This is a genomic window from Mesorhizobium sp. LNHC229A00, assembly GCF_000502415.1.
In the GTDB taxonomy this organism is placed as follows: Bacteria; Pseudomonadota; Alphaproteobacteria; order Rhizobiales; family Rhizobiaceae; genus Mesorhizobium.
Map to the genome: position 1 here is coordinate 514,418 of NZ_AYWQ01000003.1, position 113,084 is coordinate 627,501.

A 113,084-nucleotide genomic window follows, 5' to 3' on the forward strand; every position below is an offset into this window, starting at 1 on the left:
ACGACGCGCTTGCCATTTGAGATCGATTCCCGACAGGAACGTCGGTTTACGGGCGTTGTCGCAAGCGCCATCGCGTTGACCGTTCTGGTGCTCGCCATACTGACGACAATGAGCTTTTTCGCGGGCAAATCCATTGCGTCGCTCAGCGGAACGGAAACGCTTACCGTTCGGGTCACCGGGCATCAATGGTGGTGGGAGGTCCGTTACCCCCAGGATGAACCGTGGCAAGCGATCGTCACGGCAAACGAAATCCACATCCCGGTTGGAGAGCCGGTCAAGGTCGAGCTCGATTCGCTCGATGTCATTCATAGCTTCTGGGTGCCAAGCCTTGCCGGCAAACGGGATCTCATCCCGGGCCGGCCAAGCGAGCTCACGCTTATTGCCGATAAACCCGGACTCTATCGCGGCCAATGCGCCGAGTTCTGTGGCTACCAGCACGCCCATATGGCCATCACGGTCGTCGCCGAAAGCCGCAAAGCGTTCGATGCGTGGCGATCCGGGCAAGGGGCCGCCGCGCCGGCGCCCGCCGGTGACGAAGAACACCGCGGCCAACGGGCTTTTCTTTCCACCGGCTGCGCCCTCTGTCACACGATAAGAGGCACACCGGCCAGCGGAACGCTCGGACCTGATCTTACCCATCTTGCAAGCCGACACGCTCTGGCCGCGGATACTCTGGCCATGACCCCCGGGGCGCTTGCTGCCTGGATAGCCGATCCACAGTCCATGAAGCCGGGGGCCAAGATGCCGCGCATTGCCCTCAGCGCCGACGATCTCAATGCCGTCGTCACCTATCTTGGAACCCTGGAATGAGCGGCATTGCGGGAAACCCGGCCGAGCATAAACAGCAGGCCGTGAAAGGCGTACGGGACACCGGCCTGGAAGAGGCGAGGCTGCGCGCCTTTCTGGCGCATGCCTGGAGAACGCCGAGAGGCCTCCACGGCTGGCTGGTCACCGTCGACCACAAGCTGATTGCCCGACGCTATATCGCGACGGCTTTCTTCTTCCTCATCCTTGCAGGTCTGTCCGCCCTTGCGATGCGGTTCCAGCTTGCCCAACCCGAGGCCGGCTACATCGGTCCCGATCTCTACAACCAGCTGTTCACCATGCATGGCACGACGATGATGTTTCTGTTCGCCGTGCCGGTGATGGAGGCGTTCGCCATCTATCTGGTGCCGTTGATGATCGGCACCCGCAATGTCGCCTTCCCGCGCCTCAATGCCTTCAGCTACTGGGTTTATCTTTCCGGCGGGCTGATGATCTGGATCGCTTTTACCTTCGAAACCGGCGCCGACGCCGGCTGGTTCTCCTACGTTCCGCTCGCCGGGCCTGAATACGGCATCGGCAAGCGCCCCGATTTCTGGGCGCAGATGGTCACTTATACGGAAGTGTCCGCGCTCGCGGTCGCCGTCGAGATCATTGCGACAGTGTTCAAACAACGCGCGCCGGGCATGTCGCTCGACCGCATTCCGCTCTATGTCTGGTCGGTCCTCGTCACCGCTTTCGTCATTCTGTTCGCCATGCCCGCGGTGATGGTGTCGAGCACGATGCTGATCCTCGACCGGTTGGTCGGCACGAAGTTCTTCGACCCCGCCGCAGGGGGCGATGCACTTCTGTGGCAGCATCTGTTCTGGTTCTTCGGCCATCCCGAGGTCTACATCATCTTCATTCCGGCGACAGGTTTTGTCTCCGCGATCCTGCCGACCTTCGTCCGCCGCCCGGTGTTCGGCTATCTCGGGATCGTGCTGTCGCTGGTCGCGATAGGCTTCCTCTCCTTTGGCCTGTGGGTACACCACATGTTCGCCACCGGTCTGCCGCAGCTCGGCGAGAGTTTCTTCACCGCGTCCTCGATGATGATCGCCATTCCGAGCGGTATTCAGATCTTCTGCTGGATTGCGACGATCTGGGGCGGCCGGCCAATCTTGGCCACGCCCATGCTCTTCGTGCTCGGCTTCATCTTCACTTTCGTGATCGGCGGCCTGACCGGGGTCATGGTCGCCTCGGTGCCGCTCGACCTGCAGGTGCACGATACCTATTTCGTGGTTGCCCATTTCCACTACGTGCTGGTCGGCGGCGCCGTCTTTCCCCTGCTCGGCGCCGTCTATTACTGGTTTCCCAAGATCACCGGCCGCATGCTGTCCGAGAGGCTCGGCCGCTGGAATTTCTGGCTGGTCTTCCTCGGCTTCAATCTCACCTTCTTCCCCATGCACATTCTGGGCCTGCAAGGCATGCCGCGCCGCGTCTACACCTATCCGCCGGCGAGTGGCTGGGGCGAGATGAACCTGTTCATCAGCCTCTCGTCACTGGTGGTGTTCGCCGGCTTTGCACTTTTCTTCCTGAACATCCTGCTCAGCCTTCGCAACGGCCGCATTGCCGGAGACAATCCCTGGCAAGCGAGCACGCTCGAATGGGCGACGACCTCGCCGCCGCCTTCCTACGACTTTTCGCGGCTGCCGGTGGTAACCCATCGCGAACCGCTCTGGGCGGAGCCCGACACCCTCCCCGTCGTCGAAGGCTTGCGCGTCGATGCCCGCGAGGTGCTGGCCAGCACGGTCGCCGACGCGGTGCCGCGGCTGAGGGTGCCATCGGCCGACAATTCGATTTGGCCGTTGCTGTCGGCCATCGCGGTTGGCGGCGCATTTCTCGCCTCGATCTTCACGCCATGGGCGGTGGTCTGGGGGACGATACCAGCTTCGGTCGGCTTCATCTGCTGGTTCTGGCCGAAAGGCGAACCGGAGGACGAGGAATGAGGCATCGTTCTGTCGCCGATGTCAGCCACCTGCCCACATATGATTTCGGGGCGGCGAGCCCTATGTGGTGGGGAACCCTTGCTTTCATCGCCCTCGAGGCGACAGGTTTTGCGCTGGCGATCGGCTCTTATTTCTATCTGGCCGTGCTGGCCCCGCACTGGCCGATCGGAGTGCAGGCGCCGGATCTGCTGCCGGGCTCTACAGTATTGGCTATTCTGCTCGCGAGCATCGTACCCAACCATATGGTCGACCTTTGGGCGCGCCGTCAGGACCTCGCGAAGGTTCGCCTTGGCATGGTCGTCATGTCGATCGTCGGAATTCTTCCGCTGATCGTTCGCATTTGGGAATTTCCGGCGCTGCGGATTTCCTGGGATCAGAACGCTTACGGCTCGATCGTCTGGTTCCTGCTCGGGCTGCATACGACGCATCTTCTCACCGATGTCGGCGNCGTCATGTCGATCGTCGGCATTCTTCCGCTGATCGTTCGCATTTGGGAATTTCCGGCGCTGCGGATTTCCTGGGATCAGAACGCTTACGGGTCGATCGTCTGGTTCCTGCTCGGGCTGCATACGACGCATCTTCTCACCGATGTCGGCGACACCATCGTCCTTGCGGTTCTCATGTTCACGCCAAAAGGCAAGGCGGGCCGCCGCTTCAGCGACGTCTCGGACAACGCCTTCTACTGGGACTTCGTGGTTGTCTCATGGATTGTGCTCTATCTCGTCATCTACTGGGTTCCGAGGATGTGACATGCAGGCGACCCGCACCGGCGTTTCCTGGGCAGGCCTGGTCAGCGGACCAGCCGCGTGGGCGATAACGCTGCAGCTCGATTATTCCATTGCATTCTGGCAATGCCACGCCGGATTTCGTCCCACTGCCTTGTTCTCGCTGACGGGTGCGGCTGTCGCCATGGCAGGCGCGGTGCTGTCGTGGCGCGCCGTTCGCGACCGAAGCCATGGCACGAGCCCGGCCTCGAAGGCGCGCACGCGCGCGTTCCTGGCCAGGACTTCGGTTGGCGTTGGCGCGCTGTTCACCCTCGTGCTGCTGGCACAGACGTTGGCCGGGCTGACGTTCAGCGGGTGCGAGCTGTGAGGATGCCGCGGAGCCTGCGATCGGCGATGCGCCGTAGCAGGCGTGCGCTCTGGCTTGCGGCGGTTGCTCCAGCCCCGGCCGTCATCTCCCGGTCGATCGCGGCCTTGCTGGCATCGTTGGCGCTTTGCACGCAACCGCGGGCGGACGAAATCCGGAAGGGTGAATATCTTGCCAGGGCGGCCGACTGCATCGGCTGCCACACATCCAACCCGAGCCGCCCGTTCGCCGGAGGCTATCGCGTGCCGACGCCGTTTGGCGACGTCTATTCCACCAACATCACACCGGATCTCGACACCGGCATCGGACGTTATTCCGCGGACGAGTTCGTGCGGGCCGTGCAGAAAGGGGTGAGGCGCGATGGAGCCAATCTTTATCCCGCCATGCCTTATGACAGCTTCGCCGCGATGAGCCGCGAGGACGTGCTGGCGATCCGGGCCTATCTTCTGGCGCAGCCACCGATCTTCCAGCCGCGCCCGGCAAACATCCTGCCTTTTCCGTTCAACCAGCGCTGGACACTGGTGCTGTGGAAGCTCGCGAACTTGCACAGCGGCGGCTTCGCACCGGATCGGAGCCGAACCGCCGCATGGACCAGAGGGGCCTATCTTGTCGAAGTGCTCGGCCACTGCGGTGCCTGCCACACGCCGCGAAATGCGACATTCGGCATGGATGAAAATCGCGCATTTGCCGGCGGCAATGCCGGCATCTGGCGAGCCTTCAACATCACCAGCGACAAGATCGCAGGCGTGGGTGGCTGGAGCGATGAAGAGCTGTTCCGCTTTCTCAAGACCGGCGCGGTGCCACGAAAGGCGTATGCAAGCGGTCCGATGGCGGAAACGGTCATGAACAGCCTGCAGCATCTTTCGGATGACGACATCCATGCCATGGCCGCCTATCTCAGGGACGTTCCTGCCCAATCCGGAGACGAAAAGCAGCCGCGCTTTTCGTGGGGCAATACGCTGGGGGTCGCGGATAGTGCTGGAAGCAGCGGGGCGGCGCAAGGCAGCGGGGCCGCGGCCGGCGGCGATCTCTATCGGTCGCTCTGTTCGGGATGCCACGGGACGAATGGAGGCGGATCAGCGGACGGCTCCGCTCCATCACTGACCCACAACACCTCCCCGGGCGCTGCCATGCCCGACAATGTCGTCATGACGATCCTTGAAGGCGTCAAGGCCGGTGACGTCGCGGGACGCAAATCAATGGCGGCCTTCGGCGGCTGGCTGGACGATGGCCAGGTGGCGATACTTGCAAATTATGTGACCGCGCATTTCGGAAATCCAGACGCCCGCGTTACGGCGGCCGACGTGCGTCTGATGCGGGCAGGCACGTCGACAGGGCGGACAGTCATGATCCTGGCGGGACAGGCGCTGGCGGCCAGTGGCGCCGTATTGCTGCTTGCTCTGCTTACTTTGCTGGCAAAGCGCCTGCGCTCAGCTCATGTGCGCCCATAGAGATAGGCGGTCATATCGCGCATATACTCTGCAGCAAGAACACCGCCCGATAAGTCGCCCCAGGGCGAAGAGCGACTTCGGGCGGCGCTCCGAGCCTCTGGCTCATTTGTTGCAGTTCTGCACGTTCGACGTCGTGTTGCCGCTGGCAGTGTTGTTGTCGATGTCATTGCCCGCGGCATCCTTGCAGCGGTCGGTCATGCCGTTCGACGAGTTTGTCGAATTTGTCGTGCTCGGGTCGGCGGGCGTGGTCGTCGCACCGGAGCCTGTGCCGACGCCGGTGCCGGTCGTGGTCCCATTGCCACCACTGGTGGCGCCGGACGTCGAGCCTGAACCATTGCTGGATCCGGTGCCGTTCGACTGTGCCATTGCCGACGTGGCCAGAGCGACCGTAAGCACGGTTGCGGAGAGAAGTTTGGTGATCATTGGAGCATCTCCTTTGCTTGTGTACTGCCTCCACCAAACCTGTCTTTCCCGGATATGTTCCGAGTGAAACGTTCTTCAGCGAAATTCTTGCGGGCTGAGTTGTGGTGCCGATGCGGACGCTTTCGACGCGCCTGGGTTTGCGTGCAGGGGTCGGCGATGGGCATGTCAGCTGACCGGAACGGCAGGTCCGTTCGGACGGGATCACGACCGCGCCGCAACGTTCGGTACGATCTTGCCATTGCAGATGGCGACGATGGATTAGTTGAGCTGGCCGAGGATTCCAGAGCTGTTGGCCAGGACAAAACTCCAGTAGATCTGGAGCACTATCGTGCAGATCGCGGCCAAAGAAATCGGCACTCCGAAAGGCACCACACCCCTCTTGTCGAGATGCTGGACGTAGACGCGGAAGGCACTTTGAGGCAGCAGGAGCGGGTTCTTCACGACCAAGGCCGTGGCGAGCGCGAAAACCATCAGCAGCAGCGAAAATACCGTCAGGCCACTACCGCCGATCAGAAGCGGCACGACCGCCAGCAGCTTTACGTCGCCGGCGCCGATCTTGCGTAGCAACCAAAATGGGAAGAGCGCCAGAAACAGCAACACGCCGGCCACCGCGCTCAAGCCTATATCCCACCAGGACCGGGATTGAAGCGACAAAAGCAGAAGCGATCCGATCCCGAGGCACAGCAGCAACAGGACGTCACGGTTCGATATTTTCTGGGTGGTGAAGTCGAGCCAGGCAATGCGTGCGAGCAAGCCCGCGGCCAATACCTTCAGCAGCATGGCTTCGGTTAGCAGCACGTTCAGCGCTCGATGTTCTGCACACTGGAGGAGAGCAGCTTCAGATTGTTGGCCACGGTTGGATCGTTGGGCGCCAACTCATAGGCTTTCAGGAAATTGCCGCGCGCGTCCTGCAGCTTGCCGCGCAGCAGATCGGAATAGCCGACATTGTTGTAATATTCAGGGGACGGCCCCATCAGCTTGAACGCACGCCCATAGGCGCGGTCGGCAAGGTCGAAGCGGTGGATGCGGTCACAGGAAGCGGCCAAACCCATCCAGGCGCCGCCGTCATTGGGCGCCAACTGCGTCGCCTTGAAGAACAAGGCACCGGAATTGCCGTAGTTTTCGGCGCGGAACTGGTTCTTGGCCTCCGCCACGGCCTGGTCCGAGGCGTAATATTCGACGTCGCCGACGGTCTTCAATCCGTCGAAGGCGTCGCCAAACGACGTCACGTCGCCTTTCGAGGGTTCGTTGGTGCGCACGACACCGCCAGTGGCGTCCACGCCGTTTGTCTGGCAGCCGGCTAGGGCTGCCATCAACAGACTGGCGGCGACGACGGTTGCGAGGCGCATTGGCCCGGTCATTTTTATCCCCCAAGAGTCCTGCAACTCTATCTTAGAATCAAAGCATATACTCATTTAGAAGAAAATGCCCTTCATGCGAATGATTACCGGCAACATGATGACCATCATGACGACCGGGAAGATGCACAATCCCAACGGGATCATCATTTTGACGGGAAGAGAATTGGCCCGTTCCTCGGCACTCAAAATTCGTTGCCCACGCATCTCCGCACTATAAACACGCAAAGCGTCGGTGAGGCTGGTGCCCAATTCTTCCGACTGGCGAAACAGGACGGCAAGCGCTCTCGCCTCATCAAGGCCAATGCGGTCCGAGAGTTCGCGCAATGCCTCTCGCAGCGGCTTGCCGGCGCGCAGTTGCAAATTCATGATCGAGAGCTGGATTCCAAGCCATTTGTGGGTGGCGGCCATTTCATGGCTGACGCGTTCGACTGCCCCCTCAAGGCTCATGCCGGCATCGGCACAAGTGATCATCATATCCATGAAGTCGGGGAAGGCTCGACGATAGATTTGTTTCTGGCTGTTTTCGAAACGGTCGAGCAGAATGGAGGGAAACACCATGCAGGCGAGGCCGAACAGGGCAGAACCAGCAAGGGTGATGAAACCCGGCAGGTGCGGCGGCAGAACCCGCGACAGGAGTGCATACATTGCCAGAAAACCGACGCAGACCGCGACAAGGCGGGACAGCGTATAGATCAGCGGGGCGCTCGATTTATAGAAGCCGGCGCGAAACAGCTTCGCTTCCAAGGCGTTTGGCTCTTCCCGCTCCTTCTCGATCGACTTGAAGTAGGCATCGACCGGCCGTTGCGCGGCAAGCTTGGCAAGCTGGTCTTGTCCGAGCATCGATCGGCGGTCTGTAATTCCTTCGCCCATCAGGCTCTGCGCGACGAGCTTTCGTGTCTGCAGAGCCGGCAGGAAGACAAGCGCGCCGAACAGGAAGAATGACACCGCCGCTACAAAGACGGCAATGGACACCAACAAGCCCAGATTCTGAATGTTCGAAAACAATTTTGTTCGTCGCCCCAGTCAAAAATCGAAAGTAACCATCCGGTACATGATGAAGTCGCCGAGCAGCGCCCACAACCCAAAAAGCAGGAATATCGGGAAGACGAGCGGGTTGCCCCAGACTCCGCCGTAATAGGCTGGAGCAAGGATTTGAAGTGTGAAGAACATCACGATAGGAAACAAGGAGATGATCCACGCGGAGACGCGACCTTCGGCCGAAAGCGCCCTGATTTTCATTCGCAATTTGTGCCGTTCACGCATAACCGAGGAAAGATTGGCCAGAATTTCGGTCAAATTGCCGCCCGTCTTGGCCTGGATCGACAGCGATACCGACAGCAGCTGAAGGCCCTCGAAGCCGACACGCTGCGAAAGCTTTCGCACGGCCTGCTCGATGCTGAGGCCAAAGGTGATCTCGTCGGAGACGATACCGAACTCGGTACCGAGCGGATCCGGCATCTCGCGCCCCACAAGACCAATCGCGACGGAAGCGGGATGTCCGGCGCGCAGCGAGCGAACAATCATGTCCAGCGCATCCGGCAGCTGTTTGGCGAACTTCCGGATTCGCCTATTGCGGGCACGCCGGAGAACGAGAAGCGGCAGGACAAGCCCTAGAACCAGAAAGACAATGAGCGATGCCAAAGCGGAAAAATTGAAGAGTACCAGCAGCAACGCCACCGCCAGCCCTGCAAGCAGAAATGTTGCGGCGAAGGTCAACGGATTTCCGGTGATACCGGACTGAGTATAGAGCCTGTTCAACCAGACCATACCGAAAAGAAAATCGCCCGAGTCCGTGAGCCCGCGCTCTCGCAGCAATCCCTGTAACGTTTGTTCGGCCGGGACGTCGCCAGCGAGCCGCTTCAATCGGCGATTGACTGCTAGAGACCGGGAGCGGCGGCCGGCAAATGAAAGATACAGGGCTTCGCCGGCCAGAATGACCGAAGCTGCCGCCAGCATGTAGATGAAGTACAGCAGAGCTTGACCGGTCGGCATCAGAGGGCGACCTGCGGGTTGAAGGCGTCCTTGGCAAAATGATGGCCAAGCGTCGCGGCCTCCGGAGCGAAACGCGGACGGACACCCGTTGCGCGGAAGTCTCCGACGACCTTGCCCTCGGCCGTGACCTCACGGCGGACGAAATGATAGATTTCCTGCAGCTGGACGACATTACCCTCCATGCCAGTCAGCTCCGATATGGAGGTGACACGCCGGCCGCCGTCCGAAAGACGTTGTGTCTGGACGATAATGTCGATGGCGGAAGCAATCTGCGCCCGGATTGAATCATGCGTCATCGGCATGCCGGCCATGCCCACCATCTGCTCCAGCCGCGAGATCGCGTCGCGCGGCGTGTTGGCATGAATTGTGGTCATCGAGCCCTCATGGCCGGTGTTCATCGCCTGCAGCATGTCGAAGGCTTCCTCGCCGCGAACCTCGCCGACGATGATGCGGTCCGGCCGCATGCGCAACGCGTTCTTCAGCAATTCGCGCTGGCGAACCTCGCCCTTCCCCTCGACGTTGGGTGGCCGCGTCTCCAGCCGGCCGACATGCGGCTGCTGCAATTGCAGTTCGGCCGCATCCTCGATGGTGATCAGTCGTTCTTTCGAGGGTATGTAGCTCGACAAGGCATTGAGCAACGTCGTCTTGCCGCTGCCGGTGCCGCCCGAGACCAGGATCGATTTGCGCGCCTGGACGGCGATCCGCAGCAGCTCGATCATCGGCGGGCGGATCGAATTGAATGCCATCAAACGCTCGAGCGAATAGGGGTTCTTGGAGAATTTGCGGATCGACACCAGCGGACCATCGACCGAGATCGGCCGCACCGCGATGTTCACACGTGAGCCGTCATCCAGGCGGGCATCGACCATCGGCGACGATTCATCGACCCGACGGCCAATATTCGAGACTATCTTGTTGATGACGCGCAGCAGATGCGCCTCGTCACGAAACCGGATGGCCGTCTCTTCGACCAAGCCGTGCCGCTCGATGAAAACCCGCTTGTGGGTATTGATCATTATGTCTGTGATCGAATCATCCTTGAGCAGCGGTTCGATCGGCCCAAGCCCGAGCATTTCGTCTGCCGTGTCGCTGGTCAGCTGATCGAGTTCGCGTGCATTCAACGGCACATTTCGATTTCGGACGAACTCGCGCACAATGGGGCGGATCTCATTCAGGATCTCGTCCTTGGAAGCATTTTCCAGAGCGGTCAGATTGAATCGATCGATAAGATGCCGATGAAGATCAACCTTGAGCGTCAGAAAATCGTTGCCATGCGATTCAATTTCGACTGTCGGGGAAAGAGCCAAAGCGGCAGTCGGTCCAGTCAGCGGCTCGGCCTTTGTCACGACCTGCTGCTCGCTTGGTCCCTTGATAAACCGCCCCAGCATAATCCCTTATACCCCTCCAGCGCACATTAGCGGAAACTAAACGTTAACCAAGCGACGCACAAGCGCCAGGGCGCCTCACGTGCCGGCAATACTTTCAACATAGTTAAGGAGCGCCCCGAAAAAATATCGTTTTTATTTATGGTCCCCGCGCTGCCTACCATGGCTGAGTGGATAAACTTCCAGGAGCGCCGTGTGCCCTTGGTGCTCTAACATGGGAATCCGCTCCATATCTGGCTATAACCCCCTAGATATAAAGGGATATGCTATGTTGCTAAATTAGTTTTGGTTCTATTAGGACGCATGCATAATTGTGAACGAATGGTTAAGGGCGCTTGAAAAATTAGACGAATCAAGCTCTTGCTCAAAATGAAGACCGCTCTCTTTTCCAAATTTCATGTATTGGGAAGTTAAGTAACTGTTAATCCCGTTTGACTCCGCAATTTCTCGGGACCTAGGATCGAGATGACGGGGGATGCTTGGGTATGGAGTTCATCCTTGGCTCTGTCTCGTCGGGTTCCAACCTCCAAAGGGAGAAATTGACATGAAGAAGCTCATGACGATGACCCGGCAGTTCCGCGACGACGAAAACGGCGCTGCCATGGTCGAGTATTCCATCCTTATCGGCATTATCGCCGTTGCATCGATTCTGACTGTCCTTGCCATCGGCGGCTGGGTGAACGGTCGCTTCTCGGCACTCTGCACCGCCCTCGACGCGCACCCGACTGGCAGCTGCAATGCTGCCACCGGCGTCGGCGGCTGATCGCCTGACACACTCAGGCCCGGATCGTTCGAGCCGGGCCTGAATTCGATCGCAGCGGGCGAATCCCGCATTGGGCTTGAGGCTTGGGGCATGCGCGCCAATACGCTTATCATGATCGTTCTCGCCGGCGTGTTCGGCGTTCTGGCAGTTGTGCTGGTCAATATCTGGCTGGCCGGCCAGCGCAGCGCCATGGCGCAAACGGGCCTCGTTCAAGGCAGCACAGTCGTCGTGGCGGCAATGCCGCTGAAGTTCGGCGATACGCTAAGCGCAGACAAATTGCGCGAGGTCGCGTGGCCGGCCGGCGCAGTTCCAACGGGGGCCTTTAAGACCACGAAGGAGGCTCTGGCGGGCGAAGGTACGAGGCAGGCGCTGCAGGCAATTAGCACCAACGAACCTGTGCTCGCCAGCAAGATCACTGGCCCTGGCCAGCGCGCCACGCTTTCGGCAGTGCTCAGCGAGGGAATGAAGGCGGTTTCCATCAGGGTGAACGACGTGCTCGGCGTTGCCGGTTTCGTCTTCCCAGGCGACCGGGTCGATGTCTTGCTGACCCGAACTGTTCGCGGCGACGATGGCGCGGACAAGAGTTTTGTCGACGTGCTGTTACAGAGTATGAAAGTGCTCGCCATCGACCAAGTCGCCGATGTGAGCAAGGACAGCCCTACAGTGGTGAAATCCGTGACGCTCGAGGCCAGCACCAAGGATGCACAAAAGTTAACCCTGGCTGCTGGCGCGGGCCAGTTGTCGCTCGCGCTTCGCCAGGCCGCCGCCAGCAAGGGCGAGACGACCGAACGCGTAACGCTGTCGGATCTGACCGGCGAAACGCCTGACGACGTTGCCAAACGGCAGGCCGACCTCGACAGGAAAGCCGCCGAGGATGCGCTCGCGGCGGCTGAGCGCAAACGCGCCGATGACAAGATCACCGGACTGACACAGGCCGTGGAGCGGGTGGGAAGCCGCCTTGACGAACTCGGGAAGGTGGGCCCGGCCCCTGCAGTGGTAGCGCCGGCTCCTGCACCAGAGGTCGTCAAGGAAGTGATCAAATATGTGCAGCCGGAGCCGCCGGCACGCGCCACCGTCGGGGTTTTCCGGGGCGTGAAGCTCGAAACCTATGACGTGCCGCGACAACCATAGAAGAAGTGCGCGATTGAATCGGGCTGCCACCGGCAGCATTGGGGAGACGGGGAATGAAGGGGTTTTGGTTAGGGATGGCGACGGCCGCGCTGATGGCGCTGTTGTCGAGCGTCGGGGCCGATGCCGCCGACCGTTTCATCGACGTGTCGAACCCCAGCGTCCATCGTATCTTCCTGCCGATGTCGCAATCGGTGACGGTCCAAGTGAATGCCAATCTCGGCGATATCGTCGTCGGCGACGAGAAGATCGCCGATGCCCAGCCGATGACCGACCGCACGCTCTATGTCATCGGCAAGGGCGCCGGCACCACCACGGTCAATCTGTTCTCCACCGATAAGCGTTCGCTCGGCGCCCTGCAGATCGAGGTCGGCGTCGATGTCAGCGACATGGCGGCGGCTATCCGGCAGGTTGCGCCAAGGGCGCGCATCGAAGTCGGTTCGGTTAATGGCAGGGTGCGGCTTGGCGGTCATGTCAAGGACGGCGCGACGCTGGCGGCCATCGTGGAAGTTGCCCAGCAATATGGCCCCGACGCCATCATCAATTCCGTCACCGTCGACGACAGCCAGCAGGTCAATTTGGAAGTGCGCGTGCTGGAAGCCAAGCGCAATGCCGGCCGCGATCTCGGCGTGTCGATCAGGACCAAGAACAGCAGGGGAACGACCCGCACCGGCACTGGCATTGCGGCCGTCGATGAAGATGGCGTGGTGGCAAATCCGGCAGCAGACCTAGTCACCGGCCTGCTGTCGAACAGCAATCCGTTCGCAGCGCTGATCACCCGCGTCATCGACAGCAACATCAAGGTCGATTTGATCATCGAAGCACTTGAAGCCAAGGGCGTAGTGCGCACGCTTGCCGAGCCCAACCTCACCACGCTTTCGGGAGAACCGGCCAGCTTCAACGCCGGCGGCCAGGTCCCGATCCGCAGCGTAGACGCCAACGGCCAGGTCCAGATCGAATACAAGCAATTCGGCGTCAATCTTCAATTCACGCCGGTGGTGCTCGCAGACGACAAGATCCATATGAAACTTGCGCCGGAGGTCAGCGACCTGACCGGCTTCACCACCGCCGGCGACCCGATCTTCACCAACCGCAAACTCGATACCGTCGTCGAATTGCGCGACGGCCAGAGCTTCGCGGTCGGCGGACTTCTGTCCAGCAAGACCACCAAGCTTCAGAACCAGGTGCCCTGGCTCGGCCAGGTGCCGGTCATCGGGGCGCTGTTCCGCAATTCGAGCAACCAGAAGGAAGAGACCGAACTGGTCGTCATCGTCACGCCGCATATCGTACGGCCGGTGAAGCCCGGCGAGCAGTTGGCGACGCCGTTCGACAAGACGCGGCCCGCAAACGACCCGGAATTCTTCGTGCTCGGCCAACTCGAGGTGAACAAGGACATGATCCGCAAATACGAAACGGGCGACGGCGTCACCGGCCCCTATGGCCACATGCTGGACTTCAAATCGAAGGACAAGATGCTCTATGTCAAGAAATAGTGGCTTGATCCTCATTCTGTGCACCGGCCTGCTGACGGGCTGCGCCGCGGACTATCTGAACCACTACGACTCGGTGACATTGGCCGCCGGCGATACGCAGAAATTCAACTCAATGCTGCAGACGGTCGACCCGCTCAACCCGGTCTCGAAGAACACACACATCGAAGGCGACGGCACGCGGGCCGCCGCTATTGCGCATAACTACAAGTTTCCACCACCACCACCACCGCCGCCAGCGATCACGGTAAACGTCGGCGGGTCGGGTGTGACGCAGTGAACTGAACGGAAGGATGCGGAGGGCGCCGGGCATGCGAGGGGCTCTGGCGCAAGAAAGTAGAGAGTAAGGTCATGTTGGGGACCATTCGTGCATTCTGGAACGATCAACGCGGCGTAGCGATGATCCTCGTGGCTATAATGCTGCCGGTGCTTATCGGCTTCGCCTTGCTGGCCATCGATATGAGTCGGGCTAACGGGCTGCATAACGATCTGCAGAAGGGTGTCGATGCGCTTGCGCTTGCGACGGCCGCGGAACTGGATGGCAGAGCGGATTCGATCACGCGAGCAAACCTGGCCGCGACGACCCTTCTGACCAACACCACCAAGTTTTCTACATCCAATAATGACCACACTCTCGCCCTGGCAGATGTGACCATGAAGTATCTGACGGGGATACCCGCCAGCGACAGCATCGGGTTGGATGCCGCCGGTGTCGACGCCAATGGCCATGACTGGTCAAGCACCGATCCCAAAGCCGTGACATTCTCCCTAGTGACAGTAAACCCGTCCGGTGACGCGGATGGTGCCGGTGCTTTCGCGGCGATTTTTCCGGCAAGCTTTGTCGGCGGCAACAACACCTTAGATATTCGGCCACAGGCTGTGGCCGGATTTGTCCAGTCGATCTGCGAAACGGTGCCGATATTCATGTGCAATCCGTTCGAGACAACCGATCCGCTGACCAGCAAGACCATCCAGCAGGCTTTTGCCGCCGGGCTCACCTATAGTCGCGAATATCGTATTCTCAAGGTCGACTCGAACCCTGGTCCCGGCAATTTCGGACTGGTCGACAACAATCTGGCGTCGCTGCGGGACGCCCTCGCAATCGGCACCGCCGGCACTTGCTACCAACACGATGCGCTCACCACGAAAACCGGCGTCACCTTGGGGCAGGTCAACACTGGACTCAACGTGCGCTTCGACATCTACAGTTCCTCGCTCAAACAGAATGACAGTAATTGGCAATACCGACCGGCCAGCAATGTTCGCAAGGGAGTAGACAAGACCTCCAACTGCAACAAATACACACCCAATACAGACGGGACGGCCATGGCGCTTCCGCCGGGCAACAGTTTCGATTCCACCACAGGGATGACGAACTCGACCTGGGACCGCACCAATTATTGGCAGATCAATCACGGTGCGGCATACCCCAACGTGCCTAGCACTACAAACCCGACCGGCGCCGCTGTGCCGGCTTCCAGATATGACGTCTACAAATATGAGATGGCGAACGGGCTCGTCGGAGACAAGTCCAAGGCGCCTACAAAGGAAACGGGCGTTCCAGCCTGTTTCAAAGGCACGACGCCGACCTCGGATCCCGATCGCCGTTTGCTCAACATGGCGATCGTCGATTGTATTGCCAACCAGGCAAAGATCAATGGCCATATCAGGCTCAAGCCTGACGGCTATGCCAGTGTCTTCATAAACAGCCCCATCCAGAAGCAGGACAACAGCAAGAACGACGAGGATTCAACGGCCGGCGAGAAGCCTATCAGCCTTGAGATCGTCGACGTCGATGGAGGGTTTGCGAACAACACCCTTCTAGACAAAGCATTCCGCAACGAAGCCCAACTGTATCGGTAAAGTCGACATGACCAGGTTCGACAAAATCATCCGGTGGTTTCAAGGCGACGAAAGTGGCGCCGCTTTGGTGGAAGCCGCGATCACCATACCACTCGTGTTGCTGTTCTCGGCTGGTGTGTTTGAGTTCTCCAACGTCCTGAACACGCGCCTGCTTCTCGAAGCCGGCGTTGAGGATGCGGGCCGCTACATGGCACGATGCAGCAGTGACTGGGAGACCTGCAAGGGGCGGGCTAAAAACCTTGCCGCCAATGGGGCGGTCACCAACGGCAGCGCCAGGGTGACCGGATGGCTGCCGGCGACAGTTGAGATCACCAAGGCGCGCTCGCTGAACGCGGTTGATGTGGCCACGGGCACGCAGCTTTATCTTAGCAGTAAGAGCACTGTCGATGTCGTGGACGTCAGTACCTCCTATTCTTATCCGGACGTCGGCTTCTGGTCATCTCTCGGCTTTGGTGCTCTCACGCTGAGCGTGTCCCATCAGGAACGAGTCATTGGATGGTGACGGAGCGCATCAAGTTTTGGGTCAACCAGTCCGGAGCGACTATGGTCGAAATGGCCATAGTGATGCCGCTACTGTTGACGCTTCTGCTTGGCTTCGTCGATTTCGGCTACGCCTTTTATCAATGGAACGCTGGCAACAAAGCGGTACAATCCGGCGCAAGACTGGCGCAGATTTCAGCCCCTGTCGCCATCGGGCTCCCATCTGAGACGCTAACGCAAAGCGATATCACCAAAGTCGGAGCCGCGGTGCCGGCCGGCACGTATGACTATGTTTGCACAGCGAGCGCCGCAGGCGTCGCCTGCTGCAGTGTCGGAGGAGGCTTGTGCAAGCCCGCGAATGCGAGTCAAGCGGCGTTCGACGCGATCTATGACGGCACCGCCAACCGCGCCGGAATGCACAACTTCCTGCCAATGTTGACGAAATCCGAAGTTATAATTGAATACGCCGCATCCGGTCTCGGCTATTGGACGCGTCCCAGCGGTCCGGTGCCGACCATCTCCGTCAGCATCACCAATCATCCCTTCCAATTCTTCTTCCTGGGTGGGCTGCTCGGGTTCGGAAACATCACCATGCCCTCCATGCTGAGCACGGTCACGGGCGAAGACATGAAAAGCACGTATCCATGAACGCCATCAGCACCAAGGTTACCCCGACCAAGCGAAAGCAGGTCGCGCTGTTTTCCTCCGATCCGAATTTCAAGCGCGACGTGGCGACGCGGCTCGATGCGCTGGCGATCTATGACGTCAGGGTCGCCGAGACGAGCGATTTCCTCAAAGGTCCTCCGGCCGACACGCGTCCGGGCATCGTCATCCTCGATCTCGGCAAGGGCGAATTGCTTGGCAATCCAGGCATCGTCGAGGCGCGCGCGCTGTGGGCCACCGTGCCGCTGATCGCGGTTTCCGACGAGTTGACGTCGGAGCAGACGCGCGTCCTGGTGCGCATGAATGCCTCGGACTGGCTGCACAAGCCGCTTGACGGCAAGGAACTGCTCAACGCCGTCACCTTCCACGACAGCGGCAACCAGGGCGCCAAGAGCCGCATCATCACCTTCATCAGCGCCAGCGGCGGCGCCGGCGCCACCACGCTGGCGCTTTCGGCCGCCGAATTCCTGGCCTCGAAATCGACCGAGCGCGCGGCCTCGACCTGCCTGGTCGACCTCGACTTCCAGAGCGCCAATTGCGGCGCCTATCTCAACCTGTTCAACCAGTTCGACCTTGCCGGCATCATCGGCCAGCCGGAACGGCTCGATGTCGAACTGATGGATGTCATCAAGCTGTCGCGGCCTTCCGGCCTGACGCTCTACGCCTTCGAGCGGCCGCAGCTGCCGTTCGAGCCGCAGGGCGCCGATTTCGTCTTCCGGCTGCTCGACCTCGTCGCCTACCGGTTCGACGACATCGTCATCGACCTGCCGAACATCGAAACGCCCTGGCACAATTCCGTGCTGTCGACGAGCGACGAGATCTTCATCGTCTTCGAGCTCAATGTGGCCTCGCTGCGGCAAGGCAAACGGCTCTACAAGAAGATCCGCGAGCTGCGCGGCAATGCCGTCTCGATCACGCTGGTCGCCAACAAGCACAAGCGCAAATGGTTCGGCAACCACTTCTCGCGCAGCGAGCTGGAGAAGATCTTCAAGGCGCCGCACATCAAGTCGGTCGGCCTCGACAATGCCCTGCTGGCCGACGCGCTGAACCGCGCCATGCTGCCTTCCGAAGTGGATGGGCGGGCGCGCTTCAGCAAGGATCTGAAGAAGATGTTCCGCGAGCGGCTCGACGATGCGGCCCGCTAGCGGCCATCGCTTGCGGCTGACAGCCGCCTGCCTCCTCGGCCTGGCGCTGGCGCCCGCGGCCGGACAGACCGCGTGGGCGGACAGCCGCCCGCCTCTGCCGGCCATGGGCCCCAGCCTGCGCAAGATTGTGGCGTTTTCCACCGCCGAGAAGACTGGGACCATCATCATCCGCAAGCAGGAAAAAGCGCTCTACCTGGTGACCGGCAATGGCGAGGCCCTGCGCTACCGGATCAGTGTCGGACGCGATGGATTTGGCTGGACGGGTACGGTCCAGGTGGGAGCCAAGACCGAGTGGCCGGCGTGGCGACCGCCCCGGGAAATGCGCGCCCGCCAGCCGGAATTGCCTGACATGGTGCCCTCGGGGCCGTACAATCCGCTCGGTGCAAGGGCGCTCTATCTGCTTCGGGACGGCCGCGACACGCTCTATCGCATCCATGGCACCAACGACCCTTCGGGCGTGGGTTTCGACGGCACGTCGGGCTGTTTTCGCCTGACGAATACCGATGTCATCGATCTTTTCAGGCGCGTGCCTGTCGGCACCAAGGTGGTGGTCCAATGACGACGATCAGCGATCCCGACGACCTTGTGATAGCGGTCGAACCACTGTTGCTCGACAGGGAGAAGAGCCGGTCCAGGCTCGCAATTGCCGTCTCTGTCGGCCTGGCGCTGTTTGCCCTTCTGAACGCCACCGCGGCCGTCTATCTCTACCACGGCATCAACGATCTGCGCGCGATCGAGGCGCGGCTGGAGGACCTCGGCCAGTTCGAGCAGCGGATGAGCGCGCGGCTCGACACCGTCAACAATGGATTTCAAAGCCGGTTCGAGGCGCTGGACGACCGGCTGCGGGCGAGCTTCGGCGAGGTCAACGCCAACATCGCCCGGCAGCCACCGGAGATGTCGGGAAATCACGGTGGCGACGAGCCGCGCGTCGTCGAACTGGCCTCACCCGCCGAAGATACGGCGGCGGTCGCCAGCGCCGCCGACGCGGAGCCCGCGATCGAGGAAATGCCGCGGGTAACGCGACGGCGATCGGCTCCGGCGGCGCCTCCCGCGCCGAGCTCCAACTACCAGCGGAGCGTGTCACCGGAAGGCAAGGTCACCTATCACAAGATAAACTAGGTCGGGATAAACTAGGTCGGACTTGGGCGTGGCCGCGTAGCTGCGCTAGAAATCCCGCTGCAGTGCCATGATCCGGACGCGCCGCGATTCAACGCGCATGCCGAGTTCACGGACATAGGCAAGGTGGCAATAGGCGCAGGCGGTGACCCCGATGACCGCCAGCAGGCAGTTCAGCCAGGTGAAGTCCATCATCAGCGAGAACCGAAAGCCACTCGGTGCCGTGAACGCGGCGATGGTGCTGGCGGTCTGCGAGCGGCCGCCGATGAAGATCATCGACGCCGCCAGGATCAAGATGCCATGGTTGGCGAGAAAGAAAGCGGCCGACCTTCTGGCCCGGCTTGCCATCCAGCAGATCCCCAGGGCCGCGCCCAACAAGGCGAAATCCAGGACCATCGACCCTCCCAGATAGACATCGACCTGCTGCCAGACCATGCCCGACGAGGGATGCAAGGCGAGCCAGATCTTCCACATATCCGGGCTTGCGGGGTAGGTTCCGAGCAGGAGCGTCGCCATTCGCTCGGTCGCGAGGATCAGCAGGACACAGGCAGGAAAGGCGAAAAGCACTAGTGGTTGGCGCTTCATGGTACCTCGCAGTCTGGCGGACAGATTACGCGCCATGGGTTGCGCAAGGCTTAACGGGAAAGGTTAGGCTGAGACAGGACCGATCAAGCGGCTCGGATCAGGTCGTACAGCCAAGTGCCCCCTTTTGTGTGCCCGACACCCAAATCCCGGACGCTGTCCATGTGATTGCGTCCCTCGACGATGCTGCTCGAAGCCGTCAGGCCCTGCTCCGTCAGGCGATCGGCAAACAATTTGGCCTGCAGGTGAAACGGTTCCGTCTCCCGCTCGCCGACCAGCAGCGTGACCTTTGTCCGCGACGAGTGGGATTTGCTCATCGGCGAATACGCCTCAACTTCCGTGTCGGTCAGGCGTATCAAAGGCTCCAGGAAGGATTGCTGGAGGGGCTTCAAATCGTAGAGCCCGCCGAGCAGAAGTGCCGCCGACGGGGGATGTGCCGACCCCTCGTCGAACAAAAAGGTCGCCAAATGCGCCCCGGCGGAATGACCGCTGACGCTTAGCCGACCGGCATCGCCGCCATGGCTGGCGATATGACCCAGCACCCATTGCCTCGCGCGCCGGACCTGGTCGACGATTGTCGCCATCCTGACGGCAGGCATCAGCGCATAGTCGATCACGACCGCGATTGCCCCGGCGCTCGTCACCGTCTCGGCGATGTAGGAATAGTCGCTTTTGGCGAACATGCGCCAATAGCCGCCATGGATGAAGATGTGCACCGGGAGATCCCTGCGCGCTCCGTCCGGAAAGAACAGGTCGAGGCGTTCGGCCTCGTGCGGACCATAGGCGATGTCCGCCAGCATCGGCAGCGAAGCCCGCGTGACGGCGCTGCGGGCGACGATGTCGGCCACGATGTCATCGAAATCGGCAACGTGGTCGCGGGTGCGAAAAGGGTCCTTCGACATGGAGCCGGCTCAGAAGGTCACAGCGATGTATTTGGCCTCCATGAACTCGGCGATGCCGTGATGCTGGCCCCCTTCCCGCCCGAGGCCACTCTGTTTGACTCCGCCGAAGGGCGCGGCGGGATCCGACATCAGGCCGCGGTTGAGGCCGATCATGCCGGCCTCGATCTCGGCGGCCACCCGCATGCCGCGCGCCACATCGCGGGTGTAGAGATAGGCGGCGAGGCCGTATTCGGTGTTGTTGGCGTGGAAGATGGCCTGCGCCTCGCTCTCGAAGCGGGTGATGGGCGCCACTGGGCCGAAGATCTCCTCATGCGCCATATCGGCGTCCGGCGAGACTTCGGACAAGACGGTCGGCGGATAGAAAAAGCCATCACCTTCAGGCACCGAGCCGCCGCACAGCGCCTTGGCACCACGGTTGACCGCGTCCTTGACCAGCCGGTCGATCTTGTCGACCGCCTTCTTGGTGATCATGGGTCCACATTCGGTGTCCGCCTTGGTGCCGGCGCCGATCTTTAGCGCAGCCATGCGCTGCGCAAGGCCGTCGGCGAACGCATCGTGGATACCCGACTGGACGTAGATGCGGTTGGCCGCCGTACAGGCTTCGCCGGCATTGCGCATTTTGGCGATCATGGCGCCGTCGATGGCCGCATCGAGATCGGCATCGTCGAAGACGATGAAGGGTGCATTGCCACCAAGCTCCATGGAACAGGAAGTCACATGTTTGGCGGCTTCGGCGAGCAAGGCCCGGCCGATCCCGGTCGAACCGGTGAAGGAGAGCTTCCTGACGCGCGGATCGGCCAGCATGGCCGACGTCAGGGTGCCGGGTGTCGATGTCGTCAGCACGTTCACGACGCCGTCCGGTACGCCGGCTTCGCTGTAGAGCGCGGCCAGCGCATAGGCGGTCAGCGGCGTCTCGCTGGCCGGTTTCAGAATGACCGTGCAGCCTGCCGCCAGTGCCGGTGCGATCTTGCGCGTCGCCATCGCGGCGGGGAAATTCCACGGCGTGATGAGGATGCAGATGCCGATCGGCTGGTAGTCGACGACGATGCGGTTGGCGCCAGACGGGGCGGTGCCGAACTCGCCGGTGATACGAACCGCCTCCTCGGCGTTCCAGCGGAAGAATTCGGCTGCATAGGCGACCTCGCCGCGCGCGTCGCGCAGGGCCTTGCCGTTCTCCAGCGAGATCAGCATGGCAAGCGTCTCCGACCGCTCGACCATCAGCTCGAAACAGCGCCTGAGAATCTCCGAGCGCTTGCGCGGCGCTGTCTGGCGCCACCCCTTGGCGGCCTTGGCCGCTGCCTCGACCGCTGCGGCGGCATCCTCCAGGGTCGCATCGGGGACCGCCGCGATCACCGCGCCGGAGGATGGATCGGTGACCTCAATGAGCCCGCCGTCGGACGACGGCCGCCATTGTCCGCCAATGTAGAGCCGGTGCGGAAAGCCCCGAACGTCGTACGGATCCTGATCGAGAGGGAAGGCATTGTAGGGAAGGTTCATCGTCTTGTTCCTGACGTTCACATGGCGCAGGCGGTGAGATCGCCGTCATAGGCCGCCTGGACAAGGCGGCGCATGGCGGCAAGGTCGAATGGGCGCGGGTTGTTCTTGATCAGGCGATCGATGCCGAGCGCCTGCTCGGCGGTCCAGTCGAGCTTGTCGGCCGGGAGTCCCAAACCGGCCAGCGTCGGGGTGATGCCGATCGCCGCAAACAAGCGCCTGATCTCCTCGATGGTCGCGCCCGCCATTTCGTCGACGCCACGACCATTCGGCTCGAGGCCAAGAGCAATCCCTATCTCGGCGATGTCACCCGCGGCCACACGGCTGTTGTAGCTCATGACATAAGGCATCATTGTCGCCACCCCCAGCCCATGCGGCGTGTGGGTGAGCGCGCCGGCCGGGTATTGCACCGCGTGCGCCGCCGCCGTGCCGGCGGTGCCGAACGCGCAACCCGCAGCCAGCGCTCCCATCATCACGTCGGAGCGCGCCTCGGCGTCGCCGCCGTCGATGCACGCCTTCTCCAAGCTGCGGCCGAGAAGTTTGACGGCCAGCAGCGCGAAATGGTCGGTCAACGGCGTCTTGCCGATGAACACGTGGCGCTGCGGCAGGCTGAAGTCCCCGTCCCGGCGCATGGCCGTGAAGGCCTCGATCGCATGAGTGAGCGCGTCGGCACCGGCAACCGCGGTCAGGCCCGGCGGACAAGTCATTGTCAGTTCGGGGTCGCAGACGGCAACGGCAGCAATAAGATAGGGGCTCGATATGCCGACTTTGAGCGTCCGGTCCGGATCCGATATCACGGCGACAGGCGTCACCTCTGATCCTGTACCAGCCGTGGTCGGCACGGCGATCATCGGCAGGGTCGGCCCCGGGACCTTGAACTCGCCGTAGTAGTGCCGCAGCTCGCCGCCGTGGCTGATCAGCAAGGCGGCACATTTGGCGAAATCGAGACAGCTGCCGCCGCCGATGCCGATCACCATGTCTGGCCGGAAGCCCCTCGCTTCCTTGACGCAGACCGCCACCGAATCGCGCGGCACGTCCGGGAGGACACCGTCGTGAACCAGCACGTCGATTGACGCCGACCGCAGGGATTTCATCATTTCGGCGAACACGCTGGTGCCGGCCAAACGCTGGTCGGTGCAGACCAGGGCGCGGCGGCCATGGCGGCCGGCCACGGCTGGCAGGGCATGACGTTGTCCCGTTCCGAATAGAATTTCACGTGGGAGCCGGAGGGCTGTGAGAAGGCTCATGACAGGCTGCATCCTTGAGGGTGTCGGAGAAACTCGCATTGCAATCCGCACCGAAGGATCCTGAACTGAACGGCGCCGATAAAATCGTATAGGATATAGTATTGCATCGGTCAAACCCTCGTGTTAGCAATCTCCTGTCGAGAGGCGAAAGAATGCAACCTGTCAGCTTGAGCAATAATGGTGAAACGCCCACGGGAGCGGGCCGCATTCAGCGTGCCGGCAGCCTAGCCGAGGACGTCTACGAGGCCATCTTCGCGCAGCTGATGTCGCTGAAGATCGCGCCCGGTTCGCGCATCACCGTCGACAATCTGGTCAAGGAATTCGACGTTTCCCATACGCCGATCCGCGAGGCGCTGGGCCGCCTCGAAGGCGAAGGACTGGTTCTGAAGACGCACCTGATCGGATACCGTGCCGCGCCGCAGATCACGCGGCGCCGTTTCGACGAATTGTACGAAATGCGTCTCCTGCTCGAACCGCACGGCGCGGCGAAAGCCGCTGCCACGATGGATGAGGCCAAACTCGGCACGCTGCTGAAGGCTGCAGGCGTGATGTCGCGCCGCGAGGGCAAGGACGAGCGCCTGCGCTATTCGAACTTCGCCAGGCAGGACGCGATCTTCCATGACAAGATCATGGAATACGCCGAAAACGAGCTCATCCGCGAGACGCTGGGTTATCAACACACGCACTTCCACATTTTCCGCCTGATGTATCATTCCCGCGTGACCGTGGAGGCGCTGGACGAGCATGAGGCGATCCTCGCCGCGTTCGGCTCTGCCGATCCGGATGCCGCCGCGAAAGCAATGCGCGCTCACATCGAGCACTCACGCGATCGCCTGCTGCCGGCCTTCGATTGAGGCCTGAACGAATGTCCGTTACCGCCAATATTGCCGGAGAGGGAGGAAGTGCGCTGCCTGGCGGCAATGCGCCAGGGGTCCTGGAGCCGGTGCTGCGCGCTCAGGGTCTCTCGAAGCAATATGGGCCGGTGACCGTGCTCTCCGACGTCACGCTCGACATCCTGCCGGGCGAAATCCACGCCATCATCGGCGAGAACGGTGCCGGAAAATCCACTTTGATGCGGCTGCTTTCCGGCTATGCCGAGCCGACCCGCGGCACCTTGTCCATGGCTGGTCGGCCGGTGACGTTCGCCAAGCCCGACCAGGCCCAAAAAGCCGGCATTGCCCTCGTCCACCAGGAGATCCTGCTCGCCGAAGCGCTTACGGTGACGGACAATCTATTTCTCGGCCGCGAGCTTTCGCGCCGCCATGTGATGGACGACCGCGCCATGCGGCGCCTGGCAGCCGAAAAGCTGGCACGGATCGGCTGCGCGGTCTCGCCGACCGCGCTGGTGCGCGACATCTCGCTGGCCGACCGCCAGCTGGTCCAGATCGCCCGCGCGCTGCTCGACGACTACAAGGTCGTGATCTTCGACGAGCCGACCGCCGTGCTGACCGGCGAGGAAGTGGATCGCCTCCTCGAAATCGTCCGGCAGCTAAAGGCCAACGGCACGGCCGTCCTCTATATCAGCCATCGGCTGGATGAGGTGCAGCAGCTTGCCGACAAGGTGACCGTGCTGCGCGACGGCAGGATGGTCGGCACCTGTCCGGGCACGGCCCTGACCCAGATGGACATGGCACGCCTGATGGTCGGCCGCGAGCTTGCAACGCTCTACCCGCAGAAGAGCGCACCGTCCGATGAGCCGATGCTGAGCGTGAAAAACGCCACCGTCCCGGGCTACGCCGAAGACGTCTCTTTCACCGTCCACAGGGGCGAAATTCTTGGCTTTGCCGGCATGATCGGCGCGGGCCGCACGGAATTGTTCGAAGGGCTGGTGGGCCTGCGTTCGGCCGACGCCGTGATTGAACTCCAAGGTCGGCCCGTCCGGATCCGCTCGCAACGCGAAGCGATCGATGCAGGCATCGGCTACCTGACCGAGGACCGAAAGAGCAAGGGCCTGCTCCTCGAGGAACGACTGGCGCCCAACCTCACGCTTTCCGCACTTGAACGGTTCCACCCCGCACTGGCTCTCAGCAGACGCCGCGAGTCGGTCGCGCTGACAGAGGCCGTCCGGAGCTACGATATCCGGCTCAAGAGCCCTGGCGTGAAGGCGGGACAGCTTTCCGGCGGCAATCAGCAGAAGCTGCTGCTCGCCAAGGTGCTGCTCACCGACCCCTCTGTGGTCATCATCGATGAACCGACCCGCGGCATAGATATCGCCAACAAGGCTCAGATCTACGCCTTCATCCACGCCATCGTCGGCAGCGGCAAAGCCTGCATCGTCATCTCGTCGGAAATGCAGGAGCTGATTGGCATCTGCGACCGCATCCTCGTCATGCGGGAAGGCCGCCTGACGGGCGAGGTCCAAGGCGCCGAGATGACCGAAAGCAATGTGGCGCTGCTGGCGACAAGCGGCCCGAAACCGAGGCCGAAGGCCGAGGGAGGAACAGAATGGCTGTCATGACCGGATCCCCATCCACGCATCGCGTCGGTGATTTGAACATCACCTGGACCGACGTGGGTCCCTTCCTGGCATTGGCCGCCCTGCTGGTGGTCGGCTTTCTCATCAATCCAGACTTCCTCTCCGCGACCAACCTTGCCAACGTCATCACCCGCAGCGCCTTCATCGCCATCATCGCGGTCGGCGCGACGTTCGTTATCTCGTCGGGAGGGCTCGATCTTTCCGTCGGCTCGATGGCCGCCTTCGTCACCGGCATCACCATCATGTTCATGAACGCCGTGGCGCCACACGCCGGCCTGTGGGCGATCCCGGCTGGAATGCTCGTGGCGATCCTGGTCGGTCTTCTGTGTGGCCTCGCCAATGGCCTGATCGTCACCATAGGCCGGATCGAACCGTTCATTGCGACGCTCGGTACAATGGGCATTTTCCGCGCGTTGATCACCTATCTGACCGACGGCGGCACGATACCGATAGACCGATCGCTGCGCGAAGCCTATCGGCCGGTCTATTTCGGCACCGTCGGTGGTGTCCCTATCCCGATCCTCATATCGGTCGCCGTCGCCGCGATCGCATCGTTCGTCCTCTACAAGATGAAGTATGGGCGCAAATGTGCGGCGGTCGGCGCAAACGAGGACGTCGCGCGCTATTCCGGCATCTCCGTCATCAAGACGCGCACCATTGCTTACATCGTCCAAGGCGTCTGCGTGGCCGTCGCCGCGATCTGCTACGTACCGCGACTGGGTGCCGCAACGCCGACCACCGGGCAGCTTTGGGAACTGCAGGTGATCACCGCCGTGGTGATCGGCGGCACGGCGCTGCGTGGCGGCAAAGGTCATGTCTGGGGAACCGTCGCCGGCGCCGTCATTCTGGAGCTGATCGCCAATCTCATGGTGCTGTCGGACTTCGTCTCCGAGTACCTGGTCGCCGCGGTTCAGGGCGTCATCATCATCATCGCGATGCTCATTCAGAGGTTCTCGAATTCGAAATAGCCCCGCGTCCGGACCACACGGGTGCGTCTTTGCAGGTCCAATCTGGGAGAAGAAAATGTTCAGTAAAAAATGGATGGCTGCGGCCGCGCTCGGCTCGCTGCTGCTGACGGGCCATGCCATGGCCGAGGACAAGAAAGTCATCGCCGTTTCGATACCGGCCGCCGACCACGGCTGGACCGCCGGCGTCGTCTATCACGCGCAGACGGCGGCCAAGGAAATCAACGCGGCTTTCCCCGGTGTCGAGGTCATCGTAAAGACGTCGCCGTCGGCGGCCGATCAGGTGTCGGCGATCGAGGATCTCTCCGCCTCACGCAAGATCGATGCGCTGGTGATCCTTCCTTACTCCTCGGAAGAATTGACCGAGCCGGTCAAGGCCATCAAGGAGAAGGGCACCTTCATCACGGTCGTCGACCGCGGCCTGACCGACCCCACCATCCAGGGCCTCTACGTCGCCGGCGACAACATCGCCGTCGGGCGCAACACCGCGAAATACATGATCGACAAGCTTGGCGGAAAGGGTGACCTGGTTGTCCTGCGCGGCATCCCGACCGTGATCGACGACGAGCGCATCAAGGGCTTCCAGGACGCCATCGCCGGGACCGGCCTCAAGGTTCTCGACATTCAGTACGCTCATTGGAACAGCGACGAAGCCTTCAAGCTGATGCAGGACTACCTCGCCAAATATCCGCATATCGACGCGGTTTGGGCGAACGACGATGACATGCTGCTGGGGGTGATCGAGGCGGTCAAGCAGTCGGGCCGCACCGACATCAAGCTGGCGCTTGGCGGCAACGGCATGAAGGACATCGTCAAGAAGGTCATCGACGGCGACAGCATGACCCCCGTCGAGACTCCCTACCCGCCGTCCATGATCAAGACGGCCATATACATGACCATGGCCAATTTGGTTGGCCAGGCCCCGGTTCGCGGCGCCGTCAAGCTGGACGCGCCGCTGATCACCAAGGACAACGCCAAGGAATACTTCTTCCCCGACTCTCCGTTCTGAAGAACGCAATCAATGCGTGGCGCAGCATGACTCGCCCCGCCCCTTTCACACGACAAGAGGACATGATCATGTCAGGCAAGAAAATATTGATGCTCACCGGCGAGTTCACCGAGGAGTACGAGATCTTCGTCTACCAGCAAGCAATGGAAGCCGTCGGTCACACGGTCCACGTGGTCTGCCCGGACAAGAAGGCCGGAGACCTCATCAAGACCTCCCTGCACGACTTCGAGGGCGACCAGACCTACACCGAAAAGCTCGGCCATTTTCAGGTGATCAACAAGACGTTTGCTGAAGCGGAAAAGCAGCTCGATCAATACCACGCCGTATATTGCGCCGGCGGCCGCGGCCCGGAATACATCCGCACCGACAAACGGGTGCAAGCCATGGTGCGCCACTTCCACGATACCCAGAAGCCGATCTTCACGATCTGCCATGGGGTCCAGATTCTGATTGCCGTGGACGGTGTCGTCCGCGGCAAGAAGGTCGGCGCGCTCGCCGCTTGCGAACCGGAAGTGACGCTGGCCGGCGGCACCTACATCGACCTCTCGCCGACGGAGGCCTATGTCGACGGAACCATGGTGTCGGCCAAGGGATGGACAGCCCTCGCTGCCTTCATCCGCGAATGCCTGAAGGTGCTCGGGACCGAGATTCGCCATAATTAAACAAGGTCGGCGCACGTCAACAATGCGCCGGCTTCTGTTGTGATGAGACGTGCAACCACGAGTCTTTGAAGTAGGCCCTCGGTCGATGAGATCGAGGGCCACCGTCGCCGGTCAATCGAAGAATCCGGCGTCCTCCGCCAGCAAATACTTCCTGGCGCCTTCGGCGTCGATATCGAGGCCTAGCCCCGGTGCTTCCAGCAGATCCACCATGCTGTCCTTCACGATCTGCTTGGGCAGGCCGATGACGATGTCGTTCCACCAGGGGTCCGAGGCACTGGGGTATTCGAACGCCACGTAATTGGCGGGCAAGGTGGCGCAGACGTTGATCAGCGCGCCGAGGCCCAGCAGGCCATTCGCCGTGCCATGCGGCGCCATCAGGATCGAGTGCATATAGGCGTGCTCGGCGACCCATTTGAGCTCGGCAATGCCGCCGATGTCGGCAGGATCGGGGCCGATGACGCGCACCGCCTGCGTCTCGATCAGTTCCTTGAAATTGTGCCTGAGGTAGATCTGCTCGCCGGTATGGATCGGCGTCGAGGTGGAGGTGGTCAGTTCCCGGTAGGCCTGCGGATTGACCCACGGTACATAGTCGCCGGTCAGCATGTCCTCCAGCCACATCAGATTGTACCTCTCGACCGCGCGGGCGAACCTGATCGCATCGGGCAGCATCCAGCCCGGGCCGCAGTCGAGCGCCAGGCTGACCTTGTCGCCCAGCACTTCCTTCATCGCGATCACGCAGTCGAGCATGTGGTTGAAACCGCGTTCGCTGATCACGCCCTGATCCATGGCACCGTGATAGCCGGCCTTCTTCTGCGTCACGCCATAATGGAAGTCCTCGATAGTGTCCTTCATGTTGGAGTGGAACGAGATTCCTTGCTTAACCATGAAGAAGTTCTGCGGCTGCTCCATCATCCATTTGACGTCCGCGGCGTAGTCCTCCGGCCGGTCGCCTGTGCGCTTCTGGCGGATCGAGCCGTTATAGACGCGCACCTTGTCGCGCACCTTGCCGCCGAGCAGCTTGTAGGCCGGCACGCCCGCGGCCTTGCCGGCTATGTCCCAAAGCGCATGTTCGATAGCGCTGACCGCCGCGCCATAAGGCTTGAAAGAACCGCGTTGGCGGATCTTCAACATGACCCGCTCGACATCGGTCGGATCCTCGCCGATCAGCGCCTCTCGGAAATGCAGCACAAATGGCTTGAGATAGGTCTTTGTGAACTCGACTTCGCCCAGACCGTAGAGGCCCTCGTCAGTGACGACGCGAACGATGGGATGCCGCCCGATGACGGCGCAGCGCAGGTCGGTGATTTTCATGGCGCAGCCCTATCTCACGGACGAGAAAGCTGTCGGCGCGAGCAACTGGCTGCTGATATTGGCAACGATCTGCCCGTCGCGCTCGGACTCGTCCCGAGCCCTGTGCCATGCCGGATCGGTGACGAAAGCCGTCCATTTCGCCTCACGCTCGGCCAGTGATTGCCAGGCTAGGAAATAGGTGAGGCGATTGCTGTTTTCGCCGATCGCCGTGGTGAAAAACCCAGCCTGGCGGATGCCATGCCTCTCCCAGATGGCCAGCGTTTGGTCTGAAAAGCGCTTGAGCAAAGCCGGCAGCCTCCCCGGCAGGCAGTCATAGATACGCAGTTCGTAGATCATGGTTTCGTCCGTTTCTTTCTACGCCTCTCCCTTGGGAGAGGTCGACACGAATGGTCGGTCGTCGGCCTGTGAGCCTGGCGGGAATGATGGCAGGGGATCTGGGCTAACTCCAGGTCCGGTCCCAGCTAGATTCATTGTCCCAATGCTCGGTGGATTGCCATATTCCCGTGACACCGGGCTGCACGTGCTGGCTGATCACCTCGTCGACCACATCGTCTATGCCCAGCCCCGGCTTGTCGGGCACGGTGACGAAGCCGTCCTTGACGAGCGGCTTGGGCAGGCCAGTGACGATATCGTCCCACCAGTCGACATCGGCGGAGTGGTATTCGAGCGCCATGAAGTTCTCGGTCGCGGTGGCGACATGCGCGGCGGCCATCGCGGCGATCGGGCTTTCGGCCATATGGATGGCCATGGCGACACCGTGATCCTGCGCCATGTCGCCGATCTTCTTGGTCTCGAGAATACCCCCACTGGTGAGCAGGTCCGGGTGGATGACGGAGAGGCCGCCGCTCTTGAGCAGCGGCTCGAAGCCTTCCCTGAGGTAGATGTCTTCGCCGGTGCACATCGGCACCGTGGTGGCCCCCTGCAATTGCCGGTACTGCTCGGTGTGTTGCCAAGGGATCACATCCTCCAGCCAGGCCGGGGCGTATTTCTCGATGCGACGCGACAGGCGTATGCCGTCCTGCAGCGAGATGTGGCCAACATGGTCGATGGCGAGCGGGATCTCGTATCCAATCACCTCGCGAACCTCGTGGATGTACTGCTCGAGCAGGTCGATCCCCTTTTCGGTGAAATGCAGGCCGGTGAACGGGTGCTGCACGTTCTGCGCGTCGTAGGCGAGATTGCGGGCCTTGCGCTCCTCCAGCGTGCCGCCACGGCCGCGCGGATTAGCATGAAACCCTTCGAGCGCGCCGGCGGGCGCGGACACGGCGCCCGGGACATGGGCGATCTGCATCAAGCCCAGGTCCATCTTGAGGAAGGTGAAACCGCGGTCCATGCGCTGCTTGAGGCGCTTTCCGGTTTCGGTGCCGCTCGGTTGCTCGGCATCGGTATCGCAATAGACGCGCACCTGATCGCGGAACTTGCCGCCGAGCATCTGGTAGATGGGAACGCCATAGGCCTTGCCGGCGATATCCCAGAGCGCGATCTCGACCGCCGAGACGCCGCCGCCCTGCCGACCGTGCCCGCCGAATTGCTTGATGCGGCGAAACAGGCGATCGATGTCGCAGGGGTTCTCGCCAAGCAGCCGGCTCTTCAGCATCAGCGCGTAGGTGGCGCTGGCGCCGTCGCGCACCTCGCCAAGCCCGACGATGCCTTGGTTGGTATAGATCTTGAGCAGCGCCGAGGTGAACGGCGCACCGACGATCTCGGCCACCCGCATGTCGGTGATGCGAAGCTCGGACGGCTTCGAGTTGGTGTTGACCCGGTTGAGGGCCTCGTCGGCTCCATCCGTCTTTGGCATGACTTATCCTCGTTCTGATTTGCGGGTTGTCGCCCGCATGCCGCCGATAACGCTGCTAGCCCAGTTCGATCTCATGGGCTTGCAGGTAATCGCGGTTCATCTCGATGCCGAGACCCGGCCTCAACGAGAGCTTGAGGCTACCGTTCGAAACATCAAGCGGCTTGTCGATAAGATGATCGTACTTGCCCAAATTCCACTCCGACGTTTCGAGCTTGTAGAAGTTCGGAACGGTCATCATCACCTGCGCACCCGCAACCACGTTGATCGGTCCCGCGGCGTCATGGGGCGAGACTGGGATGTAGTAGGCTTCGCACAGAGCGGAAATCTTCTTGAGTTCGGTAATTCCACCGGTCCAGGTGACGTCAGGCATGATGTAGTCGGCGAGCTTGTTCTCGAGAACCGGCACGAAATCCCACTTTGTGTGGCCACGCTCGCCCCAAGAGATAGCGGCACTGACCTTCTCGCGAACCTGCTTGAGGGCGTTAAGGCTCTCGGGCGGGCATGGCTCCTCGAACCAGTCGATCTGGCCGGCTTCCTCGAGGCTCCGACAGAGGCGAATGGCGGTCGGAACATCGAAGCGGCCATGCGCATCGATGAGGATGTCGATGTCTGGACCCGCCGTTTCGCGGATCAGAGCCGTGAGTTCGGCAGCCTCGCGTTCGTCCTTGCGGGTCATGCCGCCGTCGAGATAGCCGTCCCGCTGTTCGCGCGACACACCGTCGGCATCGCGACCCTGGTGGGGGAAGGGGTCGAACTTGAGAGCAGTATGTCCAGACTCGACGATGTCAAGGATTTCGCGCACCACAGCGTCCTTGCTGGTGAATTTGGCCTGGTTGGGGTGGGTGTAGAGCGCGATCTCATCGCGGACCGGCCCGCCCAACAGTTCGTAGATCGGCTTGCCGAGGACTTTACCCCTGATGTCCCAGAGGGCTATGTCGATCGCGCTCACGCATTCGACCGCGGCGCCGCGGCTACCCATATAGGTGAAGCCGCGGAAGATCTTGTGCCAGAGGCATTCGATACGCGCCGGATCTTCGCCTGTCACGGCGGCTCCGATCTGTCGAAGGATCGTGCAGAGGGCGCGGTTGGCGAGCTTCGTGGTGGTGGTGATCTCTCCCCAGCCGCTCACTCCCTCGTCTGTCGTCACCTCGACGAACAGGAATTCCCCCCAATAGGAAGCACCAGACTTGATCAGCCACGGCCGAACGCTCGTGATTTTCATTTCAACTGCCTTTTCAGTAATGGTCAACCACGCTGTTCCAGACCCGACCCCTCGTCCTATCCGGCCCGAGCGGCGTTGCGTGCACGCATCTGTTCGAGAACATGCCGGCCGGAACCCTCGACATGGCGGGAGATGAGTTCGGCCGCCTTGTCGGCCTCCCCCGCCTTGATGAGCGCAATGAGTTCGCGATGCTCACGAATGATCGCGGCACGCCGCGCGAGCGTGAAATTGAAACGCCGGCTCACCGCTCGCAGCACTTCGCGATGCTTCCACCAGAGCTCGGCGGCATGGCGGTTATAGTGCCGCTGGTACATCACCGTGTGAAATGCGGTATCCAGTTCACTGTGCCTGAACGTGTCGGCGAAATTGTTCTCTTCGATCAGGCCTTGGATACGTTCGAGTTCGGCGATGTCCTCGCCGGTGGCCATACCTACAAACCATCGCGTCAAGGCTGGCTCGATCAGAACTCCTATCTCGTAGATATCGCGGACGAAATCCTGATCGATGGGCCTCACACGCGCCCCGCGGTTGGGAGAAAAGATGACGAACCCCTCGCCCCGCAACAGTTGCAGGGCCTCGCGCACGGGATTGGTCGACGTGCCGTGGCGGCGGGCGAGATCGGTGACAACAAGCCGTTCGTTGGCGGCGAGCCGTCCCTCGATGATGTCTTCCCTGATCAGTTCGTAAAGCGAGGCACCCTCGCTGGAGGCTCCGATGGCGTCGATCCCCGGAGGTGGCTTTGCTTTGAAATCGTCTGTTTCGGCCAAGGGCCGGCTCCCCAAATTAATACACAGTCTGTCCGATATCACGCACGGTTCCCACAAACAATGTACGATCTGGTGCGTTGACAGGCAATCCAGGTTCTGAAAACGTACTAAGCGGTCGAGAGGATACACCGTACTGCAAGAACCATCCTCGCGATCGCAGGGCGGAGAACCAGGGAGGATACCTATGACGAGGATCATGCTCGGCAGTGCGGTCCTGCGCGGCACTGTCGTCCGTATTTTGACGGCATCACTTATGTCCACATCGGCGATGGCTGCGCCACCGGTCGACATCAGCAAATGGTCGCCCGAATATGTGCGCTCCATCGCGGGAACACAGGATTTCGACACGGCCGCCGATTGCGCCAAGGTCACCCCGCTGGACTACAAGGGGCGACTGACTTTCTGGTATCAGGGCGTGTTCGAGGGCGATCCCGACCTGCTGCGCCAGTACTACAAGGATTTCTTCGAGACTTTCCGCAAGACCTATCCGAACATCAAGCTCGAGGAACAGGCCCTCACCTATAACGACCTTCTCGACAAATTCCGCACCGCGCTCCTGGGCAATGCCGCGCCGATGGCGGTGCGCCTGCAAATCCTGGGCGGTACCGAATTCGCCTCGAAAGGCTATCTGCAGCCGCTCAAGCCGGAGGATGTGGGCTATTCGACCGAGGATTTCTGGCCCGGCGCCATGAAGGCCGTGACGTGGGATGGGGTCACATACGGCGTTCCAACCAACAACGAGACGATGGCCTTCATCTGGAATGCCGACATCTTCAAGCGTGCGGGTCTCGATCCGGACAAGGCTCCCGCAACCTGGGACGACGTCGTCAAATATTCCAAGCAGATCCACGACAAGCTCGGCATTGCCGGTTACGGCCTCGTGGCTCGCAAGAATGCCGGCAATACACCCTATCGCTTCATGCCGCAGCTGTGGGCCTATGGCGGCGGCGTCTTCGACGAAGCCACCGCGAACCCGACTTACAAGGAGGTGGAGCTCGACAGCCCGCAGAGCAAGGCGGCGCTGGAAGCCTCATACGACATGTATGTCCGAGACAAGTCGGTTCCGGTTTCGGCACTTACCAACCAGCAGGCCGATAACCAGCCTCTGTTCGTCGCCGGCCAGCTAGGCATGATGATCTCGCACCCGTCCGACTACAACGTCATGCTTGACCTGCAGAAGAAGGCGACGGGCACCGACAAGGAAAAGGCGCAGACCGTCATCGACAACATGCGCTACGGCCTGATTCCGACTGGCCCCGACGGCAAGCGCGCCGTCGTGTTCGGCGGCTCGAACATCCACATCCTGAAGCCCGAATATGTCGAGGGCGGCAAGGTGGACGAGCCGGCCGCCAAGGCGATGATCTGCATGTGGACGAGCCCTGAATGGTCGTTGAAGATGGCCTATGCCGGCTCGAACCCGGGCAATCTCAATGGCTTCAAGACCAAATGGATGAAGGAACGTCTGGACCATATCAAGTTCCTCGATGTCACGACCTCGATGCTGCCCTATGGCATACCCTTCCCGGCGCTGCCGGAATCCCCGGAAATTATGAACATCATCGTCCCGGACATGCTGCAGAATGCCCTGACCGGCGCGATGACCGTCGACCAGGCAGCGGACGACGCGGCCAAGAAGGTGAAAGACCTGATGGGCGGGCTCTAGTCCCAATCTGACCTGCGACCCACCGGCTGCGCCGAGAGCGCGGCCGGTTCGTTCCGAAAAAAGGGCACGCCACAGTGACGATCGTGACCGGCAAGGCCGAGGCTCGCCGAAAATCGCAACCCGGCAGGTCCGGCGCGCTGCGGAACATCTGGACCCATCGCGCCGACTACGCATACGTGCTCCCGGCGATCGCCGTGATGCTCGTCGTCATCGCCTATCCAATCTACTACACGATCGAGCTGTCGTTCTATAAGACGCCGCCTGGCCTGCAGCTCCGCGACAAGACCTTCATCGGCTTCAACAATTACACCACCATCCTCACCAGCGATGTGTTCTGGAAAGTAACCTGGAACACCCTGATCTGGACATTCGGATCCACTTTCATCTCCTTTGTCCTGGGGTTTGCCACGGCGCTGGCGCTGCACCGAGACTTTGTCGGCCGCGGCGTCCTGCGCGCCATCCTGATCATCCCCTGGGTGATCAGCGCCGTTGCCGCCTCCTATATCTGGAAGTGGATCTACCATTCGGATTTCGGCATCATCGGCGCTGTGCTGGTCGGCCTCGGATTGACCGACCGGCCACCCAATTTCATCGACAACGTCAGCACGGTGCTGCCCTCCCTGATCGTCGTCAATATCTGGCGCGAGTTTCCGTTCGCCATGATCATGATGATGGCCGGCCTGCAGACGGTCCCCGAGCAATTGTTGCGCGCCGCCAAGGTCGACGGGGCCAGTGCATGGCAGCGCTTCTGGCACGTCACTTTCCCGCACTTGCGCAACGTTTCGGTGGTGACGATCCTGCTGCTCGCGGTGGCCAACTTCAATTCCTTCATCATCCCCTGGATCATGACCGCAGGCGGACCATCGAACGCATCGCATATCTGGATAACCCATATTTACGAGCTCGCCTTCGGCCGCCAGCGCTGGGGCGTGGCATCGGCCTATTCGGTGCTCCTGTTCCTCATCCTGATGACGCTGGGCTATTTCTATGTCCGGGCGCTAAGCGGCAATGAGCGGAAAGAGGGGAGCACATGAGCAGGCTTGCGGAGACAACCTCCCGAGGCAGGCCCCATCGCCGCATGCGCGTCGACGGATGGCGCTGGGCCGGGCGCATCTTCCTCTTGTTCATGCTGATTTACACTGCGGTGCCGATGATCTGGATGCTGATCACCTCGATCAAGTCCGGCTTCGCGGCGACGCAATTCCCGCCGCAGTGGTGGCCAAACGAGCCTACGCTTGCCAGCTACAAGAAGCTGCTCGATCCACAGAACAGCGTCGGCCAGGACTTCCTGCGCTTCTTCTGGAACAGCCTGTTCGTGTCGACCGTCACGACAATCCTTTCGGTGATCGTTGCCGTCCCCGCGGCCTATGCGTTTTCGCGCTTCACCTTCCCCGGCCGGAACTTCCTGTTCTTCGCCGTGCTGCTGCGCAACATGTTCCCGGCGGTGATCTTTCTCGTGCCGCTCTTCATCCTGATGCGCGCGATCGGGCTGGTGAACACGCATGGCTCGCTGATCTTGACCTATCTCACGTTCGGCCTGCCCCTGGCGATCTGGCTGCTCAAGGGTTTTTACGACAACATCCCGGTGCAGCTCGAGCAGGCGGCGCGTATCGATGGGGCAACACGGTTCCAGGCCTTCATCATGATCGTGATGCCGCTCTCGACGCCGGGGATCATCGCCACCGCGATCTATTCCTTCATCGGCGCGTGGAACGAGTACATTTACGCTTACACGTTCCTCTCCAAAAATGAACAGTTGACCCTGCCGGTCGGCATCCAGCGCTTCTTCTCGGAAAACACCACGGACTTTCCGGGCCTGATGGCGGCGAGCTTCATGATGAGTGTGCCTGTCGTGGTGCTGTTCCTCGTCCTGCAGCGATACTTCGTACGCGCCCTGACAGAAGGCGCGGTCAAGCATTAGGGAGTTGCCGATGGCCCACGTGGTCCTCAAAGATCTCGTCAAGACCTATGGCGGCTTCAGGGCGGTCAACGATGTTTCACTGACGGTCAACGACGGCGAGTTCGTTGCGCTTGTCGGCCCTTCAGGCTGCGGCAAGACAACCACGCTCAACCTCGTTGCCGGGCTGACCCCGATCACATCGGGCGACATCCTCATTGGCGACCAGGTGGTCAACGACCTCGACCCCAAGGACCGGGACATCGCAATGGTGTTCCAGAACTACGCGCTTTATCCGCAAAAGTCGGTCTACATGAACCTCGCGTTCCCGCTACAGATGCGCAAACTGCCCAGGGACGAGATCGACAAGAAGGTCAAGGAAGCGGCGCGCGTGCTCGACATGACGCACCTGCTCGAGCGCAAGCCGCGCGAACTTTCGGGCGGGCAGCAGCAGCGTGTGGCGCTGGGCCGTGCGCTCGTGCGCGATCCCGCCGTGTTTCTCATGGACGAGCCGCTCTCCAACCTCGACGCGAAACTCCGCGTACAGATGCGCTCGGAGATCAAGCGCTTCCACCAGGACCTCAAGGCGACGATCATCTATGTGACGCACGACCAGCTCGAAGCCGTCNTGGGCCGTGCGCTCGTGCGCGATCCCGCCGTGTTTCTCATGGACGAGCCGCTCTCCAACCTCGACGCGAAACTGCGCGTACAGATGCGGTCCGAGATCAAGCGCTTCCACCAGGACCTCAAGGCGACGATCATCTATGTGACGCACGACCAGCTCGAAGCCGTCACCATGGCCGACAAGATGGCTGTGATGAACGGTGGCTTCCTGCAGCAATACGATTCACCGGCGCAGGTCTTTGCCCATCCGGTGAACATGTTCGTCGCCAGCTTCATCGGCAGCCCGGCAATGAGCCTCATTCCGCTGGAGACATCGACGGCAAACGGCAACACCGTGTTGACCAGCGCGGAGGGCTGGAGCCTCGGACTCTCGCCGCGCAACGTCCAGAAGGTCACGAGGGCAACGACCAAGAAAATCGTGCTCGGCGCACGCCACTCGACGATCAAGCTCCACAAGAGCTCGGTGCAAGGCAGCATCCCGGCCAAGGTCTACACGGTGGAACCAACCGGAGACGTCACCTTCGTGCAGGCGTTCCTGTCCGGTGCCATCGTCAACGTCAGCGTGCCGCCCAACGTTGCCGTCGCGCCCGACGAGCGGATCTGGCTCGAGTTCGACCAGGAGCGGATGCATCTGTTCGACGGTGAGACCGAGATGGCTCTCGAGGCCGACTGAGACAGGGCGGATGCGTGTGGGACGCGGGCGTGGATGACTACGAAACTTAAGATCACGGCGATCAAATCCTATCCGGCATGGGTGGGAACGCGCAATCAGATGCTGGTGAAGGTCGAGACCGACCAGGGCATTTTCGGCTGGGGCGAGAGCGGCCTGAGCGGCCGCGAGAAGGCCGTGGCCGGCGCGATCGAGCACTATCGCGAGTTTCTCGTCGGCCGCGATCCCATGCAGATCGGGCGGATCTGGCAGGAGATTTATCGCAGCCAGTATTTCGAAGGTGGGCGGGTTCTGCAGGCGGCCATTTCGGCCATCGATATCGCCCTTCACGATATCAAGGGCAAGGCGCTGGGGGTGCCGGTCCATGAGCTGCTGGGCGGCAAACAGCGCGACCGGATCCCCACCTTCGCCTCGACTGGAGACGAGGCCGAGGGCGATGTTGCCATCGAGCGGGCCCGCGAATTGCGCGCACAAGGCTGGCAGGCGATCCGCTTCTTTCCCGTGGGGCAAAACAGCAGGGACGTGTTCGAGCCACGCGAGTCGATCGGCGCTACCGCGACCATGCTGAACAAGGCGCGCCGGGCGCTGGGTAACGATGTCGTCCTCGGCATCGACTATCATCATCGGCTGTCGGTGGCGGAGGCGGCGAGCTTCTGCAACAAACTCGACCGCGGCGTGCTCGATTTTCTCGAGGAGCCGATACGCGACGAGACGCCGGAAGCCTACGAATCCCTGCGCACGATGACCGACATCCCCTTTGCCATTGGCGAGGAATTTGCCAGCAAGTGGCAGTTCCTGCCCTACATCGAGCGCGGCATCCACCAGTTCAACCGGCTCGATATCTGCAATGTCGGCGGGTTCACCGAGGCGATGAAAATCGCCGGCTGGAGCGAGGCGCACTATGTGGACCTGATGCCGCACAATCCGCTTGGTCCAGTATGCACGGCCGCGACGGTGCATCTGGCCGCCGCTGTCCCCAACTTCGCGTGGCTTGAGACCAGGGCTCCCGAAGCAAGGCTTGGCTTCGACAATTCCGAATTTTTCCCGGTGCAACCACGGCTCGACGGCCCCGACTACCCGGTGGGCGATCTGCCGGGGCTCGGCGTCGAGGTCAACGAAGAGGCCGTCCAGGCGCAGAGCTTCCATTTCTGGGAAGCGCCCCACCTCAAGCGCCGCGATGGTTCTGTCACGAACTGGTAGTTCCCTTTCAATCGGAGTCCACAATGACGCACATTTCCGACATCACGCGGCCGCCGAAGGATCTGATCGACGCGCTAAAGGAGATCGGCGCCGCGACGGTTGCCGGCACGCTTGGCCATATGGGCTTCCGCAATCCGCATATGGTCGGCCCGGTGGCGCAGAACCACGGCAGATCGATCGTGGGGCCGGCACTGACGCTGCAGTTCCTGCCGCAACGGCCCGATCTTTTCAACGAGGGAGAATATGCCGATCCGGAAACACAGCTGCACCGGCATGTGCTGTACCACGCACAAGAGGGGGATGTGGTCGTGGTCGATGCGCGCGGCGACATGAGTTCGGGCGTCTTCGGCGATATGATGTCGACGTATTTCAAGGGCAGAGGCGGCGCGGGTATCGTCATCGACGGCTGCATGCGCGACCGGCCCAATGTCGAAAAGCTCGATCTGGCCTTATGGCTGCGCGGCTGGACGCCCAACTACCATGTTCAAACCAGCATCTATCCCAATGCCGTCAACGTTCCGATTGCCTGCGGCGGTGTCACTGTGATCCCCGGCGACATCATCGTCGCCGACGATGATGGGGTGGTGGTGCTGCCCGTTGCGATGGCCGCGAAGGTGATCGAAGAATCCAAGAAGCATCACGATTGGGAGGAGTTCTCACGCATGAAGCTCATGGAGGGCGGCTCGTTGCAACGCTATTATCCGCTGCACCCAAGTGCGACCGAAGAGTACGAGGCCTGGCGGGCAACCAACCCAAAATTTTGATGGACGATCGAGACCCCGAAATTTCTCGTGGAGGGCAAGCGAACCGCCGGGTCTCGGACGGGCGTTAGTCACGCGTTACGGACAGTCCCGCGATGAGCGGAGCGTAGGCGGCGAGCCTGCGCGATACGAACTCCGTGAAAAGCCGAACGCGCTTCGTCTTGCGTGTCTCCCCCTGCGTGAGAACCCAGAGTGTCCCATGCATGGGCAGGTTGGCGCCCGGCACCCTCACCAGCAGGGGGTCGATATCTCCGACAAAGCACGGCAGTTTCGTCATCCCGATCCCTTGCTGCACCGCGATGATCTGCGTCTCGGCATCCGGAGTCCTGAACGGAGCTCCGATGGCGTGAACTTCTCCCTCGCGCGCCCAGTCCGGAATTCCATGATCGTCTATTACGATCCACCGGAGGGGATCAGGCGTGCCCGCACGCAAGGCGGCCAGTCGATTGCGAGACATGTAGACGCCGCTGAACACCTCCGGTCCCTTCAGGCCGTGAAGATTGAGCGGCAGGGTCTTGCGGTCGGCGACAATGCGGATCGCGACGTCGGCCTCTCGGTTAGTCAGATTCGCCACCTCGCCAGTGGTCAAGATTTCCATCTCGATGTCCGGATGCATACGCGCGAAGTCGGCGAGATCCGGCATGAGCAGGTGTGTGGCGAGGAACGGTGGAACTGTCACCCGCAAAAGCCCGCGCGCGCTCTGGTCGCGACCGAAGACGCGCGTCTCCAGCTGGTGCGACGACGCTTCCATCTGGTTCGCGAGTTCGAGGACCTCCTCGCCCGCAGCCGTCAGGCGGTAGCCCGATGGCAGCTTTTCGAACATTTGCGCCCCGAGGCGTTCCTCGAGTTGAGCGATGCGTCGCAGCACGGTCGAGTGATACACCCCGAGGCGCTCGGCGGCGGCCCGTACCGAGCCTCCGCGCGCGGCGGCAAGAAAGTAGCGAACGTCATCCCAGTCAATCATGGTGCATTCCCGCGCCGCCAGCTGCGCCTTCCGAAGCCCATTCTAGCACGCTGAGCTGTCATGCGCGCGGCCGGTGCGGCGTTCAATCTTCTGGCTGGATCGTTTTCGCACCACCGATATGCACGATTCCGCACTCACCGCCCGACTTCGGCGATCCCATCTTCAGGCTCTCGGGTTGACCTACCGCACAGCCAAAGACCCGAGATGGCGAAACGAAGGACGCACGACATGAACAGACTGAATGGAAAGACTGCAGTGATCACCGGCGGCGCCACCGGCATCGGCCGCGCCGCTGCAAAGCGCTTCGTCGAGGAGGGCGCCTTCGTCTTCATCTTCGGCCGCCGGCAGCAAGCGCTCGATGGCGCTGTGGCCGACCTCGGACCCAATGCCCGTGCGGTGAAAGGCTCGGTCTCGGATGAGGCCGACCTCGACCGGCTCTACGCTACGGTCAAGGCCGAGCGCGGGAGCCTCGACATCGTCTTCGCCAATGCCGGGGCTGGAGCCCCGCTTCCGCTCGGCCAGATCACCGCCGAGCACATTGACGAAACCTTCGACACCAATGTGAAGGGTACGATCTTCACGGTCCAGAAGGCGTTGCCCCTGATGGGCCCGGGCGGTTCGATCATCCTGACCGGGTCGAGCGCCGGCACCACGGGCGCCCCGGGGTTCACTGCCTACAGCGCGAGCAAGGCGGCAGTGCGCAACCTCGCGCGGAGCTGGGCGGAAGACCTGAAGGGCACCGGCATCCGCGTAAACGTGCTGTCGCCCGGGGCGACGGCGACCGAACTCGCGAAGGAAGCGCTGGGCGAGGAAGGACAGAAGGCCTTCGCCTCGATCACTCCGCTGCAGCGCATGGCCGATCCGGCGGAAATCGGGGCGGTGGCTGCCTTTCTCGCGTCGTCGGACAGCAGCTTCATGACCGCCAGCGAGGTCGCCGTCGACGGCGGCCTGGCGCAACTCTGACGCCGGTGCGTTCCCGCGCCTGGCCCAAACAACGAAGGATAAAAGATCATGAAAAAGCTACAAGATAAGGTCGCTGTCATCACCGGCGGAACCAGGGATCGGGTTGGCGACAGCCAAGCGCTTCGTTGAAGAAGGCGCGCACGTCGTGATCACCGGACGACGAGAGACAGAGCTGAAGGAGGCCGCAGCCTTCATCGAGAGAAACGTTACGCCGGTCGCAGGCGACGTGTCGCGCTTGGAGGATCTGGACCGGGTCTACGCGGTCGTGAAAGAGGAACACGGCCACATCGACATTCTCTTCGCGAACGCGGGAGCGGGGACAATCGCACCGCTCGCCGCAGCGACAGAGGCCCATTTTGACCAGACCTTCGATGTCAATGTGAAGGGGCTGTTTTTCACGGTACAGAAGGCGCTTCCACTATTCAGTGACGGCGGTTCGATCATTCTGACCTCTTCGGTCTCCAACGTGTTGGGGCTGCCAGGGTTCAGCACCTACGCTGCGAGTAAAGCGGCGGTGCGAAACTTCGCGCGCGCTTGGACACTGGAGCTGAAAGATCGCAAAATTCGCGTGAATTCAATGAGTCCCGGACCAATCGAGACCCCGGCATTGGCGACAACGACGGGCCTTACCCCCGAGCAAGCCGAGCAGGCGGCCGCCCAGTTTGCTTCACAGGTCCCAATGGATCGCAGGGGCAAGCCAGAGGAAATCGCGGCTGCCGTCACGTTCCTTGCCTCTGACGAAAGCTCTTACATCACCGGCGTGGATTTCGCCGTCGATGGAGGCATGGCCCAGGTCTGACCTCGGCACCACACAAGATCGGAGAAACATCATGAGCTACGCAATTATCGGCTTCGGCAATATCGGCCGAGCCCTCGCCAAGGCATTTGCTCGCAAGGGTATCGAGGTATCCGTCGCAACCACGCGCGACCCGGAAAGCTTTACGGCCGACGCGGCCGCGATCGGGCCTACGATCGTCCCCAAAAAGCTGGCGGACGCGGTCAAGGCGGACATCATCTTTTTGGCAGTCCGTTTCGAGTCGCATCCGGATGTCGCGAAGGCGCTGTCCACCTGGAAGGGGAAGACCATCGTCGATGTGACCAATGCCTACGGCGTGCCCCCCGAGGACCTGGGAGGACAGCCTTCTTCCAAGTTCATCGCGCAGGCTTTCGCTGGTGGACGACTGGTCAAGGGCTTCAACCATTTGATCGCTGCCTCCCTTGACCAAGATCCAGCAGTGCATGGTGGCAAGAGAGTCGTGTTCCTGGCGAGCGACGATAACGCTGCCGCAGCGGAGATTGGTACGCTCGCGGAAAATCTCGGCTTCTCGCCGATCAAACTTGGCGGGCTTTCGGAAGGTGGGCTGCTGGTCCAGGCGCGCGGAAATAGTTGGGGTCATCTGATCTTTAAGGACCTGGTCAAGTTCGACTGACGAACACGACGTGCCCACCGGCAGGGTCACGTGATCCGGTCCGAGCGAAATAGGGAAATTCCCATGACTATCGAGAAGACCGTCCAGACCGTGAAGGACTTCTTCGCCGCGATCGGCCGCGGCGACAGGAAGGCTCTGCTGGCGCTGGTCGCCGAAGACATCGAGTGGATCATTCCGGGCGAGGACTGGCCGCTGGCCGGAACGTACCGCGGACACGCGGGGCTGGCGAATTTGCTTGAGACGGCATCCAAGTCGATAGAAACGTCCACTGAACCCCGGGAGTTCATAGCGCTAGGAGACCGGGTTTTGGTCGTCGGCTCCGCGAGGGGAAGGATCAAAGCCACGAACAAGACGTTCGAGGACGACTGGATCTTCGCCATCACGGTCCGGGACGGCAGATTGACCAACATCCGGGAATACGTCGACACACAAGCACTGGCACGTGCCTCGCAGATGGACGCGTCCGGACCGGCGTAGCGCTGGCCATCCGCGGCCATCGGAATGGGGTAGACGGCGGATCAGCGGCGGCTCGCCCCCTCGAATGCTCAATCGAAAGGAGATCTCGATGTACGACCAATCCAAGCTATCCGAGTTGATCCGGTTCGCACGCGCAGATGCGGGCTTCACCGTCATCGACGTCTACCCGGGCGGCGGCGACTGGACCCGCGTCTTCTCAGACATCGTGGGACCCCAAGGACGTGTCTACAGCTTCGTGCCGGCCGAAGTCGCTAATTTCAAGGACGATCCGGTCGGCCGCATGCGGACGCTCGCGAAGGAGCCGGGCCGAGAGAATGTCGAAGCCGTCTCAACGGACCTTGTGGCGATGCCGGAGGTCACGCAGCCAGCTGACGTTATATGGCTGCATCTGTTCTATCACGATCTCCACACCGCTCTGATTCAGGCCAGGGGCTTGACGGCGGCCGACTTCAATCGAGCCGTCTACGAGCGGCTGAACCCCGGTGGTTCCTACGTCATCGTGGAGCACGCCGCCGCCGTTGGGGCCGGCACGAGCGAGGCACAGTCGCTGCATCGGATCGAGCCTGCATCCGTTCGCGAGGAGGTGGAGGCGGCCGGTTTCGTCCTGGACGCGGATAGCACCATGCTGGCGAACAAGGACGATCCGCACTCGATCAAAGTGTTCGATCCTTCGATCAAGGGCAAGACCGATCGCTTCGCCTATCGGTTCCTGAGGCTCTGACAGTGAGTGATCCGCCCCGCGGTGGGCTCAGCTCCCGCAACCGTGAAAGCGTTGCCGCTTCCACACGGAGGGGCCTTGGCCGTCCGTTCTCTTGAGCAAAGGTGCGGGCGTAGCGCAGCCCTCTTGAACACGGATCGGAGAGGATTGTGAGGTATCTCACTGCCTATCCGGCGTGATACGCGACACGCGATGCCGAATGCGCTCACGCCCACTCTTTTGTTGCACCAAGCCGGCTACGCGAACGTCCATCAAGGACCGCTCTTTCGCCCGCTTTGAGGTCTCGTTGCCCGCGAGGTAGACTGCTCGCATGACCTTCAGCCTCATCTTCCTCGGGACCTCGGCCAGCGTGCCCTCGGCCGAGCGCAATCACCCGGCGCTGCTCGTTGAAGCCGGCGGTCAACGGGTGCTGGTCGATTGCGGGGAAGGCACCCAGCGTCAGCTTCTGCGCAGCGGCGCCGGATTCAGGCGACTTGATCGCCTGCTCCTCACCCACGCGCATTTCGACCATGTGCTCGGGATTCCAGGTTTGTTCTCGACGCTTCGGCTTCGGCAGAGCGAGAACCATGTGTCCATTCATGGCAGCGCGGACACTCTTGACGTCGTCGCCCGCATGCTCGCTGGCCTTTGGGGTGAGGGACGCGCGCCGATCCCGCTGCAACTCGTGCCGCTTGTCCCCGGACGCGTGTTCGAGGTGGATGAGTTCACCGTCGATTGCTTTCAAGTTCGCCATCGCGACACTGACAGCTATGGTTTCGTCTTCGAGACGCCGGCGCGTCGTCACCTCCGTTCGGAGCGCTTGGTAGCTCTCGGTGTGCCAGACGGTCCGATCCGGAAGGATTTAGCCGAAGGCCGCACAATTTCTCTCCCCGACGGCCGAACGATTGCTCCCGAAGCAGTCCTCGGAACACCCGAGGCTGGCAAGAAGCTGGTCATTGTAGGCGACACCGAAACCACTGATGGAATGGCCGACAAGGTGAGCGGCGCCGACCTGCTTGTCATCGAAGCCACATTCCTGCAACGAGATGCAGCGATGGCGCGCGACTACGGACATCTGACAGCTGCGGAGGCAGCATCGCTGGCAGCGGCCAGCGATGTAAAACAGCTCGTTCTTACGCACATCTCCGGCCGCTATCGCGACGATGAAATTCTCGCGGAAGCCGTTCAGGCGTTTGCGAACAGCCTTGTCGCAACGGATTTCACCACCCTCACCGTCTAAGTGGCAGAGCCATGACATTCAGAATTGGCGTCATCTCGGACACGCACGGCTTGCTGAGGCCGGAGGCGGCGCGTTGCCTGGCCGGGGTCGACCACATCATTCATGGAGGAGACATCGGTCGCCCCGAGATCATCACGGCGCTTCGCTTTATCGCGCCGGTTACCGCGATCAGAGGAAACGTGGACACCGGTGGCTGGGCGCTGCCATACGCGGAAACCGAGCTCGTACGTCTTGCCGGGCGAGCAATCTACGTGCTTCATGATCTCAAGACGCTGCAGATCGACCCGGTTGCCCAAGGCATCGATTTGATCGTGTCCGGTCACTCGCATGTGCCGAGGAGACAGTGGATGGCGTGCTTTATTTGAATCCGGGCAGCGCTGGCCCACGACGGTTTAAGCTGCCTGTCACACTTGCGACGGTCGACATTACTCGAGACAGCATAGAGCCTTCGATATTGAGCTTGGCAAGCGGCTGAACCAATTCAGCGCCGACACCACGCCCGCGACTATATCCGACTGTCTCCTCGATTTTCACAACCACTTGAAATCGCCGTTAAATATTACCAATCGCCGCGCAAATACCGACACCGGGATCCGTCAGAAAATTGCGCTTTTGATTTGAAGGAAAATCGACACAAACAAAATTTTGAGGTTTTCACCAACTATCGAGACCAATCGGACGATTCTTTGCACAATGCGATGATCGACAGCGCGTCCCAACCGCGTAGAAAAGTACCGATCAATGCTCCAACGGCGGTGCCATCTCGGGGCTCACGCAACAGAAGGCAGCATAGGGATCGGCACCATCGCCTTCAAATAACGTTCTCAAGCGGCCAGGCGTCGGGAACCCGATTGCCCGTTGGAAACGGATCGGTTGGGTCGAGCATGTCCTGGTGGATACCTGGTATCCACGCGCTTTCTGAAATGACCGGGACGATTCCGGCTCTGCCCCCAACATCGACCTCCGACTCGATCTGACAGTCAATTCGGAGCCGATTATCAGCCTGCCTACATCGCTGTTGAATAGGAGATATGCGTACGAAGGCAGGTGCATTTGACCTGGGCGGTGGTCTGCTCCGATAGGGGACGGGTCCCTTGCCCTTCCCGGAGCCGCGTCAAGCGCTGCGCGAAATGGAAGCCTTACGCGATTGTCCGCACGACACCGCCGTCGACACGCAAGGACGTGCCTGTTGTCCCCGACGCCTGCTCCGAGCAGACATAGACGACCAGGTTCGCGACCTCTTCAGTTGTCGTGAAGCGATTGAGGAGTGTTGTCGGGCGCAACGTCTTCAGGAACTGCTGCTCGGCTTCCTCTTGCGTAATGCCCTGCGCCTCCGCGGCCGCCTTCATCCAACCGCTCATGATCTCCGAATTCGTTGGACCAGGGAGAACCGAATTGACGGTGACGCCCGTTCCGCCGACCTCCTCGGCCAGTCCCCTCGCGATGGCGAGCTGAGCGGTCTTGGTCATGGCGTAATCGATCATGTCCTTGGGGATTGCGAGCGCAGACTCGCTGCTGATGAAGACGACACGCCCCCAGCCGCGCTTCGCCATGCCCGACGCATAGTGGCGGGAAGCGCGGACGCCGCTCATGACGTTGAGCTCGAAGAGGTCAATCCACTCCTTGTCGGCAATATCGAAGAACGGCTTCGGGCGCCCCGTGCCCACATTGTTGACGAGGATATCCGCATCCGGCACCCGCGCGAACAACTCGGCCGCGCCTTCCGGGGTGGCAAGATCGGCGACGACACCGACGAATTCGCCTTTCGGGAAAAGCGCGTGCAACTCGCGAAGCGTTGCGGCGACCCTGTCCTCGCGGCGACCGTTGATGACGACCGAGGCGCCCGCACGCGCCAACCCTTCGGCAATGGCTCGGCCAATGCCCGCCGTAGACCCAGTAACAACCGCCTTGCGTCCGGTACTATCGATTTCCATGGCACATTTCCTTTCAAGCGTTGGTAGACGCTTCATTTAAGTCATGTGAAAAACATTGATAATAACGCTGATTTCCATAAGACTGATGCCTTGGGAGAATATAATGGACCGATTTCACGAGTTGAATGCCTTTATCGCGGTGGTCGAATCGGGCGGCTTTTCGGCTGCTGCGCGTCGGACCGGCGAGTCACAGCCCGCTGTCAGCAAGGCAATCGCGGCACTCGAGAAACGCCTCGGCGTGGCGCTGTTCAATCGGAGCACCCGCAGCGTGACCCTGACGGACCAGGGGCAGCGATACTATGACCGGACGAAGCCGCTGGTTGATGAAATCGACGATGCCGATAGCGAACTCACGAGCAGCACGCAGACTGTTTCGGGCCTGATCAGGATCAGCGCGGCCTCCACATTTGGCCGCCTGCATATCCTGCCGCTGATACCCGAGTTGTTGTCGCTTTATCCCGGCCTTCAGGTGGATCTCGTTCTTTCGGATTTCGTGCGAGACATGGTGGAAGATCGGATCGACCTGGCGATCAGGGTGGGGCCTGTCGAAGACTCGGACGCGGTTGTCCGCCGGGTGGCGGTCACGCCCCTCGTTTGCGTCGGATCCAGTCGCTATTTCGAGAAGCATGGGATGCCGAAGTCCCCCGCAGACCTGAGTGGGCACAATTGCCTTCTATACGGTGGCCTGACGGAATTGGCGAAATGGCCGTTTACAGGCCAACACGGACGGTTCAGCGTGACCGTTCGCGGCAGCTTATCGTCCAACAGCGTCGAAACGATCCGGGCTGGAGTTCTAGCCGGAGTCGGAATCGGCCTCTTCGCCAAGGTCTCGCTCGCCGATGAGCTCAATCATCCTGACGTGATCACGATACTCGACGACTTTCTCGACGACGTCAGAGACATCAGCCTCGTCTGGCCGAAGCGTCGGTTCGTGCCGGCACGCGTACGCCGCGCGACCGACTTCTTTGCAGCAGCCGTCCCGCAGCGTCTCTAGCCTAGGCCGAAGTAACGCCTATCGTCATCGGTGGGGAGGCTTCGCCTGCAGCGCGAACAGTGCAAAGCTGTTGACTGACGCGTTCCAAGCAGCCTTCACACCAGCACCTAGCCAGCACTCGACACGCTATGACCGTTGCTCAAGCTTTCTTCAGCAACGGGCCAAATTCGACGACTTCATTGAGTGCTTCAACAATGAGCGGCGGCACCAGGCGCTCGACATGCACTGCCCGGCCGGGCGCTACACGCCGTCACCACGCCGCTACACTGGCCTGCCTGACCTCGATTACCCGTTTCACGACAAGGCCGTCACCGTCACCACATGCGGCCGCATCTGTTTCGACCGAAAGAAGATCAATCTCAGCCTTCTTTGCCGGCCAGACCGTCGGCATCAAACAGGTCGAGGACCATATCTGGCCGGCTTCCTTCATGGATTATGATCTGGAATACTTCGACGATGAGGCATGCAGGCTCGAACCACTCCAAAACCCCTTCGGGCCAAAGTGTTGCCCATGTCTCCGGTATAAACCGTAACCCATGTGTCCGGAACGGACCCGGGGTATCTGACGCATCCGACGGGATTCGAACCTGTGACCTGTGCCTTCGGAGGCAAGGTTCACTCTGTCACAAATTGGAAAATCTTCGACTAAGGTTGTGTCTCCGATAGCAGAAGAACGCCTCTTCGATAGTGGGTCTCGGGATGCAGCGCTCTACCGCTACCAATCCCCGACCGGCGATGGCCCCCCTTTCAATACATCACGAACGAGGCAGTCGATCTTCCATTTCAGTCGAACCATCGGCGTAGGTGGACCTGTCCCTTTCACAGTCGAAACCGCCTTTTGCACGACGTCCGAGCTGAGGCTCTTTTCGCATCGCATACAATCGCCTTTAATTTCGGCTCACAGCTGAGGAGTACGAGATGACAAGGTCGAATGAAGAAGCACTGAAGCGTACAAACCGGAGACACCAGCTTCGCGAAATGGTGCCGTTTGCAGACAGTACGATCTACGAAATGGAACAGCGCGGCGAATTTCCGCGACGCTTCGCTCTAAGCCCGAGATGCGTAGTCTCGCGGCGTCCGTTCAGCGTTTGGGTAGGCCTGAATCACTCCCACTCGATTGTGCCAGGCGGCTTCGACGTGACGTCATACACAACGCGGTTGATGCCGCGGACTTCATTGATGATACGCGTGGCGGCGGCGCCCAGGAAGGCCATGTCGTAGTGGTAGAAGTCAGCCGTCATGCCGTCGACGGAGGTCACGGCGCGTAGCGCACAGACGAATTCGTAGGTCCGGCCGTCGCCCATGACGCCGACAGTCTGCACCGGCAGCAGCACGGCGAAGGCCTGCCAGATAGCGTCATAGAGGCCGGCCTTGCGGATTTCGTCGAGATAGATTGCGTCGGCCTCGCGCAGGATCTCCAGCTTTTCCCGCGTGATGCCGCCCGGGCAGCGGATGGCGAGGCCGGGGCCTGGGAACGGATGGCGTCCGATGAAGCTTTCGGGCAGGCCGAGCTCCTTGCCCAGCGCCCTCACCTCGTCCTTGAACAGTTCGCGCAACGGCTCGACCAGTTGCATGTTCATGCGCTCGGGCAGGCCGCCGACATTGTGGTGCGACTTTATGGTGACCGAGGGGCCGCCGGTGAAGGAGACGCTTTCAATGACGTCGGGATAGAGGGTGCCTTGCGCCAGGAAATCGGCGCCGCCGAGCTTCTTGGCCTCATCCTCGAACACTTCGATGAACAACCGGCCAATGGTCTTGCGCTTCGTTTCCGGGTCGGACTCGCCTTCCAGCTGCGAGATGAACTTGTCCGAGGCATCGACCAGGATCAAAGGCAGATTGTAGTGCTGGCGGAACATCGCCACCACACCAGCGGCCTCGTCCTTGCGCATCAGGCCATGGTCGACGAGGATGCAGGTCAGCTGGTCGCCGACCGCCTCGTGGATCAGAAGGGCAGCCACCGAGGAATCCACGCCGCCCGACAGCGCGCAGATGACCTTGCCTTTGCCGACCTGCTCGCGGATCGCCTCGACCGCGTGCTCGCGATAGGCGCGCATCGTCCAGTCGCCTTCGATGCCGGCGATGTTGTGGACGAAGTTCCTGAGCAGCCTCGCACCATCCGGCGTATGCACCACCTCGGGGTGGAACATGATGCCGTACATCCTGCGCTCGATATTGCCGAAGATGGCGAAGGGCGAGCTTTCCGATTTGCCGAACACCTCGAAGCCCGGCGGCAGGGCGATGACGCGATCGCCATGGCTCATCCACACCTGATGGCGCTGGCCAGTGGCCCAGAGGCCCTCGAACAGCGGACTGTCCTTCTCGATTTCGACAAAGGCGCGACCGAATTCGCGATGGTTGGAGCTTTCAGCGACACCACCCATCTGCACGCACATGGCCATCTGGCCATAGCAGATGCCAAGCACCGGCACGCCGGCATCGAAGACGACCTGTGGCGCGCGCGGGCTGCCGATATCGGAGGTCGAAGCCGGGCCGCCGGACAGGATCACCGCTTTTGGGCTGATGCGCTTGAATGCCGCCTCGGCCGACTGGAACGGCACGATCTCGGAAAACACGCCGGCCTCGCGGATGCGGCGGGCGATGAGCTGCGTAAACTGGCTGCCGAAATCGACAATCAGGACGGTGTCGGTGTGATTGGCTGTCGTCATGGCGAGCCTTTAGAGAAAGAAACGAGTCAGTGCAATGGGTTGCGTCGCCTGACTCTCAGAGCGGTGTCGCCTCGTCACGAGATGAATCCTGCCGGAGCAAGCCCGAACCGATCGCCTGTTCGAGCCGCATGACGGCGTCGGCCAGCTTTTCATCGATGACGTGCAGATATTCGGTCCAGTCGCCGACGTGCCTGAGATCAGCCGCGCCGTCGGAAATGCCGCGGAGCCCGATGAGCGGGATGTCGAAAAGCTGACAGGCGCGCAAGCAGGCGAAGGTCTCCATGTCGACCATGTCGGCTGCGATCGGGTCATACGCCGCGCCGGTAATGACGGCACCGCCGGTCGACAGTGTCGCCTCCTTGATTTCGGGAATACGCAACGGCAACGGTACGATCACCGGGAGGTCGAGAAACGGCGTCGCGCCTTTTTCGAAGCCCAGCGGCGAGGCATCGATGTCGCGATAGCTCACCGAGACGGCCTGGTAGATTTCGGTCTGTTCCAGGGTCCGGCTACCAGCGGAGCCGAGCGATACCACCAGATCGGGCAATGCCTTGTCCGATTTCAACCAGGAGAGTTCAACGCCCAGCCGCACGCCGGCCTCGACCGGGCCCACGCCCGTCATCAGCGGCGTGAACAGCCGCTGCAGATGCGGGCCATACTCGGCCTGCGCCGCCATGACGAAGAGGACATCCTTGCCGCCGATGCGCACGACGTTGCCAGTCATGGCGATCCTCCTGCTTGCGTTAGATTATGACCAACGGCCTGGCCTCTGCCTGCGGCAGCCCCGTGCGACCGCCACGATGAATTCGCCTGCGGCGAACCGGCCACTCACCCAGCGATACCATCGCGGCCTAGCACCGTCATCATCGTCCCGGTCATGGTGGCGATCAGCTTAGCCTCGCCGTCGGTGGCGAAGGCATAGGCCTGGCCGTCGGCAACGATGATGGTGCGGCCCGGTTTGGTCACCGAACCGCGGAACAGAAAACGCTCACCCCGGCCCGGCGCCAGAAGGTTGACCTTGAATTCGATGGTCAGCACGCCGGAATTCTCCGGCATGAGCGAGAACGCCGCATAGCCGCAAGCCGAGTCCAGCGCCGTCGAAATGACGCCGGCATGTAGGAACCCATGCTGCTGGGTCAGCGCCGCCGAATAGGGCATCTCGATCTCGATGATGCCGGGGGTCACCAATGTCAGTTCGGCGCCGATCGTCGCCATCGCCTGCTGGCGTGCGAAGGACGCCCTGACGCGATCCTCATAGTCCGGAGCCGGTACGATCTTTGCTGCCATCGCCGTTGCCTTCACGTTTGCCGGGAAAGCTTATCGCAGAGGCATGAGCGGCAGGCAAATGCTTTTGCTGCACTGCAGCAAACCGCACACCAGCTAGTTCAACCAAAGAAGCGAGGCGTTGAGCAAGGTGGCGAACGCCACCCACGCCGCGTAGGGCACGAAAAGCCAGCAGGCGAGCCGATCGCGGGTCCAGACGCTGGCGATAAACAACACGATGACGGCTAAAAGAAGCATGATGATGACCAGAGCAGTCCCCATTATTTTTGCGCCGAAGAAGGTTGGCGACCACAGGAAATTCAGGACGAGCTGAGCGCCCCAGATCTTCATCGCGGTGCCGGCCGGGTCCCGCAACCATGTTCGCCAGCCGGCCACGGCGATCAGCACATAGAGCAGTGTCCAGGCAGGCGCGAAAACCCAGTTGGGCGGATTGAACGAAGGCTTGGCTAGCGATGCATACCAGGCACCTGGCAAGGTGGCGAAACCGATCAGCAAGCCTCCGCCCAGCACCAGGACGAGGAACAGCAGAAGCGACAGATATCTTTGCAAACATTCACCCTGTGGCGGCGCAACGCCGCTCATCCGCATTTGGGGGCGCTGCGGGCAGCTGTCAACGGCAGCGTCAGTTGGCCCGGCGCATGGCGCAAAAATAGAATCCGTCTGTGCCGCTCAGCGCCGGCGAGAGCGAAATGCCGCCCAGGGCCCCGATTCGTATCGCGGCGGTGTGGCCCGGAAAACGGCTGTCCCAGAGCTGGCGATGATCGACCGAGGCAAAGCCGCCGTGTCGCTCGAGAAACGCGGCGACCTGTTCGCCGTTCTCCTCGTCGAACACGGAGCAGGTTACGTAGACCAGCAGGCCACCGGGTTTGACGTAGGTTCTGGCGGCATCGAGGATCGTCGCCTGCTCGCCCTTGCGGGCGTCAAGCTGTCTCTGCGTCAGCCGCCATTTGGCGTCGGGACGCCGCCGCCAGGTGCCGCTGCCGGTGCAGGGCGCGTCGACCAACACGATGTCCATATAGCCGGCCAGCGGGGCAAGCTCGGCCGGCTTGGTGGCGACCTGCACATTGCGGTTTTCCGAGCGGCGAATGCGGTCGAAGATTGGTGCCAAGCGCGCCTTTTCGGCATCGTGAGCGAAGATCTGACCGTGATTGTCCATCGCCGCCGACAGCGCCAGCGTCTTGCCTCCGGCGCCGGCGCAGAAATCGAGCACCTGCATGCCTGCCGTCGCGCCGGCAAGCGCCGCCGCAATTTGCGACCCCTCGTCCTGGACCTCGAACCAGCCTTTCTGAAAGGCCGGCTCGGCTTGCACATTCGGGTGCCGGCCGTCGCCGTCGATCGGCGGGATGCGGATGCCGTTGGGTGCCATTCGTGCGGCACTGGCACCGGTCTGCGCGAGTTCGGCCAACACTTTGGCGCGATCGGCCTGCAGCGTGTTGACCCGGATGTCTAGCGGCGGACGTGTGGCGAGCGCCGCGCCCTCCTCGACCCATGTGTCGCCAAAGGCCCGCTGGAAAAGCGGTTCGCACCAATCTTGTATGTCGGCGCGAACAGCGGGCGGCGCGTCGGCAAGCCGGCGCTCCGCGATTGCCTTGAGTTCCGTGGCGTCCAGTAGCGGCGGCGCGAACTTGTCACCTTCGAGCGCTGCGTTGAGCGACTGCGCCGTCTGGCTCCATTCGAGCAGCAGCGCCCCGAAGCCGATGGCACGCGGCGTGTCTTCGCCCAGCAACCAACTGGCGGAGCGCTTGTGGCGCAGCGCGTCGTAGACGATGTTGCCGATCGCGGCGCGATCCCCACCGCCGGCGAAGCGATGGGACAGGCCCCAATCCTTCAGCGCGTCGGCCACCGGCCGGTGACGCCGACCAATGTCCTCCAGCACTTCAATGGCCGCAGCCAGCCGTCCGCCCAGTCGCATTCGTCATTCCATCAATCGATCACATTATCCCGATCTGCTCTTAGAGCCTTTCACGTCCGGATTGAACCCCGCCCGGTCTCGCCGCCAGCGCAAGCTGGCAGTGGTCGGCGAAACCTGTCCGACGGTAAATCTTCGCGGCGGTTAGCAGCACTTAGACTAGTAGATGCAAGATCTCTAATGTTCTCAACCGACGGCCGCAAGGATGGCGAGTGGCGCCAGAGCTCTGCTTTCCAAGTTTTTCGGTTGGGAATACTCTTGCCGCCATGATTCGCGGCGCGGAAAACGTGGACCGGCGGATCGTCACGAGGAGAGGGCAATGAAGACTTATCTGGCGGAAGTTCTAGGCACATTTCTGTTGGTGTTCATCGGTACGGCGTCCGTGGTGACGGGCGGCTTCGGCGGCGCGCTGCCGCTTGGCCAGGAAGGCATCGGTCTGGCATTCGGCATTGGCCTCATCGCGGCGGCCTATGCGATCGGCCCGATTTCCGGCGCGCATCTCAATCCGGCGGTGACGCTCGGCGTGTTCCTTGCCGGCCGGCTGCCGGCCAAGGATGTCATCCTCTATTGGATCGCGCAGATCATCGGCGCCATCATCGCCTCGCTGGCGTTGTGGATCATCGTTTCCGGCCAAACCGGCGGCCATACCGGCGGCTTCGGCGCCAATGGCTGGGACGAGACGAAATGGGGCATGAGCTCGGCGTTCCTATGGGAACTGATCGGCACCTTCACCTTCGTCACGGTGATCCTTGGCGTTACCGCTGAAAAGCACTCGACGGCGTTTGCCGGCTTGGTCATCGGCCTGACGCTAGCGGGCATTCACTTCGCCATGATCCCGGTCACCGGTACCTCGGTCAATCCAGCGCGCTCGATCGGCCCGGCGCTGTTTACCGGCGGTGCCGCACTCAGCCAACTCTGGTTGTTCATCGTGGCACCGCTGATCGGCGGCGCCATTGCCGGCGTCATCGCCAAGGCGCGCGTCTTCGAGAAGGATTGATTCCAAGGCCTGAATGCAAAAGGCGCAGGCCACGGCCCGCGCCTTTTTCGAAGGTTCTGAAGCTCGGGTTAGGCCGCGATATCAAACCTGTCGGCGTTCATCACCTTGGTCCATGCCGCAACGAAGTCCCGGGCGAATTTCTGCCCGGCGTCCGCCGATCCGTAGACCTCGGCCAATGCCCGCAGCTGCGCATGCGAACCGAAGATAAGGTCGGCACGGGTGCCGGTCCACCTGACTGCCTTGGTTTTGCGGTCGCGCGCTTCGTATACTTCTTCCGAACCCGGCTCGGACCCGGCGGCCGGATCCCAGACCGTGCTCATGCTGAGCAGGTTGGCGAAGAAGTCGTTGGTCAGCGTACCCGGCCTGTCGGTGAACACGCCGTGCCTTGAGTGCCCGGTGTTGGCGCCAAGCACTCGCAGGCCGCCGACAAGCACGGTCAGTTCCGGCGCGGTCAAGCCCAGCAACTGCGCGCGGTCCACCAGCATGGCTTCAACCGACATGGGCTGCTTGCCCCTGACATAGTTGCGGAAGCCGTCGACTTTCGGCTCGAGCGCGGCAAAGGAGTGGACGTCCGTCTGCTCCTGCGATGCATCCATGCGGCCGGGCGTGAACGGCACCTTCACGACGTTGCCGCCATCCTTCGCGGCCTTCTCGACCGCGGCGACACCGCCGAGCACGATCAGGTCGGCCAGCGAGACCTTCTTGTCGCCGGTCTGCGCGGTGTTGAACTCCGTCTGGATGCCTTCGAGCCTTGCAAGCACCTTCGACAGTTCGGCCGGCTGGTTGACTTCCCAGTCCTTCTGCGGCGCCAACCGGATGCGTGCGCCATTGGCGCCGCCGCGCTTGTCGGAGTTGCGGAATGTCGAAGCCGAGGCCCAGGCGGTCGAGACCAGTTCGGAAACCGACAGGCCGGAGGCCAGGATCTTGGCCTTCAGCGATGCGATGTCCTGCTCGCTGACCAGTTCATGGTCGAGCGCCGGGATCGGGTCCTGCCAGATCAGCTCTTCCTTGGGCACCAACGGGCCGAGATAGCGCACCACCGGACCCATGTCGCGATGGGTCAGCTTGAACCAGGCGCGGGCGAAGGCATCGGCGAACTGATCAGGATGTTCATGGAAACGCCGCGAGACCTTCTCATAGGCGGGGTCGGCCCGCAGCGCGAGGTCGGTGGTCAGCATGGCCGGCGCGTGATGCTTCGAGGGGTTGTGCGCATCCGGCACCGTGCCGGCACCGGCGCCACCCTTCGGCGTCCACTGATGGGCGCCCGCGGGGCTCTTCGTCAGCTCCCATTCGAAATTGAACAGATTGTCGAAGAAGTTGTTGCTCCACTTGGTCGGCGTCGTGGTCCACGTGACTTCGAGACCCGAGGTGATGGCGTCGCCGGCAATGCCTGACGCATGTTTGCTCGACCAGCCGAGGCCCTGCGCCTCGATGCCGGCACCTTCCGGCTCCGCGCCCACTAGCGAGGCATCGCCGGCGCCATGGGTCTTGCCGAAAGTGTGGCCGCCGGCGATCAGCGCCACGGTTTCTTCGTCGTTCATCGCCATGCGCGCGAAGGTTTCCCGGATATCACGGGCCGAGGCCAGCGGATCGGGCTTGCCGTTCGGCCCTTCCGGATTGACGTATATCAGGCCCATCTGCACGGCGCCGAGATGGCCACGAAGCTCACGGTCGCCCGAGTAGCGCTCGTCGCCGAGCCACTTGGTTTCCGAACCCCAGTCCACGTCCTGCTCGGGCTCCCAGACGTCGGCGCGGCCGCCGGCGAAGCCGAAGGTCTTGAAGCCCATCGATTCCAGCGCGACGTTGCCGGTGAGGATCAACAGGTCGGCCCAGGAAATCTTGCGGCCATATTTCTGCTTGACCGGCCAGAGCAGGCGGCGCGCCTTGTCGAGATTGGCGTTGTCAGGCCAGCTGTTGAGCGGCGCGAAACGCTGCTGGCCCGCTCCGGCACCGCCGCGGCCGTCGCCGATGCGATAGGTGCCGGCGCTGTGCCATGCCATGCGGATGAACAGCGGCCCGTAATGGCCGAAGTCGGCGGGCCACCAATCCTGCGAATCCGTCATCACTTGGTGCAGGTCCTTGATGACCGCATCGAGATCGAGGCTGGCGAATTCCTTGGCATAGTCGAAGTCCTCGCCCATCGGGTCCGACAGGTTCGACTGCTGATGGAGAACGCCGAGGTCAAGCTGGTTCGGCCACCAGTCGCGGTTGGTCCGGCCCGCGGATTCATGCGCGACAGGGCATTTGCCCGCGCTGCTGTCGTCGGTTTTCGCGTCCATCTCTCACTCCAATTTTGCCGAGGTTTGATTGCCGAGTTTGATTTTTTGCCGAGATTTTGGGGGCGGCCAGCGGCCCGCGCCAATCTGGAACCATTCCAGCCTAGGCCACGCCGATGATAAAAACAAATTGTCTTTCCTGTTTATTTCGATAGGATTTCCTTATGATGGCCTTGACCGTATGATCGGATTGACAGTTCGCCAGATGCATTATTTCGACGCGCTGGCGCAGACGCTGCATTTCGGGCGTGCGGCGAAACTTGCCGGCGTCAGCCAGCCGGCGCTTTCCTCCCAGATCGCCGAAATGGAGCAACGGCTGAACTGCCGGCTGTTCGAACGCGGCGGCAAGTCGGTGCGCATGACGGACGAAGCGATCGCCCTGTTGCCGCGTATCGAGCGCATCCTGGCTGACATACGTGACGTGGAAACGACGGCCAGGCGCGGCCGCACGGCCATGGAGGGACGCTTCCGGCTGGGCATCATCCCGACTATCGCGCCCTATCTTCTGCCGCGCGCCTTGCCCGAACTGAAGAAGCATTTCCCGGCCTTACTGCTCGAGCTGCGCGAGGCGGTAACCACCTCCCTGGTCGAGGACACCGCATCGCGAAAACTCGACGCCTTCATCGCCGCGCTTCCGCTCGACCATCCAGGACTGATCACCGAGGCGCTCTTTCCCGACCGGTTCTTCCTGGCCGTGCCGTCGGACGATCCGGCCTTTGCCTCGCCGCCGGTTCCACCCGAGAGCCCAGCGCTGGAAAGACTGATGCTGCTGGAAGAAGGCCATTGCCTGCGCGAACAGGCGCTGGCCGTCTGCGGCAATGTGCGGCCGGTGGCGATGGCAAGCTATGGCGCCACCAGCCTGACCACGCTCCTGCAGATGGTGGCGCACGGGCTCGGCGTCACGCTCATCCCCGAAATGGCGACTGGCCCCGCCGGCACCATCCCCGACCTCAAAATCGTGCCGTTCCAGGAGCCGATGCCGCAGCGCATGATCTGCCTAGCCTGGCGAAGCAACAATGCGCGGCACGGCGAATGCGTCGAGCTAGCCAAGATTATTCGGGGACTAGGCCCGGTGCTGTTGCCGGCCTGAGAGGTTGCCCTAACGCTCGTTACAGCACCCGCGACAGGAACTCGCGGGTGCGCGGCGACGCCGGGTTGGCGATCATCTCGCGCGGCGCGCCACCTTCGACGATCACGCCGCCGTCCCTGAAAACGAGCTGGTCGCCGATCTCGCGGGCAAAGCCGACCTCGTGGGTAACGACGACCATCGTCATGCCGCTCACGGCAAGGTCGCGCATGACCTGCAGGACTTCGCCGACCAGTCCGGATCGAGCGCCGAGGTCGGCTCGTCGAAGAGCAGCACCTTGGGCATCATCGCCAGGGCGCGTGCGATCACGACACGCTGCTGCTGGCCCCCGGACAATTCGCGGGGATAGCGGTCGACCTTGTCGGCCAAGCCGACACGCCGTTCAGTCCCCTGCTCGACCTCGCCGTGCGCGACTGGTCACGAACTTCGAAAAAGCTGGCGCGGGAGGTCAACCTGCGCATCGAACTCCTGATCCGCTCCTTCCGCGCCATGGGTTATCCGGAGGACGAAAGCCTGGTCAGGGCCCGCATCACCTATTTCCACCAGATCGGGCAGTGTGCGCTGTCCTTCAAGGAGGACCCGGCGGTGCGCCGCAGCTACCAGCCACTGTTCGGCGAGGTGCTGCTGGGGCCGCTGGTGCAGGAGCCGGGTTCGGCGCCACGGCCGGCGGAAATTCGGCGCGGACGGCGTTAGCGGACGACCTGTCCAGTCAACCCGCTAGGGGTATCGCAATGCCGGCATGGTGACTTCCCAACTGCCAGAAGGGTAGCTGGAACCGCTCGCGCTGCGCTTCGACGGTTTGAAAGCCCGCCGTCCGGATCAGGTGCAATGGATCGCGATTGAGGTGGCAACCCCCGGCGAGCCGGCCCCATATCAGGTTCAGACGCTCTTGCCACCGGCGGCAACGCGGCCCTTCGGCCTGGCCGTGCTCGATGAAGATCAGCCGGCCCGTGGGCTTGAGGATGCGCCGGATCTCGGTCAGCGCCGCCTCGGGGTCCGGAATGGTGCAGAAGGCATAGGTGACGACCACCGTGTCGGCGAAGCTGTCGGCCAAGGGCAGCCTTTCACCACTGGCCCGGATGCAGTCGACATCGAATGGCATGGAACGGCTCTTCGGTTCGGCAAGGCCCAGCATCGTGCCATCGGGATCGACGCCGACCAGCCGCTTCACCCTGGCGGCGTCGTAATAGGGAAGGTTCAGGCCGGAGCCGAAACCGACTTCGACGACGACGCCCCCCGCCCGCGGGATCAGACGCCTTCGCATGTCCGTGAAAGCGTGGGCCGAACAGCCGGCGTGGACGAGGTAGGGAGCAATGCAGCGCGCGTACCAGGAGAGACAGGATTGGCACATGTCTCAGCCTCCTTGCCGTGTGTTGGCGGTACCGACAGGGCGGGTGAGAGTATTGACCAGTGACATTTCTCGCTCCAAGGGAGTCTCATGATCGGGCCCGATCGGCCCGATGCCGTGGGAATGGATAGAAGGCCGGCGTCCCCTCAACGTCCCTGCATGGCCGTGGTCGGATCGATGGAGCGATTGGAATTCCGATTTCTGGGTTTTCCGGAGTTCCGCTTGAACGGCCGGCGGGTGGAACTCGCCCTGCGCAAGGCGGCAGCCCTCCTCATCTATCTCGCCGAGGCCAGCGGGCCGGTGGCGCGCGAGGTCGCCGCCACGTTATTATGGCCAGAAGCCGACGAGCAGGCCACACGCGCCCGCCTTCGACGTACGCTGTACAAAATCCGCATCGCGTTCGGCAGCGAGATCATCGTCGCCACAGGCGTCTCGCTAAGCCTGCACCCGGCGTTGTCCGCCGAGATCGACACCAGGATTTTCGAGCAGGCCTGCAACTCCGGCGCACTCGACAAGGCAGCCGAGATCTACAAAGACGATTATCTCGCCGGCTTCTCGCTGCCGGACTGTCCGCAATTCGAGGAATGGGTCTTCTTTCGGCGAGAGACGTTGCGCGGCCGCCTGGTGCAGGCGCTGGAGCGGCTGGTCGACGCCAAGATGGCCGACGGCCAGCCTCGCGGCGCGGTCGTTCACGCGACACGGCTGGCAGCACTCGACCCCTTGAGCGAAAGCGCGCACCGACATCTGACCCGTGCCCATCTGGCGGCCGGGGACAGGGCGGCGGCCGAGCGGCAGATCGGCACGTGCATCCGGCTCTTGCGGGACGAACTCGGTGTAGCGCCGGACCCCGCCACGCTTGCCATGCTGAGCCGGCCAACTCAGGACGCCGCCCTGGATGTGCCCAGGACGCGCTATGTCGCAGTGGGCGGCATCCACATCGCGTACCAGGTCCTTGGCAGCGGCCCGACGGACATCGTGCTTGTTCCCGGCTTCATTTCGCATGTCGAGCGTATCTGGGAAGACCCGGGTTGCCGCGCCTGGCTGACCGCGGTTTCGCGCCTGGGTCGCCTGATCCTCTTCGACCGGCGCGGCATGGGGCTTTCCGACCGAGCCGGTGCCCGCCCCACGGTCGAGGCGACGGCGCAGGATATTCTGGCGGTCATGAACGCGGCCGGCAGCCGCCGGGCCTTGCTGGTCGGCGCGTCGGAGGGTGGGCCAGGCTGTATCCGTTTTGCGGTCCAGCATCCCGATCGGCTGACGGGCCTTGTCTTGTGGGGCTCGCTCGCGAAGGGCAGCCGCGCACCTGACTATCCCCACGCCTTGACCGTCGCGCAGTATGATCTGTGGAAGCAACGCCTGCTGGCGGGCTGGGGTGGCCCGGCGGAAATCGAAACCTTCGCCCCGAGCCTCGCTGGCGACCGTCAGGCGAGGACCTGGTGGGCCGGATTGCTGAGGGCAGCCTCCAGTCCCGGCGCGCTCGCAGGGCTGCTCGAGGCGTTGCGGGACGCCGATGTCCGTCACCTCCTGGAAAAGGTCTCCGCCCCGACGATGATCCTCCACCGTTCCGGCGACCGCGCCGTGCGCATCGAGGCCGGGCGGTTCCTCGCGTCCAGGATTCCGGGCGCGCGGTTCATCGAGGTCGACGGCGACGACCACTGGTTCTGGGCCGGCGACCGACAGGCGCTGCTCGACGCTATCGGCGAGCTTGTGCGACACGGTTGATCCGGCCTCACGCCGTCTTCTGCGCCACCAGCCCGAGTTCCTCGACCATCGCCTGACGCATCAGGAATTTCTGCGGTTTGCCGGTCACCGTCATCGGCAATTCCGTGCGGAAGCGAATGTGGCGCGGGACCTTGTAATGGGCGATCTGGCCTGCGCAGAAGGCCTTGATCTCCTGCTCGGTGGCGATCTGGCTCGGCTTCAAGACGATCCAGGCGCACAGCTCCTCCCCATATTTGGCGTCCGGGATGCCGAAGACCTGCACTTCCCGCACCTTGGGATGGCGGTAGAGGAATTCCTCGACCTCTCTGGGATAGACGTTCTCACCGCCGCGAATGACCATGTCCTTGACGCGGCCGACAATGTTGCAATAGCCCTCGGCATCGATGGTGGCGAGGTCGCCGGTGTGCATCCAGCCATCGCTATCGATCGCCTCGCGGGTCTTTTCGTCGTCGTCCCAATAGCCCTTCATCACCGAATAGCCGCGCGTACAAAGCTCGCCCGGCGCGCCGACCGCAACGGTGGCGCCGTCGGCGTCGATCGCCTTGACCTCGACATGCGGGTGGATGCGCCCGACAGTCGAGACACGCTTTTCCAGCGGATCGTCGGTGCTGCTCTGGAACGAGACCGGACTGGTCTCGGTCATGCCGTAGGCGATGGTCACTTCAGCCATGTGCATGAGCGACACCACCTTCTTCATCACCTCGACAGGGCATGGCGAACCGGCCATGATGCCCGTGCGTAGGCTGGAGAGATCGAAGGTCGGGAAATCCGGATGGTCGAGCATGCCGACAAACATGGTCGGCACGCCGTAGAGGCCGGTGCAGCGCTCCCGCGCGATCGCCTTCAGCGTCAGGCCCGAATCGAACCCCTCGCAGGGGAAAACCATGGTCGCACCCTTCGACACACAGCCCATCGTGCCCATCGACATGCCGAAGCAGTGATAGAGCGGCACCGGGATGCAGAGCCGGTCGTCGACAGTGAGCTTGATGGCCGAGGTGACGAAATTGCCGTTGTTGACGATGTTGAGATGGGTGAGCGTCGCGCCCTTGGGTGCGCCTGTCGTGCCTGAGGTGAACTGGATGTTTATTGCATCGCCCGGCTTCAGCCCTTCCGAGATGCGGTCAAGGCTATCATGCTCGTCGCGACCGGCCATGGCCAGCACGTCGCCGAAATTGAACATGCCTGGCGAGTTCTCTTCGCCCATACGGATGACGATCCTGAGCGCCGGCAATTTCACGGCCTTCAGCTTGCCGGGTGTCGCCGTGGCGATCTCCGGCGCCAGAGTCTCGATCATGCCGAGATAGTCCGATGTCTTAAAGCTCGCCGCCGTCACCAGTGCCTTGCAGCCAACCTTGTTCAGGGCATATTCCAGCTCGGTCAGCCGGTAGGCCGGATTGATGTTGACCAGGATCAGGCCGATGCGGGCGGTGGCGAACTGCGTCACCAGCCATTCCCAGCGGTTGGGCGCCCAGATGCCGATCCGGTCACTCTTCTGGAGGCCGAGCGCCAAGAAGCCGGCGGCCAGCGCATCCACCGTGTCCGACAATTCGCTCCACGTGAAGCGCTTGTCCTGGCCGACGAACACAGCGGCATCGAGCGTGCCGTACTTGCTGACGGTGTCGGAGAAATGCTCAGGAATGGTCTTGTCGAGCAACGGCACTTTGCGATCGCCCGAGACATGCGCCCTGCCATCGACCGGTGCAATAAAAACGCTGCCGGCGCGCGCGCCGCGTCCGCGCAGATTGGTGGCGTTCTTGAGTTCGTCGAGATTGACCGGCATCGCTGGCTCCTCCGAAGACTGGCCGAACCTATCAGCCTGCCGGGATGCTGGAAATCCCATCGATGGTCCTGGAGCCCCTTCCCTGAGGATCGCTATGCGACCGCTGCCGCCATTTTCGCGACGATGTCGCGCAAAACGGCGTCGTCGGCAGCTGCACGTATCTTCCTTGACGCGACCAGACAGGCCTGCGATTTCAGGACCACGCCATCGCCCAGCACCTTGAGATGGTTGGCGCGCAGCGTCGAGCCCGTGCTGGTGATGTCGACGATGACGTCGGCAAGGCCGGCCGCCGGCGCGCCCTCCGTGGCGCCGAGGCTCTCGACGATGCGATAGACCTGAATACCGTGCTTTTGGGAGAAGAACCGCTGCGTCAGCCGCCAATATTTGGTCGCAATCCGCAGCCTGCGGCCATGGCGCTGCCGGAAGTCGGCGGCGACATCGTCGAGATCGGCCATGGTGTCGACATCGAGCCAGATCTCGGGCACCGCGACCACGACATCGGCATGGCCGAAGCCGAGGCGGGCGACGATCTCGGCCCGCGCTTCCCAGTCGGCGAGACTTTCCCGCACCAGGTCCTCGCCGGTGATGCCGAGATCGACCGCGCCCTGGCCTATTTCGCCCGATATTTCGGAGGCCGACAGGAAGAGCACTTCGACATTGTCCAGGCCCTCGACGCGGGCGTGATACTTACGCTCGTCGCCGGGCAGGCTGACGGCGAGGCCGGCCTTGGCCAACACCTCCAGCGCCTGCTCCTTGAGCCTACCCTTCGAGGGAACGGCGAGCGTGATCATGATGCCACCCCCCGCAACGCCTCGATGCGGTCGAGCCACACCGAAAAGCCGACGCCGGGGATCGCGGTCTTGGCGCCGAGCAGCGTCAGCAACCGGTCGTAGCGCCCGCCACCGGCCAGGGCGCGCTCGCCGTTGGCGGCCGCGATTTCGAAGACGACACCGGTGTAGTAGTCGAGCGGACGGCCGAAAGCGGCGTCGTAGCGGATTTTTTCGGAAGGCAAGCCATGCGCCTCCATCGCCTTGGCGCGGGCCGAGAATTTTTCCAGCGCCGCACCCAGCGAAAGTCCGGCGCCGGCCGCGAAGGTTTCCAACACCTGGGCCGCGCCATCGAGCGGCACGTCGATCGCCAGAAAACCTTTCAGCGCCGCGAAAGCCTCGTTCGACAGCCGCACGCTGCGCAACTCGGCCTTCTCGATCAGCCGCCGCGCGATATCCGACGGCGCGCGCCCGGCCGATTCCGACAAGCCGGCTTCCTCCATGCCGCCGGCAATATGCTGGGAAAGACGCTCCAGATCGCCATCGAGGACAAGCGCCGCGACCGGCCCGGAGAGCTGGCTGTTGCGCGGCGGGTTGGCGAGATCGGCGAGTGCTGCCTCCAACATAGGCGCCGAGCCGAAGGCGCGGGCCAGCCGCATGCGCCAGCCGCGCGGCAGGCCGAGCGCCGCCAGCACGGCCTCGAAAATAGCCTGGTCGCCAAGCGTGACCGCCAGCGACTGGCCAGGCAGCACTAGCGACAGCAACGCATGGGCGTCGGCGACCGAGCGTGCATCGGCTTCGGCCGTGTCGCGGTCGCCGAGATCCTCGATGCCGGCCTGGAAGAACTCATTGCCGCCCTCGCGGCGCTGGCGAAACACCTCGCCCAGATAGGAATAGCGGCGCGGCGTGCCGGCTTGGCTGGCTATGTGGTCGAGGCAGACGGGGATGGTGAATTCGGGCCGCAGGCAGAGCGTCTGCCCGGTTTCGCTTTCGGTCAGGAAAATGCGGCGGCGCAGATCCTCGCCGGCCATGTCGAGGAAGGGATCGGCCGGCTGCAGCACCGCGACTTCCACCGCATGCGTGTCGCGCGCGGCGAAGAGGGTGATGATGTCGGCTGATATTGCGGGGTAGCGGGTGGTCATGGACTGGATGGGCGCGACGCGCCACCCTTCACACGATCGGCAGCCTGCGCAGCCAAAATCTTCTTCACCTCGGCGACCAGTTCGCCTTCCGCCACCGTCACCTGCGCCGGGCGCGAGGCACGCCATTCCGCGTTATCGGTGATCTCCGCCGACATGCGCGCACCTTCGATCAGGTCCTTGATCTGCAATTCGCCCTTGGCCCGCTCGTCGCCGCCCTGAATGACGGCGATGGGACAACCGCGCCGGTCGGCATATTTGAGCTGCGCCTTCATGCCGGCGCCTCCGAGATACATTTCGGAGCGAATGCCGGCGGCGCGCAATTCGCCAACCATCTTCTGGTAGCGGCCGAGGCTTTCGGTGTCCTTGTCCATGACCAGCACGACAACCGGCGCGATCACGTCGGCGCTGTCGAGCTTGCCGAGATTTTTCAGCGCCGTCATCAGCCTGCTGACGCCGATGGAAAAACCGGTCGCCGGCACCGGTTCGCCACGGAAGCGCGAGACCAGACCGTCATAGCGGCCGCCGCCGCCGACCGAGCCGAACCGCACGATCTGGCCGTCCTCGTTGGGGATTTCGGCCAGAAGCTCGGCCTCGAAGACTGGGCCGGTATAATATTCGAGGCCGCGCACGACTGAACGATCCATGGCGATGCGGTCCTCGGCATATCCGGCAGCCCTGACCAGCGCTTCGATGGTCGCGAGTTCGCCAACGCCCCCCTGGTAGACCGCGTTCCCGCTGACGCTGGCATCCTGGCCCGCCTGCACATTTCGCGCTGTCGCCATAAGAACAGCCTGCGCTTGGGTGTCATTCAGCCCGGCGCCCTTGGCGAAGTCGCCCTCGCCTTCCTTGCCGCCGTCCCAACGCCCCGGGCCAAGCAGAAGCCGGACGCCGTCCGGACCGAGCTTGTCGAGCTTGTCGATGGCGCGCAGCACCGTCAGCCTTCGTCCGGCATTTTCCTCGCCGCCAAGACCGATCGCCTCGAGCACACCGTCCAGCACCTTGCGGTTGTTGACGCGGATGACGTAGTCGCCGCGCTTGATGCCGAGCGCTTCCATCACGTCGGCCATCATCATCGCCATCTCGGCGTCGGCCGCGACGCCCGGCGTACCGATCGTGTCGGCGTCGAACTGCATGAACTGGCGGAAGCGGCCGGGCCCGGGCTTTTCGTTGCGGAACACCCAGCCGGAACGGTAGCTGCGGTAGGGTTTTGGCAGGCGTTCGAAATTCTCGGCGACGAAGCGCGCGGTCGGCGCGGTCAGGTCGTAGCGCAGCGACAGCCATTGGTCGTCGTCGTCCTGGAAAGAGAATACGCCTTCGTTCGGCCGGTCCTGATCGGGCAGGAATTTGCCCAACGCATCGGTATATTCGATCAGCGGCTGGTCGGCCGGTTCGAAGCCATAGAGCTCATAAACCGAGCGGATCGTCGCCATCATCTTCTCGACGGCGCGGATATCCTCGGCGCTACGGTCGGCAAACCCGCGCGGCAGCCGCGCTTTCGTCTTTTCCGATTTGTCGGCCATGGGATTTCGCTCGGTGTTTTCGTGGAGTGTCTAGAGGTCAACGATGTTGCGATTTTCGCAACGGGCGTGTCCTAACCGAAGAGGCCCGGAGCAGCAAGGGTCGGCACCCGGCGCCATCTCCGACGAGCGCGGCAACAGTCGAACCCCTTTGAAACAAAACCGCACCACAAATGAAACAATGCGGCCACGAGCGCGGCATCGTGCCGACACAATCGCGGCCGATATAGCGCACCGAAACGAAGGGGTTCGGGACATGACCAGCGCAACGGAATTTGATGCCCACAGCGAGGCCGGCGAAGTGCCGACGCGCCTGCGCCCGGCGGGCACCCATGCACCGAAGATAGATGGCCAGGCAGCCGGGCCGTTCGATGTGCCGGCAGGCACCAGCAACGAGCCTTCCCTGCGCGACACCTTGGTGACCGGTCTGCTGGTGATCTATCCGACGGTCGCCACGGTGGCGGCAATCGTCGCCGGGCTGTTCCTCGCCAGCGCCAACGGCACCTGAGCTGTCCGCGGCTATTTCGGCCGCTGGAAAGCCTTCCGTTCCTTCTCGACCCCCTTGCGGCAGACGCAGCCTTCGAGGTGATCGTTGACGAGGCCCATCGCCTGCATGAAGGCGTAGACCGTGGTCGGGCCAACGAAGCTCCAGCCGCGCTTCTTCAGCTCCTTCGATATGCGCACCGAGACCGCGGTGGTCGGGTTGGCGCGCAGATGGGCGAGGTCGACGTTCTTGGGCCGCTCCTCCTTGCCGGGTTCGAACTTCCAGAACCAGGCGGCCAGCGAGCCGAACTCATCCACCATCTCGCGGGCGCGTTTGGCGTTGTTGATGGTCGAGACGATCTTGCCGCGATGGCGGATAATGCCGGCGTTGCCGAGCAGGCGCTCGACATCCCGTTCGTTGAAGGCGGCGACCTTGTCGAAGTCGAAGCCAGCGAAGGCCTCGCGAAAATTCTCCCGCTTCCGCAAAATGGTCAGCCACGACAGACCCGACTGAAACCCTTCCAAGCAGATCTTCTCGAACAGCCTGCGGTCGTCGGCCACTGGCCGGCCCCATTCATGGTCATGATAATGCAGGTAATCGGGCAGATTGCCATGCCAGAAGCACCGGACGACACCGTCAGGACCGGCAAGCAGGCCGGTGTTTTCATTGCTCATCCAAGAAGTCCATCCGTTAACGCGCTTGCGCGCTGTCTTTACCGTGGCTTTACCAGATTCCTGAACCGGGCGGTAACCACACCAAAGAGTTTACTGGCAGAACGGCATTTTACGCATTCCGATTCATGTTTCGGTTGGTGCTCGCCGCCAATGATCGCGCAAGCCGGGAGTGTTCTTGCCCGGCGTATTAGACGATCAAGGTGCCTTCCCGATGAAGAGAATTCTGTTTCCCTTGCTCGGCGCCGTGGCTGTGTTTGCCGCCGGCGTCACGCCCTCAACCGCCAATGACCGTTATGCCGACAGGCCACCGGTGATGGTGAGCCCCGACCTTTCCGCGCCTTGGGTGCTGCAGCTCGGCCATGCACCGGGAATCGTGCGGCAGAACCGACAGGCCGTGCAGCAGCCGCGCCAACGCACCCTGCAGCCGGCACAGCCCGACAGCGTACAGACGGCCGCCGTGCAGGCGCCGGCCAAACGCATGGTCATGCGCCGGCAGATCAACCCCGTCTACCTGCCGCAGGAAGTCGCCTATGACGGCGCCCAGAAGCCGGGCACCATCGTCATCGATACCACGCAGAATTTCCTCTACCTAGTCGAGAAAAACGGCAAGGCGCGGCGCTACGGCGTCGGCACCGGCAAGCCCGGCTTCGAATGGTCGGGCACGCACAAGATCACCAACAAGCGCGTCTGGCCGGACTGGCGTCCGCCGGCCGAGATGATCAAGCGCGAAGCGGCCAAGGGCCGCTACCTGCCGACCTATCTGGCCGGCGGCATGGAAAACCCGCTCGGCGCGCGCGCGCTCTATCTCGGCACGACCGAGTACCGAATTCATGGCACCAACCAGCCCTGGACGATCGGCGGCGCTGTATCATCGGGTTGCATCCGGATGCGCAACGAGGACGTGGTCGACCTTTACGAGCGGGTCAATGTCGGAACCACCGTCGAGGTGATATAGTGGCATCGAATCAGCCGGTTAAGCAGTACTGAGCAGGTTTTGGCGCACTGTTGCCCTCAAGCCATAGCGCAGTTTTGCAGGACGTGCTTAGACTGGCAACGACTTAGCGGGGGACGGGCCGTGTGGGGATACGGCCAGTCACGAGAGGGCAGCACGGGTAACCGGGCTGCCCTTTTCGTTTCACGGTGCGACAGGTCGCCCCGGAGGCACGGTGTTTCGTTTTCAGGGCTGATTTCCGGGCCATGCTCTGCTATTGCAGTGCACAATTTCCCCACCAAAGGTTTCGACCCATGTCCCTGTCCGACGACAGCCGTTATCTCAGGGGCGGCCCGGTTGCCCAGCGCATCATCGCCGCCGTGCGCGAGGACGCGACCATTGCCAAGGCCGAGGGCTTTCCGCCCAAACTGATCTCGATCACCGTCGGCGATACCGATGCCGTCGATGTCTATGTGCGCAACCAGCGTGCCAAGGCTCAACTTGCCGGCATCGATTTCGAGGAACGGCGCTTTCCCGCCACAATCACCTCAGGTGAACTCGAAGCAGCCATCCATGGGCTGAATGCCGATCCGCGTGTCACCGGCATCATCATCCAGCGGCCGGTTCCCGCGCATATCCCGATCAAGATGCTGCAGGCGGCCGTGCATCCGCTGAAGGACGTCGAGGGCATGCATCCGGCCTCGATCGGCAACATCGTCTACAACCAGCTCGATCTAGCGCCTTGCACGGCGGCCGCCTCGGTCGAACTGCTCAAGGAAACCGGCCTCAATCTCAAGGGGCTGGAAGTGGTCATCGTCGGCCATTCGGAAATCGTCGGCAAGCCGATCGCCTTCCTGCTGATGAGCGAGGGCGCGACGGTGACGGTCTGCCATCATATGACACGGTCGGTCGCCGCCCATGCGCGGCGCGCGGACGCGCTGTTCGTCGCCGTCGGCAAGCCGCGGCTGATCAAGGCCGATATGGTCAAGCCAGGTGCCGCCGTCATCGACATCGGCATCAATTCGGAGATCGGACCGGACGGCACGAGCCGCATCGTCGGCGACGTCGACACCGACAGCGTCAAGGAAGTGGCCTCGTGGATCACGCCGGTGCCGGGAGGCGTCGGTCCGCTGACGGTGGCGATCCTGCTGCGAAATACCATGGTCGCGCTCAGCCGCCAGCGCGCGCTCTATCAGGCGACATACGGTGTGGCGGACAGGCTGGCTGCGGAGTAGCGCCCGGCCTACTCCGCCGCGACCAGGCTCTCATCCAAAATGCCATCCGGCCTCGGCCCGCCATAGGCCCAGTCGAGCAGTTTGATCGTGTGCACCACCGGCATGCTGGCGGCGGATGCGATCTGCGTGATGCAGCCGATATTGCCGGTGGCGACGATCGAAGCGCCAGTCGCCTCGATATTTTTCACCTTACGATCGCGCAGCCTAGCCGAAATCTCGGATTGCAGGATATTGTAGGTGCCGGCCGAGCCGCAGCAGAGATGGCCTTCGCGCGGCTCGCGCACAATGAAACCGGCCTTGGCGAGCAGCTCCTTCGGCTCGCGGGTGATCTTCTGGCCGTGCTGCATCGAGCAGGCCGAGTGATACGCGACCACCGTGCCCGGCTTGCGCACCGGTTCAGGGAGCTCGAGACTTGCCAGATATTCGGTGATGTCCTTGGCCAGCGCCGACACGCGCGCGGCCTTGTCGGCATAGGCAGGATCGAGCCGCAGCATGAAGCCGTAGTCCTTGATCGTCGTGCCGCAGNGGATATTGTAGGTGCCGGCCGAGCCGCAGCAGAGATGGCCCTCGCGCGGCTCGCGCACAATGAAACCGGCCTTGGCGAGCAGCTCCTTCGGCTCGCGGGTGATCTTCTGGCCGTGCTGCATCGAGCAGGCCGAATGATACGCGACCACCGTGCCCGGCTTGCGCACCGGTTCAGGGAGCTCGAGACTTGCCAGATATTCGGTGATGTCCTTGGCCAGCGCCGACACGCGCGCGGCCTTGTCGGCATAGGCCGGATCGAGCCGCAGCATGAAGCCGTAGTCCTTGATCGTCGTGCCGCAGCCCGATGCGGTGATGACGATGGCGTCGAGCCCGCCCCGCTCAATGGAACGCGTCCAGGCATCGACATTCCGCCTAGCCGAGGCAAGGGCGGCTTCCTCCCGCCCCATGTGATGGACCAGCGCGCCGCAGCAGCCCTCGCCCGGCGGCACCACAACCTCGACACCGAGCCGTGTCAGCAGCGAGATGGTGGTGTCGTTGATGGCGGGGTCGAGCACCGATTGCGCGCAGCCGGTCAGGATGGCGACGCGGCCCTTTTTCGCCCCCGGCCCGGCATGGACACCCGGCAAGGCCATTGGCGAGGCCGCGGGGATCGATGCAGGCGCGAGCTTGAGCATTGCGGCGAGCGGCTTCAGCGCCGGGGCTTTTTCGAACAGGCCGATAAACGGCTTGCCCAGCCTCGCAAGCTTGAGCGCGGCGCGGAAGCGCTGGGGATAGGGCAGCACGAAGGCCAGCATGGCGCGGGTCAGCCGGTCGAGCCGCGGCCGCTTGTAAGTTTCCTGGATATGGGCCCGCGCATGGTCGACCAGATGCATGTAGTTCACGCCCGAAGGACAGGTGGTCATGCAGGCCAGGCAGGACAGGCAGCGGTCGATATGGGTGACGATTTCCTTGTCGGCGGGACGGCCGTTTTCCAGCATGTCCTTGATCAGGTAGATGCGCCCGCGCGGTGAATCGAGCTCGTTGCCAAGCGTTGCGTAAGTTGGGCAGGTGGCGGTGCAGAAACCGCAATGCACGCATTTGCGCAGGATCTTTTCGGACTCGGCGACGTCAGGGTCGGCAAGCTGGGCGGGCGAAAAATTGGTCTGCATCTCTGATGTCCTAGGCCATGCGGCCGGGATTGAGGATGTTCTTCGGGTCGAATTCCTGTTTCAGGCGATGGCTGAGCGCTGCAAGCGCCGGCGCCTGCGGCTCGAACACCGGCAGGGCGGAACGATGGGCGGGGGCGGCGCGCACCAACGTCGCGTGGCCGCCGCCATGTTCCCGCAACAGTCCGCGAAGCAGGGTGGCTTCGGGATCACCCTCCTCCATGCGCAGCCACACCAGCCCGCCCTGCCAGTCGTAGAAGGCACTGACGGCGGCCTGCATGCGTAGAGTCAGAACCATCTGGTGCCCGCGGGCGGGCGTCATCGAGACCCGCCAGACCGGCTTCTCGCTGCCATCAACGAAGGGCCTGATATCGCGCACGTCGCGCCAGATTGCCTTGGAGGTCTCACCGGAAATCTCCTCCAGCGGCCCGGCCTTGCCAAGCAGGGTCTTCAGCGCGGTGATGCGATAGGCAACGGAGGGGCCAAAGCCCTCGACGCGCAGCAGCGTGGCGGCTTCACTGCCGAGCATCCCGCCGGCAACGCGGGCGGCGATGCGCTCCGGCAGATGGGCAGCGCTCGACACTTCCGCGCTGGAACCAAGGGCCAAGGCCATGGCGGCGCAGGCTGCATCATCGAGCAGGCCACGGACAGCGAGCGTGACTTCGGTCTCGGCCGCAGGCAGCACCTTGAAAGTGACGTCGGTAAAGACGGACAGCGTGCCCCAGCTGTTGGCCATCAGCTTCGACATGTCGTAGCCGGTGACGTTCTTGACCACGCGGCCGCCCGACTTGAAGGCCTCGCCCCGGCCGGAGACGACATTGATGCCAAGGATATGATCGCGCGCGGCGCCGGCCTTCAGCCGGCGCGGACCGGACAGGTTGGCGCCGAGCACGCCGCCGATGGTACCTTTGCCCGGCTCGCCGCCGAGCAGCGGGCCGTAGTCCATCGGCTCGAAGGCGAGTTGCTGGCCGTTTTCAACCAGCAGCCCTTCGATCTCGGCCAGCGGCGTGCCTGACTTGGCCGACAGCACCAGTTCCGCGGGTTCATAGAGGGTCACGCCCGAGAGTTTCGACAGGTCGAGCGTGTGCTCGGTCCGCAACGGATGGCCGATGCCGCGCTTGGAGCCGTGGCCGAGAATTTCGAGTGACGTCTCCTCCGCCGACGCCCAGGCAACGGTGGAGAGGACTTCGGCTGAGGTGGCGGGGGTGAAGACGGTCATAGTCGCACCTGGTTCCGAGACCCCATCAGCTCAAAACCTCGGAATGTCGGGAAACGCCACCTGCCCGCGATGCACATGCATGCGCCCCAGTTCGGCGCAGCGGCGCAGTTGCGGGAACACCTTTCCGGGATTGAGCAGATGGTTGGGATCGAAGGCGCACTTGACGCGCATTTGCTGGTCGAGATCGACCTGGGTGAACATTTCCGGCATCAGGTCGCGCTTCTCGACCCCGACGCCATGTTCGCCGGTGAGCACGCCACCGACCTTGACACAAAGCCTCAGAATGTCAGCGCCAAAGCTTTCGGCTTTGTCGAGTTCACCAGGCACGTTGGCGTCATAAAGAATCAGGGGATGCAGATTGCCGTCGCCGGCGTGAAAGACATTGGCGACTCCGAGCCCATATTTTTGCGACAGCTGGCGCATGCCGGCCAGCACGCGCGGCAACTCCTTGCGTGGGATCGTGCCGTCCATGCAGTAGTAATCGGGCGAGATGCGGCCAACGGCGGGGAAGGCCGCCTTGCGGCCGGCCCAAAAACTCAGCCGCTCCTGCTCGGACTGCGAGATGCGGCAGGTGGTCGAGCCGTTGCGAATGGCGATCGCCTCGACCGCCGTAATGAGATGATCGACCTCGACGCCCGGCCCGTCGAGTTCGACGATCAGCAGCGCCTCGACATCGAGGGGATAACCGGCATGGACGAAATCCTCCGCGGCATGGATCGCCGGCCGGTCCATCATTTCCATGCCGCCCGGAATGATGCCGGCGCCGATGATGTCGGCGACGCACTGGCCGCCCTGCTCGCTGGTCGGAAAGCCGATCAGCAGCGCCCGCGCCGTCTCCGGCTTTTTCAGGATGCGCACGGTGACCTCGGTGACGACGCCCAGCAGACCTTCCGAACCGGTCATGACGCCGAGCAGGTCATAGCCTTCCGCATCGAGGTGGCCGCCGCCGAGCCGCACCACCTCGCCGCTCATCAGCACCATCTCGATGCCAAGCACATTGTTGGCGGTGAGGCCGTATTTCAGGCAGTGCACGCCGCCGGAATTCTCCGCGACGTTGCCGCCGATCGAGCAGGCGATCTGGGAGGATGGATCGGGGGCGTAGTAAAAGCCCTCCTGCTCGACGGCTGACGTGATGCCGAGATTGGTGACGCCGGGCTGGGCGACGACCATGCGGTTGGGAAAATCGATCTCGAGGATGCGGTTGAACCGGCTCATGACGAGCAGAACCGCGTCTTCCAGCGGCAGCGCGCCGCCCGACAGCGAGGTGCCGGATCCCCGCGGCACGACGCGGATGTTGCGGTCGTTGCAGTATCTCAGCAGACGGGAAACCTGCGCCACCGTCTCGGGCAGGACCACGACCAGCGGCACTTGCCGGTAGGCGGTCAGGCCATCACTTTCGAAGGCCCGCATTTCATTGGCCGCGTCGACCACGCCCTCGCCCGGCACAATGATGCGCATGTCGGCGACGATTTCGCTTCGCCGGCGCAGAGTCTCGGCGTTTGGCTTGGGCATGGCAAGGCCGGACATCGGCGCTTCCTCCACTCAACTGGTAAAAATGATTTACCAGCTAGCGACATTTGTTGCAAACCTTGCTTTGATGGCATCCGGGGGCGGATGCAAGCAAGGCTTCCGCAGCGGCAATCTGCCGCTGCACATCTATCGCGCTTCGAAGCTTGGCGCGGTCTATTCGGCCGGATGCTTCGCCGGCTCGGAATGCATCTGTCGGACCCTGCGCACGCCCCACCAGACGAGCAGGATGGCGACCGGCACCGATGCGGCGGTAACGACCTCCGGCGCGAAGGCGTGGCCAAAGACCGACGCGCCCTTGGCGACATAGCCGATGAGGCCCACCACATAGTAGGAGACGGCGGCGACCGAGAGCCCTTCGACGGTCTGCTGCAGGCGCAGTTGCAGCCGGGCGCGGTTGTTCATCGAGGCGAGCAGGTCGCGGTTCTGCTTCTCGACCTCGACATCGACCCAGGTGCGCAACAGCGTGGTGGCACGGGTCAGCTTTCGCGACAGGTTGGCCTGGCGCTCCTCGACCGAGCGGCAGGTGCGCATGGCTGGCGCCATGCGCCGCAGCAGAAAGCCCGCCCAGGTGTCGTAGCCCTGCACTGGCTCCTCATCCAGTGCCTCGAGCCTTTCAGTAACGATGCCGTCATAGGCGCGACTGGCGCCGAAGCGGTAAAGGCTGGAAGCGGCATCAGCCTCCAGTTCGGCGGCAAGCTCCGTCAGGTCGGCGAGCAGCGTCTGGCTGTCGCGGGTCTCGGCCACCTTCATTTCCAGGGTCGTCTGTGCCAAGCGGTCCTCGATGCGGCGGGCGCGGCTGGACAAGGTGAGCGCCAGCGGCAAACCGAGCATGGCAAGCGTGCGGTAGGTCTCGATGTCGATCAGCCGCTGCGACAGCGCGCCGGTGCTGGCCGGGGTCAGACCACGATCAAGGACCAGCATGCGGGTCATGCCATCGCCGTCTTGGCGGAAGTCGGTGACAATAGCCGCGCTGCCGCGCTCAACGAGCGAGTGACAGAGGCTGGTCGGGTCGAAGCCGGCGATCAGCCTCTCGTTCGCCTGCGTCCACTTGCGGATCTCGAGCCGGATGCCCGAGATGACGGTTCCCGGCGGCGAAAAGCCATTGCCGAACGGCGAATCCTCTTGCCCCCGGCCATTCTCGGCCAGCGGCCCTTCCCAGAGATAGGTCGAGAACTCCGTATGCCGCTCCCAGCGCAGCGTGCCCTTGCCCCATTTCATGGCGTGGTGGCGGGCATGACGCTCGGGGGCCGCGATGCCGAGGCGGCGCGACAGTTCCGAAAGCACGGCATGGTCGACCGCGGAGCCTCCCTCGGTCATGAAGGAGAGTTGGACGAGGACGCGCGGCTTCTCGACGAGCGGATGCGGACGGGCATGAACCTCGCCGAGCGCGCCGGGCCGGCCTTCATGCGCCGGAAAGCCCAGGACGCTGCCTTGGCTGCGCGGCTGGAATTCAAGATTGGACGTCTCGTCCGACACGTCTGGTCCCCCTGGTTTCGACCCTTCGTGCAATGGTGCCGTCTTGCGGCAATCGACAAGGCACGTAAACAGCAAAGTTTAGCGCGAGGCGATATGCCGGCGCGATGCGAAAATCGACCCAACCAGACGAATTGGATAAATAATTTGACCAGTTGTCGACAGACGCTTTAATCTGCGCGACATTCATTCCGTCCCCCAGGCGCTGCCTTTGAGCGATATTTTCTCCAGGATCGAGCATTCGCGCACCGCCGACGAAGTCGTGCAGCAGATCGAAAGCCTCATCCTCGAAGGCGTGCTGCGCACCGGCGACCGGCTGCCGGGCGAGCGCGAACTGGCGCGCCAGTTCGATGTATCGCGGCCCATCCTGCGCGATGCGCTGAAGGCGCTCGAAGGACGTGGGTTGCTGACGACCAAGGCCGGCGGCGGCACGCATGTCGCCGACATTATCGGCCAGTTGTTTACCAAGCCCGTGGCGGATCTGATCTCGACGCATCGCAAGGCGGTGACGGACTATTTGGAGTATCGCCGCGAGGTCGAGGGCATAGCCGCCGAATACGCCGCGCGGCGCGCCACACCCGAAGACCTTGCCCTGCTCGACCGCATCATGGCGCGCATGGATGAGGCGCATCGCACCGGCGACTTCGACGACGAGGCAGAAATCGACGTAGAATTCCACCATGCGATCTGCGAATGCGCGCACAACATCCTGCTCTTGCACACGCTGCGCTCCTGCTACCGCCTCTTATCGGAAGGCGTGTTCCAGAACCGGCTGCTGGTGTTCACCGTGCCGGGCGCGCGAGAGGCGCTGCTGGCGCAGCACCGGGCGATTCGCACCGCGGTCAGGGCTGGTGATCCGGCCGCCGCCCGCCAGGCGGCGATGGACCACATGACCTATGTCGAGCGCTCGATGGCGGAAGCCGAGCGTAGCGGCGACTGGCAACGCGTGTCGCGGCTGAGGCTAAGGCAGCGCTCGGAAACCGGCGGCAGCGAACCAGCGCGCAGCCGCTCCTAATCAATTCGATCAAGCGGGGACCATCATGAGCGACATTCTGACCATCGCAGACCTCAAGGATCTCGCGCGGCGGCGCGTGCCCAAGATGTTCTTCGACTATGCCGACTCCGGCGCCTGGACCGAGAGCACCTACCGGGCAAACGAGGAAGACTTCCAGAAGATCAAATTCCGCCAGCGCGTGCTGGTCGACATGAGCAACCGCTCGCTGGAATCGACCATGATCGGCCAGAAAGTGTCGATGCCGGTGGCGCTGGCGCCGACAGGCCTGACCGGCATGCAGCACGCCGACGGCGAGATGCTGGCAGCGCAGGCGGCAGAGGAATTCGGCGTGCCGTTCACGCTTTCGACAATGAGCATCTGCTCGATCGAGGATGTCGCCTCGGTGACGAAGAAACCGTTCTGGTTCCAGCTCTATGTGCTGCGCGACAAGGACTTCGTCCTCAATTTGATCGACCGGGCGAAGGCGGCGAAGTGTTCGGCGCTGGTGCTGACGCTCGACCTGCAGGTCCTCGGCCAGCGCCACAAGGATGTCCGCAACGGACTTTCGGCGCCGCCCAAGATGACGCTCGCCAACATCGCCAACATCGCTGTGCGGCCTGGCTGGTGGATGGGCATGGCTGGCACGAAGCGCCGTACCTTCCGCAACATCGTCGGCCATGCCAAGGGCGTCGGCGACGTGGCTTCGTTGTCGTCCTGGACGACCGAGCAGTTCGATCCGCACCTGTCGTGGAAGGACGTCGCCTGGATCAAGGAGCGCTGGGGTGGCAAACTGATCCTCAAGGGCATCCTCGACAAGGAGGACGCGCTGCTGGCGGCCAACACCGGCGCCGATGCCATCATCGTTTCCAATCATGGCGGGCGCCAGCTCGACGGCGCATCGTCCTCCATCATGGCGCTGGAAGAGATCGCCGATGCGGTCGGCGACAGAATAGAAGTGCATATGGACGGCGGCATCCGCTCCGGCCAGGATGTGTTGAAAGCGCTCTGCCTGGGCGCCAAGGGCACCTATATCGGCCGGCCATTTCTTTACGGCCTGGGCGCGCTCGGCAAGGAAGGGGTTACCAAGGCGCTGGAAATCATCCGCAAGGAGATGGACATTACGCTGGCGCTGTGCGGAAAGCGTCTGGTCACCGACATGGGCAGGGATCAGCTTCGGCGCTAAGTCCGTGACATCTGATCGCGGAGAGACCAGAACCTTGGCGGAACCCGGCATCCATTTCCTCGACGCACGCGGGCCGGACGGCGTGCGTCTCTACGCGATCGGCGACGTGCATGGCCGGCTCGACCTGCTGGCCGCCATGCACGGACAGATCGAGGCCGAGATCGCCAGGGACCTAGTCGCGGACTGGCGCATCATCCATCTCGGCGACTATGTCGACCGAGGACCGGACTCCAAGGGCGTCATCGACTTCCTGATCGAGGCACGCCAACGCGATCAGCGAAACCTGATGCTGGCCGGCAATCATGACATTGGTTTTCTCGACTTTCTCCAGACACCCGACCCCGAAGGGCTCTTCATCCGTTTTGGCGGCATCCAGACCGCGCAATCCTATGGGGTGACGATCAACAACGGCAGCGGCATTTGGTTCGGCAAGGCCGAGTCAGCCATGCGCAAGGGCCATCAAGCCCTGCTCGCGGCCGTGCCGCGAAGCCATATCGACTTCCTGCGGTCGCTGCCGTTCTCGGTGACGTCAGGCGACTTCTTCTTCTGCCATGCCGGCATAAGGCCAGGCATTGCGTTGGAGAAACAGAATCCGCAGGACCTGATCTGGATCCGTGACGTCTTCCACGATCACACCGCTCTCCTTCCGAAGATCGTGGTGCATGGCCACACGCCGGTTCCCGAGGCGGAAGTGATGGCCAACCGCGTCAATGTCGACACGCTTGCCTGGCAGTCAGGCATGCTTACCGCGCTCGTCGTGGACGGCCCGCACAAACGCATCCTCGAAATGTCGATAAAGGAACCTTGNATGGCGGACAGCATGGCAAAGGACAGAAGAGCTGCTTTCACGGAGGTCATCTCTTGTTGAGCTTTCTGCATCTGTGCACGAGGCGGTTACCAATGCGTTGAAACGGAAAAATCGCTTCAAAGTTTCGACGATTTCGCGCTTCTAGGCGTGTTCTGTATCGATGGTGTGTCGCACGGGTCACACAAAAGGTTCATCCCCGTTGCACAGCCGATATAGCGCGCGCCTTCTAGGATAGCGTGCGGACACAAGCCAAGGATGAAAGGGTTTTCCCCAGACGGATTCCGGCCCCCGTGCCAATTATGTCACGCGGTAGGACGCGGAAGCGAATGTTTAGATCGTCGCCACCCAGGCACGGGCGATGGCGAGCCCGGCAGCATCGGCGTCAGGGCCGTTGCGGGCCATTTCGCTCTCGAGCTCGCCGGCCCAGTCGGGATGGCGCGCGGCAATGGTCGGCGCGAAGGAGGAACTCCAGTCCTTCACCAGCGGCCGGTCGGCCTCGAAATGGAACTGGAAGCCGTAGACGGCGCGGCCGACCCGAAACGCCTGGTTTTCGGCGACATCGTTGCCGGCGAGCCGCACGGCGTCATCCGGCAGCTCGAACGTGTCGTCGTGCCACTGGAAGATCGGGAACTTTTCCGGCAACTCGCTCAGCACCGGATCGGCCTTGGCGTCCGGGGTCAACGACACGCCGCGCCAGCCGAATTCATTGGCACCGCCGATGCGGTTCACGCCGCCAAAAGCACGGGCGACGAGTTGACCGCCGAGACAGATGCCGAGCACCGCGCGGTCCTTGCCGGCAAAATCGCGGGTCAGTTTCAACAGCGCCGGGAAATAGGGATATTCTTCGTCGTCCAGCGCATTCTGGCCACCGCCGAGCACCACCATGGCATCATGGCCGGTTGCGTCCCGTGGCAGCGCGTCACCCTTGTAGGGAAGGCGCACATCGAGATCGGCACCCGCTTCCGCGAGCGCCGCGCCAACCTGGCCAAGACCGGTATTGTCGAAGTTCTGGACCACCAGCACCCGCATGGCACACCCTGCTGACATGAAAACGAGGAACCAGCGATATCATGTCGCCAGTATTGCAGCCAAGATGCGTGTCCCAGGAGAAAACCATGCCACTGCAGAACCGGGTCGATCCGTTCGGCGCCATTCATGCCGTGCCGGAGCGCGGCCTGTTCACTGGCAATCGCGGCATCATCCACGACCCCGAGACAAAGACGCTCCTGAAAAAGCGCTGGGCGCTTCAGGCCTGGATCATCTGCATGTGCCAATTCCGCAATGCGCGGCGCGAGCCGATGGGCCGCAACCGGGCCGGCGGCAAGGCCGGCTGGACCGAATTGTTCTTCCTCGACGAGGTGACGGCGCTCGCCGCCGGGCATCGTCCCTGCTTCTTTTGCCAGCGCGAACGAGCCAGGGATTTTGTCAGCCGTTTCGGCCAAGCCTTCGTCATTGCCGAGCCGCGCGCGCCGCAGGTGGACCAACGGCTGCACAAGGAGCGGTTGGCGTCGGGCGGCAAACGGCCTGCCGTCGCGATGGGCGCGCTTGCCCGCCTACCCGACGGCGCGATGATCGCAACCGGCGGCGGGACCTACGCCTTGTCCCAGGGCAAGGCGTTGCCATGGTCTTTTGCCGGATACGGCCCGCCAACCAGCCTGGATCGGTTCAAGGACGAGACGCTGGTGCTGTTGACCCCGGAAACGACGGTTGCCATCCTGCGTCGTGGTTTTCAGCCTTTGTGGCATCCTTCCGCCAAGGCTTGACGCCGGCGGCCGCCTCGCCCATTCCTCGGCCATGCGCGCCAACTACAAGATGCAACGTCTGTTCGTGCCCGACGACCTCGGACCGGACATCGAATTCGAACCCGGCCAGCAGCAGAGCCATTATCTCCTGCATGTGCTGCGGCTCGCCGAAGGCGCCGAGATCCTTGTCTTCAACGGCCGCGACGGCGAGTGGTCGGCCGCGATATCAGCGAAATCGAAGCGGTCGGTGCGGCTGAAAGTACTGGGGCTGCAAAGGCCGCAGCCGCCTTTGCCTGACCTGATCTATTGCTTCGCACCGCTGAAGCAGGGCCGGCTGGATTATCTCGTGCAGAAGGCGGTCGAGATGGGCGCCGGCGTCCTGCAGCCGGTCATCACCCAGCATACCCAGGTGGCCAAGCCGTCGATCGATCGCCTGCGCGCCAATGTCGTCGAGGCCGCCGAACAATGCGGCATCCTCGCGGTGCCGGACGTTCGCGAGGCGGAAAAATTCGAGCGCCTGCTGACCGGCTGGGACAAGGAACGCCGGTTGATCTTCTGCGACGAGGACGCCTCGACCAACAACCCACTGCCTGCCTTGCAGACGGTGAAGGAGAAGAAGCTCGCCCTACTGGTCGGGCCCGAGGGCGGCTTTTCCGACGAGGAGCGTAAGATGCTGCGCGCGCTCCCCTTCGTGACCGCCATTCCGCTCGGGCCGCGTATCCTGCGTGCCGACACGGCGGCCGTGGCAGCGCTTGCGGTTATGCAGGCAACAATTGGCGACTGGTAGTGCTCCGTCTCTTGCAAGAGGTGCTTGCAGGGCGTGGCCTTCAATTCCTCTTGACCTGTGGCTCAGGATTTTTCGCTTGATCGGCTACTGACATTTCGTCCATTTAGCGCCGGCGGTGGTTCAACCGCCTTTGAGGGCTTGAGAATGGCGCGCGACACAACCGATTTCCGGCCCATCGAAGGCGTAGACGAGCTTGTCGAACACCTGGCCGAAGGCAACAAGCCGCGCGAAAAATGGCGCATCGGCACCGAGCACGAGAAATTCCCCTTCTATGTCGATGGCAACGCACCGGTCCCCTATGGTGGTGAGCGCGGCATCCGCGCCATCCTTGAAGGCATGCAGACCAAGCTTGGCTGGGATCCGATCATGGATGACGGCCGCATCATCGGCTTGGTCGAACCGACGGGCCAGGGGGCAATTTCGCTCGAGCCAGGCGGCCAATTCGAGCTTTCCGGCGCGCCCTTGGAGACGATCCACCAGACCTGCCGCGAGGGCAACGCTCATCTGGCGCAGGTGCGCGAGATCGCCGAGCCGATGGGCATCCGCTTCCTCGGCCTTGGCGGGAGCCCGAAATGGTCGCTGGCCGAGACCCCGAAAATGCCGAAGTCGCGCTATGAGATCATGACGCGCTACATGCCCAAGGTCGGCACCAAGGGCCTCGACATGATGTACCGCACCTGCACGATCCAGGTGAACCTCGACTTCGAGAGCGAGGCCGACATGCGCCGCAAGATGCAGGTGTCGCTGAAGCTGCAGCCGCTGTCGACCGCACTGTTCGCCAACTCGCCCTTCACCGACAGCCGGCCGAACGGGCTGCAGAGCTGGCGCGGCGACATCTGGCGCGACACCGACAACCAGCGCTCGGGCCTGCTCGAATTCTGCTTCTCGCCCGATTTTGGTTTCGCCGACTATGTCGAATGGGCACTCGACGTGCCGATGTATTTCGTCATTCGCGATGGCCGTTATCACGACATGACGCATATCACCTTCCGCCAGTTCATGGCCGGGGCCGCGCGCAATGAAGTGCCGGACGGGCTGCCGACGATGGGCGACTGGGCGAACCATCTGTCGACGCTGTTCCCGGACGTGCGGCTCAAGCGTTTCCTTGAAATGCGCGGCGCCGATGGCGGTCCCTGGCGGCGCATCTGCGCGCTGCCGGCCTTTTGGGTCGGGCTGCTCTACGACGAGGCGGCACTCGACGCGGCCGAGGCGTTGACGTCGAGCTGGACCTACAAGGAAGTGCTGGCCATGCGCAACGCCGTGCCGGAGCTCGGCATTGCCGCACCCTTCCGCAACACGACGTTGCGCGAGGTCGCCCGCGATGTCATGGCCATTTCGCGCACGGGGTTGAAGAACCGCGGCAAGAAGAACCGTGACGGCTACGACGAAACCTCGTTCCTCAACACACTCGACGAGGTCGTGGCGCGCGGCACAACCAGTGCGGAGGAGATGCTGTCGGCCTACCACACGCGCTGGGGCGGCTCGATAGAGCCGGTGTTCATGGAGTATGCCTATTAACCGCGAGCCATGGCCGGCGGCAAAAGTAGCTTCAATCGGGCGTTGAAACGAATTAGGCTCTCGTTCGAGGATTTCCCGGAGGAGAAGCCTATGCCTACCTTGTTCGACATGCTGGCGCAGGCCCAGAACGGCAACGGCATGCAGGCGCTTGCCCAGCAATACGGGCTTTCGCTGCAGCAGACGCAGGCGGCGGTCGCCGCACTGCTGCCAGCTTTTTCACAAGGGTTGCAACGCAACACCGCCGATCCCTATGGGCTCGGCGCCTTCATGACGGCGATGGCAAGCGGCCAGCACGCCAAGTATTTCGAGGACGCCACGCGCGCCTTCTCGCCGCAAGGCGTCGATGAGGGCAACGGCATTCTGGGACATCTGTTCGGTTCGAAAGACCTGTCGCGCGCCGTGGCCAGCCAGGCGGCGCAGGCGAGCGGCGTCAGCCAGCAGATCCTTCAGCAGATGCTGCCCGCGATCGCCTCGATGGTGATGGGCGGACTGTTCAAGCAGACGACAAACCAGATGCAGGCAGCGGCTGGCCTTGGTGGCGTCGGCAACAATCCACTGGGTGAAATAATCGAGCAGATGATGCGGCAAGGCGGCATGCAGGCACCGGCGCCGCAACAGCGCCCGGCGCCCCACAACCCCATGGACAACCCGTTCGGCAAGGTCTTGCAGGACATGTTCGGCGGCGGCTCGCCGCAGCCGCAAAGCCAGCCGCGGCCGGCACCCAACCCCTATGGCGACAATCCGCTCGGCAAGGTGCTGCAGGACATGTTCGGTGGCGCCGCGCCGCAGCAACCACAAAGTCGGCCCGAGCCCCAGCCGACACAGAGCCCCTACGGCGACAACCCGCTGGGGAAAATCTTCGAGGAGATGCTGCGGCAAGGCGGTGGCGGCGGCCTCGGGATGCCCGGCGGGCAGCCGGCGCCGGAACCTCAAGCGCAGCCGCAGCAGCGCCAGGCACCACAGCCCCAAGCCAATCCGAGCGGACGGCCAAGGAACCCGTTCGACGACATTTTCGGCAAGATGTTCCAGACCGGGGCCCAGCAGCGCGACGAATACCAGAAGGGCGTGGAAACGATCTTCGACCAGTTCAAGCGGGACATGGACCGGCGGTAGTCGCCCGGCCTTCGGCAAACCTAAAGGAAAAGCCCGGTCCTTGGGAGGACCGGGCAGCGTGCAGGCAGGCCGGCGGGGAACCGGCAGGGAGTGGGGAGCCTGCAGAACCTTGGTCGCGCTGCACCGTGAAAGGATTCAACGGAACCGAAGCTGAACCAATCAGGCCACCTTGCGGGCGATTTCCTCGATCGTTTCCACGCGATCGCTGGCGATCTCACGCAGGATTGCTGTCGGGTCACGGCCAAACGGCACGTCGATTGCAACATGCAGGTCGGCGCGCGTCAGGCCGATATCGGCGAGTTCTGCGTCCGACATCTCGCCAAGGCGGTAGAAGGCGCGGCGGTTTTTCCAGGCGCGGTAGGCATTGGAGACAATGTTTGCCACGCGCGTTGCAACGGCCGGACGCGAGGTGATGCGCGAGGTCTCGGTGGCGAAATCGATCGTGGTCATGTCGGTCTCCTTCAGACTCGAACGGACGAAACCCGACGATCGGCGCTGGCGACAGCGACCGTTCCGGTCTCAAATACAATTTTAGAGATGCATGTCGTCGTCCCAAAACCGGTGTCCACTTTTGGGCTACATGCATGGCTTTCATTTGGACAATGCCAATTTGCCATCGACCGATTGATTAATCCAACGAATGTTTCTAATCTTTAGTATCAACAGCAGTGATGGATTGAACCGATGAAAGCGCCGCTCGATCTCGATCAATTGCAGACCTTCATCTCCATTGCCGATACCGGCAGCTTCACCCGCGCGGCGGAAGAAGTGCACCGCACCCAGTCGGCGGTGTCGATGCAGATGCGCCGTCTGGAAGAGCGGATCGGCAAGCCGTTGTTCGAGAAGGAGGGGCGCTCGAACAGGTTGACGGAGGAAGGCGACAAACTGCTCTCCTACGCAAGGCGGCTGCTCTATCTCAACCGCGAAACGCTCGCCGCCTTCGACGACCAACGGCTCGAAGGCACGATCCGCATCGGCACGCCTGACGATTATGCGGACCGATTCCTGCCCGAGATCATGGCACGGTTCACGCGCTCCAATCCGCGCGTCGAACTGACCGTCATCTGCGAACCGACGCCGGGGCTGGTCGAGCACATCAAGCGCGGCAATCTCGATCTGGCGCTGGTGACGCACAATGATGTGCGCGGCCAGTCGGAGGTGGTGCGGCGTGAACCGCTGCTCTGGGTCTCCTCGGCCAACCATGCGACACATGAACAGGAGACGCTGCCGATGGCCTTCGGCCGGCCAAACTGCATCTGGCGGCGCGCCGCGGTGGATGTATTGGACCTGCAGAACCGCGACTACCGCATCCTGTTCACCAGCTTCTCGGCGACCGTGATCACCGCCGCCGTGCTTTCGGGGCTGGCGATCTCGGTGCTGCCGGAATGCGCGCTCAGGCCCGGCATGCGGGTTCTGGGCGAGGCCGACGGCTTCGGCGCCCTGCCCGACTGCCGCATCGGCATCATGCGCGGCCAGACCTCGCGGCCGGAGATCGTCGATGCGCTTGCCCGCCACATCTCCGAAAGTCTAGACAACATCTCCGTGCCGCTTGGCGAGGAGACCGGGACGTTCGATTTCGCGGCGCTCGCCTTTTCCAAGATGAAGCGGAGCAAGCCGAACCAGATCCTGCCGGGCTGGTAAAAACCGGGTCATGAATATCGGGCCTGACACGGCCGCCTTGACGTCGGCGTCCAACCGGCCCCCAATCGACCGATGAGCGAAGCAGCATCCGAATCACGCACCAACGCCACCGAATACACCGTGAGCGAAATATCAGGCGCGCTAAAGCGCACGGTCGAGGACGTCTTCGGCAATGTGCGGGTGCGCGGCGAAATCTCAGGCTATCGTGGGCCGCATTCCTCCGGCCATGCTTATTTCGCGCTGAAGGACGACCGTGCGCGGCTCGACGCCGTGGTCTGGAAAGGCACGATGAGCCGGCTGAAATTCCGTCCCGAGGAAGGGATGGAGGTGATCGCCACCGGCAAGCTCACCACCTATCCCGGCAAGTCCAACTACCAGATCGTCATCGACAATCTCGAGCCGGCCGGCGCCGGGGCGCTAATGGCGCTGCTGGAGGAGCGCAAACGCCGGCTGCAGGCGGAGGGGCTTTTCGATGCGGTGCGCAAACGCCGGCTGCCGTTCATGCCACGCGTCATCGGCGTGGTCACCTCGCCGACCGGCTCGGTCATCCGCGACATCATCCACCGCATCAAGGACCGCTTTCCGCTGCATGTGCTGGTCTGGCCCGTGCGGGTTCAAGGTGACACGGCGAGTGCGGAAGTGACTAATGCCGTCACCGGTTTCAACGCGCTGGCATGGGACAGCCCCATTCAGCGCCCCGATCTGCTGATCGTGGCGCGCGGCGGCGGCAGCCTGGAAGATCTATGGGGCTTCAACGACGAGGCACTCGCCCGCGCGGTCGCCGCCTCGGGCATTCCGGTGATTTCGGCTGTCGGCCACGAAACCGACTGGACGCTGATCGACCTTGTCGCGGATGTGCGGGCGCCGACACCGACGGGCGCGGCCGAAATCGCCGTGCCGGTGAAGGCTGACCTCGAAGCGACGCTGGCCAGCCTCGGCGCGCGGCTCAAGGCCGCCGTCTTGCGCAATTTCGAACGCAAGCGGCAGGCAACCCGTGCGGCGGCGCGTGCGCTGCCCTCGCCAGACCAATTGCTGGCGCTGCCGCGCCGGCGCCTGGACGAGGCGACATCGAGGCTCGGTCGTGGCCTGATGGTTTCCACCGAGCGCAAGCGGGCGCGATTCTTCGCTGTAAAACTGACGCCGGCAATGCTGTCGCAGCGGATTGCCGAGGCGCGACGCGCCAACGACCGTAACCTTTTGCGGGCGCAAGGGGCGCTGCGCACTCTGGCCAGAAGCCGGCGCGCGGAGCTCAATCGTGCCGCGGATCAGTTGCCAAAATGCGCCAAGGCATCGCTGCGGCGGCACAGGCAGCAATTGGCTTTGCTGCAGGGTCGCATCACCATCGAGCCGACAGCCCGGCGCCAACGTGTGCAGAGGGACCTTCTGACGGCTTTGACGAGACGCGGCGGCCAGGCGATGCTGGTCAGGCTGGAGCGGTTGCGCGGCCGCATCGTCCAGGCCGACCGGCTGATGGCGACGCTTTCGCACAAGGCCGTCCTGGCGCGCGGCTTCGCGCTGGTGAAGGATACCGACGGCGCGGTCATCAAGCAGGCCGCCGACGTGGCGTCGGGGATGGCGCTGTCGCTGGAGTTCGCCGATGGCACGGCGGATGCGGTGGCAACCAGTGGCGCGGCGCGGCCAAAGCCCGTGGCCAGACCGTCGGCAAAGGCAAAGGAACCCGGCAATCAGGGATCCTTGTTCTAAGAGCATGATCGACAATCCGCACCATCTGGCAACGCCGTCCGGCAAGCCACGCGCGCGAAGCTTCACCATAGGCTTCCACGGAACACCCGGGCCGTTCAACGCGATCACCGACGTGCCCGGCGTCTCTGTCGGCTATGCGACGCTGATAACGGGCGATGGTCCGCTTATCGTCGGTAAGGGGCCGGTACGCACCGGCGTGACCGCAATCCTGCCGAGGCCCCGCGCCGAATTGGCCACGCCGGTCTTCGCGGGCATTTTCAGCCAGAACGGCAATGGCGAGATGACCGGCTCGCACATCATCGAGGAAACCGGCGCCTTCAACTTCCCGATCACCATCACCAACACGCATTCCTGTGGTGTTGCGCGTGACGGCACGCTGCGCTGGATGAACCGGGTGCTGCCGGCCGCGATCGACAGCGCCTGGGGGCTGCCGGTGGCGGCGGAGACTTATGACGGGTTTCTCAACGACATCAACGGCCACCATCTAACATCGGAGCACGTCGCCGAAGCCCTTGACGGGGCTGCTGGCGGACCGGTCGAGGAAGGCAGCGTCGGCGGCGGCACCGGCATGATCACCTTCGGCTTCAAGGCAGGGTCCGGCACGGCCTCGCGCATCGTCGCATGGCAAGGGCGAACCTACACGGTCGGCGCCTTCGTGCAGTCGAATTTCGGCAAGCGGCATAATTTCACCATTCGTGGCCTGCGCGCCGAGCCCGAACTAACCGAGCCGGCGATCCGCGAAGCCACGTCGCGCGCGGAAAAGGGCTCAATCATCGCGATCATCGCGACCGACGCGCCTTTCCTGCCGCATCAAATGAAGCGATTGGCGCGCCGTGTGCCGCTCGGCGTCGCCTTGACGGGCGGCTTCGGCTATCACAGTTCGGGCGATATCTTCCTCGCCTTCTCGACGGCCAACCCCGCCGCGGCGCTGGGGCTGTCCGGCCGCATCGCCAGTGCCGATTTCATTCCCGATACAGACATCGACGCGTTCTTCGATGCGGTGGTTCAGACGGTGGAGGAATCGATCCTCAACGCTCTTATCGCCAATGACGACATGACCGGGCGCGACGGCAATTTCGTGCCGGCGCTGCCAAAGGCGTGGCTGGAAGAAAAGTTTGGGTGAGAGGGACGGCTGAGACGAAAACGCGGGCCGAAGCCCGCGCGTCTCGAACAGGTTTGACCCCGTAGTTATTCCGCGGCTTTGCTGGAAGCCTGCTGGTTTTCGTCGGCCTCGGCCGCTTCCTCGAGCCGCGAAGCAATCAATTCCTGGATGTCGCCGACTTCCTCCTGGATGTCCTCCAGCGGTATGCCGACCTCGGCAGCCTTGGCGGCGCATTCGCGGGCCAACGTCTCGGCCTGCTTCTCGATCCTGGCGTGGGACTGGCAATGGACCTTTTCGCCGATCCATCCCCGCAAGAACTCGATCGCGTGTTCACTCATACTGCTGTTCCCTGGCGGCAAAGCCGGTTGGTAATTATAAGCGTCGGCATCCCGCGAAGGATGCATGTTCCCATTCGAGCCGAGTCGCGGCCAGCCGGCAAGCCGAAGCCGTCCAGGGTCCACAGAGCCGAAGAAAATCGAGGGGTGAAGAACATTTTCTGATTCTGAAGGACTGTACCGTTGGCGGGATCTTCCCGCTCCGAGCAATTGCTTCTACCTTTTACGGCTTCCAGTCCGTTTCTTAATCTCAATGGCTGTCGCTACAGCCGCCTTATGACGTAGCGCTTGAAGGCGTGAGCCCGCGAAGCCGCCGCTATATAGTGACATCCTCGTCCGATGTCGACTCTCCTCAAGGCTCGTGCAGACGAGCCATGCAAAAGTCGCATGGATCGCTGATCCAGTCAGAAATTTTCGACCCACGGCCTGAGCTCCATTTCCCACGTCCAGGCGCTGCGGTGCTGGCGATGGATGGCGAGATAGGCCTCTGCGATCGCATCCGGAGACAGCCGGCGATCCTGCGGCCCGGGCTCCTGTCCGGAAGCGGCCGAAGCAATGGCGCCGTCGATGATGAAATGCGCGACGTGGATGTTCTTGGGCGCCAGTTCACGGGCCATGGATTGCGCCAGCCCGCGCAATCCAAATTTCGGCATCGCAAAGCCCGCGGAGCCGGCGAACCCCTTCACACTTGCTGTCGCTCCGGTGAAGAGGATCGAGCCCGCCCCTTGAGCGATCAGCCGGCGGGCCGCCTGCTGAGCTACCAGGAACCCGCCATAGGCCCCGACCAGCAAAGCCTGTCGGACAGCCTCGGGATCGAGTTCGGCTATTGGACCGCGAGCGCGGCCGCCGGCGTTGAAAATCACGAGGGAAAGCGGGCCAGCCTTGTCCGCGATATCGAATAGATGCTCGACCGATGCTGGATCCGAGACATCCGTCGCCACGGCTTGCGCGCCGGTTTGCGCTTGCAACGCATCGAGCTTCTCGATGTTTCGGGCGGCCAGGACGACATGGAACCCTTCCCTGGCGAGAAGACGCGCGAGCGAGGCGCTCAATCCGGAGCCCGCCCCTGCTATGACGGTAACGTTGGATGTCATGAGACCCTCTCCTTCTTCCACTGATTTCAACCGCCGACGCATGTTGAACTCTGCCGGATCAGCGCCGCACCGGCAACACGCAGTGCGGAAAGAAAAATGGCCGGGCGCGAAACGGCCCGGCCAAAAAAGAAGGTCGTAACCTTCAGAGGGGAACACCGCTCAATGAGATGGGAGGAAAACACCGAACGGATCTTTCCTTTTTGAGCCGATTCTTCGCCGGATACGACGAATGATTTTCCAAGAATCGGTCGGGATGGCAAAAATCCCGTTCTTTCTTATCCAAGACTCAGACGGCCGGGCTTTCCGGCTCAAGCAGATCCGCATAATGGCGCCGAGCGACATCGGGATGCGAGCGCAGCCGGCTTTTCAGCACATTGGTTCCGACATCGCGAAACAGCGGATTGTCCGGATCGCTGGCCGGCCCGCGCGCCCGAGCCGCCAGGTCCTCGGAAAGGCTAAGCAGCGGTATCGTTGCATCGAGCCTGGCGCTGAAGAAGAACGGCACCGAAATGCGTTCAATGCCTGCCGCCGGCGTCAAGACACGATGCACGGTCGCACGCAAATAGCCGTTTGAGGCCAGTTCGAGCAATTCGCCGATGTTGACGACGAGCGTACCGGGAATGGGGTCCACATCCACCCAGCTTCCGTCATAGTCGACCTGAAGCCCCTTATTGTCATCCTGAAGCAACAACGTCAGGAAACCGCCATCCTTGTGCGCGCCGACACCCTGGTCATCGCCGGTCGCCTCTCGGCCGGGATAGCGCACGATTTTCATGCGGTGGTTTGGCTGCTCGCGGTAGATCGGGTCGAAGGCGTCCTCGGCTTGATCGAGCGACAGCGCGAAGGCTTTCAACAGCCTGATGGCCACTGCTGTTGCCTTGGCCTGCCATGCCAGCAGGGCGGGTTTGAGTTCCGGCAACGCAGCGGGCCACTGGTTCGGGCCCTGCAGCCGCGTCCATGCGGGAATTCCTGGCCCTTGCGCTATGGGCTGACGCTCGACGCCGATGTCGAGCTGCTCGCGCCAATCGGCCTTGCCCTTGGTTAGCTCGCCGCCGGCGCGGGTATAGCCGCGAAACTGCGAGGATTTGACCATTTCGATCGCGAGCTTGTCGGCCTCGGCCAAGGCAAAGAAGCGGCGCGTCGCGGTGAGCACCTCACTGATTTCCGCCCACGAGATGCCATGTCCGGCCAGGTAGAAAAAGCCGATGTCGCGCGAAGCGGAACGCAGATCCGCCAGAAATGTCCGGCGTTCCGACGCGCCTTGTTCAAAGCGGCTCAAGTCGAGCACGGGTACTATTCGGGGCATATGAGGCTCCTTTCCCGGCTTTGTGCGGATGTTATCGTCCGCAAACCAGGACTGTTGGACAGGCGTGCACTTTTCGGCGGTCACAACCGCCAGCAATGCCTGCAAGTGTCATCGACGCCAGATTGCCAAGAAAGAAACGATCGGCCCTTCGAGGCCGCCGCGATGAACAATTTTTGCGCGCGCGCCGGCAAGCTGACAATGACCGCGATCACTCGCGCAGATCGGACCGCCAGCAGGCGCGCGACCTCCACGCCATTGGGCTGCCCTGAGCAGCATGCCGAACAGGTCGCGTGGCTCGTCAGGGTCGGCGAGCATGTCGAGTTCCTGGTAGAGGCCGGTCGTCCGCCTTCATGCCCGGCAGCACGCCGGTTTCCAGCACTGCCTCGATGAAGCCCTGCGACACCATCCGCAGCGCCTTTGCCCGCGCCACGTCGCCGGCACGAATGGCCTGGTCGACCGCCACATAGAGCCTGCTAAGCAGATTGTAGGTCGTACCGATGCCGCCTTCGAACTCGCCGGCATCGCTCAGTCCGGTCATGGCGTGAATCCCGACAAGCCAGGCACCTGCATCAGGTCGCCCGACCTGACCTGCCGCAACCGGCGTCAGGGCAATCTCGCCTAAAGCGATGGTCCCATCCGGATAGGGCTGCCGTCGCTGAACCGGGATTGACGGAACCTGTGTAGGTTGTGTCCAGCCTCGTTGCCCTGGATCAAGTCGGACAGGACGCGGCCCATGCCGGGCCCTATGCCGAAGCCATGGCCGCTCATCCCGGTCGCGATGACGAGGCCATCCACCGCTGCGGCGCGATCGACCACCGGCACTACATCCGGCATCGCATCGATCATGCCGGCCCAGCTTGCCCTGAGCGGCACCGCCTCGAATTGCGGAAAAAGCTCCTTGAACCCATGATCGATGGCGCGAAGGGCCCTGGGCTCCGGGGCAGGATTGAGAACACGCATCCTTTCGAACGGGCTTTCCTTGTCGGCATCCCATTTGCGCGGGGTGAACCAGCTATCCGGATATGCACGCGGCGCCGCCGGCAGGTAGCGCGTGCCGAAAGGATTTGCCTTCAGGGCGGGCAGGTATTTCGGTGCGTGACGCAATGCATCCGGCCCGACATAGAGCAGGTGGCTGCCTCCCGCGGCGAGCGTGTATCCGCCGTCCTTCCTACGCCGGAAGGCGATGCGTTCGTCCGCGGCAGCGCCGGCATGGATTTCGGGCATAGGCGCGGTCGCCGCGACGGTCGTGCGGACACTGAGCTGAGGGATCGAGATGCCATGCGCGCGCAGGAACAGCGACGTCCAGGCGCCGCTGGCGACAAGCACGTTCGAGGTGGCGATGCGCCCTCGTTCGGTCCAGACACCGCTGATCCGCCCTGCGGAGATGTCGAGCATCCGTGCCGCACAGTTCTCGATGATTGTGACACCCTGGCGAGCGGCCAGGCGGGCAAGCGCCGGCACGGCGACCCAGGGCTCGGCACGCATGTCCGACGGCGTGGTCATGGCGCCCCTGAAGGGGCGTGACATGGCCGGGATCAGCTTGGCGGTCTCGCCCTGGTCGAGGAGGCGCGTGTCGACGCCATGGGCCTCGGCGATCTTCAGGAACTTGGCGAAACCGGCCATCTCCTTGTCGGTCCGCGCAAGATAGGTCACGCCCGTCTGCGTCAAGCCTATATCCTCGCCGCACTCCTCCGCCAGTTGGCGCCAGAGACGCAGCGCTTCGATGACGATGGGCAATTCGTCCGCGTCGCGGCCCTGCTGGCGAATCCAGCCCCAATTGCGCGAGGACTGCTCCGCGGCGATGCGTCCCTTCTCCAGCAAGGTCACCGGTATGTTGTGACGGGCCAAGAACAGGGCCGCGGTCACGCCGATGATGCCACCGCCGACAATGACCACATCCGACGTCTTCGGCAGCGGCGCCTGGAACTGGATCGGACTGGCTTCGGTAAAAGGGAAGATCGTCAAAGGACTGTCCTTTTTTCATAAGCGTGCCCCACGCCGATGGCTGGTCCCAGTGGCGCGAAAGTCGCCCGCTTTCGGACACTGGCCAAGCAGGAAGTACGCCGACGAGCACTACACGACCGACCTCGAAAATTTGCGTGCCAGCTCGATAAAATTGTTGACCACCCGTCGAAGCCGCTTCTCGTCGCAGGGCAGCCCTCGGCTTCGTCGACAATCGGGTGGTTAGGGCATGCGAATGCCGGACGAAGCGAAGCGCTCGCTCATACCTGTCGCGACATTCCGGCGGAGGATCGCGAACGTTAGCTTGCCGTCCGATGAGTTCAGGCCAGCCCGAACCGCTCAACCGCACGCATGATGCCGCGCAGCTCCGCGAGGCCTTTCAGCCGGCCGATGAGCGAATAGCCGGGGTTGATCTTCTTCTTGCCGATGTCGTCGGCAAGCAGATGGCCATGATCGGGCCGCATCGGAATTTGCCAGTCGGCTCGGCCTTCTCCGCGACGGCGCTTCTCTTCCTGCATCAAAGCGAGGATGACATGCGCCATGTCAGTGCCGCCCTCGAGATGCTCGGCCTCGTAGAACGAACCGTCCTCCTCGATGGTGATGTTGCGCAGATGGACGAAATGGATGCGGTCGGCGAATTCCTTGACCATGGCGACAATGTCGTTGTCGGCGCGCGTACCGTAGGAGCCGGTGCAGAACGTCAAACCATTTGCCGGGCTGTCGACCGTCTTGAGGATGAAACGCGCATCCTCGGCCGTCGAAACGACGCGCGGCAGGCCATAAAGCGAGAACGGCGGATCATCGGGGTGGATGCACATGCGCACACCCGCCTCTTCGGCCGCCGGGATGATCTCGCGCAGGAACCAGGCAAGGTTGTCGCGCAGTTCCTTAGGCCCAATCGCGTCGTATTCCGCCAGCGCCTCGCGGAAACTGTCCCTGTTATAGCTACGCTCCGTCGCCGGCAGGCCGGCGATCAGATTGCGCTCGATCTGGTCGATCTGCTCCGGTGTCAGCGCCTCAAGGCGCTTCTCGGCCTGGGCGATACGTGACGGCGTATAGCTTGCCGCGCCGTTCTTGCGCTGCAGGACAAACAGATCATAGGCAGCGAAATCGATGGCATCGAAGCGCAAGGCATAACCGGTCGTCGGCAGCCGGTAGGCCAGGTCGGTGCGAGTCCAGTCGACCACAGGCATGAAATTGTAGCAGATCGTCTGGATGCCGGCCTTCGCGAGCGCGCGGATGCTGTCGCGATAATAGCCGGCATAGCGCTCGCGCTCCGGCGCGCCGATCTTGAAGGAATTGTGAACCGGAATGCTCTCGACAACCGACCAGGTCAGCCCAGCCGCCTCGATGACGCGCTTGCGTTCGAGCACATCGGCTTCAGGCCAGGCCCTGCCGTCATAGATCTGGTGAAGCGCTGAAACCACGCCGGTGGCGCCGGCCTGTTTGACATGTTCAAGCGTCACAGGATCATCGGGACCGTACCAGCGCCAGCATTGTTCCATTGCCACTTCCTTTTCCGCGAGAGACCGGCAACCTATTGTTTGACCACGACGAGTGTCAAACTAAGAGCGGCCGGTTTCGATAGCGAAGAAGGAGCTTCCGCGATGACTGATTTTGACGGCAAGGTGGCATTTGTGACAGGAACGACCGGCATCGGTCTGGCAACCGCCAAACGCCTGGCGGCTGGGGGCGCCGCGATCGTCGCCTGCGGGATCGACAGCGCGGCCAATGCCGCCCTGCAGGAAAGCCTCGCCAAATCCGGAGCCGATGCGCTGGTGCAAACGGTTGACGTCTCCGTTTCCGAGCAGGTTCGCGACGCGGTCGCGGCCGGCGTGGCGAAATTCGGCGGCATAGACGTCATCGTCAATTCGGCGGCGGTGCATCCCTACGGAACGGCGACGACAACCGACTGGGAGACCTGGAACCGGGCTATGACGGTCAATGTCGGCTCGATCTATCTGACCGCCCATTTCGGCATCCCGGAAATGATCAAGCGTGGCGGCGGCGCCATCGTCAACGTCGCTTCGGTGCAGGGCTTCGCCTGCCAGCAGAACGTTGCCGCCTATGCCACGACCAAGGGCGCCATCCATACGCTGACACGTTCGCTGGCACTCGACTATGCCGCATCCGGCATAAGGGTCAATTCGGTCAGCCCGGGCTCGATCCGCACACCGATCCTCGAAAAGGCCGCGCGTGGCGACGGCGGCAGCGATGCCGACGTGGAAGAGGCCTACAGGCGCTTCGGCGCGGCCCATCCGCTCGGCCGCATCGGCGAGCCGGAGGAAGTGGCGGAACTCATCGCTTTCCTGTGCTCGTCGAAGGCCGGCTTCTGCACAGGCGCCGACTACAAGATAGATGGCGGCCTCACCGCCGGCATCGGCGTGAAGTAAGACCGTGAAGATCGATCTCGGAACCATCGGGAGCGGTGCATTAACGCAGCCAGTTCGGAACAATCTTTTTTGGTCGAAGTTTTACTCCTTGAAGGGACGAACTCTCCGAAGGAGATTTCCTATGAAACATGTTCTCATTACCAGCATGCTTGCGATCGGGCTCGGCTGCGGGACGGCGATGGCTCAGACGCAGCAGCCGGCCGACAGCCAATCAGGAGCTGACACAAATTGCGCTTCCGGCACGACCAACTGCCAGAAGGGCTCCAAGATGAAGGAGCAGGCGCAGGGCACCAAGTCCCAGACTGATCAGCAGGCTCAGGACAAGACCAAGGTCAAGACAGAGGAGCAGGCACAGGGCAAGACCAAGGCCAAGACGGACGAACAGGCCCAGGGCAAGGCCGGCACCAAGACTGACCAGCAAGCCCAGGACAAAACCAAGGTCCAGACCGACCAGCAGGCACAGGGCAAGGCCGGCACCAAGACTGACCAGCAGGCCCAGGACAAGACAAAGGTCCAGACCGACCAGCAGGCACAGGGCAAGGCCGGCACCACGACGGATCAGCAGGCTCAGGGCAAGACAAAGGTCCAGACTGACCAGCAGGCACAGGGCAAGGCTGGCACCACCACGGATCAGCAAGCTCAGGACAAGACAAAGGTCCAGACCGATCAACAGGCCCAGGGCAAGGCCTCCACGGAGGACAAGACCTCGACCGCTTCCATCAACAATGTGACGGTTGAACAGAAGACCCAGATCACTCATGTGATCAGGGAAACCAAGGTCGAGCCGATCGCCAACGTCGATTTCGACGTCTCCGTCGGCATCGAAGTTCCGCGGCACAAGGTCAGGCTGCATCGCTTGCCGGCTCGCATCGTGAAGCTCGTCCCAGCCTACGAGGCGTACGAATATTTCGTTCTCGCCGACGGCCGGATCGTCATCGTCGATCCGGATACATACAAGATCGTGCTGGTATTGACCTAGGCAATTCCAAGGAAAAGTGCGTAGCGGTTTCCGTTCGGAATTGCGTAAAAACAGAGAGTTAGAGCACAAGATCGTTCAACCCGCCCCGCTGCACGCGGGTCGGGTTGAGCACTAATGGCGAGATGAATACGGAAAGCTTTCGGTGCAAACCTCAGCGCATGCTCAGGGATTGCGAGGCCGCAATGTCCGCAAGGTGATCGAGTAGCGGTGCTCCGCAAGCGGCGGGATGCTGTGCTCCCATTGCGTTCGCGACGGCCCTGTCATGAGATAGGCCGATCTCGGCTCGACGGTGATGGTTCGACGCTCCCATTTAGACCCATTCTTGCGCCGAAGGCGAAAATCGCAGGGCGCCAGCAGCGAAACGCCCGCGACCTCCTCGAAGTGCGGCTTGTCGCGGTGCCAACCGATACCGGCGCCGGGCCGGTATTCGTTGATCAAGACCTGCGCGAAGGTTTCGGCCGGCCGGCGCGCAAAAGCCCCGACCCTTTCGCGTAAGGGCAATAGAAAATCAGGTATCGCCGGTGCCTCGACCACCTCGCGCCGGTCATAATCGTAGCGAAGGCCAAAACCGACGACACGCCGGTTTGCCAGATGACCATGGAAGTCGAAGGCCTTGAAGGGCAGTGCCTCTAGATGACGGACGAGTTCGACTTCGTCTTGTGGCGTGATCAGTCCGGTCCGGTAGGCGAAACCCTCCGGCAGACCATCCTGAGCGGCACCGAAGAGATCATGCTGGGCCACACGGCCGGCTGTTTTCGATTTGAGCGGCGACATTGTGCCTAGATGGTGAAGGCCGGACAACAAGGCAATATGGGAACCGCGCTCGCCTGCCCTGGACACGTCAAACGGAGCAACGGAACCGCGGGGGCAGCGTGAAAGTTTAGGAATGCCGGTTCCGTCGGAGGCGCCGGATATGTTCCAGCCGTGGAGTGCCGGATGCCGCGCGTTGAAACCGGGGCCTGCTTTTGCGGGGCGATTGCCGCCACCATGGACGGTGAGCCTTTCTGGATATGCTACGATCACGATGACGACTGCCGACGGGCCATCGGCAGTCCACTCACCGTCTGGGTCGGGTATCGGCCGAGCCAGTTCAACCTTTCGAGGGGGACGCCAAAGGCCTTTTCCAAGACGCCGGGTGTTATCCGCACTTTCTGTCCCGACTGCGGGAGTTCGATAGGCTATAGCGACGAAGGGCTGCCGGACGAGCTTTATCTGACGATCGGGTTCTTCGACAAACCCGAAGGGCTGCGGCCACAGGCTCATGCCTATTGGGACCTCAGGCTGCCTTGGCTCGACTTTGCCGACAAGCTGCCGCGCATCGAGCGCTATTCAAGGAAACGCGACGCGAAGTTCGGCAACCCACGCGACCGGTAGCGAGGTCGGGTAGCGGCACGGAACCGCACCACGCCTGGCAGGTTTATTTGGCTGAGCCGTCAGGTGACAGCATGCCGTCAACCGTCATTCGAAACACGCAATACGATCCCGCGACCAAGATCCTCTCTGTCTGGTTCGTGCCGCATGGCAACCGCTATGACTATGAGGACGTCGCCCCGGCTACCTATGGCGCGTTCATGCGCGCTCCTTCGAAAGGCCGCTTCTTCAATAAATTCATCAAGGACCACCACAGATATCGTCGCGTGGCGTGATACCCGGCCCGTCACGCCTTCCTGTTCTCGTCGGCGCTCACCTCATCCGGCGCCGGTTCCCAACCAAAGACACTGCGGCCGCCAAGCAGATGCGACTGGTCGAATTCGCCGGCGACAATTTCCTTGAGGCTGGGACCCGTGACGTATCGCTCGACCTGCCGCGACTGGTCGTCGAGCCGCCTCAAGGCGCCGATTTCCTCTTCGCGACCGAGCCTGGCCTTTTGCACGGCTGACTTCAGGACGCCGATCGTCTCGTCATAAACCTTGAGCGGTACAGGGAACGGATGCCTGTCCTTGCCACCATGCGCCAGCGAAAAACGACCCGGATCCGAAAACCGGCACGGCGCGCCATGCACCACTTCGGCAACGAGGGCGAGTGCCCGCACGGTGCGGGCGCCTACGCCCGGAACCAGGAGAAGCTCGGCAAAATCAGCTGGACCTCGCTCGGCGGCAGCGGCCATGTTGCCGTGAAGGCGATGCATCACGACGTCGCTTTCGCGAACGTCATGATGAGCCGGCATGACCAGGTGCGGCAGCAGGGGCTGCACTGGAGCCGGTGCAGTACCGGGCTCCAGCGCGGCGAACTCCCGAAGGATGCGGTCCGGCCCAAGATCCTGGAGCAGGTCAAGCTGTCCCTGGCGCGAGGCTTCGGCGCGGCGGTCGGTCAGGTTGACGATCTCGCCCTGGTTGGCGCCTTCTATGGCGGCATGCGGCTGGTCGACGAAACTCGTCAAACCTTCGGACAGCCAATGATAGCGGCGCGCCACCTTGCTGTCGCCGTTCATGCCTTGCTGCACCACCACCCAGTTGCCGTCGTCGGTAACGATGAAGCCATGCAGATAGAGGTCGAAGCCGTCCTGAACGGCGGCGCTGTCCACCTTGGCGACAAGCCGGCTGGCGGTCGCAAGGCGGGCTCCGTCGAAGCCGATACGCTCACCGATGGCGGCAAGCTCGTGGGGGGTTTTGCGCGAATGCGCGCCACGGCCGCCGCAGACGTGGATGCCGAGTTCGCCGGACAACGGCGTGAGGCCGCGCTTCAAGGCGCCGACGACGCTGGTGGTGATGCCGGACGAATGCCAATCCATGCCCATGACCGCGCCGAAGGACTGGAACCAGAACGGATGCGCCAGACGCCGCAGCAATTCGTTGCGGCCATAGTGATGGATGATCGCCTCGCACATGACGGCACCGAGACGCGTCATGCGGTCGCCCAGCCATTTCGGCACGCGTCCACCGTGAAGAGGGAGATCCGCACTGCCCGATCGTTGCGCCACGTCTTTGCCTGCTCCAGTGTCCGCGATGGGGACAGATAAGCACTACAGACCCCGCAGGGAAGGCCGATGCTACAGTGGCGTCAAGTCCAGTTCGAGAGAACCGTTTCCATCTCGACTGTCTCGACCTGCTGCGCGAAGCGCTGGTGATAGACGGTAAGCAGCGCGTCATGCGTTGCGTCGGAAGAACTGCACAATGCGTCGGTGACGAGCACCACGCGATAGCCGAAATCGATAGCCCCGAGAACGGTGGCCAGGACGCATACGTCGGTTTCGCCTCCCGTGACGACCAGCGTGTCGATCTCGCGTTCCATCAGAAAGGCCCTGAGGCGCCCTTCGAACCAGGGGGAATAGATGTGCTTGTCGATGACTGCCGCCGGCGGACAGTAAGCTGCCAGCGCCGGCAACAATTCGATCATCTCCGGTCCGATATTGTCGATCGCCATCGAGGCCCAGCGCTCATAATAGCGCTTCCATGTACCAGCGCCTTGTCCCGGCCTTTGCGCAGGCAGGAAGCGCGTGAAGACCGTCTGTTCCGCACGCCTTTCGACCAGCCTCTCAATCTGAGGCAAGACACGGGTTATCCAGGGCGTCGCCCAAGGCGACGGTTCGGCAAACAGCTTCTGCATATCCACACAGACATGCATGCACCGGTCGCCCAATGGGCCATAAGCCAAGCCTGGCATCGACATCAACGCATCTCCGGCCGGCGGTGTTCTCATGATTTCCGGCATTGCCATCCGGATACGCAACGCCGCATGCAAGAACTCGTTCCTGTCGAGCTGGACGAAGGCCAGACCTGCCTCGTCATCCACAATCAAGGACCGCGCCCGAGACCAGCGCCAAGGTCGGCCTGCGGGCCGAACCCGGCATCTGCATTTCTCGACAAGGAAGGGCGGGCGATCTGATCTGCAGCGTTCCGGCGTTCTATTCCGCCGCCAGTGCGGCGACTTCCCGCCGAAACGGCAACGCGTCGCCGATGTCAGGTTCGTCCAGCTCTCGGGCGAAGCGGTGGCCAGCATAGGTTGCCCAGGCGATCGGCCCCGGTGCTTCGGCGTCGCCGATGACCTTGATCGAACGGATGCCGCTGTCGGCCCACTCGTTTTCCCGCGCCTTGAGCTCGCGCCAAACGGCGTCGTCCTGATTGCGTGACGTGACCAGGACGGCGGCATCGGCCGCCAGATCCTGTTTCGCGCCCGTGTAGACGCAGGCCGTCACGACGCCACCTGAAGCGACACTCGTGACGGTCCTGTTGAGCACGATATCGACGCCGAGTTCCACCAGGCGGCGGTGAATGGCTCCTTGCTCCAGCGTGTTGCGTGTCCAGTCCGAGACATAGGCCGACGGCGTCACCAGGGTCACCTTCGTTCCCTGACGCGCCATCAGCTCGGCGAGAACGCCGCCCATGTAATAGTGGTCGTCGTCGAACAGCACGACCTTGCCATCCGGAACCTTGCCGGCCATCAGATCGTCGGGTGAGTAGACCGGCATCGCGGCGTCGATCGGCATCGGCACGACATGGGCACGCGCGACGCCGTCGCGGCGCCAGGTCGATCCGGTGGCAATGGCGACGTTCTGGAAGCCGAACGAGAGGATGTCACCGGCCGACAGCCGGCTTTCGAAATAGATGTCGACATCGGGCATCTGGCTGAGCTGATACTGCCGATAGTCGCGCACCCTGCCCCAGGCCGACAGGCCTGGAAGTTTGCTTTCGCGCGCCACGCGCCCGCCAAGCTCGGTGCCCGCTTCCGCGATGGCAACTTCATAGCCGCGCATGCCTAGCGCACGCGCGGCCTCCAGTCCGGCAGGCCCGGCGCCGACGATCAGCACGCTGTCGCTGTCGCCTTTCGCCTGCATGCGCTCAGGATGCCAGCCTTTGCGCCATTCCTCCATGAAGGTCGGGTTCTGCGTGCAGCGCGAGATCGACATGGTCATGTCGCCGGTGATGCAGATGTTGCAGCCAATGCATTCGCGGATGTCCTCGATACGCCCCTCCTCGACCTTCCTCGGCAGGAAGGGATCGGCGATCGACGGGCGCGCGCAGCCGATGAAGTCGAGCGTGCCCGACCTGATCATCCTGACCATCACGTCGGGCGAGGTGAAGCGGCCGACGCCGACGACCGGCTTCGAGGTCAGCTTCTTGATGCCCGATACCAGGCTTTCCTGCGCCGCCTCGTCCTTGAAGCGTGACGGACCCGAGCAATCCTCCCAGGCGCCGTGCGCGAGATCCCAAAGATCGGGCAGTTCGGCATGCATCTCGATCATGTCGCGGACCTCCGAATTGGCGAAGCCGAGTTCACCGATCATCTCGTCCAACGACAGCCTGAGCGTCAGGCCGCATGTGTCGCCGATCGCGTCGCGCCCTTCCTCGATCAGCTCGCTCATCAACCGCGAACGGTTTTCCAGCGAGCCGCCATATTCGTCGCCGCGCTGGTTGGTGGCCGTCGACAGGAAATGCTGGATGATGCCGAAGCCGTGCGCGCCATAGAGGCAGACAAGGTCGAAACCCGCCTGCTTGGCGCGTTTGAAGGCATTGCGGTGCCAGCGGCGCAGGTCGCGTATGTCCTCTCTGTCCATGGCGCGCGCCTGCACCGGATCGTTGGTGAAGGTGCGGATCGGCAGGGCCGATGGCCCGCGCGGCACCTCCTTGGTGTAGAGGTTGGGGCCGTTGATGCCGGAATAGGCGAGCTGGATGCCGGCCAGCGCCCCGTGCTCGTGCATGGCCTCGGCCATCTTGGCCAAGGCCGGAATGTCGGCGTCGTCCCATAGCCGCAGTTCGATGAAAGGCGTGATCTCGGAGGTATGGTGCATCTCCGTCTGCTCGGTGAAGATGACGCCCCAGCCGCCTTCCGACTTGATGCGGCGCATCTCTGCCGCCGCCGATGGATCGCGATAGCCACCGCCATTGCAGTGCGGAACCTGATAGAAGCGGTTCTTGGCCGTCACCGGACCTATCTTCATCGGCTCGAACAGGATGTCGTAGCGTGGGTCGCGCATGTAGCTTCCTCCCTGCCGGCTCGGCACCGCCGGTGCTGCCGAGACTACTCATAAGTTGGAGCCGGCGCGGGAAAACTACGGATTTCTTCTGTGCCGATTAGGACACGCCTAATCGCGCGCGCCGGCGCGAATTAGTCTGCGTTGAACCGGGGCTGAGCGAAATGCGACTTCAGAGCATCGGCGGCATGATGCTAGACAGCCAGAACCCGACCGAGAGACAGAAAATGGACAGCATCAGAATTCTCGAACGGCTGATCGCATTCCCCACGGTGAGCCGCGACTCGAACCTCGACCTGATCGGTTATACGGCCGACTTGCTCGAAGCAAGCGGCGTTGCCTGCCAGATCGTCCACAGCGCCGACAGGCACAAGGCCAATCTCTTTGCCACCATTGGCCCGGCAGGCAGACCCGGTGTCATGCTGTCCGGCCACACCGACGTGGTTCCCGTGGACGGCCAAGACTGGACGCTGCCTCCATTCGAAATGACCGAGCGCGACGGCAAGCTTTATGGGCGCGGCGCGGCGGATATGAAGGGTTTTGTGGCCTCTGCGCTCGCGACCTGCATCAAGGCCTCCAGGATGGCGCTTCGGACGCCGTTGCATCTGGCGCTCTCATGTGACGAGGAAGTCGGCTGCCTGGGCGTGCGCGACCTGATCGAAATGCTGAGTGCGGCGCCGCAGCGCCCGCTGCTGTGCATCGTCGGGGAGCCGACCAACATGCAGGTGGCGACCGGGCACAAGGGCAAGCTTGCCGCTCGCGCCGTCTGCAGGGGACGCGAAGGCCATTCGGCGCTCGCCCCGCTGGCGCTCAATGCAATCCACCTCGGGTGCGATTTCGTGCGCGCCTTGCGTGACGAACAGGAACGGCTGGCCCGCGACGGCGCCCGCGACGGCGACTACGACATTCCCTACACGACGGTTCATGTCGGCAAGATCAATGCCGGCGTCGCGCTCAACATAGTGCCCAACCTCTGCCACGTCGATTTCGAGATCCGCAACATTGCCGCCGACGACGCCGCCAGCATTCTCGACAGGCTGCGCGCCGCGGCGGTGCGCATTGCCGAGGACGCCGCTTCGACCGCGGCAGAGGCAGCAATCGACATCGAGATCACCAACACCTATCCGGGCCTCGACACGCCGGCCGCATCGGAGGCGGTGGCTTTCGTCAAGTCGCTGACCGGTGCCAACGACACGATGAAAGTCGCGTTCGGCACGGAGGGCGGATTGTTCAGCCGCGATCTCGGCACGCCCGCAGTCGTTTGCGGGCCGGGCTCCATGGCGCAGGGACACAAGCCCGACGAATTTGTCAGCGTCGAACAGCTGCGGCGTTGCGACGCGATGCTGGACAGATTGCTGGAACGGCTCACGGACGGCTGGCCGTGAGCCGCATGGCAGGCCTCACTTCACGATGCGCTCGGTACCGAAGACGCCCTGCTCGACGACGAAGCGGCGACAGTGGTCGATGAAGGCCTGCACCGTCAGCGTGCGATGCTCGGCGTTCGGCAGCGCAATTCCTATGGTCAGCGGCCTGAGGTCGCCCAACAATGGCACAAAGACCAGTAATTTGCCGTCCGGCGACATGGTGTTGAGCGGCCGCATATTGGCGATGCCGTAGCCGAAGCCGTTGGCGACCATCGAGCGCATCACGGCGATGTCGCCGGTGCGCTCGACGATCTTGGGCCGCAGGCCCCTAGGCTGGAAAGCCGACAGGAAATATTCCCTGCTGTAGGGCAGGTCAAGCAGCACCATCGGCTCATCGACCAGCTCCTCGGGCGTGATACCTGCCTTCGCCGCCAGCCGATGCGCGGCCGGCAGCATGACATAGGCCGGCAACTGCATCAGCGGCTCGAAAGTCATGTCTTGCGACAGCTCCAGATCGTAGGTCAGCGCGGCGTCTATCTCGCCACGTTGGAGCATCTCGAACAGTTGCCCCTGGTTGCGCTCGAATTGCCTGACCCGCACATCGGGATAGGCGTCCTCGAATTTCTTGCGCAGCGCCGGCAACACGATCTGAGCGAAAGTGAGTAGGCAGCCGATCGCCAGCGGTCCGCGTACCTTTTCGGCGATATCCCCGGCAATGTCGTGCAGCGCGTCCGCCTCGTTGAGCAGACGCGCGGCTTCCTTGAGGAAGAGGCGCCCGCCCGCCGTCAGCGCCAGCGCATGCGAATGCTTGCGCACGAAAAGCTGCACGCCGAACTCGGCTTCGAGCTGAGCGATCGACGCCGAGATCGATGGCGGCGAGACATTCACCTGCTCGGCCGCCTTGGCGATCGAACCCGCTTCGCCAACGGCGACGAAATATTCGAGTTGTCTCAGCGTGAAGCGAAGCGGCATGGTGGCTATGTTGCCGGTTTGCGGCCGGCGATCAAGTCGCGGCCGCTTCTCAATATTTGATCCAGGTTGTCTTCAGCGCGGTGTACTTGTCGAGCGCGTGCAGCGACAGGTCGCGCCCGAAGCCGGACTGCTTGAAACCGCCGAAGGGAGTCATCGGGCTCAGCGCATCGACGGTGTTCACGGAAACCGTGCCCGCGCGCAGCCTTTCCGCCAGACGATGCGCCCGCGACAGGCTGTCGGTCCACAGCGATGCGGCCAGGCCGTAGACGCTGTCGTTGGCGATGCGAAGCGCCTCGTCTTCGGTGTCGAAGGCGATCACCGACAGGACCGGACCGAATATCTCGTCGCGCGCAAGCGGGTCGTCGGGCGAGACGTCGTCGAAGATCGTGGGCTGCACAAAACTGCCGCGCCCGCCGACGGTAACCCGGTCGCCGCCAGTCACCAGCCGTGCCGACTTCTTGCCGCCATCGACGAAACGCATGACGGTCGCGGCGTGGCGCGCGTCCACCATCGCACCCATCCTGGATGCAGGGTCGAGCGGATCGCCGGGCTGGGTCGCCGTCGCGCGCTGCGCCAGTTTCTCGAGCAGCGCATCCTTGATGCCGCGCTCCACCAGAAGCCGGGAGTTGGCCGAGCATACCTGTCCCTGGTTGAAGAAGATGCTGAAGGCGGCCATGTCAGCTGCCGCGTCCAGATCACCGCAATCGGCGAACACCAGATTGGGGCTCTTGCCACCGGTCTCCAGCCAGACCTGCTTCATGTTCGACTGGCCGGAATATTGTAGGAACATCTTGCCGACAGCGGTCGATCCGGTGAAGGCAAGGCAATCCACGTCCATATGGCGGCCAAGCGCCTGTCCGGCCGTCTCGCCGAGGCCGGGCACCACATTGAGCACGCCGGCGGGCAGGCCTGCTTCCATGGCAAGCTCGGCCAGCCTGAGCGCCGAGAAAGGCGACTGCTCGGCGGGTTTGAGCACCACCGAATTGCCGGCAGCCAGCGCGGGCGCGCATTTCCAGGTTGCCATGTCGAGCGGAAAGTTCCACGGCACGACGGCGCCCACGACCCCAAGCGGCTCCCGCCGTACCAAAGCAAGGTCACCTCGGGCCGTCGGCGCCACCTCGTCATAGACCTTGTCTATCGCTTCGCCGTACCACTGGAAGATCGCCGCCGACCCCGGCACGTCGACGGTCGCTGCGTCCTTGACCAGTTTGCCCATATCAAGAGATTCCAGCAGCGCGAGCTCCTGCAGGTTCTCACGCAGCAATTCCGCCAGCCGCAGCAGCACCTGCTTGCGATGCCGAGGGCTCGCTCTCGACCAGACGCCGGCCTCAAAACTGCGACGTGCCGCGGCGACGGCAAGGTCGATGTCCTCTTCGCCGCAGGAAGCCACCTCGGCGAGCGTTGCTCCCGTGGCAGGATTGATGCTGGTGAATGTTCTGCCGGAACACGCGGGCAAGGCCTTGCCGTCGATGAACGCCCTGTCGCGAAAACGGACAGCCGAGGCTTTGCCGATCCAATCCTTATGACTGAGTTCGTGCATGCCGGCTCCAGATTGTCGAACTACTCATCACCGGGAACGCCGTAGCTTGGCGCACCGGACGGGTTGAGGGCGCGCGTGACATAAGCATCGAGCTGGGGCTTGTAGATGTCCCACAGCATTGCCAGATGCTCGATCGGACACCCTTCGGTCCAGTCGCAACGCAGGTCGGCGACGGGCCATGACACATCGCGTACCAGTTTCATGCCGGCGGAGCGGACAGGCCCCGCCTCGCCGCCGGCCTCGAGTGCGGCTCGCATGGTGACGATCAGCCGGTCGCCGAGATCGCCTTCGGAGGCGAGAAAGGCGTCCACCATGGCTTGCGGAACCCTATCGCTGGCAAGCAGGTTGCCGCCGCAGGCGACGTCCTCGCCGCGTGCCTCGCTCCAGATGCCAAGCGCTTTCGGTCCCGAATGGATCGCGCTGCCGCCCGCCTTGTCGACCGCCAGGACCTGCCGGTATTCGCTGAAAGCGGCCGTACGCTTCAGGATCGCGACGGCTTCGGCGGCGGAGGCGCCTCGCGCCATCAGTTCCAGCGCCCGTGGCCCGAGCGTCGGGTCCGTGACATTCTGGCTGGCAACGGCGCCGACGCCTGCCTGTGCATAGGCGCAGCGGGCCGCGACCGCGGGGGATGATGAGGATATCGCCACCCCGAACATACCGGTGCGCCGGCACCTTGCGACGATGGAGAAGGTCATGGCGCTCAGTCCGGAATTACGGCCGTGCCGTCGATTTCGACCAGCCATTCCGGCCGCGCCAGGGCCGACACGACAAGGCCGGTCGAAACCGGATAGACGCCCTTGATGTATTCGCCCATCGTCCGGTAGACGGCTTCGCGATGGCGCACATCAGTCAGGTAAATCACCACCTTCACCAGATGCTCCATGGTGCCGCCGCATTCCTCAACGAGCTGCTTGATGTTCTGCATCACCTTGTGCGTCTGCTCGACCGGATCGTGGCTGGCGATATTGGTGGCGGTATCGAGATCCTGCGGGCACTGCCCGCGCAGATAGATCGTCCGGCCACCTCGTGTGACGACCGCCTGACACAGATCGTTGTCGAGCTTCTGCTCGGGATAGGTGTCCTTCGTATTGAAGGTACGAATTCGGGTATGCTTCATCTTGATCTCCATCAGGTCGGGCTCGCGGCAGCCGTCGGCGGCGGTCAGGCGTCCACGGTTTCGCGCTTAGCGGCGGCGTGATAAGCGAGATATTTGCGCTGCGTCGAAATACGGTCGGCCACGTGCTTGGCATCGTGCCACACGCCCCAGATGAAGCTCGATCCCCTGCGTGACTGCCAGGGCAGTCCCAGGAAATAGATCCCCGGCTCGGTCGAGACGCCGCGCTGGTGCCTTGGCCGGCCCTGCTCGTCAAAGGCATCGACCTTGAGCCAGCTGTAATCGGCGGCAAAGCCTGTCGCCCAGATGATCGAACTTATCCCGGCTTCGGCCAGATCGAGCTCGAGGATCGGATTGGTCACGCAGTCCGGGTCAGGGCCGATCCGGCGGGCAGCGGGTTCTTCGGGAAGGTCGAGACCGTTGCGCGCGACATAGGCGTCGGCCTCGTCCAGCAATGCCATCAGATTGGCATCACCGCGGGCGATGTTTTTGGCAAGATCGGGCGCGAAGGTCATGGCACCGTCCTGGTACGCCCTCGTCATGCCGACGAGCGTAAGCCCCTGCCCCGCCAGACGGCGAAAATCGATCGTTTCTCCGCCCCGCGCGCCACTCACCGCGATCGTGACATGTTCCGTGCCGGGCCCGGGAGTTTCGAGGTCCCATTTGCCGAGAACACCCAGCCACCAGCAGAAGTCGCGGCCGCGATAGGCGCGCGGCGGGCGGTCGTGCGCGCCGACCGAGAGATGGACGCGTTTGCCACCACGCTGGAGTTCGTCCGCAATCTGGACGCCCGAGGATCCCGCGCCGACCACCAGCACCGCGCCTTTCGGCAATTGCGCGGGATTGCGGTAGGCGCTGGAGTGGATTTGCAGGATGCCGGCATCGGCAGGAACGAGGGGCGGGATGACCGGGACCTGGAAAGGGCCAGTCGCCGCGACAACGCTGTTGGCCTCGATCATGCCATCGGACGTCTCGACTCGGAATCCGGGCCGGCCGACATTTCTTTGCACGGACCTGACCTCGACGCCGCAGCGGACCGGCGCATTGATCTGCTTTGCGTAAGCGACAAAATAGTCGGCGACCTCTTCCTTGGAGGGAAAGCCATCGGGGCCTGTCACAGGAAATTCCATGCCCGGAAAGCGGTCGTGCCAGGCCGGGCCGTTGGCAACCAGGGAGTCCCACCGCTGCGAGCGCCAGCGCTCGGCGATGCGACCGCGTTCGAGAACGAGATGCGGCACCCCGCATTTGCTCAGGTGCTCGCTCATGGCCACCCCAGCCTGGCCGCCACCAACAACAAGCGTGTCTATCGTCTCAACCGACATGCCCGGTCCTTTTCTGACCATCCGACAGCTCCCGCCGCACGTGATGAAATCGATTTCCGGCGGCCGGCAAACGCAGCCCCGGGAGATCCATTTCTCCGTGTTCCGGACAAGCCGTGCGCCATCCGGTCGCCTCCCTATTGGCGCTCACAAGTAGCAGCACGTGCCGGTGGGCGCCCATAACGAATCTCCGAAGTCACGCGTAACCATTTCCGAATTTCTCATGCCGATGGACGCATCTACAGTTTCAGCGGCCGGATCCGCAGCGCCGAATGAGTTGGCGGCGAAGCCGGGCATGTGTCGGCACGGAATCGTTGCGGAACAGGAGCAGCCTCGCAGCGGCCCGTTCGGCAATGCCACGAGCCGGCATTCTCGAGGGGCTGGCATGAAGACTGAGAGCTATGACTATATTGTCGTCGGCGCGGGTTCGGCCGGGTGCGTGGTGGCCAATCGGCTGAGCGCCGATCCGGCGGTCAGGGTGTGCCTGGTAGAGGCAGGCGGCAGCGACAACAGCCCGCGGGTAAGGATTCCGGCGGGCATTCTGTCGCTCTATGGCAACCCGAACTACGACTATTGTTTCGTCGGCGTGCCGCAACCCCATCTCAACAACCGCAGCATTCCGGTCAACCGGGGCAAGGCGCTGGGCGGATCGAGTTCGATCAACTCGATGGTCTATATTCGCGGCGCGGCGCAGGACTATGACGAGTGGGCCGGGCTCGGCTGCGCCGGCTGGGCTTACAACGACGTGCTACCAGTGTTCAGGAAGCTGGAGCGCAACCTGATCGCCCAGGACCCGCGCTATCACGGCACGGACGGCGAGCTCATGGTCGACAATCCGCGCGATCCGAACGTGCTTTCCGCCATGTTCGTCCTGGCCGGCGAACGTGCCGGCCTGCCCGCCAACGAAGACTTCAATGCAGAGAGCCAGTTCGGCGTCGGGATCTACAACGTCACCCAGAACCGGGGCCAGCGCTTCAGCAGCTTCACCGCCTTCATGCGTCCGGTGCTCCATCGCGGGAACCTGACGCTGCTCAGTGCATGCGAGGTGGTCGACCTTGTCATTGCCGAAGGGCGCGCCACCGGCCTGCGGGTGCGTCACGACGGCGAGCAAAAAATAGTCGCGGCCAGCCGCGAGATCGTGCTCTGTGCCGGGGCCATCAACTCGCCCAAGATCCTGATGGCATCCGGCATCGGCCCCGCGGACGAGCTGCGGCAGATCGGCATCACGCCGATTCTCGATCTGCCCGGTGTCGGCAAGAACCTGCAGGACCATGTCGACGGCATGATCACCGTGCGCTCCAGGAGCACCAGGACGCTCGGCCTGTCGTTTGCCAACCTGCCCCGCATCGCGGCAGCGCCTTTCCAGTATTTCGCGCGCCGCAAGGGAATCCTCACGACCAACTATGTCGAGGCCGGCGGCTTTGCGAAGACTCGGCATGCGAACGGCCTGCCCGACATTCAGTTCCACTTCGTGCCGGGCTATCGCAGCCATCGCGGCAGGCTCATCGAATATGGCCACGGCTACGCCATTCACACCTGCGTTCTCAGGCCGAAAAGCGTGGGCGAGATCAGATTGTCACAGGACAGTTCTCGCCGCGACGTTCTCATCGATCACCGCTTCTTCGCGAACGAGGACGACGCCATGGTGCTTGTCGAAGGCATCAAGATCGCGCGCAATATCCTCGCCGCATCCGAGTTCGATGCGGTGCGTGGCAAGGAAATGCTTCCGGGCAAGGATGTCGGTAGCGACGACGAGATCCTAGCCTATCTGCGCGCCGAAGCGCTGACCGTCTACCACCCTGTCGGAACCTGCAAGATGGGGACGGACGCGATGGCGGTCGTTGATCCGGCGACGCTGAAAGTGCGAGGCATGGACGGGCTCCGGGTCGCCGATGCGTCAGTCATGCCGAAGCTGATCGGCGGCAACACGAACGCGCCAAGCATGATGATCGGACAGAAGTGCTCGGAGATGATCCTGGGCTCGGCGCGTCGCGGCGAAAGATAACGATCCGCCCAGCCTTTCAACATCGTAGGGAGTTCAGCATTGGCAACGCCGAGCTGCCTACGACCGTTTGTGTTTCCTTGAGATTGCTCTCAAAGATCCTCATCGATCTCGTCATGCAAGAGGCCGAGGATGCGGCGCTTGAGAGCGATGAACTCGGGTTCGAGGATCACATCCATCGAACGCGGCCTTGGGATGTCGACCTTGATCTCGGCCTTGATCTTGCCGGGCCGGGCCGTCATCACCAGGACGCGATCGCCCAGGACCAGTGCCTCGTCTATATCGTGAGTAACGAACAGCACCGTCTTTTGCTGCCGCTCCCAGACGCGCAACAGCAGTTTTTGCATGGTGCCGCGCGTCTGACTGTCGAGGGCGCCGAAGGGTTCGTCCATCAACAGAACGGCCGGATCGTTGGCAAGGGCGCGCGCGATCGCCACACGCTGCTTCATGCCGCCGGAAAGCTGGGCGGGGTAGTGGTCGGCAAAGGGCGCGAGGCCGACTTCGTCGAGATACTGGTCGACGATCTGCTTGCGCCGCCCCGCCGGCAGGCCCTTGCGCTTGGGTCCATACTCGATGTTGGCGCGCACGGTGAGCCAGGGGAACAAAGTGTAGCTCTGGAACACCATGCCTCTGTCGGGGCCCGGTTCGATCACTTCCCTGCCATCGACCTTGATGCTGCCCGAAGTCGCGTCATTGAGGCCGGCCGCAAGGTAGAGCAGGCTCGATTTGCCGCATCCCGAAGGGCCGACGATGACGCAGAATTCGTTCTTGGCCACCTTCAGCGACACATCGTCCAACGCCAGCACGCCGTTGGCGTCGCCGTAACGCAATGTCACGTCCTCAACGGCCATCGTCGTGCCGGTCGAGCGCGGATCGCCGGTCGTCGCGGCCGTGCCGGCCAGATCGTTCGCCTTGATGGTCTCGCTCATTGCTACCCTTGATCCGACTGCGGTTTGCGAGCTTGCGTTCAAAATCAGGATGCCCATGGCGCGACCCTGGCCCTGATAACGCGGAACGCCGTATCGGTGATAAGGCCCAGAAGCCCGATCGCGGCGATTGCCATGAAGATCACATCGACCTGGAAGCCTCGCATCGCCTTCAGGCTGATATAGCCGAGGCCGCTCGACGCGGCGACGAGTTCGGCCACGACCAGATAGGTCCAGGCCCAGCCCATGGTGACGCGAAGCGTGTCGAGGATGGCTGGAAGCGCGGCCGGGAAAATGACGTGCCACACCGCTTCGCTGCGCTTGGTGCCCAGAGTGTAGGAGGCGTTGACCAGGTCCCTGGAGACGCTGCGCGCACAGTCGGAAATCATCACGAGCTGCTGGAAGAAGGTGCCGAAGAAGATGACCGCTATGCGCTGTTCGATACCGATGCCGATCCAAAGGATGAACAGGGGCACGAAGGAGGTCACAGGCAGGTAGCGGATGAAGTTGACCAAGGGCTCCAGCGGCGCCTGCACCACCCGGTAGGTCCCCATCCAC

General features: G+C 62.7%; 111 protein-coding genes and 4 pseudogenes (2 of these 115 running past the window's edge). 60 read left to right on the top strand and 55 right to left on the bottom strand.

Features of this window, described 5'->3' with window-relative positions:
* From coxB to X742_RS160300, 5 genes are all read left to right on the top strand, one after another.
* A protein-coding gene (gene coxB / locus X742_RS160310) for a cytochrome c oxidase subunit II (RefSeq protein ID WP_031240540.1) crosses the window boundary here: on the top strand, positions 1-810 show its 3' portion. Its footprint begins 171 nt before the window's first position; the window shows 810 of its 981 coding nt (coding positions 172-981); its start codon lies off the left edge, out of view; it ends in the stop codon at positions 808-810.
* Complete coding sequence (gene ctaD / locus X742_RS160305; RefSeq protein ID WP_023771291.1) at positions 807-2,747, top strand: cytochrome c oxidase subunit I; 1,941 nt, start codon at positions 807-809, stop codon at positions 2,745-2,747. Before coxB ends, ctaD begins: the two co-directional genes overlap by 4 nt.
* Positions 2,744-3,496: a cytochrome c oxidase subunit III gene (locus X742_RS1000000175570; protein WP_023771292.1), complete on the top strand. Its 753-nt coding sequence runs from the start codon at positions 2,744-2,746 to the stop codon at positions 3,494-3,496. Before ctaD ends, X742_RS1000000175570 begins: the two co-directional genes overlap by 4 nt.
* A gap of 1 nt (position 3,497) precedes the next feature.
* Positions 3,498-3,839: a hypothetical protein gene (locus X742_RS1000000171495; RefSeq protein ID WP_023771293.1), complete on the top strand. Its 342-nt coding sequence runs from the start codon at positions 3,498-3,500 to the stop codon at positions 3,837-3,839.
* A gap of 26 nt (positions 3,840-3,865) precedes the next feature.
* Positions 3,866-5,287 (top strand): cytochrome c, encoded by a 1,422-nt coding sequence (locus tag X742_RS160300; RefSeq protein WP_198019190.1) that lies wholly within the window; start codon positions 3,866-3,868, stop codon positions 5,285-5,287.
* A gap of 102 nt (positions 5,288-5,389) precedes the next feature.
* Here X742_RS160300 and X742_RS160295 read toward each other — a convergent pair whose 3' ends face one another.
* From X742_RS160295 to X742_RS160280, 4 genes are all read right to left on the bottom strand, one after another.
* Positions 5,390-5,710, bottom strand: coding sequence for a hypothetical protein (locus X742_RS160295; protein WP_023771295.1), 321 nt, complete (start codon positions 5,708-5,710; stop codon positions 5,390-5,392).
* A 258-nt stretch (positions 5,711-5,968) separates the two neighbouring features.
* Complete coding sequence (locus X742_RS160290) at positions 5,969-6,508, bottom strand: prepilin peptidase (RefSeq protein WP_023771296.1); 540 nt, start codon at positions 6,506-6,508, stop codon at positions 5,969-5,971.
* A 2-nt stretch (positions 6,509-6,510) separates the two neighbouring features.
* Entirely contained in the window at positions 6,511-7,071 is a 561-nt protein-coding gene (locus tag X742_RS160285) for a tetratricopeptide repeat protein (RefSeq protein ID WP_031240550.1), read from the bottom strand.
* Between the two features lie 54 nt (positions 7,072-7,125).
* Complete coding sequence (locus X742_RS160280) at positions 7,126-7,815, bottom strand: type II secretion system F family protein (RefSeq protein ID WP_245275511.1); 690 nt, start codon at positions 7,813-7,815, stop codon at positions 7,126-7,128.
* 57 nt (positions 7,816-7,872) lie between these two features.
* Here X742_RS160280 and X742_RS1000000175575 point away from each other — a divergent pair, with 57 nt between their 5' ends.
* On the top strand, positions 7,873-8,013 hold the full coding sequence (locus tag X742_RS1000000175575; RefSeq protein ID WP_245275512.1) for a hypothetical protein: 141 nt from the start codon (positions 7,873-7,875) through the stop codon (positions 8,011-8,013).
* An 81-nt stretch (positions 8,014-8,094) separates the two neighbouring features.
* Here the strand turns inward: X742_RS1000000175575 and X742_RS160275 are convergent, their stop codons facing one another.
* Together X742_RS160275 and X742_RS160270 are read right to left on the bottom strand one after the other, a co-directional pair.
* Positions 8,095-9,063 (bottom strand): type II secretion system F family protein, encoded by a 969-nt coding sequence (locus X742_RS160275; protein WP_023771299.1) that lies wholly within the window; start codon positions 9,061-9,063, stop codon positions 8,095-8,097.
* Positions 9,063-10,451, bottom strand: coding sequence for a CpaF family protein (locus tag X742_RS160270; protein ID WP_023771300.1), 1,389 nt, complete (start codon positions 10,449-10,451; stop codon positions 9,063-9,065). The genes X742_RS160275 and X742_RS160270 overlap by 1 nt, the downstream gene beginning before the upstream one ends.
* A 541-nt stretch (positions 10,452-10,992) precedes the next feature.
* On the opposite strand from X742_RS160270, the gene X742_RS160265 reads away from it, so the two are divergent.
* The 10 genes from X742_RS160265 to X742_RS160220 all read left to right on the top strand — a co-directional run bounded on the left by X742_RS160265 (position 10,993) and on the right by X742_RS160220 (position 19,099).
* Positions 10,993-11,211 (top strand): Flp family type IVb pilin, encoded by a 219-nt coding sequence (locus X742_RS160265; RefSeq protein WP_023771301.1) that lies wholly within the window; start codon positions 10,993-10,995, stop codon positions 11,209-11,211.
* Positions 11,212-11,301: 90 nt separating this feature from the next.
* Positions 11,302-12,342, top strand: a complete 1,041-nt coding sequence (gene cpaB, locus X742_RS160260) for a Flp pilus assembly protein CpaB (RefSeq protein WP_023771302.1) — start codon at positions 11,302-11,304, stop codon at positions 12,340-12,342.
* Between the two features lie 53 nt (positions 12,343-12,395).
* Positions 12,396-13,832, top strand: a complete 1,437-nt coding sequence (locus tag X742_RS160255; RefSeq protein WP_023771303.1) for a type II and III secretion system protein family protein — start codon at positions 12,396-12,398, stop codon at positions 13,830-13,832.
* 4 nt (positions 13,833-13,836) lie between these two features.
* Positions 13,837-14,109, top strand: a complete 273-nt coding sequence (locus X742_RS160250) for a hypothetical protein (protein WP_245275513.1) — start codon at positions 13,837-13,839, stop codon at positions 14,107-14,109.
* Positions 14,110-14,180: 71 nt separating this feature from the next.
* Entirely contained in the window at positions 14,181-15,692 is a 1,512-nt protein-coding gene (locus tag X742_RS160245; protein WP_084569503.1) for a pilus assembly protein TadG-related protein, read from the top strand.
* A 7-nt stretch (positions 15,693-15,699) separates the two neighbouring features.
* The gene (locus X742_RS160240) at positions 15,700-16,194 is read left to right on the top strand and encodes a TadE/TadG family type IV pilus assembly protein (RefSeq protein WP_023771306.1); all 495 of its coding nucleotides are present in this window, start codon (positions 15,700-15,702) and stop codon (positions 16,192-16,194) included.
* A complete protein-coding gene (locus X742_RS160235; protein ID WP_023771307.1) occupies positions 16,188-16,820 on the top strand; it encodes a TadE/TadG family type IV pilus assembly protein in 633 nt (210 codons plus the stop codon). The genes X742_RS160240 and X742_RS160235 overlap by 7 nt, the downstream gene beginning before the upstream one ends.
* The gene (locus tag X742_RS160230) at positions 16,817-17,980 is read left to right on the top strand and encodes an AAA family ATPase (RefSeq protein WP_023771308.1); all 1,164 of its coding nucleotides are present in this window, start codon (positions 16,817-16,819) and stop codon (positions 17,978-17,980) included. Before X742_RS160235 ends, X742_RS160230 begins: the two co-directional genes overlap by 4 nt.
* Positions 17,967-18,539, top strand: coding sequence for a L,D-transpeptidase (locus X742_RS160225; protein ID WP_023771309.1), 573 nt, complete (start codon positions 17,967-17,969; stop codon positions 18,537-18,539). Before X742_RS160230 ends, X742_RS160225 begins: the two co-directional genes overlap by 14 nt.
* Positions 18,536-19,099 (top strand): hypothetical protein, encoded by a 564-nt coding sequence (locus X742_RS160220; protein WP_023771310.1) that lies wholly within the window; start codon positions 18,536-18,538, stop codon positions 19,097-19,099. Before X742_RS160225 ends, X742_RS160220 begins: the two co-directional genes overlap by 4 nt.
* A gap of 45 nt (positions 19,100-19,144) precedes the next feature.
* Here X742_RS160220 and X742_RS160215 read toward each other — a convergent pair whose 3' ends face one another.
* The 4 genes from X742_RS160215 to X742_RS160200 all read right to left on the bottom strand — a co-directional run bounded on the left by X742_RS160215 (position 19,145) and on the right by X742_RS160200 (position 23,321).
* Positions 19,145-19,681 (bottom strand): hypothetical protein, encoded by a 537-nt coding sequence (locus X742_RS160215; RefSeq protein ID WP_023771311.1) that lies wholly within the window; start codon positions 19,679-19,681, stop codon positions 19,145-19,147.
* Positions 19,682-19,764: 83 nt separating this feature from the next.
* The gene (locus X742_RS160210; RefSeq protein ID WP_023771312.1) at positions 19,765-20,580 is read right to left on the bottom strand and encodes an alpha/beta hydrolase; all 816 of its coding nucleotides are present in this window, start codon (positions 20,578-20,580) and stop codon (positions 19,765-19,767) included.
* 9 nt (positions 20,581-20,589) lie between these two features.
* Positions 20,590-22,077, bottom strand: a complete 1,488-nt coding sequence (locus tag X742_RS160205) for an NAD-dependent succinate-semialdehyde dehydrogenase (protein ID WP_023771313.1) — start codon at positions 22,075-22,077, stop codon at positions 20,590-20,592.
* Positions 22,078-22,094: 17 nt separating this feature from the next.
* Positions 22,095-23,321 (bottom strand): iron-containing alcohol dehydrogenase, encoded by a 1,227-nt coding sequence (locus X742_RS160200; RefSeq protein WP_023771314.1) that lies wholly within the window; start codon positions 23,319-23,321, stop codon positions 22,095-22,097.
* Positions 23,322-23,473: 152 nt separating this feature from the next.
* Between X742_RS160200 and X742_RS160195 the strand changes: the two genes are divergently transcribed.
* The 5 genes from X742_RS160195 to X742_RS160175 all read left to right on the top strand — a co-directional run bounded on the left by X742_RS160195 (position 23,474) and on the right by X742_RS160175 (position 28,433).
* On the top strand, positions 23,474-24,175 hold the full coding sequence (locus X742_RS160195) for a GntR family transcriptional regulator (RefSeq protein ID WP_023771315.1): 702 nt from the start codon (positions 23,474-23,476) through the stop codon (positions 24,173-24,175).
* A gap of 11 nt (positions 24,176-24,186) precedes the next feature.
* Entirely contained in the window at positions 24,187-25,779 is a 1,593-nt protein-coding gene (locus X742_RS160190; protein ID WP_023771316.1) for a sugar ABC transporter ATP-binding protein, read from the top strand.
* A complete protein-coding gene (locus X742_RS160185) occupies positions 25,776-26,765 on the top strand; it encodes an ABC transporter permease (RefSeq protein ID WP_198019192.1) in 990 nt (329 codons plus the stop codon). The genes X742_RS160190 and X742_RS160185 overlap by 4 nt, the downstream gene beginning before the upstream one ends.
* Positions 26,766-26,820: 55 nt before the next feature.
* On the top strand, positions 26,821-27,771 hold the full coding sequence (locus X742_RS160180) for a substrate-binding domain-containing protein (protein ID WP_023771318.1): 951 nt from the start codon (positions 26,821-26,823) through the stop codon (positions 27,769-27,771).
* A gap of 68 nt (positions 27,772-27,839) precedes the next feature.
* Complete coding sequence (locus X742_RS160175) at positions 27,840-28,433, top strand: DJ-1/PfpI family protein (RefSeq protein WP_015319191.1); 594 nt, start codon at positions 27,840-27,842, stop codon at positions 28,431-28,433.
* A gap of 111 nt (positions 28,434-28,544) precedes the next feature.
* On the opposite strand, the gene X742_RS160170 is transcribed toward X742_RS160175, so the two are convergent.
* The 5 genes from X742_RS160170 to X742_RS160150 form a co-directional block, all read right to left on the bottom strand.
* Positions 28,545-29,744 carry a mandelate racemase/muconate lactonizing enzyme family protein gene (locus tag X742_RS160170; protein ID WP_023771319.1) on the bottom strand — a complete coding sequence of 400 codons (1,200 nt, stop codon included), beginning with the start codon at positions 29,742-29,744 and terminating at the stop codon, positions 28,545-28,547.
* Positions 29,745-29,753: 9 nt separating this feature from the next.
* On the bottom strand, positions 29,754-30,080 hold the full coding sequence (locus X742_RS160165; protein ID WP_023771320.1) for an NIPSNAP family protein: 327 nt from the start codon (positions 30,078-30,080) through the stop codon (positions 29,754-29,756).
* A 103-nt stretch (positions 30,081-30,183) separates the two neighbouring features.
* Positions 30,184-31,542, bottom strand: a complete 1,359-nt coding sequence (locus X742_RS160160; protein ID WP_023771321.1) for a mandelate racemase/muconate lactonizing enzyme family protein — start codon at positions 31,540-31,542, stop codon at positions 30,184-30,186.
* Between the two features lie 55 nt (positions 31,543-31,597).
* Positions 31,598-32,764: a mandelate racemase/muconate lactonizing enzyme family protein gene (locus X742_RS160155; RefSeq protein WP_015319195.1), complete on the bottom strand. Its 1,167-nt coding sequence runs from the start codon at positions 32,762-32,764 to the stop codon at positions 31,598-31,600.
* A gap of 56 nt (positions 32,765-32,820) precedes the next feature.
* Positions 32,821-33,531 carry a GntR family transcriptional regulator gene (locus X742_RS160150; protein ID WP_023771322.1) on the bottom strand — a complete coding sequence of 237 codons (711 nt, stop codon included), beginning with the start codon at positions 33,529-33,531 and terminating at the stop codon, positions 32,821-32,823.
* 184 nt (positions 33,532-33,715) lie between these two features.
* On the opposite strand from X742_RS160150, the gene X742_RS160145 reads away from it, so the two are divergent.
* The 6 genes from X742_RS160145 to X742_RS160120 all read left to right on the top strand — a co-directional run bounded on the left by X742_RS160145 (position 33,716) and on the right by X742_RS160120 (position 40,349).
* A complete protein-coding gene (locus X742_RS160145; protein ID WP_031240557.1) occupies positions 33,716-35,194 on the top strand; it encodes a sugar ABC transporter substrate-binding protein in 1,479 nt (492 codons plus the stop codon).
* A gap of 74 nt (positions 35,195-35,268) precedes the next feature.
* Positions 35,269-36,228, top strand: a complete 960-nt coding sequence (locus X742_RS160140) for a sugar ABC transporter permease (RefSeq protein WP_023771324.1) — start codon at positions 35,269-35,271, stop codon at positions 36,226-36,228.
* A complete protein-coding gene (locus X742_RS160135) occupies positions 36,225-37,115 on the top strand; it encodes a carbohydrate ABC transporter permease (RefSeq protein ID WP_023771325.1) in 891 nt (296 codons plus the stop codon). The genes X742_RS160140 and X742_RS160135 overlap by 4 nt, the downstream gene beginning before the upstream one ends.
* 10 nt (positions 37,116-37,125) lie before the next feature.
* Positions 37,126-38,388: an ABC transporter ATP-binding protein gene (locus tag X742_RS1000000176715; protein WP_023771326.1), complete on the top strand. Its 1,263-nt coding sequence runs from the start codon at positions 37,126-37,128 to the stop codon at positions 38,386-38,388.
* Positions 38,389-38,421: 33 nt separating this feature from the next.
* Positions 38,422-39,585: a mandelate racemase/muconate lactonizing enzyme family protein gene (locus tag X742_RS160125; protein ID WP_023771327.1), complete on the top strand. Its 1,164-nt coding sequence runs from the start codon at positions 38,422-38,424 to the stop codon at positions 39,583-39,585.
* A 23-nt stretch (positions 39,586-39,608) separates the two neighbouring features.
* The gene (locus X742_RS160120) at positions 39,609-40,349 is read left to right on the top strand and encodes a ribonuclease activity regulator RraA (RefSeq protein ID WP_023771328.1); all 741 of its coding nucleotides are present in this window, start codon (positions 39,609-39,611) and stop codon (positions 40,347-40,349) included.
* A gap of 64 nt (positions 40,350-40,413) precedes the next feature.
* Here X742_RS160120 and X742_RS160115 read toward each other — a convergent pair whose 3' ends face one another.
* On the bottom strand, positions 40,414-41,310 hold the full coding sequence (locus tag X742_RS160115; protein ID WP_023771329.1) for a LysR family transcriptional regulator: 897 nt from the start codon (positions 41,308-41,310) through the stop codon (positions 40,414-40,416).
* Positions 41,311-41,538: 228 nt separating this feature from the next.
* Here X742_RS160115 and X742_RS160110 point away from each other — a divergent pair, with 228 nt between their 5' ends.
* From X742_RS160110 to X742_RS01000000169880, 7 genes and pseudogenes are all read left to right on the top strand, one after another.
* The gene (locus X742_RS160110) at positions 41,539-42,273 is read left to right on the top strand and encodes an SDR family oxidoreductase (RefSeq protein WP_023771330.1); all 735 of its coding nucleotides are present in this window, start codon (positions 41,539-41,541) and stop codon (positions 42,271-42,273) included.
* A gap of 48 nt (positions 42,274-42,321) precedes the next feature.
* A pseudogene (locus X742_RS01000000169875) lies at positions 42,322-43,072 on the top strand (glucose 1-dehydrogenase).
* Between the two features lie 31 nt (positions 43,073-43,103).
* A complete protein-coding gene (locus tag X742_RS160105; RefSeq protein WP_023771331.1) occupies positions 43,104-43,703 on the top strand; it encodes an NADPH-dependent F420 reductase in 600 nt (199 codons plus the stop codon).
* A gap of 63 nt (positions 43,704-43,766) precedes the next feature.
* Positions 43,767-44,180, top strand: coding sequence for a nuclear transport factor 2 family protein (locus tag X742_RS160100; protein ID WP_023771332.1), 414 nt, complete (start codon positions 43,767-43,769; stop codon positions 44,178-44,180).
* A gap of 88 nt (positions 44,181-44,268) precedes the next feature.
* Positions 44,269-44,901: a class I SAM-dependent methyltransferase gene (locus tag X742_RS160095; protein ID WP_023771333.1), complete on the top strand. Its 633-nt coding sequence runs from the start codon at positions 44,269-44,271 to the stop codon at positions 44,899-44,901.
* Positions 44,902-45,208: 307 nt separating this feature from the next.
* Entirely contained in the window at positions 45,209-46,117 is a 909-nt protein-coding gene (locus X742_RS160090) for a ribonuclease Z (RefSeq protein WP_023771334.1), read from the top strand.
* An 11-nt stretch (positions 46,118-46,128) separates the two neighbouring features.
* A pseudogene (locus X742_RS01000000169880) lies at positions 46,129-46,592 on the top strand (metallophosphoesterase family protein).
* 336 nt (positions 46,593-46,928) lie between these two features.
* On the opposite strand, the gene X742_RS1000000175585 reads toward X742_RS01000000169880, so the two are convergent.
* Positions 46,929-47,150: a proline racemase family protein gene (locus X742_RS1000000175585; protein WP_084056278.1), complete on the bottom strand. Its 222-nt coding sequence runs from the start codon at positions 47,148-47,150 to the stop codon at positions 46,929-46,931.
* Between the two features lie 106 nt (positions 47,151-47,256).
* Complete coding sequence (locus X742_RS160085) at positions 47,257-48,051, bottom strand: SDR family oxidoreductase (protein WP_023771335.1); 795 nt, start codon at positions 48,049-48,051, stop codon at positions 47,257-47,259.
* Positions 48,052-48,154: 103 nt separating this feature from the next.
* Here X742_RS160085 and X742_RS160080 point away from each other — a divergent pair, with 103 nt between their 5' ends.
* The 3 genes and pseudogenes from X742_RS160080 to X742_RS1000000172240 all read left to right on the top strand — a co-directional run.
* Positions 48,155-49,045, top strand: coding sequence for a LysR family transcriptional regulator (locus tag X742_RS160080; protein ID WP_023771336.1), 891 nt, complete (start codon positions 48,155-48,157; stop codon positions 49,043-49,045).
* A gap of 70 nt (positions 49,046-49,115) precedes the next feature.
* On the top strand, positions 49,116-49,484 hold the full coding sequence (locus X742_RS1000000175590) for an IS3 family transposase (RefSeq protein WP_245273852.1): 369 nt from the start codon (positions 49,116-49,118) through the stop codon (positions 49,482-49,484).
* 479 nt (positions 49,485-49,963) lie between these two features.
* Positions 49,964-50,113 (top strand): annotated as a pseudogene (locus X742_RS1000000172240) (AlpA family phage regulatory protein); the annotation flags it as partial.
* 35 nt (positions 50,114-50,148) lie between these two features.
* On the opposite strand, the gene guaA reads toward X742_RS1000000172240, so the two are convergent.
* The 5 genes from guaA to X742_RS160055 all read right to left on the bottom strand — a co-directional run bounded on the left by guaA (position 50,149) and on the right by X742_RS160055 (position 54,907).
* On the bottom strand, positions 50,149-51,711 hold the full coding sequence (gene guaA / locus X742_RS160075) for a glutamine-hydrolyzing GMP synthase (protein WP_023771338.1): 1,563 nt from the start codon (positions 51,709-51,711) through the stop codon (positions 50,149-50,151).
* Positions 51,712-51,766: 55 nt separating this feature from the next.
* Entirely contained in the window at positions 51,767-52,435 is a 669-nt protein-coding gene (locus X742_RS160070) for a 5'-methylthioadenosine/S-adenosylhomocysteine nucleosidase (RefSeq protein WP_023771339.1), read from the bottom strand.
* Positions 52,436-52,539: 104 nt separating this feature from the next.
* Positions 52,540-52,998: a PaaI family thioesterase gene (locus X742_RS160065; protein ID WP_023771340.1), complete on the bottom strand. Its 459-nt coding sequence runs from the start codon at positions 52,996-52,998 to the stop codon at positions 52,540-52,542.
* 93 nt (positions 52,999-53,091) lie between these two features.
* On the bottom strand, positions 53,092-53,577 hold the full coding sequence (locus tag X742_RS160060) for a TspO/MBR family protein (protein ID WP_051407610.1): 486 nt from the start codon (positions 53,575-53,577) through the stop codon (positions 53,092-53,094).
* Positions 53,578-53,617: 40 nt separating this feature from the next.
* Positions 53,618-54,907, bottom strand: coding sequence for an RsmB/NOP family class I SAM-dependent RNA methyltransferase (locus X742_RS160055; RefSeq protein WP_023771342.1), 1,290 nt, complete (start codon positions 54,905-54,907; stop codon positions 53,618-53,620).
* A gap of 316 nt (positions 54,908-55,223) precedes the next feature.
* Here X742_RS160055 and X742_RS160050 point away from each other — a divergent pair, with 316 nt between their 5' ends.
* Positions 55,224-55,901 carry an MIP family channel protein gene (locus tag X742_RS160050; RefSeq protein ID WP_023771343.1) on the top strand — a complete coding sequence of 226 codons (678 nt, stop codon included), beginning with the start codon at positions 55,224-55,226 and terminating at the stop codon, positions 55,899-55,901.
* A gap of 68 nt (positions 55,902-55,969) precedes the next feature.
* Here X742_RS160050 and katG read toward each other — a convergent pair whose 3' ends face one another.
* Positions 55,970-58,180, bottom strand: a complete 2,211-nt coding sequence (katG, locus tag X742_RS160045; protein WP_023771344.1) for a catalase/peroxidase HPI — start codon at positions 58,178-58,180, stop codon at positions 55,970-55,972.
* Between the two features lie 178 nt (positions 58,181-58,358).
* Here katG and X742_RS160040 point away from each other — a divergent pair, with 178 nt between their 5' ends.
* Positions 58,359-59,267: a hydrogen peroxide-inducible genes activator gene (locus tag X742_RS160040; protein ID WP_023771345.1), complete on the top strand. Its 909-nt coding sequence runs from the start codon at positions 58,359-58,361 to the stop codon at positions 59,265-59,267.
* 19 nt (positions 59,268-59,286) lie between these two features.
* Here X742_RS160040 and X742_RS01000000169885 read toward each other — a convergent pair.
* Positions 59,287-59,645, bottom strand: a pseudogene (locus X742_RS01000000169885) (ATP-binding cassette domain-containing protein); the annotation flags it as partial.
* 24 nt (positions 59,646-59,669) lie between these two features.
* Here X742_RS01000000169885 and X742_RS160035 point away from each other — a divergent pair.
* A complete protein-coding gene (locus X742_RS160035) occupies positions 59,670-59,957 on the top strand; it encodes a hypothetical protein (RefSeq protein WP_023771348.1) in 288 nt (95 codons plus the stop codon).
* Positions 59,958-59,973: 16 nt separating this feature from the next.
* On the opposite strand, the gene X742_RS160030 is transcribed toward X742_RS160035, so the two are convergent.
* Complete coding sequence (locus X742_RS160030; protein ID WP_023771349.1) at positions 59,974-60,615, bottom strand: class I SAM-dependent methyltransferase; 642 nt, start codon at positions 60,613-60,615, stop codon at positions 59,974-59,976.
* 174 nt (positions 60,616-60,789) lie between these two features.
* On the opposite strand from X742_RS160030, the gene X742_RS160025 reads away from it, so the two are divergent.
* Positions 60,790-62,334 (top strand): alpha/beta hydrolase, encoded by a 1,545-nt coding sequence (locus tag X742_RS160025; RefSeq protein ID WP_023771350.1) that lies wholly within the window; start codon positions 60,790-60,792, stop codon positions 62,332-62,334.
* A 7-nt stretch (positions 62,335-62,341) separates the two neighbouring features.
* Here the strand turns inward: X742_RS160025 and X742_RS160020 are convergent, their stop codons facing one another.
* The 4 genes from X742_RS160020 to hisS form a co-directional block, all read right to left on the bottom strand.
* A complete protein-coding gene (locus tag X742_RS160020) occupies positions 62,342-64,114 on the bottom strand; it encodes an AMP-binding protein (protein WP_023771351.1) in 1,773 nt (590 codons plus the stop codon).
* 92 nt (positions 64,115-64,206) lie between these two features.
* Positions 64,207-64,905 carry an ATP phosphoribosyltransferase gene (hisG, locus tag X742_RS160015; protein ID WP_023771352.1) on the bottom strand — a complete coding sequence of 233 codons (699 nt, stop codon included), beginning with the start codon at positions 64,903-64,905 and terminating at the stop codon, positions 64,207-64,209.
* Entirely contained in the window at positions 64,902-66,023 is a 1,122-nt protein-coding gene (locus X742_RS160010; protein WP_023771353.1) for an ATP phosphoribosyltransferase regulatory subunit, read from the bottom strand. The genes hisG and X742_RS160010 overlap by 4 nt, the downstream gene beginning before the upstream one ends.
* Positions 66,020-67,543 (bottom strand): histidine--tRNA ligase, encoded by a 1,524-nt coding sequence (gene hisS / locus X742_RS160005; protein ID WP_023771354.1) that lies wholly within the window; start codon positions 67,541-67,543, stop codon positions 66,020-66,022. Before hisS ends, X742_RS160010 begins: the two co-directional genes overlap by 4 nt.
* A 253-nt stretch (positions 67,544-67,796) precedes the next feature.
* On the opposite strand from hisS, the gene X742_RS160000 reads away from it, so the two are divergent.
* The gene (locus X742_RS160000) at positions 67,797-68,048 is read left to right on the top strand and encodes a hypothetical protein (RefSeq protein WP_023771355.1); all 252 of its coding nucleotides are present in this window, start codon (positions 67,797-67,799) and stop codon (positions 68,046-68,048) included.
* An 11-nt stretch (positions 68,049-68,059) separates the two neighbouring features.
* Here the strand turns inward: X742_RS160000 and X742_RS159995 are convergent, their stop codons facing one another.
* A complete protein-coding gene (locus X742_RS159995) occupies positions 68,060-68,698 on the bottom strand; it encodes a DNA-3-methyladenine glycosylase I (RefSeq protein WP_023771356.1) in 639 nt (212 codons plus the stop codon).
* 211 nt (positions 68,699-68,909) lie between these two features.
* Here X742_RS159995 and X742_RS159990 point away from each other — a divergent pair, with 211 nt between their 5' ends.
* Both X742_RS159990 and X742_RS159985 read left to right on the top strand, forming a co-directional pair.
* Positions 68,910-69,653, top strand: a complete 744-nt coding sequence (locus X742_RS159990; RefSeq protein ID WP_023771357.1) for a L,D-transpeptidase — start codon at positions 68,910-68,912, stop codon at positions 69,651-69,653.
* A 290-nt stretch (positions 69,654-69,943) separates the two neighbouring features.
* Positions 69,944-70,864 carry a bifunctional 5,10-methylenetetrahydrofolate dehydrogenase/5,10-methenyltetrahydrofolate cyclohydrolase gene (locus X742_RS159985; RefSeq protein WP_023771358.1) on the top strand — a complete coding sequence of 307 codons (921 nt, stop codon included), beginning with the start codon at positions 69,944-69,946 and terminating at the stop codon, positions 70,862-70,864.
* An 8-nt stretch (positions 70,865-70,872) separates the two neighbouring features.
* Here the strand turns inward: X742_RS159985 and glcF are convergent, their stop codons facing one another.
* The 4 genes from glcF to X742_RS159970 form a co-directional block, all read right to left on the bottom strand.
* Positions 70,873-72,498 carry a glycolate oxidase subunit GlcF gene (glcF, locus tag X742_RS0136455; protein WP_023771359.1) on the bottom strand — a complete coding sequence of 542 codons (1,626 nt, stop codon included), beginning with the start codon at positions 72,496-72,498 and terminating at the stop codon, positions 70,873-70,875.
* Positions 72,499-72,508: 10 nt separating this feature from the next.
* Positions 72,509-73,714, bottom strand: a complete 1,206-nt coding sequence (locus X742_RS159980) for an FAD-binding protein (protein ID WP_023771360.1) — start codon at positions 73,712-73,714, stop codon at positions 72,509-72,511.
* A 30-nt stretch (positions 73,715-73,744) separates the two neighbouring features.
* Positions 73,745-75,241, bottom strand: a complete 1,497-nt coding sequence (locus X742_RS159975) for an FAD-linked oxidase C-terminal domain-containing protein (RefSeq protein ID WP_023771361.1) — start codon at positions 75,239-75,241, stop codon at positions 73,745-73,747.
* A 156-nt stretch (positions 75,242-75,397) separates the two neighbouring features.
* Entirely contained in the window at positions 75,398-76,720 is a 1,323-nt protein-coding gene (locus tag X742_RS159970; protein WP_023771362.1) for a DUF3422 family protein, read from the bottom strand.
* Between the two features lie 208 nt (positions 76,721-76,928).
* On the opposite strand from X742_RS159970, the gene X742_RS159965 reads away from it, so the two are divergent.
* Genes X742_RS159965 through X742_RS159955 form a run of 3 tightly spaced genes read left to right on the top strand, consistent with a single transcriptional unit; the run spans position 76,929 to position 79,762 of the window.
* Positions 76,929-77,732, top strand: a complete 804-nt coding sequence (locus tag X742_RS159965) for an FCD domain-containing protein (RefSeq protein ID WP_023771363.1) — start codon at positions 76,929-76,931, stop codon at positions 77,730-77,732.
* Positions 77,733-77,757: 25 nt separating this feature from the next.
* On the top strand, positions 77,758-78,894 hold the full coding sequence (locus X742_RS159960) for an alpha-hydroxy acid oxidase (protein ID WP_023771364.1): 1,137 nt from the start codon (positions 77,758-77,760) through the stop codon (positions 78,892-78,894).
* Positions 78,895-78,928: 34 nt separating this feature from the next.
* Positions 78,929-79,762 (top strand): metallophosphoesterase, encoded by an 834-nt coding sequence (locus tag X742_RS159955; protein WP_023771365.1) that lies wholly within the window; start codon positions 78,929-78,931, stop codon positions 79,760-79,762.
* Positions 79,763-80,032: 270 nt separating this feature from the next.
* Here the strand turns inward: X742_RS159955 and X742_RS159950 are convergent, their stop codons facing one another.
* On the bottom strand, positions 80,033-80,731 hold the full coding sequence (locus tag X742_RS159950; RefSeq protein WP_023771366.1) for a type 1 glutamine amidotransferase: 699 nt from the start codon (positions 80,729-80,731) through the stop codon (positions 80,033-80,035).
* Positions 80,732-80,817: 86 nt separating this feature from the next.
* Between X742_RS159950 and X742_RS159945 the strand changes: the two genes are divergently transcribed.
* The 4 genes from X742_RS159945 (at position 80,818) to X742_RS159930 (ending at position 84,862) form a co-directional block, all read left to right on the top strand.
* Positions 80,818-81,465: a hypothetical protein gene (locus tag X742_RS159945; protein ID WP_023771367.1), complete on the top strand. Its 648-nt coding sequence runs from the start codon at positions 80,818-80,820 to the stop codon at positions 81,463-81,465.
* A gap of 31 nt (positions 81,466-81,496) precedes the next feature.
* Complete coding sequence (locus X742_RS159940) at positions 81,497-82,231, top strand: 16S rRNA (uracil(1498)-N(3))-methyltransferase (RefSeq protein ID WP_023771368.1); 735 nt, start codon at positions 81,497-81,499, stop codon at positions 82,229-82,231.
* A gap of 144 nt (positions 82,232-82,375) precedes the next feature.
* Positions 82,376-83,749, top strand: a complete 1,374-nt coding sequence (locus X742_RS159935) for a glutamate--cysteine ligase (RefSeq protein ID WP_023771369.1) — start codon at positions 82,376-82,378, stop codon at positions 83,747-83,749.
* 90 nt (positions 83,750-83,839) lie between these two features.
* Entirely contained in the window at positions 83,840-84,862 is a 1,023-nt protein-coding gene (locus X742_RS159930) for a DUF937 domain-containing protein (RefSeq protein WP_023771370.1), read from the top strand.
* Positions 84,863-85,021: 159 nt separating this feature from the next.
* Here X742_RS159930 and X742_RS159925 read toward each other — a convergent pair whose 3' ends face one another.
* Positions 85,022-85,312, bottom strand: a complete 291-nt coding sequence (locus tag X742_RS159925) for a DUF1127 domain-containing protein (protein ID WP_023771371.1) — start codon at positions 85,310-85,312, stop codon at positions 85,022-85,024.
* 234 nt (positions 85,313-85,546) lie between these two features.
* Between X742_RS159925 and X742_RS159920 the strand changes: the two genes are divergently transcribed.
* The 3 genes from X742_RS159920 to X742_RS159910 all read left to right on the top strand — a co-directional run bounded on the left by X742_RS159920 (position 85,547) and on the right by X742_RS159910 (position 89,330).
* Positions 85,547-86,503, top strand: coding sequence for a LysR substrate-binding domain-containing protein (locus tag X742_RS159920; protein ID WP_023771372.1), 957 nt, complete (start codon positions 85,547-85,549; stop codon positions 86,501-86,503).
* A 72-nt stretch (positions 86,504-86,575) separates the two neighbouring features.
* The gene (gene xseA, locus X742_RS159915) at positions 86,576-88,207 is read left to right on the top strand and encodes an exodeoxyribonuclease VII large subunit (protein WP_023771373.1); all 1,632 of its coding nucleotides are present in this window, start codon (positions 86,576-86,578) and stop codon (positions 88,205-88,207) included.
* A 4-nt stretch (positions 88,208-88,211) separates the two neighbouring features.
* Positions 88,212-89,330 (top strand): P1 family peptidase, encoded by a 1,119-nt coding sequence (locus X742_RS159910; protein WP_023771374.1) that lies wholly within the window; start codon positions 88,212-88,214, stop codon positions 89,328-89,330.
* Positions 89,331-89,395: 65 nt separating this feature from the next.
* Here the strand turns inward: X742_RS159910 and X742_RS159905 are convergent, their stop codons facing one another.
* The 7 genes from X742_RS159905 to uxuA all read right to left on the bottom strand — a co-directional run bounded on the left by X742_RS159905 (position 89,396) and on the right by uxuA (position 95,511).
* Positions 89,396-89,647 carry a DUF768 domain-containing protein gene (locus X742_RS159905; protein WP_015316487.1) on the bottom strand — a complete coding sequence of 84 codons (252 nt, stop codon included), beginning with the start codon at positions 89,645-89,647 and terminating at the stop codon, positions 89,396-89,398.
* 401 nt (positions 89,648-90,048) lie between these two features.
* Entirely contained in the window at positions 90,049-90,738 is a 690-nt protein-coding gene (locus tag X742_RS159900; RefSeq protein WP_023771375.1) for an SDR family NAD(P)-dependent oxidoreductase, read from the bottom strand.
* 286 nt (positions 90,739-91,024) lie between these two features.
* Complete coding sequence (locus X742_RS159895; protein WP_023771376.1) at positions 91,025-92,044, bottom strand: isopenicillin N synthase family oxygenase; 1,020 nt, start codon at positions 92,042-92,044, stop codon at positions 91,025-91,027.
* Between the two features lie 108 nt (positions 92,045-92,152).
* Positions 92,153-92,359 carry a hypothetical protein gene (locus X742_RS0136460; RefSeq protein WP_023794755.1) on the bottom strand — a complete coding sequence of 69 codons (207 nt, stop codon included), beginning with the start codon at positions 92,357-92,359 and terminating at the stop codon, positions 92,153-92,155.
* Positions 92,343-92,582, bottom strand: coding sequence for a hypothetical protein (locus tag X742_RS159890; RefSeq protein ID WP_023771377.1), 240 nt, complete (start codon positions 92,580-92,582; stop codon positions 92,343-92,345). Before X742_RS159890 ends, X742_RS0136460 begins: the two co-directional genes overlap by 17 nt.
* A gap of 80 nt (positions 92,583-92,662) precedes the next feature.
* Complete coding sequence (locus X742_RS159885; protein WP_023771378.1) at positions 92,663-94,009, bottom strand: FAD-binding oxidoreductase; 1,347 nt, start codon at positions 94,007-94,009, stop codon at positions 92,663-92,665.
* A gap of 317 nt (positions 94,010-94,326) precedes the next feature.
* Positions 94,327-95,511 carry a mannonate dehydratase gene (uxuA, locus tag X742_RS159880; RefSeq protein WP_023771379.1) on the bottom strand — a complete coding sequence of 395 codons (1,185 nt, stop codon included), beginning with the start codon at positions 95,509-95,511 and terminating at the stop codon, positions 94,327-94,329.
* Between the two features lie 102 nt (positions 95,512-95,613).
* On the opposite strand from uxuA, the gene X742_RS159875 reads away from it, so the two are divergent.
* Together X742_RS159875 and X742_RS159870 are read left to right on the top strand one after the other, a co-directional pair.
* Positions 95,614-96,399, top strand: a complete 786-nt coding sequence (locus X742_RS159875; RefSeq protein WP_023771380.1) for an SDR family oxidoreductase — start codon at positions 95,614-95,616, stop codon at positions 96,397-96,399.
* 121 nt (positions 96,400-96,520) lie between these two features.
* On the top strand, positions 96,521-97,378 hold the full coding sequence (locus X742_RS159870; RefSeq protein WP_023771381.1) for a DUF1236 domain-containing protein: 858 nt from the start codon (positions 96,521-96,523) through the stop codon (positions 97,376-97,378).
* Positions 97,379-97,540: 162 nt separating this feature from the next.
* Here X742_RS159870 and X742_RS159865 read toward each other — a convergent pair whose 3' ends face one another.
* Positions 97,541-98,152, bottom strand: a complete 612-nt coding sequence (locus X742_RS159865; protein ID WP_023771382.1) for an alpha-ketoglutarate-dependent dioxygenase AlkB — start codon at positions 98,150-98,152, stop codon at positions 97,541-97,543.
* Positions 98,153-98,314: 162 nt separating this feature from the next.
* Here X742_RS159865 and X742_RS159860 point away from each other — a divergent pair, with 162 nt between their 5' ends.
* Both X742_RS159860 and X742_RS159855 read left to right on the top strand, forming a co-directional pair.
* Positions 98,315-98,752 carry a GFA family protein gene (locus X742_RS159860; protein ID WP_023771383.1) on the top strand — a complete coding sequence of 146 codons (438 nt, stop codon included), beginning with the start codon at positions 98,315-98,317 and terminating at the stop codon, positions 98,750-98,752.
* A 71-nt stretch (positions 98,753-98,823) separates the two neighbouring features.
* On the top strand, positions 98,824-99,024 hold the full coding sequence (locus X742_RS159855; RefSeq protein WP_023771384.1) for a KTSC domain-containing protein: 201 nt from the start codon (positions 98,824-98,826) through the stop codon (positions 99,022-99,024).
* An 11-nt stretch (positions 99,025-99,035) separates the two neighbouring features.
* Here X742_RS159855 and X742_RS159850 read toward each other — a convergent pair whose 3' ends face one another.
* The 3 genes from X742_RS159850 to X742_RS159840 all read right to left on the bottom strand — a co-directional run bounded on the left by X742_RS159850 (position 99,036) and on the right by X742_RS159840 (position 103,292).
* Positions 99,036-100,298, bottom strand: a complete 1,263-nt coding sequence (locus X742_RS159850) for a DUF763 domain-containing protein (protein WP_023771385.1) — start codon at positions 100,296-100,298, stop codon at positions 99,036-99,038.
* An 80-nt stretch (positions 100,299-100,378) separates the two neighbouring features.
* Positions 100,379-100,987: an isochorismatase family cysteine hydrolase gene (locus X742_RS159845; RefSeq protein WP_015316470.1), complete on the bottom strand. Its 609-nt coding sequence runs from the start codon at positions 100,985-100,987 to the stop codon at positions 100,379-100,381.
* Between the two features lie 235 nt (positions 100,988-101,222).
* Positions 101,223-103,292, bottom strand: a complete 2,070-nt coding sequence (locus X742_RS159840) for an FAD-dependent oxidoreductase (protein ID WP_023771386.1) — start codon at positions 103,290-103,292, stop codon at positions 101,223-101,225.
* Positions 103,293-103,516: 224 nt separating this feature from the next.
* On the opposite strand from X742_RS159840, the gene argE reads away from it, so the two are divergent.
* Positions 103,517-104,674 carry an acetylornithine deacetylase gene (gene argE / locus X742_RS159835; RefSeq protein ID WP_023771387.1) on the top strand — a complete coding sequence of 386 codons (1,158 nt, stop codon included), beginning with the start codon at positions 103,517-103,519 and terminating at the stop codon, positions 104,672-104,674.
* Positions 104,675-104,689: 15 nt separating this feature from the next.
* Here argE and X742_RS159830 read toward each other — a convergent pair whose 3' ends face one another.
* From X742_RS159830 to X742_RS159810, 5 genes are read right to left on the bottom strand one after another with little or no spacing between them, the layout of a single operon-like run.
* Entirely contained in the window at positions 104,690-105,625 is a 936-nt protein-coding gene (locus tag X742_RS159830; protein ID WP_023771388.1) for a LysR family transcriptional regulator, read from the bottom strand.
* A 49-nt stretch (positions 105,626-105,674) separates the two neighbouring features.
* On the bottom strand, positions 105,675-107,165 hold the full coding sequence (locus tag X742_RS159825) for an aldehyde dehydrogenase (RefSeq protein WP_023771389.1): 1,491 nt from the start codon (positions 107,163-107,165) through the stop codon (positions 105,675-105,677).
* Between the two features lie 20 nt (positions 107,166-107,185).
* On the bottom strand, positions 107,186-107,860 hold the full coding sequence (locus X742_RS159820) for a DUF1028 domain-containing protein (RefSeq protein ID WP_023771390.1): 675 nt from the start codon (positions 107,858-107,860) through the stop codon (positions 107,186-107,188).
* Between the two features lie 5 nt (positions 107,861-107,865).
* Positions 107,866-108,282 carry a RidA family protein gene (locus X742_RS159815; RefSeq protein ID WP_023771391.1) on the bottom strand — a complete coding sequence of 139 codons (417 nt, stop codon included), beginning with the start codon at positions 108,280-108,282 and terminating at the stop codon, positions 107,866-107,868.
* Between the two features lie 44 nt (positions 108,283-108,326).
* Positions 108,327-109,601: an NAD(P)/FAD-dependent oxidoreductase gene (locus tag X742_RS159810; RefSeq protein WP_023771392.1), complete on the bottom strand. Its 1,275-nt coding sequence runs from the start codon at positions 109,599-109,601 to the stop codon at positions 108,327-108,329.
* Between the two features lie 382 nt (positions 109,602-109,983).
* On the opposite strand from X742_RS159810, the gene X742_RS159805 reads away from it, so the two are divergent.
* The gene (locus tag X742_RS159805; RefSeq protein ID WP_023771393.1) at positions 109,984-111,603 is read left to right on the top strand and encodes a GMC family oxidoreductase N-terminal domain-containing protein; all 1,620 of its coding nucleotides are present in this window, start codon (positions 109,984-109,986) and stop codon (positions 111,601-111,603) included.
* Positions 111,604-111,692: 89 nt separating this feature from the next.
* Here X742_RS159805 and X742_RS159800 read toward each other — a convergent pair whose 3' ends face one another.
* On the bottom strand, positions 111,693-112,451 hold the full coding sequence (locus X742_RS159800) for an ABC transporter ATP-binding protein (RefSeq protein WP_023771394.1): 759 nt from the start codon (positions 112,449-112,451) through the stop codon (positions 111,693-111,695).
* A gap of 122 nt (positions 112,452-112,573) precedes the next feature.
* Positions 112,574-113,084 carry the 3' portion of an ABC transporter permease gene (locus X742_RS159795; protein ID WP_023771395.1) on the bottom strand. It continues 293 nt past the right edge of the window, so 511 of the gene's 804 nt are visible here — the last part of the coding sequence; its start codon lies off the right edge, out of view; it ends in the stop codon at positions 112,574-112,576.

Bases quoted from the DNA above. Each gene is read 5' to 3' on its own strand.
- X742_RS160170 (WP_023771319.1), bottom strand. From the start codon at position 29,744: ATGAAAATCACCGACCTGCGCTGCGCCGTCATCGGGCGGCATCCCATC.
- X742_RS160050 (WP_023771343.1), top strand. From the start codon at position 55,224: ATGAAGACTTATCTGGCGGAAGTTCTAGGCACATTTCTGTTGGTGTTC.
- X742_RS160160 (WP_023771321.1), bottom strand. From the start codon at position 31,542: ATGCCAAAGACGGATGGAGCCGACGAGGCCCTCAACCGGGTCAACACC.
- X742_RS160145 (WP_031240557.1), top strand. From the start codon at position 33,716: ATGACGAGGATCATGCTCGGCAGTGCGGTCCTGCGCGGCACTGTCGTC.
- X742_RS160185 (WP_198019192.1), top strand. From the start codon at position 25,776: ATGACCGGATCCCCATCCACGCATCGCGTCGGTGATTTGAACATCACC.
- X742_RS160155 (WP_015319195.1), bottom strand. From the start codon at position 32,764: ATGAAAATCACGAGCGTTCGGCCGTGGCTGATCAAGTCTGGTGCTTCC.
- ctaD (WP_023771291.1), top strand. From the start codon at position 807: ATGAGCGGCATTGCGGGAAACCCGGCCGAGCATAAACAGCAGGCCGTG.
- X742_RS160010 (WP_023771353.1), bottom strand. From the start codon at position 66,023: ATGACCACCCGCTACCCCGCAATATCAGCCGACATCATCACCCTCTTC.
- X742_RS160090 (WP_023771334.1), top strand. From the start codon at position 45,209: ATGACCTTCAGCCTCATCTTCCTCGGGACCTCGGCCAGCGTGCCCTCG.
- X742_RS160085 (WP_023771335.1), bottom strand. From the start codon at position 48,051: ATGGAAATCGATAGTACCGGACGCAAGGCGGTTGTTACTGGGTCTACG.
- X742_RS160220 (WP_023771310.1), top strand. From the start codon at position 18,536: ATGACGACGATCAGCGATCCCGACGACCTTGTGATAGCGGTCGAACCA.
- X742_RS159820 (WP_023771390.1), bottom strand. From the start codon at position 107,860: ATGACCTTCTCCATCGTCGCAAGGTGCCGGCGCACCGGTATGTTCGGG.
- X742_RS159920 (WP_023771372.1), top strand. From the start codon at position 85,547: ATGAAAGCGCCGCTCGATCTCGATCAATTGCAGACCTTCATCTCCATT.
- X742_RS159895 (WP_023771376.1), bottom strand. From the start codon at position 92,044: ATGCCCCGAATAGTACCCGTGCTCGACTTGAGCCGCTTTGAACAAGGC.
- X742_RS160195 (WP_023771315.1), top strand. From the start codon at position 23,474: ATGCAACCTGTCAGCTTGAGCAATAATGGTGAAACGCCCACGGGAGCG.
- X742_RS159905 (WP_015316487.1), bottom strand. From the start codon at position 89,647: ATGAGTGAACACGCGATCGAGTTCTTGCGGGGATGGATCGGCGAAAAG.
- X742_RS160255 (WP_023771303.1), top strand. From the start codon at position 12,396: ATGAAGGGGTTTTGGTTAGGGATGGCGACGGCCGCGCTGATGGCGCTG.
- X742_RS160055 (WP_023771342.1), bottom strand. From the start codon at position 54,907: ATGCGACTGGGCGGACGGCTGGCTGCGGCCATTGAAGTGCTGGAGGAC.
- X742_RS159980 (WP_023771360.1), bottom strand. From the start codon at position 73,714: ATGACCGTCTTCACCCCCGCCACCTCAGCCGAAGTCCTCTCCACCGTT.
- X742_RS159900 (WP_023771375.1), bottom strand. From the start codon at position 90,738: ATGACATCCAACGTTACCGTCATAGCAGGGGCGGGCTCCGGATTGAGC.
- X742_RS160105 (WP_023771331.1), top strand. From the start codon at position 43,104: ATGAGCTACGCAATTATCGGCTTCGGCAATATCGGCCGAGCCCTCGCC.
- X742_RS159925 (WP_023771371.1), bottom strand. From the start codon at position 85,312: ATGACCACGATCGATTTCGCCACCGAGACCTCGCGCATCACCTCGCGT.
- hisG (WP_023771352.1), bottom strand. From the start codon at position 64,905: ATGATCACGCTCGCCGTTCCCTCGAAGGGTAGGCTCAAGGAGCAGGCG.
- X742_RS159995 (WP_023771356.1), bottom strand. From the start codon at position 68,698: ATGAGCAATGAAAACACCGGCCTGCTTGCCGGTCCTGACGGTGTCGTC.
- X742_RS160230 (WP_023771308.1), top strand. From the start codon at position 16,817: ATGAACGCCATCAGCACCAAGGTTACCCCGACCAAGCGAAAGCAGGTC.
- X742_RS160180 (WP_023771318.1), top strand. From the start codon at position 26,821: ATGTTCAGTAAAAAATGGATGGCTGCGGCCGCGCTCGGCTCGCTGCTG.
- X742_RS159830 (WP_023771388.1), bottom strand. From the start codon at position 105,625: ATGCCGCTTCGCTTCACGCTGAGACAACTCGAATATTTCGTCGCCGTT.
- X742_RS159855 (WP_023771384.1), top strand. From the start codon at position 98,824: ATGCCGTCAACCGTCATTCGAAACACGCAATACGATCCCGCGACCAAG.
- guaA (WP_023771338.1), bottom strand. From the start codon at position 51,711: ATGACGACAGCCAATCACACCGACACCGTCCTGATTGTCGATTTCGGC.
- X742_RS159810 (WP_023771392.1), bottom strand. From the start codon at position 109,601: ATGTCGGTTGAGACGATAGACACGCTTGTTGTTGGTGGCGGCCAGGCT.
- X742_RS159990 (WP_023771357.1), top strand. From the start codon at position 68,910: ATGAAGAGAATTCTGTTTCCCTTGCTCGGCGCCGTGGCTGTGTTTGCC.
- X742_RS160020 (WP_023771351.1), bottom strand. From the start codon at position 64,114: ATGCCGGTCAATCTCGACGAACTCAAGAACGCCACCAATCTGCGCGGA.
- X742_RS160200 (WP_023771314.1), bottom strand. From the start codon at position 23,321: ATGAGCCTTCTCACAGCCCTCCGGCTCCCACGTGAAATTCTATTCGGA.
- X742_RS159865 (WP_023771382.1), bottom strand. From the start codon at position 98,152: ATGTCGCCGCTCAAATCGAAAACAGCCGGCCGTGTGGCCCAGCATGAT.
- X742_RS160025 (WP_023771350.1), top strand. From the start codon at position 60,790: ATGGAGCGATTGGAATTCCGATTTCTGGGTTTTCCGGAGTTCCGCTTG.
- X742_RS160110 (WP_023771330.1), top strand. From the start codon at position 41,539: ATGAACAGACTGAATGGAAAGACTGCAGTGATCACCGGCGGCGCCACC.
- X742_RS160225 (WP_023771309.1), top strand. From the start codon at position 17,967: ATGCGGCCCGCTAGCGGCCATCGCTTGCGGCTGACAGCCGCCTGCCTC.
- X742_RS159870 (WP_023771381.1), top strand. From the start codon at position 96,521: ATGAAACATGTTCTCATTACCAGCATGCTTGCGATCGGGCTCGGCTGC.
- X742_RS160030 (WP_023771349.1), bottom strand. From the start codon at position 60,615: ATGTGCCAATCCTGTCTCTCCTGGTACGCGCGCTGCATTGCTCCCTAC.
- X742_RS159860 (WP_023771383.1), top strand. From the start codon at position 98,315: ATGCCGCGCGTTGAAACCGGGGCCTGCTTTTGCGGGGCGATTGCCGCC.
- X742_RS159945 (WP_023771367.1), top strand. From the start codon at position 80,818: ATGCCACTGCAGAACCGGGTCGATCCGTTCGGCGCCATTCATGCCGTG.
- cpaB (WP_023771302.1), top strand. From the start codon at position 11,302: ATGCGCGCCAATACGCTTATCATGATCGTTCTCGCCGGCGTGTTCGGC.
- X742_RS160205 (WP_023771313.1), bottom strand. From the start codon at position 22,077: ATGAACCTTCCCTACAATGCCTTCCCTCTCGATCAGGATCCGTACGAC.
- X742_RS159805 (WP_023771393.1), top strand. From the start codon at position 109,984: ATGAAGACTGAGAGCTATGACTATATTGTCGTCGGCGCGGGTTCGGCC.
- X742_RS159910 (WP_023771374.1), top strand. From the start codon at position 88,212: ATGATCGACAATCCGCACCATCTGGCAACGCCGTCCGGCAAGCCACGC.
- X742_RS0136460 (WP_023794755.1), bottom strand. From the start codon at position 92,359: ATGCTCGCCGACCCTGACGAGCCACGCGACCTGTTCGGCATGCTGCTC.
- X742_RS159975 (WP_023771361.1), bottom strand. From the start codon at position 75,241: ATGTCCGGCCTTGCCATGCCCAAGCCAAACGCCGAGACTCTGCGCCGG.
- X742_RS160190 (WP_023771316.1), top strand. From the start codon at position 24,187: ATGTCCGTTACCGCCAATATTGCCGGAGAGGGAGGAAGTGCGCTGCCT.
- X742_RS160240 (WP_023771306.1), top strand. From the start codon at position 15,700: ATGACCAGGTTCGACAAAATCATCCGGTGGTTTCAAGGCGACGAAAGT.
- X742_RS159950 (WP_023771366.1), bottom strand. From the start codon at position 80,731: ATGCGGGTGCTGGTGGTCCAGAACTTCGACAATACCGGTCTTGGCCAG.
- X742_RS160125 (WP_023771327.1), top strand. From the start codon at position 38,422: ATGACTACGAAACTTAAGATCACGGCGATCAAATCCTATCCGGCATGG.
- X742_RS160235 (WP_023771307.1), top strand. From the start codon at position 16,188: ATGGTGACGGAGCGCATCAAGTTTTGGGTCAACCAGTCCGGAGCGACT.
- X742_RS160000 (WP_023771355.1), top strand. From the start codon at position 67,797: ATGACCAGCGCAACGGAATTTGATGCCCACAGCGAGGCCGGCGAAGTG.
- X742_RS160270 (WP_023771300.1), bottom strand. From the start codon at position 10,451: ATGCTGGGGCGGTTTATCAAGGGACCAAGCGAGCAGCAGGTCGTGACA.
- X742_RS159935 (WP_023771369.1), top strand. From the start codon at position 82,376: ATGGCGCGCGACACAACCGATTTCCGGCCCATCGAAGGCGTAGACGAG.
- X742_RS160165 (WP_023771320.1), bottom strand. From the start codon at position 30,080: ATGATCTACGAACTGCGTATCTATGACTGCCTGCCGGGGAGGCTGCCG.
- X742_RS160115 (WP_023771329.1), bottom strand. From the start codon at position 41,310: ATGATTGACTGGGATGACGTTCGCTACTTTCTTGCCGCCGCGCGCGGA.
- X742_RS160215 (WP_023771311.1), bottom strand. From the start codon at position 19,681: ATGAAGCGCCAACCACTAGTGCTTTTCGCCTTTCCTGCCTGTGTCCTG.
- X742_RS160275 (WP_023771299.1), bottom strand. From the start codon at position 9,063: ATGCCGACCGGTCAAGCTCTGCTGTACTTCATCTACATGCTGGCGGCA.
- X742_RS159890 (WP_023771377.1), bottom strand. From the start codon at position 92,582: ATGACCGGACTGAGCGATGCCGGCGAGTTCGAAGGCGGCATCGGTACG.
- X742_RS160095 (WP_023771333.1), top strand. From the start codon at position 44,269: ATGTACGACCAATCCAAGCTATCCGAGTTGATCCGGTTCGCACGCGCA.
- X742_RS160060 (WP_051407610.1), bottom strand. From the start codon at position 53,577: ATGAGCGGCGTTGCGCCGCCACAGGGTGAATGTTTGCAAAGATATCTG.
- X742_RS160135 (WP_023771325.1), top strand. From the start codon at position 36,225: ATGAGCAGGCTTGCGGAGACAACCTCCCGAGGCAGGCCCCATCGCCGC.
- uxuA (WP_023771379.1), bottom strand. From the start codon at position 95,511: ATGGAACAATGCTGGCGCTGGTACGGTCCCGATGATCCTGTGACGCTT.
- X742_RS160210 (WP_023771312.1), bottom strand. From the start codon at position 20,580: ATGTCGAAGGACCCTTTTCGCACCCGCGACCACGTTGCCGATTTCGAT.
- argE (WP_023771387.1), top strand. From the start codon at position 103,517: ATGGACAGCATCAGAATTCTCGAACGGCTGATCGCATTCCCCACGGTG.
- X742_RS160080 (WP_023771336.1), top strand. From the start codon at position 48,155: ATGGACCGATTTCACGAGTTGAATGCCTTTATCGCGGTGGTCGAATCG.
- X742_RS159800 (WP_023771394.1), bottom strand. From the start codon at position 112,451: ATGGCCGTTGAGGACGTGACATTGCGTTACGGCGACGCCAACGGCGTG.
- X742_RS159840 (WP_023771386.1), bottom strand. From the start codon at position 103,292: ATGCGCGACCCACGCTACGACATCCTGTTCGAGCCGATGAAGATAGGT.
- X742_RS159845 (WP_015316470.1), bottom strand. From the start codon at position 100,987: ATGTCGATGCCAGGCTTGGCTTATGGCCCATTGGGCGACCGGTGCATG.
- X742_RS160040 (WP_023771345.1), top strand. From the start codon at position 58,359: ATGATCGGATTGACAGTTCGCCAGATGCATTATTTCGACGCGCTGGCG.
- X742_RS160245 (WP_084569503.1), top strand. From the start codon at position 14,181: ATGTTGGGGACCATTCGTGCATTCTGGAACGATCAACGCGGCGTAGCG.
- X742_RS160285 (WP_031240550.1), bottom strand. From the start codon at position 7,071: ATGACCGGGCCAATGCGCCTCGCAACCGTCGTCGCCGCCAGTCTGTTG.
- X742_RS160295 (WP_023771295.1), bottom strand. From the start codon at position 5,710: ATGATCACCAAACTTCTCTCCGCAACCGTGCTTACGGTCGCTCTGGCC.
- X742_RS159815 (WP_023771391.1), bottom strand. From the start codon at position 108,282: ATGAAGCATACCCGAATTCGTACCTTCAATACGAAGGACACCTATCCC.
- X742_RS160100 (WP_023771332.1), top strand. From the start codon at position 43,767: ATGACTATCGAGAAGACCGTCCAGACCGTGAAGGACTTCTTCGCCGCG.
- X742_RS159940 (WP_023771368.1), top strand. From the start codon at position 81,497: ATGCGCGCCAACTACAAGATGCAACGTCTGTTCGTGCCCGACGACCTC.
- X742_RS160065 (WP_023771340.1), bottom strand. From the start codon at position 52,998: ATGGCAGCAAAGATCGTACCGGCTCCGGACTATGAGGATCGCGTCAGG.
- X742_RS160300 (WP_198019190.1), top strand. From the start codon at position 3,866: ATGCGCCGTAGCAGGCGTGCGCTCTGGCTTGCGGCGGTTGCTCCAGCC.
- X742_RS1000000171495 (WP_023771293.1), top strand. From the start codon at position 3,498: ATGCAGGCGACCCGCACCGGCGTTTCCTGGGCAGGCCTGGTCAGCGGA.
- X742_RS159930 (WP_023771370.1), top strand. From the start codon at position 83,840: ATGCCTACCTTGTTCGACATGCTGGCGCAGGCCCAGAACGGCAACGGC.
- X742_RS160120 (WP_023771328.1), top strand. From the start codon at position 39,609: ATGACGCACATTTCCGACATCACGCGGCCGCCGAAGGATCTGATCGAC.
- X742_RS159960 (WP_023771364.1), top strand. From the start codon at position 77,758: ATGAGCGACATTCTGACCATCGCAGACCTCAAGGATCTCGCGCGGCGG.
- katG (WP_023771344.1), bottom strand. From the start codon at position 58,180: ATGGACGCGAAAACCGACGACAGCAGCGCGGGCAAATGCCCTGTCGCG.
- xseA (WP_023771373.1), top strand. From the start codon at position 86,576: ATGAGCGAAGCAGCATCCGAATCACGCACCAACGCCACCGAATACACC.
- X742_RS160175 (WP_015319191.1), top strand. From the start codon at position 27,840: ATGTCAGGCAAGAAAATATTGATGCTCACCGGCGAGTTCACCGAGGAG.
- X742_RS160265 (WP_023771301.1), top strand. From the start codon at position 10,993: ATGAAGAAGCTCATGACGATGACCCGGCAGTTCCGCGACGACGAAAAC.
- hisS (WP_023771354.1), bottom strand. From the start codon at position 67,543: ATGGCCGACAAATCGGAAAAGACGAAAGCGCGGCTGCCGCGCGGGTTT.
- X742_RS159825 (WP_023771389.1), bottom strand. From the start codon at position 107,165: ATGCACGAACTCAGTCATAAGGATTGGATCGGCAAAGCCTCGGCTGTC.
- X742_RS159985 (WP_023771358.1), top strand. From the start codon at position 69,944: ATGTCCCTGTCCGACGACAGCCGTTATCTCAGGGGCGGCCCGGTTGCC.
- X742_RS159875 (WP_023771380.1), top strand. From the start codon at position 95,614: ATGACTGATTTTGACGGCAAGGTGGCATTTGTGACAGGAACGACCGGC.
- X742_RS160070 (WP_023771339.1), bottom strand. From the start codon at position 52,435: ATGACTGGCAACGTCGTGCGCATCGGCGGCAAGGATGTCCTCTTCGTC.